98 protein-coding genes and 3 tRNA genes (2 of these 101 cut by a window edge) are annotated in these 115,343 nt (G+C 70.4%); 44 read left to right on the top strand and 57 right to left on the bottom strand.

Annotated elements, in window-relative coordinates; genetic code table 11:
* Positions 1-698, top strand: partial view of an FAD-dependent oxidoreductase gene (locus OG568_RS10025; RefSeq protein ID WP_329531169.1) — the 3' portion only. Its footprint begins 277 nt before the window's first position; only the last 698 of its 975 coding nucleotides appear in the window; the start codon falls outside the window, past its left edge; the stop codon is at positions 696-698.
* A gap of 13 nt (positions 699-711) precedes the next feature.
* Here the strand turns inward: OG568_RS10025 and OG568_RS10030 are convergent, their stop codons facing one another.
* Complete coding sequence (locus tag OG568_RS10030) at positions 712-2,673, bottom strand: Xaa-Pro dipeptidyl-peptidase (protein WP_329531170.1); 1,962 nt, start codon at positions 2,671-2,673, stop codon at positions 712-714.
* Positions 2,674-2,852: 179 nt separating this feature from the next.
* Between OG568_RS10030 and OG568_RS10035 the strand changes: the two genes are divergently transcribed.
* Positions 2,853-4,352 carry a M1 family metallopeptidase gene (locus OG568_RS10035; RefSeq protein WP_329531171.1) on the top strand — a complete coding sequence of 500 codons (1,500 nt, stop codon included), beginning with the start codon at positions 2,853-2,855 and terminating at the stop codon, positions 4,350-4,352.
* 98 nt (positions 4,353-4,450) lie between these two features.
* Here the strand turns inward: OG568_RS10035 and OG568_RS10040 are convergent, their stop codons facing one another.
* The 3 genes from OG568_RS10040 to OG568_RS10050 form a co-directional block, all read right to left on the bottom strand.
* Positions 4,451-4,927 carry a F0F1 ATP synthase subunit B family protein gene (locus OG568_RS10040; protein WP_329531172.1) on the bottom strand — a complete coding sequence of 159 codons (477 nt, stop codon included), beginning with the start codon at positions 4,925-4,927 and terminating at the stop codon, positions 4,451-4,453.
* A 119-nt stretch (positions 4,928-5,046) separates the two neighbouring features.
* On the bottom strand, positions 5,047-5,526 hold the full coding sequence (locus OG568_RS10045; RefSeq protein ID WP_329531173.1) for a macro domain-containing protein: 480 nt from the start codon (positions 5,524-5,526) through the stop codon (positions 5,047-5,049).
* A gap of 43 nt (positions 5,527-5,569) precedes the next feature.
* Entirely contained in the window at positions 5,570-5,692 is a 123-nt protein-coding gene (locus tag OG568_RS10050) for a hypothetical protein (RefSeq protein WP_329531174.1), read from the bottom strand.
* 113 nt (positions 5,693-5,805) lie between these two features.
* Here OG568_RS10050 and OG568_RS10055 point away from each other — a divergent pair, with 113 nt between their 5' ends.
* Together OG568_RS10055 and OG568_RS10060 are read left to right on the top strand one after the other, a co-directional pair.
* Positions 5,806-6,567 (top strand): MerR family transcriptional regulator, encoded by a 762-nt coding sequence (locus OG568_RS10055; protein ID WP_266654435.1) that lies wholly within the window; start codon positions 5,806-5,808, stop codon positions 6,565-6,567.
* A gap of 299 nt (positions 6,568-6,866) precedes the next feature.
* Positions 6,867-8,090, top strand: coding sequence for an RNA-guided endonuclease InsQ/TnpB family protein (locus tag OG568_RS10060; protein ID WP_329531175.1), 1,224 nt, complete (start codon positions 6,867-6,869; stop codon positions 8,088-8,090).
* Positions 8,091-8,147: 57 nt separating this feature from the next.
* Here OG568_RS10060 and OG568_RS10065 read toward each other — a convergent pair whose 3' ends face one another.
* Genes OG568_RS10065 through OG568_RS10085 form a run of 5 tightly spaced genes read right to left on the bottom strand, consistent with a single transcriptional unit; the run spans position 8,148 to position 14,968 of the window.
* A complete protein-coding gene (locus tag OG568_RS10065) occupies positions 8,148-10,328 on the bottom strand; it encodes a 3-hydroxyacyl-CoA dehydrogenase NAD-binding domain-containing protein (protein WP_329531176.1) in 2,181 nt (726 codons plus the stop codon).
* 58 nt (positions 10,329-10,386) lie between these two features.
* Complete coding sequence (locus OG568_RS10070; RefSeq protein ID WP_329531177.1) at positions 10,387-11,601, bottom strand: acetyl-CoA C-acetyltransferase; 1,215 nt, start codon at positions 11,599-11,601, stop codon at positions 10,387-10,389.
* A 30-nt stretch (positions 11,602-11,631) separates the two neighbouring features.
* Positions 11,632-12,774 (bottom strand): acyl-CoA dehydrogenase family protein, encoded by a 1,143-nt coding sequence (locus tag OG568_RS10075; protein WP_329531178.1) that lies wholly within the window; start codon positions 12,772-12,774, stop codon positions 11,632-11,634.
* Positions 12,771-13,802 carry an LLM class F420-dependent oxidoreductase gene (locus OG568_RS10080; RefSeq protein ID WP_329531179.1) on the bottom strand — a complete coding sequence of 344 codons (1,032 nt, stop codon included), beginning with the start codon at positions 13,800-13,802 and terminating at the stop codon, positions 12,771-12,773. The genes OG568_RS10075 and OG568_RS10080 overlap by 4 nt, the downstream gene beginning before the upstream one ends.
* Complete coding sequence (locus OG568_RS10085) at positions 13,802-14,968, bottom strand: CaiB/BaiF CoA transferase family protein (protein WP_329531180.1); 1,167 nt, start codon at positions 14,966-14,968, stop codon at positions 13,802-13,804. Before OG568_RS10085 ends, OG568_RS10080 begins: the two co-directional genes overlap by 1 nt.
* Before the next feature lie 365 nt (positions 14,969-15,333).
* Here OG568_RS10085 and OG568_RS10090 point away from each other — a divergent pair, with 365 nt between their 5' ends.
* Positions 15,334-16,506: a saccharopine dehydrogenase family protein gene (locus OG568_RS10090; protein WP_329531181.1), complete on the top strand. Its 1,173-nt coding sequence runs from the start codon at positions 15,334-15,336 to the stop codon at positions 16,504-16,506.
* A 17-nt stretch (positions 16,507-16,523) separates the two neighbouring features.
* Here the strand turns inward: OG568_RS10090 and mmpA are convergent, their stop codons facing one another.
* The 3 genes from mmpA to OG568_RS10105 all read right to left on the bottom strand — a co-directional run bounded on the left by mmpA (position 16,524) and on the right by OG568_RS10105 (position 18,729).
* Complete coding sequence (mmpA, locus tag OG568_RS10095; protein WP_266431944.1) at positions 16,524-16,670, bottom strand: morphogenic membrane protein MmpA; 147 nt, start codon at positions 16,668-16,670, stop codon at positions 16,524-16,526.
* A 75-nt stretch (positions 16,671-16,745) separates the two neighbouring features.
* Positions 16,746-17,480, bottom strand: a complete 735-nt coding sequence (locus tag OG568_RS10100) for an endonuclease V (RefSeq protein ID WP_329531182.1) — start codon at positions 17,478-17,480, stop codon at positions 16,746-16,748.
* A gap of 160 nt (positions 17,481-17,640) precedes the next feature.
* Complete coding sequence (locus OG568_RS10105) at positions 17,641-18,729, bottom strand: WD40/YVTN/BNR-like repeat-containing protein (protein WP_329531183.1); 1,089 nt, start codon at positions 18,727-18,729, stop codon at positions 17,641-17,643.
* Positions 18,730-18,987: 258 nt separating this feature from the next.
* Between OG568_RS10105 and OG568_RS10110 the strand changes: the two genes are divergently transcribed.
* Positions 18,988-19,404 carry an SsgA family sporulation/cell division regulator gene (locus tag OG568_RS10110; protein WP_266427576.1) on the top strand — a complete coding sequence of 139 codons (417 nt, stop codon included), beginning with the start codon at positions 18,988-18,990 and terminating at the stop codon, positions 19,402-19,404.
* Between the two features lie 15 nt (positions 19,405-19,419).
* Here OG568_RS10110 and OG568_RS10115 read toward each other — a convergent pair whose 3' ends face one another.
* Positions 19,420-20,274 (bottom strand): isocitrate lyase/PEP mutase family protein, encoded by an 855-nt coding sequence (locus tag OG568_RS10115; RefSeq protein ID WP_329531184.1) that lies wholly within the window; start codon positions 20,272-20,274, stop codon positions 19,420-19,422.
* 122 nt (positions 20,275-20,396) lie between these two features.
* Entirely contained in the window at positions 20,397-21,077 is a 681-nt protein-coding gene (locus tag OG568_RS10120; RefSeq protein ID WP_266427580.1) for a GOLPH3/VPS74 family protein, read from the bottom strand.
* 323 nt (positions 21,078-21,400) lie between these two features.
* Between OG568_RS10120 and OG568_RS10125 the strand changes: the two genes are divergently transcribed.
* From OG568_RS10125 to OG568_RS10135, 3 genes are all read left to right on the top strand, one after another.
* Positions 21,401-23,035 (top strand): ABC-F family ATP-binding cassette domain-containing protein, encoded by a 1,635-nt coding sequence (locus OG568_RS10125; RefSeq protein ID WP_329531185.1) that lies wholly within the window; start codon positions 21,401-21,403, stop codon positions 23,033-23,035.
* 249 nt (positions 23,036-23,284) lie between these two features.
* On the top strand, positions 23,285-24,061 hold the full coding sequence (gene ddaH / locus OG568_RS10130) for a dimethylargininase (RefSeq protein ID WP_266427584.1): 777 nt from the start codon (positions 23,285-23,287) through the stop codon (positions 24,059-24,061).
* Between the two features lie 189 nt (positions 24,062-24,250).
* On the top strand, positions 24,251-25,228 hold the full coding sequence (locus OG568_RS10135; RefSeq protein ID WP_329531186.1) for an acyl-ACP desaturase: 978 nt from the start codon (positions 24,251-24,253) through the stop codon (positions 25,226-25,228).
* 21 nt (positions 25,229-25,249) lie between these two features.
* Here OG568_RS10135 and OG568_RS10140 read toward each other — a convergent pair whose 3' ends face one another.
* From OG568_RS10140 to OG568_RS10170, 7 genes are all read right to left on the bottom strand, one after another.
* Positions 25,250-26,614, bottom strand: coding sequence for a hypothetical protein (locus OG568_RS10140; RefSeq protein WP_329531187.1), 1,365 nt, complete (start codon positions 26,612-26,614; stop codon positions 25,250-25,252).
* A gap of 269 nt (positions 26,615-26,883) precedes the next feature.
* Positions 26,884-26,960, bottom strand: a tRNA-Trp gene (locus OG568_RS10145).
* Positions 26,961-26,969: 9 nt separating this feature from the next.
* Positions 26,970-28,172 (bottom strand): ribonuclease inhibitor, encoded by a 1,203-nt coding sequence (locus OG568_RS10150; protein WP_329531188.1) that lies wholly within the window; start codon positions 28,170-28,172, stop codon positions 26,970-26,972.
* Entirely contained in the window at positions 28,166-29,569 is a 1,404-nt protein-coding gene (locus OG568_RS10155; protein ID WP_329531189.1) for an SDR family NAD(P)-dependent oxidoreductase, read from the bottom strand. Before OG568_RS10155 ends, OG568_RS10150 begins: the two co-directional genes overlap by 7 nt.
* Before the next feature lie 28 nt (positions 29,570-29,597).
* Positions 29,598-29,669 (bottom strand) — tRNA-Gly (locus tag OG568_RS10160).
* A gap of 31 nt (positions 29,670-29,700) precedes the next feature.
* Positions 29,701-29,772 (bottom strand) — tRNA-Glu (locus tag OG568_RS10165).
* A 171-nt stretch (positions 29,773-29,943) separates the two neighbouring features.
* Positions 29,944-30,192 (bottom strand): WhiB family transcriptional regulator, encoded by a 249-nt coding sequence (locus OG568_RS10170; RefSeq protein WP_266431807.1) that lies wholly within the window; start codon positions 30,190-30,192, stop codon positions 29,944-29,946.
* Positions 30,193-30,425: 233 nt separating this feature from the next.
* On the opposite strand from OG568_RS10170, the gene OG568_RS10175 reads away from it, so the two are divergent.
* On the top strand, positions 30,426-31,217 hold the full coding sequence (locus tag OG568_RS10175) for a VOC family protein (RefSeq protein ID WP_329531190.1): 792 nt from the start codon (positions 30,426-30,428) through the stop codon (positions 31,215-31,217).
* A 247-nt stretch (positions 31,218-31,464) separates the two neighbouring features.
* The gene (locus OG568_RS10180) at positions 31,465-32,130 is read left to right on the top strand and encodes a TetR/AcrR family transcriptional regulator (protein ID WP_443077603.1); all 666 of its coding nucleotides are present in this window, start codon (positions 31,465-31,467) and stop codon (positions 32,128-32,130) included.
* A 54-nt stretch (positions 32,131-32,184) separates the two neighbouring features.
* Here the strand turns inward: OG568_RS10180 and OG568_RS10185 are convergent, their stop codons facing one another.
* A complete protein-coding gene (locus OG568_RS10185) occupies positions 32,185-33,222 on the bottom strand; it encodes a LacI family DNA-binding transcriptional regulator (RefSeq protein ID WP_329531192.1) in 1,038 nt (345 codons plus the stop codon).
* 150 nt (positions 33,223-33,372) lie between these two features.
* On the opposite strand from OG568_RS10185, the gene OG568_RS10190 reads away from it, so the two are divergent.
* Both OG568_RS10190 and OG568_RS10195 read left to right on the top strand, forming a co-directional pair.
* Positions 33,373-34,263: a hypothetical protein gene (locus OG568_RS10190; RefSeq protein ID WP_329531193.1), complete on the top strand. Its 891-nt coding sequence runs from the start codon at positions 33,373-33,375 to the stop codon at positions 34,261-34,263.
* Between the two features lie 95 nt (positions 34,264-34,358).
* Positions 34,359-36,455: a HEAT repeat domain-containing protein gene (locus OG568_RS10195; protein WP_329531194.1), complete on the top strand. Its 2,097-nt coding sequence runs from the start codon at positions 34,359-34,361 to the stop codon at positions 36,453-36,455.
* A gap of 75 nt (positions 36,456-36,530) precedes the next feature.
* Here OG568_RS10195 and ligD read toward each other — a convergent pair whose 3' ends face one another.
* Entirely contained in the window at positions 36,531-37,547 is a 1,017-nt protein-coding gene (gene ligD, locus OG568_RS10200) for a non-homologous end-joining DNA ligase (protein WP_329531195.1), read from the bottom strand.
* A gap of 74 nt (positions 37,548-37,621) precedes the next feature.
* Between ligD and OG568_RS10205 the strand changes: the two genes are divergently transcribed.
* Complete coding sequence (locus tag OG568_RS10205; RefSeq protein WP_266631962.1) at positions 37,622-38,692, top strand: ATP-dependent DNA ligase; 1,071 nt, start codon at positions 37,622-37,624, stop codon at positions 38,690-38,692.
* A gap of 155 nt (positions 38,693-38,847) precedes the next feature.
* Entirely contained in the window at positions 38,848-39,849 is a 1,002-nt protein-coding gene (locus OG568_RS10210; protein WP_385079202.1) for a DUF3048 domain-containing protein, read from the top strand.
* A gap of 88 nt (positions 39,850-39,937) precedes the next feature.
* Here OG568_RS10210 and OG568_RS10215 read toward each other — a convergent pair whose 3' ends face one another.
* The 4 genes from OG568_RS10215 to OG568_RS10230 form a co-directional block, all read right to left on the bottom strand.
* On the bottom strand, positions 39,938-41,182 hold the full coding sequence (locus OG568_RS10215) for a vWA domain-containing protein (RefSeq protein WP_329531196.1): 1,245 nt from the start codon (positions 41,180-41,182) through the stop codon (positions 39,938-39,940).
* Entirely contained in the window at positions 41,179-42,441 is a 1,263-nt protein-coding gene (locus tag OG568_RS10220) for an AAA family ATPase (protein WP_329531197.1), read from the bottom strand. Before OG568_RS10220 ends, OG568_RS10215 begins: the two co-directional genes overlap by 4 nt.
* Before the next feature lie 115 nt (positions 42,442-42,556).
* Positions 42,557-44,032: a hypothetical protein gene (locus OG568_RS10225; protein WP_329531198.1), complete on the bottom strand. Its 1,476-nt coding sequence runs from the start codon at positions 44,030-44,032 to the stop codon at positions 42,557-42,559.
* Between the two features lie 89 nt (positions 44,033-44,121).
* The gene (locus tag OG568_RS10230) at positions 44,122-44,625 is read right to left on the bottom strand and encodes a MarR family winged helix-turn-helix transcriptional regulator (protein ID WP_266588289.1); all 504 of its coding nucleotides are present in this window, start codon (positions 44,623-44,625) and stop codon (positions 44,122-44,124) included.
* A 236-nt stretch (positions 44,626-44,861) separates the two neighbouring features.
* Between OG568_RS10230 and OG568_RS10235 the strand changes: the two genes are divergently transcribed.
* Genes OG568_RS10235 through pcaDC form a run of 7 tightly spaced genes read left to right on the top strand, consistent with a single transcriptional unit; the run spans position 44,862 to position 51,283 of the window.
* Positions 44,862-45,617, top strand: coding sequence for a CoA transferase subunit A (locus tag OG568_RS10235; RefSeq protein WP_329531199.1), 756 nt, complete (start codon positions 44,862-44,864; stop codon positions 45,615-45,617).
* Positions 45,617-46,264 (top strand): CoA transferase subunit B, encoded by a 648-nt coding sequence (locus OG568_RS10240; RefSeq protein ID WP_329531200.1) that lies wholly within the window; start codon positions 45,617-45,619, stop codon positions 46,262-46,264. The genes OG568_RS10235 and OG568_RS10240 overlap by 1 nt, the downstream gene beginning before the upstream one ends.
* Positions 46,261-47,463: a thiolase family protein gene (locus tag OG568_RS10245; protein WP_329531201.1), complete on the top strand. Its 1,203-nt coding sequence runs from the start codon at positions 46,261-46,263 to the stop codon at positions 47,461-47,463. The genes OG568_RS10240 and OG568_RS10245 overlap by 4 nt, the downstream gene beginning before the upstream one ends.
* Before the next feature lie 10 nt (positions 47,464-47,473).
* Positions 47,474-48,250, top strand: coding sequence for a protocatechuate 3,4-dioxygenase subunit beta (pcaH, locus tag OG568_RS10250; protein WP_329531202.1), 777 nt, complete (start codon positions 47,474-47,476; stop codon positions 48,248-48,250).
* Positions 48,247-48,810, top strand: coding sequence for a protocatechuate 3,4-dioxygenase subunit alpha (pcaG, locus tag OG568_RS10255; RefSeq protein ID WP_329531203.1), 564 nt, complete (start codon positions 48,247-48,249; stop codon positions 48,808-48,810). Before pcaH ends, pcaG begins: the two co-directional genes overlap by 4 nt.
* On the top strand, positions 48,807-50,150 hold the full coding sequence (gene pcaB / locus OG568_RS10260) for a 3-carboxy-cis,cis-muconate cycloisomerase (RefSeq protein WP_329531204.1): 1,344 nt from the start codon (positions 48,807-48,809) through the stop codon (positions 50,148-50,150). Before pcaG ends, pcaB begins: the two co-directional genes overlap by 4 nt.
* Entirely contained in the window at positions 50,147-51,283 is a 1,137-nt protein-coding gene (gene pcaDC / locus OG568_RS10265) for a bifunctional 3-oxoadipate enol-lactonase/4-carboxymuconolactone decarboxylase PcaDC (RefSeq protein ID WP_329531205.1), read from the top strand. Before pcaB ends, pcaDC begins: the two co-directional genes overlap by 4 nt.
* Before the next feature lie 48 nt (positions 51,284-51,331).
* On the opposite strand, the gene OG568_RS10270 is transcribed toward pcaDC, so the two are convergent.
* Positions 51,332-54,016 carry an ATP-binding protein gene (locus OG568_RS10270; protein ID WP_329531206.1) on the bottom strand — a complete coding sequence of 895 codons (2,685 nt, stop codon included), beginning with the start codon at positions 54,014-54,016 and terminating at the stop codon, positions 51,332-51,334.
* Between the two features lie 222 nt (positions 54,017-54,238).
* Here OG568_RS10270 and OG568_RS10275 point away from each other — a divergent pair, with 222 nt between their 5' ends.
* The 3 genes from OG568_RS10275 to OG568_RS10285 all read left to right on the top strand — a co-directional run bounded on the left by OG568_RS10275 (position 54,239) and on the right by OG568_RS10285 (position 57,780).
* A complete protein-coding gene (locus OG568_RS10275) occupies positions 54,239-55,528 on the top strand; it encodes an MFS transporter (protein ID WP_329531207.1) in 1,290 nt (429 codons plus the stop codon).
* Positions 55,529-55,532: 4 nt separating this feature from the next.
* Entirely contained in the window at positions 55,533-56,687 is a 1,155-nt protein-coding gene (locus tag OG568_RS10280; protein WP_329531208.1) for an anhydro-N-acetylmuramic acid kinase, read from the top strand.
* Positions 56,688-56,775: 88 nt separating this feature from the next.
* Positions 56,776-57,780 carry a DUF2510 domain-containing protein gene (locus OG568_RS10285; protein ID WP_329531209.1) on the top strand — a complete coding sequence of 335 codons (1,005 nt, stop codon included), beginning with the start codon at positions 56,776-56,778 and terminating at the stop codon, positions 57,778-57,780.
* A 191-nt stretch (positions 57,781-57,971) separates the two neighbouring features.
* Here OG568_RS10285 and OG568_RS10290 read toward each other — a convergent pair whose 3' ends face one another.
* Positions 57,972-58,586 carry a TetR/AcrR family transcriptional regulator gene (locus OG568_RS10290; RefSeq protein ID WP_266588265.1) on the bottom strand — a complete coding sequence of 205 codons (615 nt, stop codon included), beginning with the start codon at positions 58,584-58,586 and terminating at the stop codon, positions 57,972-57,974.
* Positions 58,587-58,860: 274 nt separating this feature from the next.
* Between OG568_RS10290 and OG568_RS10295 the strand changes: the two genes are divergently transcribed.
* Both OG568_RS10295 and OG568_RS10300 read left to right on the top strand, forming a co-directional pair.
* Complete coding sequence (locus OG568_RS10295) at positions 58,861-59,751, top strand: phosphatase PAP2 family protein (protein ID WP_329531210.1); 891 nt, start codon at positions 58,861-58,863, stop codon at positions 59,749-59,751.
* The gene (locus tag OG568_RS10300; protein WP_329531211.1) at positions 59,748-60,713 is read left to right on the top strand and encodes a DMT family transporter; all 966 of its coding nucleotides are present in this window, start codon (positions 59,748-59,750) and stop codon (positions 60,711-60,713) included. The genes OG568_RS10295 and OG568_RS10300 overlap by 4 nt, the downstream gene beginning before the upstream one ends.
* Before the next feature lie 104 nt (positions 60,714-60,817).
* On the opposite strand, the gene OG568_RS10305 is transcribed toward OG568_RS10300, so the two are convergent.
* From OG568_RS10305 to OG568_RS10350, 10 genes are all read right to left on the bottom strand, one after another.
* Entirely contained in the window at positions 60,818-61,663 is an 846-nt protein-coding gene (locus OG568_RS10305) for a phospholipid scramblase-related protein (protein WP_329531212.1), read from the bottom strand.
* A gap of 52 nt (positions 61,664-61,715) precedes the next feature.
* Positions 61,716-63,767 (bottom strand): phosphocholine-specific phospholipase C, encoded by a 2,052-nt coding sequence (locus OG568_RS10310; protein ID WP_329531213.1) that lies wholly within the window; start codon positions 63,765-63,767, stop codon positions 61,716-61,718.
* A gap of 240 nt (positions 63,768-64,007) precedes the next feature.
* Positions 64,008-64,592 carry a hypothetical protein gene (locus OG568_RS10315; RefSeq protein WP_329531214.1) on the bottom strand — a complete coding sequence of 195 codons (585 nt, stop codon included), beginning with the start codon at positions 64,590-64,592 and terminating at the stop codon, positions 64,008-64,010.
* Positions 64,593-64,754: 162 nt separating this feature from the next.
* Positions 64,755-67,781, bottom strand: a complete 3,027-nt coding sequence (locus OG568_RS10320) for a glycoside hydrolase family 2 TIM barrel-domain containing protein (protein ID WP_329531215.1) — start codon at positions 67,779-67,781, stop codon at positions 64,755-64,757.
* A gap of 24 nt (positions 67,782-67,805) precedes the next feature.
* Entirely contained in the window at positions 67,806-70,535 is a 2,730-nt protein-coding gene (locus OG568_RS10325) for a glycosyl hydrolase-related protein (RefSeq protein WP_329531216.1), read from the bottom strand.
* Positions 70,536-70,570: 35 nt separating this feature from the next.
* Positions 70,571-71,377, bottom strand: a complete 807-nt coding sequence (locus tag OG568_RS10330) for a carbohydrate ABC transporter permease (RefSeq protein WP_443077858.1) — start codon at positions 71,375-71,377, stop codon at positions 70,571-70,573.
* Positions 71,378-71,424: 47 nt separating this feature from the next.
* Positions 71,425-72,381, bottom strand: coding sequence for a carbohydrate ABC transporter permease (locus OG568_RS10335; protein WP_266588251.1), 957 nt, complete (start codon positions 72,379-72,381; stop codon positions 71,425-71,427).
* A 7-nt stretch (positions 72,382-72,388) separates the two neighbouring features.
* The gene (locus tag OG568_RS10340; RefSeq protein WP_329531218.1) at positions 72,389-73,723 is read right to left on the bottom strand and encodes an ABC transporter substrate-binding protein; all 1,335 of its coding nucleotides are present in this window, start codon (positions 73,721-73,723) and stop codon (positions 72,389-72,391) included.
* A gap of 301 nt (positions 73,724-74,024) precedes the next feature.
* On the bottom strand, positions 74,025-75,029 hold the full coding sequence (locus tag OG568_RS10345; protein ID WP_329531219.1) for a LacI family DNA-binding transcriptional regulator: 1,005 nt from the start codon (positions 75,027-75,029) through the stop codon (positions 74,025-74,027).
* Between the two features lie 301 nt (positions 75,030-75,330).
* Complete coding sequence (locus tag OG568_RS10350; RefSeq protein ID WP_329531220.1) at positions 75,331-76,203, bottom strand: helix-turn-helix transcriptional regulator; 873 nt, start codon at positions 76,201-76,203, stop codon at positions 75,331-75,333.
* 253 nt (positions 76,204-76,456) lie between these two features.
* Here OG568_RS10350 and OG568_RS10355 point away from each other — a divergent pair, with 253 nt between their 5' ends.
* The 3 genes from OG568_RS10355 (at position 76,457) to OG568_RS10365 (ending at position 79,671) form a co-directional block, all read left to right on the top strand.
* Positions 76,457-77,332, top strand: coding sequence for a helix-turn-helix domain-containing protein (locus OG568_RS10355; protein ID WP_329531221.1), 876 nt, complete (start codon positions 76,457-76,459; stop codon positions 77,330-77,332).
* A 587-nt stretch (positions 77,333-77,919) separates the two neighbouring features.
* A complete protein-coding gene (locus tag OG568_RS10360; RefSeq protein ID WP_329531222.1) occupies positions 77,920-78,759 on the top strand; it encodes an SDR family NAD(P)-dependent oxidoreductase in 840 nt (279 codons plus the stop codon).
* Positions 78,760-78,888: 129 nt separating this feature from the next.
* The gene (locus OG568_RS10365) at positions 78,889-79,671 is read left to right on the top strand and encodes an SDR family oxidoreductase (protein WP_329531223.1); all 783 of its coding nucleotides are present in this window, start codon (positions 78,889-78,891) and stop codon (positions 79,669-79,671) included.
* A gap of 110 nt (positions 79,672-79,781) precedes the next feature.
* Here the strand turns inward: OG568_RS10365 and OG568_RS10370 are convergent, their stop codons facing one another.
* Positions 79,782-80,624, bottom strand: coding sequence for a GntR family transcriptional regulator (locus OG568_RS10370; protein WP_329536321.1), 843 nt, complete (start codon positions 80,622-80,624; stop codon positions 79,782-79,784).
* A gap of 262 nt (positions 80,625-80,886) precedes the next feature.
* On the opposite strand from OG568_RS10370, the gene OG568_RS10375 reads away from it, so the two are divergent.
* The 6 genes from OG568_RS10375 (at position 80,887) to OG568_RS10400 (ending at position 87,572) form a co-directional block, all read left to right on the top strand.
* Complete coding sequence (locus tag OG568_RS10375) at positions 80,887-82,155, top strand: extracellular solute-binding protein (protein WP_329531224.1); 1,269 nt, start codon at positions 80,887-80,889, stop codon at positions 82,153-82,155.
* Positions 82,156-82,184: 29 nt separating this feature from the next.
* The gene (locus OG568_RS10380; RefSeq protein ID WP_329531225.1) at positions 82,185-83,174 is read left to right on the top strand and encodes a carbohydrate ABC transporter permease; all 990 of its coding nucleotides are present in this window, start codon (positions 82,185-82,187) and stop codon (positions 83,172-83,174) included.
* Positions 83,171-84,010, top strand: a complete 840-nt coding sequence (locus OG568_RS10385; RefSeq protein ID WP_329531226.1) for a carbohydrate ABC transporter permease — start codon at positions 83,171-83,173, stop codon at positions 84,008-84,010. The genes OG568_RS10380 and OG568_RS10385 overlap by 4 nt, the downstream gene beginning before the upstream one ends.
* A gap of 43 nt (positions 84,011-84,053) precedes the next feature.
* On the top strand, positions 84,054-85,586 hold the full coding sequence (locus OG568_RS10390; protein ID WP_329531227.1) for a beta-N-acetylhexosaminidase: 1,533 nt from the start codon (positions 84,054-84,056) through the stop codon (positions 85,584-85,586).
* A gap of 47 nt (positions 85,587-85,633) precedes the next feature.
* On the top strand, positions 85,634-87,061 hold the full coding sequence (locus OG568_RS10395) for a cellulose binding domain-containing protein (RefSeq protein WP_329531228.1): 1,428 nt from the start codon (positions 85,634-85,636) through the stop codon (positions 87,059-87,061).
* A gap of 175 nt (positions 87,062-87,236) precedes the next feature.
* Positions 87,237-87,572 carry a hypothetical protein gene (locus OG568_RS10400; RefSeq protein WP_329531229.1) on the top strand — a complete coding sequence of 112 codons (336 nt, stop codon included), beginning with the start codon at positions 87,237-87,239 and terminating at the stop codon, positions 87,570-87,572.
* A 55-nt stretch (positions 87,573-87,627) separates the two neighbouring features.
* Here the strand turns inward: OG568_RS10400 and OG568_RS10405 are convergent, their stop codons facing one another.
* Entirely contained in the window at positions 87,628-90,450 is a 2,823-nt protein-coding gene (locus tag OG568_RS10405; RefSeq protein ID WP_329531230.1) for an alpha-L-rhamnosidase-related protein, read from the bottom strand.
* 686 nt (positions 90,451-91,136) lie between these two features.
* On the opposite strand from OG568_RS10405, the gene OG568_RS10410 reads away from it, so the two are divergent.
* Positions 91,137-92,759 (top strand): glycoside hydrolase family 76 protein, encoded by a 1,623-nt coding sequence (locus OG568_RS10410; RefSeq protein ID WP_329536322.1) that lies wholly within the window; start codon positions 91,137-91,139, stop codon positions 92,757-92,759.
* A gap of 130 nt (positions 92,760-92,889) precedes the next feature.
* Here OG568_RS10410 and OG568_RS10415 read toward each other — a convergent pair whose 3' ends face one another.
* Both OG568_RS10415 and OG568_RS10420 read right to left on the bottom strand, forming a co-directional pair.
* Complete coding sequence (locus OG568_RS10415) at positions 92,890-93,795, bottom strand: alpha/beta fold hydrolase (protein WP_329531231.1); 906 nt, start codon at positions 93,793-93,795, stop codon at positions 92,890-92,892.
* 85 nt (positions 93,796-93,880) lie between these two features.
* Entirely contained in the window at positions 93,881-94,849 is a 969-nt protein-coding gene (locus tag OG568_RS10420) for an RNA polymerase sigma factor (protein WP_329531232.1), read from the bottom strand.
* Between the two features lie 174 nt (positions 94,850-95,023).
* Here OG568_RS10420 and OG568_RS10425 point away from each other — a divergent pair, with 174 nt between their 5' ends.
* The 7 genes from OG568_RS10425 (at position 95,024) to OG568_RS10455 (ending at position 100,735) form a co-directional block, all read left to right on the top strand.
* Positions 95,024-96,088 carry an aromatic ring-hydroxylating dioxygenase subunit alpha gene (locus OG568_RS10425; protein ID WP_329531233.1) on the top strand — a complete coding sequence of 355 codons (1,065 nt, stop codon included), beginning with the start codon at positions 95,024-95,026 and terminating at the stop codon, positions 96,086-96,088.
* On the top strand, positions 96,085-96,297 hold the full coding sequence (locus OG568_RS10430; protein WP_329531234.1) for a hypothetical protein: 213 nt from the start codon (positions 96,085-96,087) through the stop codon (positions 96,295-96,297). The genes OG568_RS10425 and OG568_RS10430 overlap by 4 nt, the downstream gene beginning before the upstream one ends.
* The gene (locus OG568_RS10435) at positions 96,294-97,229 is read left to right on the top strand and encodes a PDR/VanB family oxidoreductase (RefSeq protein ID WP_329531235.1); all 936 of its coding nucleotides are present in this window, start codon (positions 96,294-96,296) and stop codon (positions 97,227-97,229) included. Before OG568_RS10430 ends, OG568_RS10435 begins: the two co-directional genes overlap by 4 nt.
* A gap of 155 nt (positions 97,230-97,384) precedes the next feature.
* The gene (locus OG568_RS10440) at positions 97,385-98,356 is read left to right on the top strand and encodes an ABC transporter substrate-binding protein (RefSeq protein WP_329531236.1); all 972 of its coding nucleotides are present in this window, start codon (positions 97,385-97,387) and stop codon (positions 98,354-98,356) included.
* Positions 98,353-99,126 carry an ABC transporter permease gene (locus tag OG568_RS10445; protein ID WP_329531237.1) on the top strand — a complete coding sequence of 258 codons (774 nt, stop codon included), beginning with the start codon at positions 98,353-98,355 and terminating at the stop codon, positions 99,124-99,126. The genes OG568_RS10440 and OG568_RS10445 overlap by 4 nt, the downstream gene beginning before the upstream one ends.
* A complete protein-coding gene (locus tag OG568_RS10450; protein ID WP_329531238.1) occupies positions 99,123-99,902 on the top strand; it encodes an ABC transporter permease in 780 nt (259 codons plus the stop codon). Before OG568_RS10445 ends, OG568_RS10450 begins: the two co-directional genes overlap by 4 nt.
* Before the next feature lie 20 nt (positions 99,903-99,922).
* Positions 99,923-100,735 (top strand): ABC transporter ATP-binding protein, encoded by an 813-nt coding sequence (locus tag OG568_RS10455; protein WP_266588212.1) that lies wholly within the window; start codon positions 99,923-99,925, stop codon positions 100,733-100,735.
* Between the two features lie 53 nt (positions 100,736-100,788).
* On the opposite strand, the gene OG568_RS10460 is transcribed toward OG568_RS10455, so the two are convergent.
* The 14 genes from OG568_RS10460 to OG568_RS10525 all read right to left on the bottom strand — a co-directional run.
* The gene (locus tag OG568_RS10460; protein ID WP_329531239.1) at positions 100,789-102,381 is read right to left on the bottom strand and encodes a glycoside hydrolase family 13 protein; all 1,593 of its coding nucleotides are present in this window, start codon (positions 102,379-102,381) and stop codon (positions 100,789-100,791) included.
* A gap of 30 nt (positions 102,382-102,411) precedes the next feature.
* Complete coding sequence (locus OG568_RS10465; protein WP_266631312.1) at positions 102,412-103,293, bottom strand: carbohydrate ABC transporter permease; 882 nt, start codon at positions 103,291-103,293, stop codon at positions 102,412-102,414.
* On the bottom strand, positions 103,290-104,261 hold the full coding sequence (locus OG568_RS10470) for a carbohydrate ABC transporter permease (protein ID WP_329531240.1): 972 nt from the start codon (positions 104,259-104,261) through the stop codon (positions 103,290-103,292). The genes OG568_RS10465 and OG568_RS10470 overlap by 4 nt, the downstream gene beginning before the upstream one ends.
* Before the next feature lie 8 nt (positions 104,262-104,269).
* On the bottom strand, positions 104,270-105,619 hold the full coding sequence (locus OG568_RS10475) for an ABC transporter substrate-binding protein (protein ID WP_329531241.1): 1,350 nt from the start codon (positions 105,617-105,619) through the stop codon (positions 104,270-104,272).
* A 157-nt stretch (positions 105,620-105,776) separates the two neighbouring features.
* Positions 105,777-106,775, bottom strand: a complete 999-nt coding sequence (locus tag OG568_RS10480; protein ID WP_329531242.1) for a LacI family DNA-binding transcriptional regulator — start codon at positions 106,773-106,775, stop codon at positions 105,777-105,779.
* A 63-nt stretch (positions 106,776-106,838) separates the two neighbouring features.
* Positions 106,839-107,531 (bottom strand): GntR family transcriptional regulator, encoded by a 693-nt coding sequence (locus OG568_RS10485; RefSeq protein WP_329531243.1) that lies wholly within the window; start codon positions 107,529-107,531, stop codon positions 106,839-106,841.
* A gap of 58 nt (positions 107,532-107,589) precedes the next feature.
* On the bottom strand, positions 107,590-108,591 hold the full coding sequence (locus OG568_RS10490; RefSeq protein ID WP_329531244.1) for a proline racemase family protein: 1,002 nt from the start codon (positions 108,589-108,591) through the stop codon (positions 107,590-107,592).
* Positions 108,592-108,648: 57 nt separating this feature from the next.
* Positions 108,649-109,545 (bottom strand): dihydrodipicolinate synthase family protein, encoded by an 897-nt coding sequence (locus tag OG568_RS10495; protein ID WP_266588198.1) that lies wholly within the window; start codon positions 109,543-109,545, stop codon positions 108,649-108,651.
* A 75-nt stretch (positions 109,546-109,620) separates the two neighbouring features.
* Positions 109,621-111,024 carry an FAD/NAD(P)-dependent oxidoreductase gene (locus tag OG568_RS10500; protein ID WP_329531245.1) on the bottom strand — a complete coding sequence of 468 codons (1,404 nt, stop codon included), beginning with the start codon at positions 111,022-111,024 and terminating at the stop codon, positions 109,621-109,623.
* Complete coding sequence (locus OG568_RS10505) at positions 111,014-111,313, bottom strand: (2Fe-2S)-binding protein (RefSeq protein ID WP_266427852.1); 300 nt, start codon at positions 111,311-111,313, stop codon at positions 111,014-111,016. The genes OG568_RS10500 and OG568_RS10505 overlap by 11 nt, the downstream gene beginning before the upstream one ends.
* On the bottom strand, positions 111,310-112,461 hold the full coding sequence (locus OG568_RS10510) for an NAD(P)/FAD-dependent oxidoreductase (RefSeq protein ID WP_329531246.1): 1,152 nt from the start codon (positions 112,459-112,461) through the stop codon (positions 111,310-111,312). The genes OG568_RS10505 and OG568_RS10510 overlap by 4 nt, the downstream gene beginning before the upstream one ends.
* 88 nt (positions 112,462-112,549) lie before the next feature.
* Positions 112,550-113,365, bottom strand: a complete 816-nt coding sequence (locus OG568_RS10515; RefSeq protein ID WP_329531247.1) for an ABC transporter permease — start codon at positions 113,363-113,365, stop codon at positions 112,550-112,552.
* Between the two features lie 10 nt (positions 113,366-113,375).
* The gene (locus OG568_RS10520; RefSeq protein ID WP_329531248.1) at positions 113,376-114,266 is read right to left on the bottom strand and encodes an ABC transporter permease; all 891 of its coding nucleotides are present in this window, start codon (positions 114,264-114,266) and stop codon (positions 113,376-113,378) included.
* A 10-nt stretch (positions 114,267-114,276) separates the two neighbouring features.
* Positions 114,277-115,343 carry the 3' portion of an ABC transporter substrate-binding protein gene (locus OG568_RS10525; RefSeq protein ID WP_329531249.1) on the bottom strand. Its footprint extends 154 nt past the window's final position, so the window shows 1,067 of its 1,221 coding nt (coding positions 155-1,221); its start codon lies off the right edge, out of view; its stop codon occupies positions 114,277-114,279.

Below are 115,343 nucleotides of genomic sequence, written 5' to 3' on the forward strand. Positions count from 1 at the left end.
AGGGTGAGACACGGCTGGACGAGCTGGAGCCGTGGGCCGCCCGGGTGCCGGGGCTGCGGGCGGCGACGGCCGAGGAGTACGCGGGTACGGGGCTGTGGGCGCGGCTGCCGCTGATCGACATGCCGGTGCATCTGCGGTGGCTGCGCGAGCGGTTCCTGAAGGCGGGCGGGGTCATCGAGATACGGACGGTGACGGATCTCGCGGAGGTCGAGGCGCCGGTCGTCGTCAACTGCACGGGGCTGGGCGCCCACTCGCTCGTACCGGATGCGGTCGTACGGCCCGTGCGCGGGCAGCTCGTGATCGTGGAGAACCCGGGGATCCGCACCTGGCTCGTGTCGACGGACCCGGACGCCGGGACGACCACCTATGTCTTCCCGCACCCGGACCGGCTCGTGCTGGGTGGCACGACCGACGAGGACGACTGGTCGCTCACGCCGGATCCGGTGGCGGCCGGGGCGATCGTCGAACGGTGTGCGGCGCTGCGGCCGGAGATCGCCGGAGCGCGCGTGCTCGGCCATCGGGTGGGGCTGCGGCCGGTGCGCGACACGGTCCGGCTGGAACGCGAAGTACTGCCGGACGGGCGGGTGTTGGTGCACCACTACGGCCATGGCGGGGCGGGCGTCACGGTGGCCTGGGGTTGTGCGCGGGAGGCGGCCGGCCTCGCGCTGGGCGAGGAACCGGCCGCCGTGCACCCCTGAGGGCGTCAGTGGATCAGCGGGTCTCCCCCGGCACCCGCCGGGCACCGCTCGGATCACGTACGCCGTCGAGACCGGCCGTGGTCGCGGCTGCGGCGGATCCCGCGGTCGCCCTGGTGAAGGCCTCGGCGCCGCCGACGAACGGCACGCGGGCCGACGTACGGGACAGGTCCAGGGTGAGGGTCGGAGTGGTCGACGGCGGGTCGATGAGGTCCTTGTCGGTGCCCGCGACGATCAGGGCGAGCCGGTGGCCCGCCGGGACGACATGGTCGGTGGCGGCCAGGTCGAGCGTGATCGTGTACGCCTTGCCCGGGGTGAGCGGGGCGCCCTTGAGGTCGGAGGCGTAGTTGCCGAGGTCGGCCCAGCCGCGGCTGAAGACCGTGGCCCCGACGTCGGTCTTCTTCGCCTGGGTGACCTTGTAGCAGGAGCTGTCGCCGGTCGTGCTCGCACCCCAGCAGGTGCGGTCGGTGAGGGTGGTGATGCCCTCGCCGCCGTCGGCGTAGTCGCGGATGGTGTCCGGTCCCAGGTCGACCAGGACCGCGGAGAGGTGGGCCGTCGAGGTGGTCGGCGTGGCGGTGACGGTCACCTTGGAGGAGCCGGACAGCCGCACGTCCCTGGTCAGCGCCTTGGTGACGAACCCGGCCTTGCCGGGCGTGGACCGGTCGATGTCCGCGGCCCAGTCGGTCTCGCTCAGCCGCGGGTCATCGGTGAAGGTCTCGGTTCCGGAGCCGGTACGCAGGCCGAGGGTGCCGACGCCCGCCTGGGTGCCCGTGCCCGGACGGAGTGTCGTCGTCTGCGTCCCGCGGGGCGGCCAGACGCTGGAGGTGACCCACTGGTCGGGGTGGCGCTCGATGTCGGCCATGGGCTCGTCGTCGATGCCGTTGTCGTAGCCGAGGAGTTCATGGTCGAACCAGCGGTGCAGGGTGTCGACCCAGGCGGTGCGACGGAAGTCGAAGGGGTCGACATGGCCGGTCTGGGAGAGCCAGATCTTGCGCTCGACGCCGTTCTTGGCGAGGGCGCTCCACCACTGGCCGAAGTTCTTGGTGCGCACGTTGAGGTCCTGCATGCCGTGCACCAGGAAGACGCTCGCCTTGACCTTGCTCGCGTCCTTCACGTAGTCGCGTTCGGTCCAGAACTTGGTCCAGTCACCGGTGCGCGGCGCCCCGTCGACGAGCTTCTGCTGCACGGCGGCGCACTTGGCGGTGGCCTCGGGGCTGTCGACGTAGCCGGAGAGCCAGTCCGGGCCCGAGTCGTACAGCGGGGCGCCCTTGGCGAAGTAGTAGTCGTACCAGGAGGAGATGGCGCTGATCGGCACGATGGTCTTCAGGCCCTTGACGCCGGTCGCGGCGACACCGTTGGCGATGGTGCCGTCCCAGCTCTTGCCGATCATGCCGGTGCTGCCGTTGGTCCAGGTCGCCTTGGCCCGGTCCACGCCGGTGCGCGTGGTGTAGCCCTTGGCCCGGCCGTTGAGCCAGTCGATCACGGACTTCGCGGACTGGATGTCGGAGCGGCCGCCGACATCCACACAGCCGTCGGACCGATTGGTTCCGGCCAGGTCGACGCCGACGAAGGCGTAGCCGCGCGGCACGAAGTAGTTGTCGTAGAACAGCGGCATCTGGACGACGTTGCCGTTCGCGTCGTACGTCTTGAGCTGGCTCTCGTTGCCGCGCCCGCAGCAGGAATAGTACGGGCTGGCGTCCATGATCACGGGAACCTTGCGGCCCTGCTGGGCGAGTTCACGGGGCCGGACGATGTCGACGGCGACGCGGTCGGTCTTCCCGTCGCCGTCGCCGTCGAGGCCGGTGTCCACCCAGACGGATTCGCGGATCGCGTTCTCGTACGAGTAGACCGGGGTGCTCTCCCGGGGCGCGCCGTGTGCGGCGGCGGGGGCGAGGAAGACGGCCATCAGGGCGGCGGTGGCCGCCGTCGCGAGCGATCTCCAGGTCGTGAAGCGCATACGGCGCGCTGGTTTCGGCATGCGCGGAAGGTACCCCGGTCAACTCCCGTACAAAAGAGGGTCTGTGGAGGCAGCCAGGCCCGAATGGGTCATGTCGGCCGAATGGCGATCGTGTGACAGGAGGGGCGGTGGGCAGGGTGACGGCACAGGGAGTCAATAGGCTCCGAACCGTCCTCGTTCCCCATGACTTGGAGCTCTCCGTGCACCGCAGACTCATCGCCCCGGGCGCTCTCGCCGCCTCTCTGCTGCTGGCGATCCCGGCATCGGCGGCGGACTACACCCCCGGGGCGCCCGGTATCGGCGACCCCTACTACCCGGCCTACGGCAACGGCGGATACGACGTCTCGCACTACGACCTGCGGCTCCAGTACCAGCCCGCGACCGACGAGTTGCAGGGAACGGCGACCCTCCTGGCCACCACCACGCAGGATCTCTCACGGTTCGACCTGGACTTCCTGCTCGATGTGAGCGAGGTGCGGGTCAACGGGGCGAAGGCCTCTTTCACCCGTTCGGGCCAGCACGAGCTGGAGATCACTCCGGCGACCCCGCTGCCGAAGGGCACACCCGTCACGGTCGTCGTCCGGTACAGCGGGGTGCCCTCGACGAAGAGCGCGTACGGCTTCTCGACCTGGCACCGCACTCCGGACGGGGCCGTCGCGGCGGACGAGCCCGAGTCGGCCTGGTGGTGGTTCCCCAGCAACGACCACCCCAGCGACAAGGCCACCTACGACGTCTCGGTGGCCGTGCCGAACGGTACGCAGGCGATCTCCAACGGCACGCTCCAGTCGACGACTTCACAGCTGGGCTGGACCCGCTACAACTGGCGCTCCAACAGGCCACAGGCGACCTATCTCACCACGCTCGCCATCGGCAGGTTCGACATCACGACGGGGAAGACGTCCGACGGCGTCCCCGTCGTCAACGCGTACAGCAAGGACCTCGGCGACAACGACGGGGCCGCGCGGGCGAGCGTCGAGCGGACCGGGGAGATCGTCGACTGGCTGACCGGCTACTTCGGCCCCTACCCCTTCAGCTCGGTGGGCGGATACGTGCCGAACACCACCACTGGGTACGCGCTGGAGACCCAGACCCGCGTGTACTACAGCCCCCGGCAGTTCGCGAACGGCGCCAACACCTCAGTGGTCGTCCATGAGTTGGCGCACCAGTGGTACGGCGACGACGTGTCCCTGAAGGGCTGGAAGGACATCTGGATCAACGAGGGCTTCGCGCGCTACGCGCAGTGGCTGTGGTCCGAGCACGAGGGCGAGGGGACGGCGCAGGAACTCGCGGACTACGTGTACGCCTCGCACCCGGCGGGCGACGCCTTCTGGACGGTCGCGCCCGGTGACCCCGGTCCGGACAACCAGTTCGACATCGCGGTCTACGACCGGGGCGCGTTGGCGATCCAGGCACTGCGCAACGAGGTCGGGGACGACACGTTCTTCGCCATCCTGAAGGGGTGGCCCCAGGAGCACGCCTACGGGAACGCGTCGGTCGGGGACTTCCAGAAGTACGCGGAGAAGGTGTCCGGCACGTCGCTCGCCACACTCTTCGACACCTGGCTGTTCGAACCGTCGAAGCCGGCGGCGCCCGCGGCGCGGGGTGCGTCGATCGCGGTGGCTCCGGCCACCGCGGGTACCCCGGCGCAACCCAGGTCATGGAAGAAGATCGCAGCGACCGACTCCGTCCACTCCGGCTGAACCGGCACCCACCCCGGGCCCGTGAGCCGGGCCTTCGCCCACTCGCCCGCCCTTCTCGCTTTCGGGGCGGGCGAGTGGGGGCCGTTCACATACGGGCGTCAGTTGCCCTGCTCCACCGGGGCCGCGATCCGCTCGCCCACGATGCGGCTCGCCAGCTCCGAGGCCAACTCTGAGACGGACATACGGAGTTCGACCTCGGCCACCGCACACTCGGACTCGATGCGGGCGCGGCCGTCGGCCACGACGGCGTCACGTTCGCGCTGCCCGTCCGCGCGGGCCTCGGCGATCAGGGCGGAGCCCTGTTCGAGGGCCTGCTGGCGGATCCGGGCGGCGTCGTGGCGGGCCTCGGCCAACAGGGCCTCGGTCGCGGCACGCTCGCTCTCGGCGCGGGCGCGCACGGCTTCGGCACGCTCCTTGGTGCCGTTGATCGCGTCGTCCCGCAGTTCGAGCGCCCGGTTCATCCGCGGGAGCAGGCGGGTGACGCACACATAGATGAAGGCGAACAGCGCCAGGGCGTAGCCGACGTCCTGAACCTTCGGGTTGAGTGGACCTATCGGGTAGGGGATGAGTTCCATGGCCGTGACTTACCCGCTCATGCGTGCGAACCAACGCGCATCTGCGCCAGAGTTGACCGAAAGTAGCCCTTCCAGCCGAGCCCGCGCCCGGGTTTCGGGCCCTCACTCACTCCCCCCGCTCACTCCCCGTGGTCGTACACCGTCACCGCCACCCCCCGCTCCACCAGCCGTCGCGTGACGAGCGGCTCCACACGGGACCAGTTGCCGCCGGCCAGACCGCAGCCGATCCGGGGCATGTGGACGGACGCGTCGAGTTCGGCGGCCTTGGTCGCGAGGTGGGCGAGGCCCGTGTCGATCGCCTCGTAGCGGACGGGGACCCCCTTGCTGCCCGTCCGTATGCCCCGCTGGCCTATCAGGTTCGCCACCCACACGTACTTCTCGACCTGGACGAACTGGGCCGCGCCCAGCCCGAAGTCGTTGTGCGCGCGGCCCCGGTGCCACGCCCGGTACGCCGCCTCGGGCTCGGGCCAGCGGCGGGAGAGCGCCAGGACGAAGCCCTTCCCCCACCCCCCGATGTCATTGCAGACATGGGCGATCAGCTTGACGCCCTTGACCGACGGAGCGGTGGCGTCACCCCGGACATACGTGATCTCCGACATGACGCCACCGTAGGCGCCGCCACTGACAACGGCGTCCGGCCCGCTACTTCGTCAGTTCGCTCAGTTCCTGGTCCGTGGTCTTGGAGACCCGGTGGCGGATCGCGAACCAGCCACCGATCAGCAGGGCGGCGATCACCGGGACGAGGAGCAGGGTATCGCGAAACATCTCACATGGTGATCAAAGAGTGCATAAATCCTCGACAGCACTTTCACAGGACCGGTGAGACAGCAATACTGTTGCACCCGATCACCGCACCATCGAAGAGGCAAGGACCTGCCATGACGACGGACACCGACGAGCCGACGCTCACCGTCGACGAGCTGGCCGCACGCGCGGGCGTCACGGTCCGTACCGTCCGCTTCTACAGTTCCAAGGGGCTGCTCCCGCCGCCCGTGATCGGACCCCGCCGGGTGGGGCACTACAGCCAGGAGCATCTGGCCCGGCTCGCACTCATCGAGGAGCTGCAGCGCCAGGGCATGACACTGGCCGCGATCGAGCGCCATCTGCAGCAACTGCCGGCCGACCTGAGCGCCCAGGATCTCGCCCTCCACCGCGCCGTGGTCGCCTCCTGGGCGCCGGACGCCGCGGAGGACGTGACACGCGAGGAACTGGAACGGCGGGCCGGCCGCCCCCTGGGCGAGGAGGATCTGGAGCGGCTGGTCGCGATGAACGTCATCGACGGCGCCGAGGGCGCCCCGGAGACGATGGGCTCCATGGACTGCCCAGGCTCCTCGGTCTCTCCGGGCTCACCGGTCTCCTTCCGAGTGGACCCGGCGCTGCTGGCCCTCGGCGTCCAGCTCCTCGACGTCCCGCTCGCGCACGAGTCGATCCTCGCCGCGCGCGGCGTCCTGCTGGAGCACTCCCGCGCGGCGGCACGCGAGCTGTCCGCGCTGCTGCGCGAGGCGGTGGGCGAGCACGAGTCGGTGGCGGCGGTGAAGTCCCTGTCGGCGCACATGCAGCCGCTGGTGGTGCAGGCGCTGCTGACCACGTTCCAGCGCTCCCTGAAGGAGGAGCTGCGGGAGTGGCTCAAGGAGTCCTGAGCCACTCTCCCCGCTCACTGACGTGTCGGCGCTACCGGGATTCATTCGCAGTGCATCGGCCTTCAGGCCGGTGGTGAAGCGAATCTGTCATGGTGGCGCGGAGCGTCACGGATGCTGTCCTGCGGAGCAGGGGGGCGCAGGCGTCACCACGGCCGACGCGGAGCGTCACGGGGCCCGGTCCGACGAAGCCGGGCAACGCCTCCCCCGTTCGAACCGTTCCGCTCCCCGGTTCAAGGGGGGTATCGACCGTTCATACGTTCCCTCTGGTAGCGGGCGGCGCTCGTTCGTACGATCACCGCATGCAGCTTCGGTACGCCTTCAGGCTGTACCCGGAACCGGGCCAACGCCTCGCGCTGGCCAGGGCGTTCGGGTGTGCCCGCGTCGTGTACAACGATGCCGTGCGCGTGCGCGAGGACGCCCGCAGGGCGGGCGAACCCTTCCCTACGGCAAGTGTGCTGTCCCGGAAGCTGATCACCCAGGCCAAGCGGACACCCGAGCGGTCCTGGCTGGGCGAGGTCTCCGCGGTCGTCCTCCAGCAGTCCCTGCGCGACGCGGAATCCGCGTACCGGAACTTCTTCGCCTCCCTCAAGGGCGAGCGGAAGGGCGCGAAGAGCGGTGCGCCCCGCTTCAAGTCCCGCAAGGACAAGAGGCAGTCGATCCGGTTCACGGCCAATGCCCGCTGGTCGGTCACCGGTTCCGGGAGGCTGAACCTTCCCAAGGTCGGCGCGGTGAAGGTGAAGTGGTCCCGCACCCTGCCCGCGCAGCCCTCCTCGGTCACCGTGGTCAAGGACGCGGCCGGACGGTACTTCGCCTCGTTCGTCGTCGACACCGACCCGGCCGCGGACGCCGCCCGTATGCCCGACACCGACCAGACGGTCGGCATCGACCTGGGCCTTTCCCATTTCGCGGTCCTCTCCGACGGGACGAAGATCGACTCGCCGCGGTTTCTGCGCCGGGCGGAAAAGAAACTGAAGAAGGCCCAGCGGGAGCTCTCCCGCAAGCAGAAGGGATCCAAGAACCGGGAGAAGGCCCGCCTCAAGGTCGCCCGCGCCCAAGCGAAGGTGACCGACGCCCGCCGTGAGTTCCACCACCAACTCTCCACCACGATGATCCGCGACAACCAAGCGATCGGCGTGGAAGACCTGGCGGTCAAAGGACTCGCGCGCACCAGGCTGGCCAAGAGCGTTCACGACGCCGGATGGTCGGCATTCGTCCACATGCTGGAATACAAGGCCGCCCGGTACGGCCGGACCCTGGTCAGGATCGGCCGGTTCGAGCCGACCTCCCAGACCTGCTCGGCCTGCGGCATCAAAGGCGGACCCAAACCCCTGAACGTCCGGGAATGGACCTGCACCGCCTGCGGCACCCTCCACGACCGGGACCACAACGCCGCGAAGAACGTCAAAACGGCCGCCGGACTGGCGGTGACAGCCTGCGGAGCGCCGGTAAGACCAGGACTCGTCCCGGCACAGCGCGAGGAAACAGGAAGCCACGGATTCCCGTCCGAACCCCGTGCCGCGTAGCGGCACGGGGTTCGGACGGGAAGGTCAGAATCCTCGGGCTTCAGCCCGAGGAGCAAGTCAATTGTCGCCGAACCTCTCGCCCTCGCCCTTCTCCGCCTTCGCGACGAGCAGCGCGGGCGGCGTGAACCGCTCCCCGTAGCGCTCGGCGAGTTCACGCGCGCGCGCCACGAATCCGGACAGACCGCCGTCATAGCCGTTGATGTACTGCAGCACGCCGCCGGTCCAGCCCGGGAAGCCGATCCCGAAGATGGACCCGATGTTGGCGTCGGCGACGGACGTCAGGACGCCCTCCTCCAGGAGCCGGACGGTGTCCAGCGCCTCGGAGAAGAGCATGCGCTCCTGCATGTCCTCGAACGGGATCTCGTAGCCGGGCTTGGTGTAGTGCTCGCGCAACCCGGGCCAGAGCTTGCCGCGCTTGCCGTCCTCGGCGTACTCGTAGAAGCCCGCGCCGCCGCTGCGCCCGGTGCGGCCGAACTCGTCGACCATGCGGTCGATGACCGCCTCCGCCGGGTGCGTCTGCCAGGTGCCGCCCGCCTCCTCGACGGCCTGCTTGGACTCCTTGCGAATCTTGCGGGGCAGGGTGAGCGTCAGCTCGTCCATCAGGGAGAGGACCTTGGCGGGATAGCCGGCCTGGGCCGCCGCCTGCTCGACGGAGGCGGGCTCGATGCCCTCGCCGACCATCGCGACGCCCTCGTTGATGAAGTGGCCGATGACACGGGAGGTGAAGAAGCCGCGCGAGTCGTTGACGACGATCGGGGTCTTCTTGATCTGCCGTACGAGGTCGAAGGCGCGCGCCAGTGCCTCGTCACCGGTCCGCTCGCCCTTGATGATCTCGACGAGCGGCATCTTGTCGACGGGCGAGAAGAAGTGCAGTCCGATGAAGTCGTCCTGCCGTTCCACGCCCTCGGCGAGCACGGTGATCGGCAGGGTCGAGGTGTTGGAGCACAGCAGCGCGTCGGGCTCGACGACGTTCTGGATCTCCTGGAACACCTTGTGCTTGAGGGACGTGTCCTCGAAGACGGCCTCGATCACGGCGTCGCAGCCGGCCAGGTCGTTCGGGTCGGCGGTGGGCGTGATGCGGGCGAGCAGTTCGTCGGCCTTCGCCTGGGTCGTACGGCCCCGGGATACGGCCTTCGCGCAGAGCTTCTCGGAGTAGGCCTTGCCCTTGGCCGCCGCGTCCGCCGACACGTCCTTCAGGACGACGTCGATGCCCGCGCGGGCGCAGGAGTAGGCGATGCCCGCGCCCATCATCCCGGCGCCGAGGACGGCGACCTTGCGGACCGGGCGCGGCTCGATGCCCTGGGGGCGGTTGGCGCCGGAGTTGACCGCCTGGAGGTCGAAGAAGAACGCCTGGATCATGTTCTTCGAGGTCTGCCCGGTGACCAGCTCGGTGAAGTAGCGGGCCTCGATGACCTGCGCGGTCTCGAAGTCGACCTGGGAGCCCTCGACGGCGGCCGCCATGATGTTGCGCGGGGCCGGGTAGGGGGCGCCGTTCAGCTGCTTCCTCAGGTTGGCCGGGAAGGCGGGCAGGTTGGCGGCGAACTTCGGGTTCGACGGCGTACCGCCCGGGATCTTGTAGCCCGGCTTGTCCCAGGGCTGCCGCGACTCGGGGTTGGCGTCGATGAAGGCGCGCGCCTTGGCGAGCATCTCCTCGGAGGTGGCCGCCACTTCGTGGACGAGCCCGTTCTCCAGGGCCCGCTGCGGGGAGTACTGGGTGCCCTGGAGGAGCACCTTCAGCAGCGCGTCGGTGATGCCCATGAGGCGGACGGTGCGGGTGACGCCGCCGCCCGCGGGCAGCAGGCCGAGGGTGACCTCGGGCAGGCCGATCTTGGAGCCGGGGGCGTCGAGCGCGACGCGGTGGTGCGAGGCGAGGGCGATCTCGTAGCCGCCGCCGAGGGCCGCGCCGTTGATCGCGGCGACGACCGGCTTGCCCAGGGTCTCGATGCGGCGCAGGGAGGACTTGATGGCCATGCCGGTGTCGAAGGCGTCCTGGGCGTTCTCCGGACCTGCCTTGATCATGTCCTTGAGGTCGCCGCCCGCGAAGAAGGTCTTCTTGGCGGAGGTGTAGATGATGCCCCGGATGGAGTCCTTCTCGGTCTCGGCACGTGCGGCGATCGCCGCGATCGAGTCCTTGAAGACCTGGTTCATCGTGTTGGCGGACTGGTTGGGGTCGTCGAGGACGAGGGTGACGACACCGGTCTCGTCCTGTTCCCAGCGGATGGTGGTGCTCTCGGTCATGAGGAGGGTCTCCGTAGAAGCCGTTTAAGCCGTGGAAGTCTGGGGGTCCGCCGGGGGGTTACAGGCGCTCGACGATGGTCGCGATGCCCATGCCGCCGCCCACGCACAGCGTGGCGAGGCCGTAGCGCTTGTCCTGGCGCTCCAGTTCGTCGACGAGGCTGCCGAGGATCATCGCGCCGGTGGCGCCCAGCGGGTGGCCGAGTGCGATCGCTCCACCGTTGACGTTGACCTTGTCCAGGGACAGGCCCATGTCCCGCGCGTAGCGCAGGACGACGGCGGCGAAGGCCTCGTTGATCTCCACGAGGTCGATGTCGTCGATGGTCAGTCCGGCCTTGGCGAGCGCCTTGCGGGTCGCGGGCGCGGGGCCGGTGAGCATGATGGTGGGCTCGGAGCCGGAGACGGCCGCGGCGACGATCCGCGCGCGGGGAGTGAGGCCGTAGCGCTCGCCGACCTCCTTGGAGCCGATGGCGACCAGGGAGGCGCCGTCGACGATGCCGGAGGAGTTGCCCGCGTGGTGGACGTGGTCGATCTCCTCGACCCAGTGGTACTTCTGCAGCGCCACGGCGTCGAAGCCGCCCAGCTCGCCGATGTCCGCGAACGAGGCCTTCAGCTTGCCGAGCGAGTCGGCGGTGGTGCCGGGGCGCATGTGCTCGTCGTGGTCGAGGACGACGAGTCCGCTGCGGTCCTTCACGGGGACGACGGACCGGTCGAAGCGGCCGTCCTTCCAGGCGGCGGCCGCGCGCTCCTGGGAGAGGGCCGCGTACTCGTCGACGTCACGCCGCGAGAAGCCCTCGATGGTGGCGATGAGGTCGGCGCCGATGCCCTGCGGCACGAAGTTGGTGGCGATGTTGGTCATCGGGTCGGCGAACCAGGCGCCGCCGTCCGAGGCCATGGGCACGCGGGACATCGACTCGACGCCGCCCGCGAGCACCAGGTCCTCCCAGCCGGAGCGGACCTTCATCGCGGCCAGGTTGACGGCTTCCAGGCCCGAGGCGCAGAAGCGGTTCTCCTGGACTCCGGCGACCGTGTCGGGCAGTCCGGCGGCGATGGCGGCGATCCGCGCGATGTCGGAGCCCTGGTCGCCGACCGGGCCCACGACACCGAGCACGATGTCGTCGATCGCGGCCGGGTCCAGGCCCGGGAAGCGGCGCTGGATCTCGTGGATGAGCCCGACGACCAGGTCGATGGGCTTGGTGCCGTGCAGGGCGCCGTTCGCCTTGCCGCGCCCGCGCGGGGTGCGGATCGCGTCGTACACGTACGCTTCGGTGCTCACTGATAAGCCTTTCGGGGAGGGTGCGGAGGATCAGCCGAGCAGGGAGCGGCCGATGATCTCCTTCATGATCTCTGTGGTCCCGCCGTAGATGGTCTGGATGCGGCCGTCGGTGAAGGCCCTGGCGACGCGGTACTCCGCCATGTAGCCGTAGCCGCCGTGCAACTGGAGGCAGCGGTCCGCGACGCGTTTCTGCAGTTCGGTGGCCCACCACTTGGCCATCGAGGCGTGCACGGCGTCGAGTTCCCCGTTCGTGTGGTCGACGACGCAGCGGTCGAGGAACGTACGGGTGACGGCGCACTCGGTCGCCATCTCGGCTATCTCGAAGCGGATGTGCTGGAGCTTGGAGAGCGGCCGTCCGAAGGCCTCGCGCTCCTTGACGTACTGGGTGGTGATCTCCAGCAGGTGCTCGGCCGCCGCGATCCCGGCGACGGCGATGCCCATGCGTTCCTGCGCGAGGTTCGTCATGAGGTGCACGAAGGCGCCGTTGAGCTCCCCGAGCAGGTTCTCCTTGGGGACGCGTACGTCGTGGAAGAACAGCTCGGCCGTGTCCTGTGCCTTCTGACCGATCTTGTCGAGGTTGCGGCCACGTTCGAAGCCTGCCATGCCGCGCTCCACGACGAGCAGAGACAGACCGTGAGCGCCGCCTTCCGGGGTCGTCTTCGCGACGACGATCACCAGGTCGGCCAGGATCCCGTTCGAGATGAAGGTCTTGGAGCCGTTGAGCAGCCAGTGGTCTCCCCGGTCCTCGGCATGCGTCCTGATGCCCTGGAGGTCGGATCCGGCGCCGGGCTCGGTCATCGCGATCGCCGTGATGACCGAGCCGTCGCAGAACCCGGGCAGCCAGCGCCGCTTCTGCTCCTCGGTGGCCAGGTCCGTCAGATACGGCCCGATGATGTCGTTGTGCAGCCCGAGGGCGAGACCCGCGGCCCCCGCGCGCGTGAACTCCTCGGCGAGTACGGCGCTGTACCGGAAGTCGGCGTTGCCGCCGCCCCCGTACTCCTCCGGTACGGCGAAGCCGAGCAGCCCCTGCCTGCCGGCCGCGCGCCAGGCCTCGCGCGAGACGATGCCGTCCTTCTCCCACTGTTCGTAGTACGGCGTCACCTCCTTGGCGAGGAAGGTGCGCACGGTCTCTCGGAACGCGTCGTGCTCGGCGCCGAAAATCTGCCGCTTCATGCCCGGTCGCCTTCCTGGAGCCAGCTCTTGACGGTCTCGACCAGCCGGGTCGGCTCGGGCCCCACGGGAGTGATGTTGAGCATGTCGACCCCGGCCGCCCGGAAGGCCTCGACCCGCTCGCGCACATAGCTCTCCGGCCCGCACAGCGAGGTCAGCTCGCAGAACTCGGCCGGTACGGCGGCCTCGGCCTCCTTCTTGCGACCGGAGAGGTACAGCTCCTGGATGAGCCGGGCCTCCTTCTCGTAGCCGTAGGCCACCGCGAGGTCGTTGTAGAAGTTCTTGCCGGGCGCGCCCATGCCGCCCACGTAGAGGGCGATCTTGGGTCGCGCGAGCTCGCGTACGGCCGCGGCGTCCTCGCCGATGGCGAGCAGGCCGCCCGCGACGGTCCGCAGGGGGCCGAGCGCCGGGTCCCGCAGCGCGGCACCCTCCGCGAGGGCTGTGCCCCACACCTGGTGGGCCTTCTCCGGGATGAACAGGGTGGGCAGCCAGCCGTCGGCGAGTTCGGCGGTCATGCGGACGTTGGCGGGGCCCAGGGAGGCCACGTACAGCGGGACTTCGGGGCGCACCGGCTTGGTGAGGAGCTTCAGGGGCTTGCCCAGGCCGCCCGGGCGGGGCATGTCGGTGATGCCGTGGTGGTCGATGACCTCGCGGCGCAGGATGCGGCGGGTCAGCTCGATGGCCTCGCGGGTGCGGCCCAGCGGCTTGTCGTACGCCTTCCCGTGCCAGCCCTCGACGACCTGCGGGCCGGAGGCGCCCAGCCCCAGGATGGCGCGGCCGCCCGAGATCGCGTCGAGTCCGGCGGCGGTCTGCGCGAGGAGCGCCGGCGTGCGCGAGTAGACGTTGAGGATCCCGGAGCCGATCTTCATGCGCTCGGTGCGGGCGGCCAGATAGCCCATGATCGTGGGCGCGTCGAAGCCGTAGGCCTCCGCGACCCAGACGGCGTCCAGACCAGCGGACTCCAGGGCGGCGACCTCGTCAGCGGCCTGCCTGGGGTCGCCCGCGTAGTCGAGCGGGAGGGAGAGCTCCATCAGTCGCCGTCCTTCATCGTGTCGTCCTTCACGAGGTCGTGCCGCGTCAGCCGTGGTACGTCCCAGTCACAGGCCACGTCCGCGGTGTCGGCGCCCGGCAGGGCGGGGCCGGTGCGGACGGAGGTGCGGGTCAGGGAGAAGCGGGGTGCGGGGGCGGGCTGGGTGATGCCGCCGTGGTCGGTGAAGGTGCCGCGGGCGGCGAGGTGGGGGTGCGCCGGGGCCTCCCGCAGCGACAGGACGGGGGCCACGCAGGCGTCGGATCCCTCGAACACCGCGGTCCACTCGTCCCTGGTACGGGTCTTGAAGCGGGCGGCGACCGCCTCGCGCAGCTCGCCCCAGCGGGCCAGGTCCTTGCGGGAGTCGGCGTGCTCCCCGATGCCCAGCAGTTCCACGAACTCGGCGTAGAACTGCTGCTCCAGGGCGCCCACCGCCATGTACTTCCCGTCGGCCGTCTCGTACGTCCCGTAGTACGGGCAGCCGCCGTCCAGGAGGTTGGCGCCACGCCGGTCCTGCCAGCCGCCCGCGGCGAGCATGCCGTGGATCATGGAGGCGAGGTGCGCGGCGCCGTCGACGATCGCCGTGTCCACGACCTGTCCGGCGCCGGTGGCACGTGCGTGGTGGAGCGCGGCGAGGACGCCGACGACGAGATAGAGCGAGCCGCCCGCGTAGTCGCCGACGAGGTTCGCGGGGACCGCGGGTGGCTCGTCGGGCCTGCCGATCAGGCCGAGGGTGCCGGTGAGGGCGATGTACGCGATGTCGTGCCCGGCCCGCGGGGCGAGCGGGCCCTGCTGGCCCCAGCCGGTCATCCTGCCGTAGACGAGTCGGGGGTTGCGGGCGTGGCAGGTCTCGGGGCCGACGCCGAGACGCTCGGCGACGCCGGGGCGGTACCCCTCGACGAGGATGTCCGCGCGTTCGACCAGGTCGAGGACGCGCGCGGGGCCGTCCTCGGCCTTCAGGTCGATCACGACCGACCGCTTGTTGCGGTTGGTGATGTCGTACTCCGGGTTGACGGCGAGCCCCGTGCCGCCGGGCCGGTCCACGCGGACCACGTCCGCGCCGAGGTCGGCGAGGAGCATGGCGGCGAACGGGCCGGGGCCGATGCCCGCCAGCTCGACCACCCGCACTCCTGCCAGCGGGCCGTGCGCCGGCGTCCCTGCCACTGCCATCGAACCCCCAGCACTGTGACACCACTGATGTGACATCAGTGATGTTAAGAACGTGTTCCACGCCGGGCAAGCCCCCAGCGAGCAAGCGCTTAGTTAAATCCCGGGTGGCGGATCATGACGAAAGGTGGTGAAACGGGGTATGTCAGCGGGTGTGCCACCGCGTGGCCGACGCGCCTCGCCCGGCCGGGGCTATCGCCTTCGGGCCGAGGGTGAGGTCACATGTATTCTCCCGCTTTTTCAGGGCATTCCCCGGCACGGCCATGGCCACCTCCGACCTCTACGTCGACCTCAATCGTTCGGCTGCTCGTACCTCACGCTAGCCTCAGCCACCGACAACGGCGCTTCGCGCACGACAGAGGGGTGTCATGAGCAGGCTGAACGAGACGGCTCGCACGTACGACATCGTGCTCTTCGGAGCCACCGGGTTCGTCGGGGCCCTCACCGCGGAGTACCTCGCCGCGCACGCGCCCGAAGGGCTGCGCTGGGCGATCGCGGGCCGCGGCAAGGAGAAGCTGGAGCGGCTGCGGGAGCGGTTGTCCGGTGCCCCCGACGTGCTGCGGGCGGATGTCGCCGATCCGGCGTCACTGCGCGAACTCGCCCGCAGCGCGCGCGTGGTGGCCAGTACGGTCGGGCCGTACGTCCTGCACGGCGAGGAACTGGTCGCCGCCTGCGCCGACGCGGGCACCGACTATCTGGACCTCACCGGCGAGCCCGAATTCGTGGACCTGATGTACGTCCGGCACGACGCACGCGCGCGGGAGACCGGGGCGCGCCTCGTGCACGCCTGCGGTTTCGACTCGATACCGCACGACCTGGGCGCCTATTTCACGGTGCGGCAGCTGCCTGAGGGTGTGCCGCTGCGGGTCGACGGTTTCGTCCGCACCCGGGCGATGTTCTCGGGCGGCACCTTCACCTCCGCGCTCACCCAGTTCGCACGCGGGCGGCAGATCCTGGCCGCGGCGCGGGATCGCGGGCGGCACGAACCGCGGCTGGTGGGGCGGCGGGCGTACGCGCCGCTGAGCGCGCCGCGGTTCGCCAAGGAGGTCGGGGCGTGGGCGCTGCCGCTGCCCACGATCGACGCCCAGATCGTGCAGCGCTCGGCACGGGCGCTGGAGCGCTACGGGCCCGACTTCCGCTACCGCCACTACGCCGCCGTCGAACGGCTGCCGGTCGCGCTGGGCGGGGTCACCGCCGTCGGCGCGATGTTCGCGGCGGCCCAGGTGCCGCCCGCGCGACGCTGGCTGTCCAACCGGATCAAGCCGGGCGAGGGCCCCAGTGCCTCCCTGCGGGCGAAGAGCTGGTTCTCGGTGCGGTTCGTGGGCGAGGGCGGCGGGCGGCGCGTGTACACCGAGGTCGCGGGCGGCGACCCCGGCTATGGCGAGACCGCCAAGATGTTCGCTCAGTCCGCGCTGTCCCTCGCCTTCGACGACCTGCCCGAGACGGCGGGACAGGTCACGACGGCGGTGGCGATGGGCGACGCGCTCATCGACCGGCTGCGCGGGGCGGGCATCACCTTCCGGGTGGCCGCGACCCGGTAGGACCGTCCGGAGGGTCCCTAGAGGGGCCATCCCAGCACCGTGTAGATCATCCCGCCGATCCAGCCGACCCCTGCGAGGACGGAGAGGACCAGCGCGGCCATCACGGTGCGCTCGACGGGCTGGGTGGTGCCGGCGGCGGGCTTCGGGGAGCGGTGCGTCGTCATGCGGAACAGCCTGCCGATCACGAGGGCGCCCCCGCATCCGTACAGGTACTCAGAACAACTACTCAGGGCACGTACTCAGTCAACGGATGAGGCTTCCGAGGGAGTTGTCTCCTTCAGGGCCCTCCGGCACAGGGAGTCCGCGCTTCGGGTGGTCTCCGGGAGGCGGTACTTCGGGGCGAGCGCGAGGGTGTGCGCGCAGGCGTTGTCGAGGCTCATGCGGTGGCCGACCGAGACGAAGACCGGCTTGACGCCGTCCTGGGTGCGCAGTGCGCGGCCGACCTCCTCCGGGCCCGTCGGTTTGCCCGCGAGCAGCGGGGAGGCGCTGCCGCGCCGCGCGCCGGGTTCCTCGTAGGAGAAGGTGAACGGGTTCTTGGCCACCCCGATCGTGGGGAGCCCGGTGAGTACGCCGAGGTGGCTTGCGAGGCCGAAACGGCGGGGGTGGGCGAGCCCGTAGCCGTCGCAGACCACGAGACCCGGCGCGCACGGCAGCGCGTCGAGCACGGCCAGCACGGCCGGGATCTCGCGGAAGGCGAGCAGCCCGGGAACGTAGGGGAAGGAGACCTGTCCGACGGCGGTCGCCTCGGCGACGACGGCGAGGGTCGCCGCGTCGAGCACGACGGCCGCGGCCACGACGACGTCCCGCTCGTCGTCGTACGCCACGTCGACGCCCGTCACCCTGCCGGTGCCGGGCGGCGGCCCTGGCTCGTCGAGGACCACACGCCCCCGCAGCTCGTCCTGCACGGCGCGGGCCTGCTCCTCGGTCACGGGCCAACCCGCGGGAATCGGTACGGTGTTCGACGTGGTGTTCATGGTGTTGGCGAGCCTAAGCCCACAGCATCCGAGGAGGCCGTGCGGCCGGTCACTTGCCGCCCGGCGCCGCCCCAGCTCCTCCTTGCATGTGCTCGTACTGGCGTTCGCGCTTGGGGCTGGAGCCACGGGGCATGACGGCTCGTCGCGGGGCACGCGGCGATCACCGCTCCAGACGTGCCACCCGGCCCTTCTCCCCGGACGCCCAGCAGCCCAGGTCGGGGGTGCAGTCCACGGTGTCGTACGAGCCGGTGTCCAGGGCGTGCCAGGTGCGGCCGCCGTCGGTCGTGAGATCGGTGCCGGTCGGGCCGACCGCGAGCGCGGAGGTGCGGCTGTGCGGGAGCCAGGCGACACCGGAGCGGTAGGCGGGCGGCGGCTGGACGGCCGGGGTCCAGGTGCGCCCGCCGTCGGGGGTGAGGGCGGCCGCCTGGGGCGATGCCTGGTCGGCGCGGTAGTCGCCGCCGACCGCGAGGCCGTGGGCGCGGTCCCGGAAGGCGAGGGCGAAGACGCCACGCGCCGGGTCGCCCGCCGGAATCGGCGTCTCGGCCGCCTTCCAGGTCAGTCCCCGGTCCGTGGAGTGCAGCACACGTGCGTGTGCGCCCCCGCCGGTGGCCAGCCAGGCATCGTGCGATCCCGCGCTGACGAGGCACTGTCCACTGGCGGCGAAGCCCGCCTCGCCGTCCTGCGCGGCAGGCATGCCGTCGCTGGGCAGCACCTTCCAGGACCGTCCGCCGTCGCTGGTGGACAGGATGCGGAACCTGCCGTCCACGGGGTCGCTCAGCGCGAGGCCGTGGCGCCGGTCGAAGAAGGTCAGGCAGTCGTAGAAGGCCTTCGCGTCGGTGTTGCGGAAGGACTCGGTCCAGGTCGCGCCGCCGTCGTCGGTCCTGAAGACCCGGGAGGCCTCGCCCTCACCGATGGCGAGGACCACCGCGCGCCGCGCGTCGAACGCCTCGATGTCGCGGAACTCCAGGTCGGCGGCGCCGGCCGGCGACACGTTCCGCCACTTCGCGCCCCCGTCGGTGGTCCGCAGGACGGTGCCCTGGGAACCCGCCACCCAGGCGGTGTCCCGGCTGACGGCCGACAGTCCGCGGAAGCGTACGTCGCTCCCGCTGTCCTTGAGCGCCCAGTGGGCCGCCTTCCCCGCCTCGTGTGCCTGCGCGGGCGCCGCCGTCAGCGCGGCGGCGAACGCCGCCGCGCACAATCCCACGGTGACCGCCCGACTCGTACGTCTCGACTTCCCCAAGCCCCTCATGGCGGGCGAAGCTAGCCCACTCCCTCGGCGCCGTCCAGATGGCCTTCGGCGGGAACCCGGGGGCCGCGGTTGGTGTCCTCTCCGGTATCCCGGGCATGTCGGAACGAGAAATGGATCACTACGTGTCACCGAGGTGAATGAACTCGGTGACAGAGGTCACTGGGTTTCGGGTGCACTGAATGGCTCATTCCGTCGTCTCCTACATTGCCTGGCCTCATCCGCCCGGAGTTCGTCCAGCCGTCACAAGGGAGCAAGGCGTTGTCCACCGTCATCGAGCAGCCCGTAGAGGCCCGTCTCGTCGCCGCCGCCCCGCGGATGCCGAGCATTCCCGCCACACTCCACTACGACCGGAGCGACCCCTTCGCCGTCCGTATGACCTTCCCCGCCCCGGCCACGCTGGAAGGCGTGGAGGTCTGCTGGACGTTCGCGCGCGAGCTGCTCGCGTCCGGCATGGAGGACTCGGTGGGGTACGGCGACGTACGGGTGCGGCCGTACGGCTACGACCGCACCGTTCTGGAGTTCCACGCCCCCGAGGGCACCGCCGTGGTGCATGTGCGCTCGGGCGAGATGCGGACGTTCCTGCAGCGCACGACCGAGCTGGTGCCCGTCGGGCTCGAGCATCTTCAGGTCGACCTGGACCACGACCTGGCGGAGCTGATGCGGGGCACCTGCTGAGCGGCGCCCCCGTCCTCAGCGACCGCCGCCCAGCACGGTGTTGAGCTCGGCGTAGTCGAGTCCACCGGTCAGCGAGTCGTAGGTCCCCGCGCTCAGCAGCTCCCGCGCGGCACGGCGGACCACGGCGTGCGCGGCCTGCGCGATGCTCGAGCCCGCGCTGATCCGGGCGACCCCGAGCGCGGCCAGCTCGGCGACGGCCGGCGCACCAGGTCCGACCAGCACGTTGAGCGGGCCCTCGACACCCGCCACGAGCGACTTCACCGTCTGCGGGTCGACGGCCCCGGGGACGAAGATCCCGTCAGCTCCGGCGGCGAGGAAGGCCGCGGCTCGCTCCAGGGTCTCCTCGACCCCTCCCGCGCCGCTCAGAACAGTGTCGATGCGGGCGTTGATGAACAGCGGAACACCCGCCGCATCGGCTGCGGCGCGGGCCGCGGCGATACGTTCCGCCTGCTCGGCGACCGGGCGCAGCGGGCCACGGCCGCCGACGCCGTCACCCTCGCCGTCGTACAGCGCGTCCTCGATGTTCACGCCCACGGCGCCGGCCGCGAGTGCCGCGCGGATCGTGTTCCCGACGCCCGCGGCGTCCTTCGCGTAGCCGCTCTCGATGTCCGCGCTCACCGGGACCCGGACCGCGGCGGCGATGCGTGCGACCGCGCCGAGGGCCCGGTCCCGATCCAGCCGGTCCCCGTCGGCCGTTCCCAGGTCCCAGGCGAGCCCCGCGCTGGTCGTCGCGACGGCGGCCGCTCCCGCCTCCTCGACCAGAAGCGCGCTCGCCGTGTCCCAGGCGTTCGGGAGGACCAGGGGGCGGCCGGGGGTGTGCAGGGCGCGGAAGGCGAGGGCGGCTTCGTGGGTGGGGTTCTGGTTCGTCATGGGGACGATCCCATCACCGGGGGCGGGGTGGAGGCTGGCAGGAATGCGACATGTGCGTGCGGTACCGGGAAGCGTCGCCGGGGTGGCCGGCGCGCGGGTCCCCGCGCCCCTTGCCGAACGCTTCATCCCCCCGTTGCCGCCCCCGAGGTCGATGCCGCCGTGGCGGCGACGACGATCGCGGTGCGGACCTCCTGGATGACCTTCTTCAGCGCCGGGGCCGCCGCTCCGCTCCGGTCGGTCAGCTCCTCGATGCGCTGCTTGTACAGCTTGCGGTCCTTCCCGGACGCCAGGGTGCGCAGCTCGGCCGCGGCGGCGAGAGCGACGAGGGCCGCGTCGCGGTCGGAGACTTCCACGACGGGCAGGGGCCCTTGCAGCACGGTCCTTGCCTCCTCCTGGAGCGCCTCCGCCGCGGACACCCGATCCAGTTCGTACTCCACGGACGGGAAGAGTCCGAGCACCCGCTTCTTCTCGGCCCGCAGGTACCCCTCGGCGGCGAGCTGCGCGCGGACCGCGTCCAGGGTGACGCGCGCCCGCAGGGTCACCCACGCCTTCCACTTCCGGGGCCGGGACTCCTCCACCAGTTCCAGCAGCCCGTCGAGGACGAGGTCCCCCGTACGGGCGTCGGCGTCGACCGGCGTGGCGATGCCGTCCACGTCGGCGAGCAGCCCTCGCTGGGCGAGCTCCGTGAGGGCGCCGGCGCGCACCAGGTGGTGGAGATGGGTCGCGCCGGTGACCTTGAGCCTCGTGGTGTCCCAGGCCAGCAGATAGAGCCGGGCGGGCAGCGACAGCGAGCCGTTGGGCACGGGCGCCTCCTTCGGGGTCGAGGCCGGGGCCACGCGGGGTCGAGGTCGGGGCCACGTTAATGCGTTGACAGCGTTCAGGGCCGTTCCTACGGTGTACAGCGGTCCTGTTGTCGTCGATCGGAGAAGGACGTTGCTCGTCTGAGGTCTGAGACACCGCGTCACATGGTGGGTTCTTTCCACCCCCGTGTGCGTAGCGTGCGACCTCGGCGTATGAGCCGTCCTCCGGTGCGGGGCCTTGTTTCCGCCCTCCCGACCGGATCGTCGTCACCTCGCGGTGTCCCGAACGCGTGCCCCTGACCGCACCCAGTAACCGCGAGGCCTTCATGTCTTCTTTCCCCACCTCCCTCACCTGTACCTCCCTCTCCTTCGCCTGGCCCGACGGGACCGCCGTCTTCGACGACCTCCAGATCTCCTTCGGCCCCGGCAGGACCGGGCTCGTCGGCGTCAACGGATCAGGGAAGTCGACCCTGCTGAAGCTGATCGCGGGCGAACTCACCCCGGACGAGGGCACGATCCGCGTCAACGGCGAGGTCGGCTACCTGCCGCAGAACGTCACGCTCGACACCGCCCTGCGGGTCGACGAGGCGCTCGGCATCGCCGCCACGCGTGCCGCGCTGCACGCCATCGAGACGGGCGACGCGGCCGAGGAGCACTTCGAGGTCGTCGGCGACGACTGGGACGTCGAGGAGCGGGCACTCGCGATGCTCGGTGAACTCGGGCTCGGGCACGTCGAGTTGGACCGCACCATCGGCGAGGTCTCGGGCGGCGAGTCGGTACTGCTGCGCCTGGCCGCGCTGCTGCTGCGCCGTCCGGACGTCCTGCTGCTGGACGAACCCACCAACAACCTCGACCTGTACGCGCGCAGGCGGCTGTACGCGGCCGTCGAGGCCTGGTCCGGGGTCATGGTCGTGGTCAGCCACGACCGTGAACTGCTGGACCTGGTCGACCAGATCGCCGATCTGCGCTCGGGAGAGGTCACCTGGTACGGGGGCAACTTCTCCGCGTACGAGGAGGTCCTCGCCGGCGAACAGGAGGCGGCGGAACGCATGGTGCGCGTCGCCGAGGCCGATCTGAAGAAGCAGAAGCGCGAACTGGTCGACGCGCAGGTCAAGCTCGCCCGTCGAGGGCGCTACGGCCAGAAGATGTTCGACCAGAAGCGCGAGCCGAAGATCGTCATGGGTGCGCGCAAACGGGCCGCCCAGGAGTCCGCGGGCAAGCACCGCGTCATGCACGAGGAGAAGCTCGCCGAGGCGAAGGAACGGCTCGACGACGCGGTGGAGGCCGTACGGGACGACGACGAGATCCGTGTCGACCTGCCGTACACGGCCGTGCCGCCGGGCCGTACCGTCCTCACGCTGGAGAATCTGGTGCTGCGGTACGGCACGCGCGTGGACGGTGTGTTCGATCTGCGCGGGCCCGAGCGGGTCGCGCTGATCGGGCGCAACGGCGCGGGCAAGACGACGCTGCTGCGGACGATCGCCGGGGAGCTGGAGGCCGTGTCGGGTCTGGCGCGGGTCCATGTGCCGCTGCGGTTTCTGCCCCAGCGGCTCGATGTGCTCGACGGGGAGCGGACCGTGGTCGAGAACGTGGTCCGGTTCGCGCCTTCCGCCACCAACAACCGGATCCGGGCGCGACTCGCCCGCTTCCTGTTCAAGGGGGCGAAGGCCGACCAGCGGGCGGCGACGCTCTCCGGCGGCGAACGCTTCCGGGCGGCGCTCGCCGCGCTGATGCTCGCCGAGCCCGCGCCGCAGCTTCTGATGCTCGACGAGCCGACGAACAACCTCGACCTGGCGAGCGTCCGCCAGCTCACCACGGCACTCGAGTCCTACGAGGGCACGCTGATCGTCGCCAGCCATGACCTGCCGTTCCTGGAGTCGATCGGAATCACACGCCGGCTGCTGCTGGAAGGAGGAGAACTGAAAGAAACGACGCAGGAACCTGTCGGGTATCCGACATAGCGCCGGTCCCGGAGGCTGACTAACGTCGCTCTCGGGCACCGCCCCGCGTCACGTTCGGACGTGGGTCCGCCCGCCGTCCGGTCCGGGGGCCACCCCGCGTCCGGACGGAGCCGTCCACCGTCCGTCTCGGGCGTCGGCCCTCCGCTGCCGAGGCCCGGGAGCCGCCCGCGCCGATTCGGGGGCTGTTGTGCGCGCGAACGGCGCTGCATGATGTGCGCCGACGCACCCTGCCGATTCGGAGACCGCACCGTGCCCAGCCAGAAAGCCCTCATCCGCAGGCCCAGTCCCCGTCTCGCCGAGGGGCTGGTGACGCACATCGAGCGCGAGAAGGTGGACGTCGACCTGGCCGTAGAACAGTGGGAGGCGTACGCGGAGGCGCTGCGCACACACGGCTGGGAGACCGTCGAGGTCGATCCGGCCGACGACTGCCCCGACTCCGTCTTCGTCGAGGACGCCGTGGTCGTCTTCCGCAATGTCGCGCTGATCTCCCGCCCCGGCGCCGAGTCCCGGCGTGCCGAGACCGCCGGGGTCGAGGAGGCCGTGGCCCGGCTGGGCTGCTCGGTGAACTGGATCTGGGAGCCGGGCACCCTCGACGGCGGTGACGTCCTGAAGGTCGGCGACACCGTGTACGTGGGCCGCGGCGGGCGCACCAACGCGGCCGGAGTCCAGCAGCTACGGGCGGCCCTCGAACCGCTCGGGGCGCGGGTCGTGGCCGTACCCGTGAGCAAGGTGCTGCATCTGAAGTCGGCGGTCACCGCGCTGCCCGACGGAACCGTGATCGGCCATGAGCCACTGGTGGACACGACCTCGCTCTTCCCGCGCTTCCTGCCGGTGCCGGAGGAGTCCGGGGCGCATGTCGTGCTGCTCGGCGGCGAAAAGCTGCTGATGGCGGCGAGCGCCCCGAAGACGGCGGAGCTGCTCGCGGGCCTCGGTCACGAACCCGTTCTCGTGGACATCAGCGAGTTCGAGAAACTCGAGGGCTGCGTGACCTGCCTCTCGGTACGACTCCGGGAGCTGTACCTCTGAATGTGCCCGCTCCCCCGCCGACACCCCCACTGATCAGGCACTCTTTACAGCGAACTTAACCTACGGTTTCGTAACCTACGGATACGTAGCCTACGATGCCGTAGGTTTCGATTCCGCTCGGAAACCCGCCGAGTAACCCGCTCGGCCACCCGCTCAGCAACTCGCTTTTCACGTCCCCCTGGAGCACCCGTGACGATCACTTCTCCCCACCTTGGCAGCCCGTCCGCCGCCTGGACCGACGCTCGGCTGCTCTACGCGCTGGAAGAAGTGGTCGAGACCGAGCTCAACCGCCACCTCAAGGTGGCCAAGGACTGGATGCCGCACGAGTACGTGCCGTTCAGCGACGCCCGCAACTTCCCCGGCTTCTTCGAGGACGGCGAGGCCTGGGACAAGGAGCAGTCCAAGGTCACGGAGATCGGCCGGATCGCACTGGTCGTCAACCTGCTCACCGAGGACAACCTGCCGAGCTACCACCACGAGATCGCCGCGCTCTTCGGCCGTGACGGCGCCTGGGGCACCTGGGTGCACCGCTGGACCGCGGAGGAGGGCCGGCACGGCATCGTGATGCGCGACTACCTGCTCGCCTCGCGCGCCGTCGACCCCGACAAGCTCGAGGCGTTCCGTATGGCGCACATGAACGAGGGCTTCGAGTCGGACAACCGCCACTCGATGCTGCACACGGTCGCCTACGTCGCCTTCCAGGAGCTCGCGACCCGCGTCTCGCACCGCAACACCGGTCACCAGTCGGGCGACCCGGTCTGCGACCGCATGCTGGCGCGCATCGCGACCGACGAGAACCTGCACATGGTCTTCTACCGGAACCTGCTCAAGGCCGCGTTCGAGCTGGCCCCCGACCTGACCATGCAGTCCGTGCGCGACGTCGTCGTCAACTTCCGGATGCCCGGACACGGTATGCCCGGCTTCGAGCGCGCCGCCGCGCAGATGGCCATCGGCGAGGTCTACAACATGCGCATCCACCACGACGACGTGCTGCAGCCGGTGCTGCGCCACCTGAAGGTCCTGGAGATGGACGGCCTCGGCCCCGAGGGCCTGCAGGCCCAGGAGGAGCTGGGCTTCTTCATGGGCGGCCTGGACGCGGAGGCCTCGAAGTTCGACGAGAAGCTCGCGGCCCGCAAGGCGCGGATGGCCGCGCGCGCCGCCGGCTGACCCTCTCCGGCCGAAGTCGCTTCACTCGTACGCCGTCACCTGGTCCAGCGCCGCGTCCCGCACGTCGGCCACCGGGTGGCGGCGCAGTGCTCTCAGCCGCTCCCGCCAGGGCGCGGCCCAGCCCGTGCGGGCGCCGATCGCCCCGGTGACGGCCGCCGCGAGCAGTCCCTCGCCGTGTCCGCCGTGCGCACCCAGCCGCCGCACCACGGCCAGCAGGACGTCGGGATCCCCCTCGTGCGCCTGCCGCCGCAGCCGCTCCCCGAGCTCCCGGGCCGTCCGTGCGGCCAGCGCCGGGCGTCCCTCGGTGAGGGCGGCCAGGCGCTCCAGGTCCCCCGGTTCCCCGTCCAGGTCCAGGTGGAACGCCGTGATCGCGGCCGCCTGCGGTACGAAGGCGTCGTACCCGGCGAGCAGTTCGCCGGCGGCGAGGGCCGCGGGACGGATGGGCCCCGGGGCCGTCCTGGCCTGCTGGGCGAGGCGCACGACGAGGTGGTCGACGCGCCTCCTGGCCGGCCGATCGCGCCGTTCGTCGGCATCGGCGCGGCCGACGTCCTGCGTCGCGGCGGCGGTCTCCGCCTCGGCCAACGCCCGCAGCGCCCGCTCAAGACCCCGACCGCCGCGCGGTGAGCCCGCCGCCGCGGTCACCAGACCATTGGCCGCCGCGCGCCAGCCGATACGCCCCGTCAGATCGGCGACGGCGTCGGCGAGGACCGTCGGGGACTCGGGGGACCAGGGCGCCCAGCGAGCCAGGGCGTCGAAGGCCAGGGTCGCGGTCTCGGGGTCGTCGGTGGACGACACCTCGCGGACCAGCCCGGCGTACCGCTCACGGTGGGGCTCGGGCAGGTCCAGCGGGGTGACGCGCAGGATGGCGGTACGGAGCACCGGCTCGGCGCCGGCGGCGTCGCGCAGCAGGCCCCAGACCGGTTCCTCGGCGAGCAGGCCGCCCGCGAAGGCCACGATGGCGGCGCGGACGTCGGCATGGGTGCCCGGCGCCGCGTACGCCTCGGCCAGCAGCGCGGCCGCCCGTGGCATCGGGAGCCGTACGGCGGCGAGCCGGGCGGCCTCCTTGCGGCTCGTCACCTTGGCGCGCGGCGCGAACAGCACCGCACGCAGCTGTGCGGCCAGGAGCGACGGTGCCGCGTACCGGGACGCCCGGGTGGCCGCGTAGACCGCGACCCGTGCCCGCTCGCCCCCCGCGTGCGCCAGCAGTTCGGGCAGCGCGTCGGCGGGCCGGTCCGTACGGGCGAGTGCGGCGAGCGCCGCTTCGGCGAGCCGCACGTCCGGGGAATCGGTCCAGTGGCGTACGAGATCGGCGCCACGGCCCGGGACGAGGGCGGCCTGCCCGACGGCGGCCGACCGCATGAGCGGCAGCTCGGCCTGGTCCGCCAAATGACGGCGATTCCCCGTTCGTACGGTCCGCGGGTTTCGAGTTCTTCCAGCACCGGCCGCAGCGGGACCAACTCCCCCACCTGCACGGCGAGTTCGCGCATGCGCTGAGGGAAGGGCAGCGGGTCGAGGGCGTTGAGCAGACTTTCGGCGTGCCGCTGCGGGGTGCGATCCATGCGGGGATTGTGCCTGCTGAAGCGTGGGCGGCGTACCGATTTCCCGGTGCGGTCCGGCGGGCCGGGGCCATCGTCCGAACCCCTGAAGGGAAGGGGGGCGGAGCGGCTGGATTCGAACCAGCGTGTTCCGGTTTTGGAGACCAGGCGCGCCTGCCTCTGCGCTACGACCCCGCCCTTGAGGCCTAGCGTAGCGGCGCCGTGCGGTGGACGCTGCGTACGGCGGCGACGTCGGCGGGGACCGACGGCATCGGGACGTGCGCGCTGAGCGCGTCCAGGCGTCGCTTCACGCTGGTCGCGATGGACCGGCCCAGGACGAACCGGGTCGCGGTCGCGGCACGCGGCGCGGTGTCGAGGAGACGGTGCGCCTCGCGGCTGCGCATGCCGGTGTGGGTGAGGACGAGGTGGGTGAGGCGGTGTTCGGCGCCCGCGAGGGTGTGCGCGATGTCGGTGGCAGCCGTGAGGTCGACGCGGTTGTCTGCGGCGCCGAGCGCCCCGGCCGCCTTTACCCGCCCGAGGTCGAGCAGGGTGACCCCGGCCGCGGTCGCGGCCGCCACCAGGCGGGCGGCGGCGCTCGGACCGATGCCGTTGCTGGCGACGGAAAGCCGGGCCAGCCGTCCGTGCGGCGCCCGCTCCAGCGCGTGGGCGAGACGCAGCGCGCCCGCGTCGCCCAACGTTGCGGCGGATACGTAGAGTTCGTCGACCGCGCCCTCGGCGATCAGCGCGGACAACGGCACCGTACCCGCCTCGCCCAGCGGATTGCCGCCCACGAACAGTCGCTCGATACGGCGGCCGTTCTCCGCCGCGGCGAGGAGGGCGTCGGCGAGGACGACGACGCCCGCCGCGTCGAGCCCGGTCTGCACGAGGTCGAGCGTGCGCAACGACCGTGCGGCCTCGACGAGTTCGGCGGCGGCCCGCCCTCCTGCGCTGCCGAGCGGGTTGCGCTTGAGCCATACGCCCGTGACGACCCGAGGCGAGGCGCGCAGGTTGTCGGCGATGCGGCAGGCGCCGCCCGCGGTGATCCCGTTGCAGCCGAGGTACAGCGTCTCGACCTCGGCGCTCACGGTGACCGCGGCGGCACCCTCGTCCCCGAGCCCGTCGGTGCCAAGCAGCAGATGCCGTACGGGAGAAGGTCCGTCCGAGACGGCGGACACCTCGGAGAGGGCCTCGGCGACCAGCGCCGCGCCCCGCGCGCCGAGTCCCTGCTTGCACAGGTCGAGGCGCCCGTCGGGCAGCGCCGTACCGGCCGTGAAGTCCAGCCGCTCACCGGCCGGACGGCCGTCGCGCAACCAGGCGAGCAGCGGGGCGAGTTCGGCCAAGGGGCGCGGCACGACCGGCGGTACGCCCGTGAGGGGCAGGTCCGGCTCCCGCTCCGGCTCGCTCACCATTGCGCCTCCTGGTAGTCCTTGAGGAACACCCCGGACACGGGCGCGCCCGCCTCGCCCCGCACGATCGGGTCGTACACCCGGGCCGCCCCGTCCACGATGTCGAGGGGGGTGCGGAACCCCGCACCTGCCATCCGCTCCTTCTTCGGGGCGGGGTTCTCGTCGGTGATCCAGCCGGTGTCGACGGCGCACATGTGCACGCCCTGCTCGGCGAGTTCGGCGGCGCTGGTGCGCGTGAGCATGTTGAGGGCGGCCTTGGCCATGTTGGTGTGCGGATGGCCGGCCATCTTGTTGCGTACGGCGAAGCGGCCCTCGACGGCCGTCACGTTGACGACATAGCGCCGCGGGTGGGGCGAGGCGAGCAGCAGGGGCAGCAGCCGGTCGCAGAGCAGCGCCGGGGCGAGCGCGTTGACCAACTGGGTCTCCAGGACCTCGGCCGGGTCGAGTGCGCCCAGCCGGGCCGACCAGGAGTTCTCCGGGGAGGGGTCGGGCAGCAGCCCCGCCTCGTCGGCCTCCCGCAAGGCCGCGGGTAGCGCCAGGGGGCCACTCCCCAGGGCCCGCATCGGTGTGAACCCCGGTGCCTCCCGGGCCCCTTCGGGCAGTCCGGCGCGCTCCCCGGCGGCCAGCAGCGCGTAGGACTCGGCGGGCCGCCGTACCGTCTGCGCGGCGTTGTTGACCAGGATGTCGAGGGGTTCGCCCTCCTGCCTCAACTGCTCGCAGATCCCGAGTACCTGGCGCGGATCACGGAGATCCACCGCCAGCACCGTCAGCCGGTCCAGCCACTTCGCGCTGCCCGGTTCGGCGCGGAAGCGGCGCATGGTGTCGTGCGGGAAGCGGCTGGTGACCAGGAGTTCGGCGCCGTCGCGCAGCATCATCAGGGCCAGCTGGAAGCCGATCTTGACCCGGCCTCCGGTGAGCAGCGCGCGACGCCCGCTCAGGTCGGTGGCGAGCGCACGCCGGGCGGAGTTGTCGGCGGCGCAGCCCGGGCACAGCCGGTGATAGAAGGGGTCGACCTGTCGATAGGGCGTCTTGCAGACATAGCAGGAGCGGGGCTTCATGAACACACCGGCTGCGGCGATGGCACCGGCTCCGGGGGCGCCCTCGGCTCCAAGGACGCTTACGGCCACAGGTCGGGCCAGTGGCGCGTCCTCCCGGCGGTCGAGGGCTCCCGTCGCGGTCGCGGCCATCACGGCCGCGTCGGCGGCGGAGAGTTCGGCGCCGCGCACCTTGCGCCTGCGCACCCGCCCGTCCCGGGCGAAGGACGCGGCGACCTGTTCGGCGCGCAGCCGCACCGGGTCGTCGACGGGCAGCGCCCGCAGCCTGCCGACCGTACGGTGGAACGCCGCCAGTTCGTCCTGCGTGATCGCGTCTTCCTGCGTGATCGCGCCGCCGTCACCCATGTGTCCCCGCCCCGCGTGTGCGCCGCCGTGGTCCTGACCGGATTCGAACCGGCGTATCCGCCTTGGCTGGACGGTGAGTCTGCCTCTGCTCCACAGGACCCTGCTGTCCCGGTCCCCCCGGTCGGACGCAGCCCGGACGACCGGATTCGAACCGGCGTATCCGCCTTGAGAGGGCGGCGAGTCTGCCTCTGCTCTACGCCCGGGTGCGCCACGGGGATCCTAACCACCGCACGCCGGATCGCCCCACCGAATTACGGCAGGGCACCGCATCACGGCAGGGCACCGGACCGGGGCAAGGTGCCGCCCGGACGCGGCTGTTCACGGCGTCCGGCGCGGGGCCCTGTGCCGTAGGGGGCAGTTCGGCGTCGTAGGTGTCAGTTCTGGTCCGAGCGCCGGAGGTTGAGCCGTTCCTTCTCCGACAGGCCGCCCCAGACTCCGAAGCGTTCGTCGTTGTTCAGCGCGTACTCGAGGCAGACGGAGCGCATCTCGCACATCGCGCAGATGCGCTTTGCCTCACGCACCGAGCTGCCCGGCTCGGGAAAGAAGAAATCGGCCCCGGTCTGCGCGCACAACGCCTGCTCCTGCCAGGCGGAGTCGGCCGGGGTGATGGTGTCGGTGTGCATGACGACGATCGTGCCGCGCGGCGAAAAACGTTCGATCAACGCGGGATCAACGCCACGTTCCGAGGCGCCAGGCGGCTCGCCGCAAAGTATGAAAACAAAACAAACATAACCGATCACCCAGGGTAATCACCATGGTCTCTCCTGCCCGTGGTGGGAGTCCTGGCGGCGATTGTCAGTGGGCGGTGCCAGACTCGGCAGTACAGGCAACGGGACCCCTCAAAGGAGGGCACAACATGCTCACCACCCGCTTTGTCACGGGCGCTCCGAACTGGCTCGATGTCGGCACCCCCGACATCGAAGGCGCCACATCCTTCTATGGCGGCCTCTTCGGCTGGCAGTTCCAGTCGGCAGGGCCCGACGCCGGCGGCTACGGTTTCTTCCAGCTCGCCGGAAAGACCGCCGCGGGCGGTATGCAGACCACCGAGGAGCAGGGCCCACCCTCCTGGACGGTGTACTTCCAGAGCCCCGACGCGCAGGCCACGGCCAAGGCGGCCGAGCAGGCCGGCGGCAGTGTGATCATCCAGCCCATGGATGTCATGGGCCAGGGCCACATGGCGATTCTCGGGGACGAGGCGGGTGTGCCCTTCGGCATCTGGCAGCCGGCCCTGACCAAGGGCATCGACGTGGCGGGTGCCCCGGGTTCGCTGTGCTGGGTCGAGCTCTACACCCCGGACGAGCCTGCGGCCGCCGCGTTCTACAACTCCGTGTTCGGCTGGGAGACCTCGGCCGCCGCGTTCCCCGGCGGCACGTACACCTGCATCAACCCCGCCGGGGCGGAGGAGACGGACATGTTCGGCGGCGTCGTCCCGCTGGCCGACGACCCGACCGAGGCCCGGTCGGGCGCGTACTGGCTGCCGTACTTCGAGGTCACCGACACGGACGCCGCCGTCAGCAAGGCCCAGGAGTTGGGCGGCACGGTCCGCATGCCCGCCACGGACCTGGAGGGCGTCGGCCGCATGGCGAAGCTCGCCGACCCGTACGGGGCGCGCTTCGCGGTGATCAAAAGCGCGACGCCGCAGAGCTGAGAGACGGCGCAGAGCTGAGATACGGGCCGATTCGGTGGGGCCCTGCACATGGGCCCCACCGACCTCCTCATGACCGGAGACGCCGGGTCCCCCGTCCGGGACAGCACTCTCAGCCCCCATACCGAGGACCCCCGCCTCCCTGTCCCTCCCGACTCTCCCCGAAAAACGGGGAACACTCCCCAGTTCTCGATTCGACGATATCATCAGTTCCGGGGAGTGCTCCCCGGTACTTCCGAGAGGCGACATGATGACGGTCGACGTGAACAGACCCGATCCGGTGCGGCGGCGCGACGCGCGGCGCAACCGCGAGCTGTTGGTCGAGGCGGCTCGCGAGGTCTTCGCCGCGCAGGGCCTGGACGCGCCGCTCGATGTGATCGCACGCCGCGCCGGTGTCGGAAACGCCACGCTCTACCGGCACTTCCCCAGCCGCGCCGCACTGGTCGACGAGGTCTTCCGCGACTCGCTCACGCAGACCATGGCCGCCGGGGACCGGGCCCGGACCGCCGAGGACGCCTGGGCGGGTCTGCTGGGATACGTCGAAGAGGTTTTCGAGGGTCTCGCCGCGGACCGCGGTGCCAACGATCTGATGACCACCCACCTGGAGGGCGTCCACTCCCTCGACTCCGTGCACGCCCACAACCGGGAGACGCTGGAGGTACTCCTGCGCCGCGGCCGGGAACAGGGCACGATCCGCGACGATCTCACCACCGAGGACCTCCTCGTCGCGCTGGCCGTACTCGGCCGCGCCGTCCCGGCCCTCACCAGCACGGCCCCGGACGCCTGGCGCCGCCCGCTCGCCCTTCTCCTGAGCGGCCTGCGCGCCTCCCCCACCGTCACCCCGCTGCCCGAGCCGTCGCTCACGCCGATCCAACTCGGAGCGTTCCTGGGCAACTTGGGACCGCACCGGGACTGACGGAAGCAAGCGGGCGCGAACGGACGCGAGCGGGGCGCCGCGAGGGCAGTGGTCCTACGCGGAGGCCCGCCGTACCAACGTCGTCGGCAGCACGACGCCGGCGGGGCCACCGTCCAGCCCTTGCTTGCCCGTCCGGCGATCGAGGTCCCGCAGCAGCAGACGAGCCATCAACCGGCCCATTTCCTCTATGTCCTGACGGACCGTCGTGAGCGGTGGGTCGGTCTGTTCGGCGACCGGAAGCATGTCGTCGAACCCGATCACGGCGACGTCGTCCGGCACCCGCCGCCCCCGCTCGCGCAGCACCCGAAGGGCTCCCGAGGCCGTCAGGTCGTTCGCCGCGAACACCGCGTCGACGTCCGGGCAGCGCTCCAGCAGCTCCCTCATCGCGCGCTCGCCGCCCGCGGGCGTGAAGTCGCCCTCGACGACGAGTCGTGGATCGGCCTCGCCCATGACGTCCCGGAAGCCGTCGAGCCGGTCGACCGCGGACGTCTGGTCGAGGGCGCCGGTGATGTGCGCGATACGCGTACGGCCGAGTCCGACGAGATGACGTACGGCCTCGCGGGCACCGCCCCGGTTGTCGCTGTCGACGTAGACGGCCGGTCGCGCGCCGTCGCCCCAGCCGGGTCGCCCGCCGAACACGGTCGGCACGCCCGCGCCGTGGATCAGCTCCGGCAGCGGGTCGTCGAGGTGCAGCGAGAAGACGAGCGCGCCGTCGACGTGGCCGCCGGCCAGATAACGGCCGACGCGCGTGTGGTCGTCGCGGCCCTCGGTGAGCAGCAGGACGAGCTGCGAGTCGTGCGCGGTCAGCTCCTTGCTGATGCCGCGGAGCTGGAGGGCGAAGAAGGGGTCGGCGAAGACCCTGGTCTCCGGTTCGGCGATGACGACGGCGACGGCGTCGTGGCGGCGGGTGACCAGGCTGCGGGCGGCCTGGTTGGGGACGTAACCGAGCTCCTCGACGGCCCGTCTGACCCGCTCGACGAGCGGTTCGCGCACGCCGTCGCCGCCGTTGACGACGCGCGAGGCGGTGGCCCGTGAGACCCCGGCCCGCGCGGCCACGGCCTCCAGCGTGGGGCGCGACGCTGTCTCGGTCACCTCAGGGCTCCTCCTCGGCGGTTGCCGAGAAGGATAGCCCCGGGCAGCACGCGATGAGAGCGCTCCCCGACCGACGTCCACTCCGCCGAAAGTCCGTTGCGCGGGCAGTTCCCCCGGGCGAGGATCACGCCATGACCATGAGAAAGGCCCATGTCGCCTGACCGCCCGGCCACCCGCCTGGCTCCGTACGCCCGTCTCCCGCGTGTCCACCGGGACCGGCATGTCCTGCACAGCACGGTCGACGCCTACGGACGCGTCCACTGGCTGCTCACCGAGCGACCGCCCGACCCCCTCCGCGAGAATCCGTACGACGCGCTCGTCGTCACGGTCGAGGAGGGCGGGCGACCGTACGAGACACAACTCAGTGCGGTACGAGCACGGTTCGCCCGGTTCGACGCGCTGCCGGACGGCGGCTTCGTCCTCGCGAACGCCCGCAGTCGGCGCGGTGAGGAGCATGTCCAGGTGTTCGACGTCCTGGGTCGCACCTCGCACACCTTCCGCGTGGGCGACGCCATCGAGGATCTCCTGGTCGACGAGGCCGGTGACATCTGGGTCGGCTACTTCGACGAAGGCGTCTTCGGTGACGACGAGTTGAGCCGGCCGGGCCTGCGACGCTGGAGCAGCGCCGGCGAACCGCTCTGGGCGTACAAGCCCGGTCCCGACCACGACGAGATCTGCGACTGCTACGCCCTGAACGTCGGCACCCGGGCCGTCTGGGCCTGTCCCTACACCGACTTCCCTCTCCTGGAGATCCGCGACAACCACGTGGTGCGCGCCCGCGCGAACCCGGTGCGGGGCGCGCACGCGTTCGCCGTCCATGCCGACCGCGTGGTGTTCCTCGGCCCGTACGGCGAACCCGACCGGATCGTCGACTGCCGTCTGACCGAGAAGACGGTGGAACAGGTCGCACACGGCCGCCTGCTCCGCCCCGACGGCGGTGACCTCGGCCGCCACCACCGGATCGTCTGCCGGGGCCCGCGTCTCTACGTGCGGAACGAGTCCTCCAGCGACTGGGCGGTGCTGGACATCAGCGTCATCTGAGGCGCCCTCCCGGTTCCGCGGGACCCGTTGTCAGTGGCGTGCGGCATGCTGTGATCAGTGGCAGCCGTACGCCACTGCCCACGGGGGAGGTTCATGTGTTCACGGGGATCGAGGATGTCGACTGGGCGTCGATGGGACACGCCTATACGGACTCGGCGACGGACGTCCCGGAGCTGCTGTGGGGTCTCGCCTCGGACGACCCTGCCCGGCGGGACATCGCACTGGACGGGATGTACGGGGCGGTGCACCACCAGGGGGATGTGTACGACAGCACGGTCGCGTGCGTGCCGTTCCTCTTCGAGCTGGTCGCCACACCGACGGTGGCCGACCGGGGCTCGATCGTCGGACTGCTGCGCAGCATCGCGGGAGAGAAGGAGCCGGACCCGCAGGAGTTGGGCGGCGTCTTCGAGGACGAGGAGGAGGACGCCGCGTGGATCCGGCCCTTCATCGAGGCGTCGGAGCTGATCCGCGGGCGCGCCGGTTTCTTCCTCGAACTGCTGGACGACCCCGATCCGCGGTTGCGTGCGGCGCTTCCGGGCGCGCTGGCGCATCTGCACTCCGACCCGGTGCGGGTGTTCGCGGCGCTGCGCGGGCGGCTGCCCGTCGAGGAGGACCCCGAGGCCGCACGCTGCCTGGCTCGCGCGCTCGGCAGACTGTCCGTCGATCACGCGAGGACGCTCGGCGCCGAGGCGGGACGCGTGCTGCGGGACCTCGTGGACCGCACGTCCGATCCCGAGCTGCGCATGACCGCCTTGGCCCAACTGGCGCTCTGCGCACCGGACTCGCTGCCGCGGAACACCACGGAGCTGGCGTTGGAGGTGATGCGGCTGGCCTGCGAGGCCAAGCACGGCCCCGACGGGGACGCGGAAACGGAGGCGGAGCCGGAGCGGCCGCGTACGGACACGATGGTGTCGTATCTGCGGGAGCTGGAGGCCGGGCATCGCGAGAGCATCGACGCCGATGTCGCCGACGATCTCCTGGAGGACCTGCACCGGGCACTCGGCGACCGCACGGAGCCACGCTTCGAGCTGCTCAACAAGCAGTTGTGCAGCCAGGACTGGGGCCAGCGCATGGCGGCCGTCCGGATGGGCGGAATGCTGCTGACGGGCTGGCGCGCGCCGAACGATCTTCCGGTGTTCCTGCTCGCGCGCCAGGTCATCGAGGAGGACGACCGCCTCTCGAAGAGCGCGCTGAGCGAGCTGGGGTACGTGGCGCCGATCGCCCAGGTCGTCGGGGACATGCTCGCGGCGTGCGCAGAGGTGTGGGCCGACGAGTGGGAGCCCGTGGGGTGGCAGTGGACGCTCTTCGGCAGGACGCTCGAGGCACTGGCCCGGCAGGGGGATGCGCGGGCCGTCCCGGCGCTGGTCGAGGTGCTGGAGGAGGGCGGCGACGTCCCGGAGTATCTGGCCGGATGGATCGAGGCGATCGGTTCCGACACGGCGGCAGCACTGGGGCCGGTGCTGCACCGCAGGCTGTCCGCTCTGCCGCCCGGTGAGTGGAGCCGTGAGAAGGACCGTCTGATCGACGCGCTGCGTGTGCTCGCGCCGCCCGAGGCGTTGCCGCTCTTCCTCGGAATGCTGGAAGAGGAGTCGGGCCGCACCACACACTGGCGAGCTCTACGTGTTCTCGCGCGGTACGGACGGTCGGCTGACGGAGCGATTCCGCGCATACGGGAGTTGGTGACCGACGCCGCCCTCTCGGCCGACGCCCGGCTGGACGCGGCGGAGGCGCTCTGGGCGGTGAGCGGCGAATCCGGACCCGTGCTGCCCGTCATACGCGAGGGACTCGACCTGGACTGGTGGTCCGGGAGGTCCGCGGCGCTGCGGATCATTGCCGCGCTCGGCCCGGCGGCTGCCCCGCTGGCGCCGCGCTTGCGGAAGCTGATGACAGCCGATGCCGGCGGTGCCCCTGCGGCCGTCGCCCTGTGGAGAGTGACCGGCGACGCCGACGAAGTGCTACCGGTGTTGATCGAGGCATGGACGGCGACCCCTGCCGGCCGCCCGGAAACGGCGGCCTGCCTGGTCGAGATGGGTCCGGCCGCGGCACCGGCACTGCCCCTCATACGCCGGGAGTTGGCATCACCGCGCCGCCACCGCAACGACAACACCCAAGGGAACATGCGCTACGACGTCTCCTCCGACGAGGCCCTGCTGAGGGACTGTCGCCGGCTGGTGGCGACGCTCGACGGGTGACACGGCGCCACCACGCCCAGCCACCGACCGCCCCCGAGGCGGGTGACGATCCGGCGGACAGGCCCTGGCCGTGCCCTAGCCGTCCTCGCGCTTGGCTCGGCTCGGCTGTACCCGTTTGGGCTCGCCCGGCATCTTCGGGTACTCGGGGGGATACGGCAGGTCCCCGAGGCCGTGGTCGTGTTCGTCGCGGCTGGCCAGCTCCAGGAGCGCTTCGAGCGAGAAGGCGTGGTCGTCCATGTCCGCGTGCACATCGCCGAGTTCGGCGAAGCGCTTGGGCATGGTCACCAGGTCGAAGTCCCGGGGGTGTGCTTCGCCCACCTCGTCCCAGCGCAGGGGCGCGGAGACGGGGGCGTGCGGGCTGGGCCGTACCGAATAGGCGGAGGCGATCGTGCGGTCCCTCGCGGCCTGGTTGTAATCGACGAAGATCTTCTCGCCGCGTTCCTCCTTCCACCAGGCGGTGGTCACCTGGTCGGGCATCCGGCGTTCGAGTTCGCGCCCGGCGGCGATCGCGGCCCGGCGGACCTGGGTGAAGGTCCAGCGCGGCGCGATCGGGACGAAGACGTGCAGCCCGCGTCCGCCGGAGGTCTTGGGCCAGCCGCGCAGATCGCCGTACTCGTGCAGGACCTCGCGCAGCTCATGGGCGGCGCGCACCGCGTCGGCGTAGTCCGTGCCGGGCTGTGGGTCGAGGTCGATGCGGAGTTCGTCGGGGTGGTCGACGTCGTCGCGGCGCACCGGCCACGGGTGGAAGGTGAGGGTGCCGAACTGCGCGGCCCACAGCACGGCCGCGACCTCGGTGGGGCACATCTCGTCGGCCGTGCGCCCGCTGGGGAAGGTGATGTGCGCGGTCGGGATCCAGTCGGGCATGTTCTTGGGCGCCCGCTTCTGGAAGAAACTCTCGCCCGTGACGCCCTCCGGGTACCGCTCCAGGGTGGTGGGGCGGTTGCGCAGGGCACGGAGGACGCCCTCGCCGACGGACAGGTAGTACTGGGCGAGGTCCAGCTTCGTGAAGCCGCGCTCCGGAAAGAAGATCTTGCCCGGGCTGGACAGACGTACGGTCCTCCCGGCTGCGTCGAGTTCCACCGCATCGGCCATGCGAGCCACGGTAGGCGCAGCGCGCACAGCTCGCACACCGGGCGAAAGGCATCGTGTCGCCGCAGAATCGAAGCATGGATCTGCCGGTGATGCCGCCCGTGAAGCCGATGCTCGCCAAGTCCGTGGCGAAGATCCCGCCGGACATGCAGTACGAGGCGAAGTGGGACGGGTTCCGCGCGATCGTGTTCCGCGACGGCGACGAGGTCGAGCTCGGCAGTCGTACCGGCAAGACGCTGACCAGGTACTTCCCCGAGCTGGTGGAGGCGTTGCGGGAGCGGCTGCCGGAGCGCTGTGTGATGGACGGCGAGATCGTGATCGCCAGGGAGGGCCGGCTCGACTTCGACGCGCTCACCGAGCGCATCCACCCCGCGGACTCCCGGGTGCGGATGCTGGCGGAGAAGACTCCCGCCTCCTTCGTGGCCTTCGATCTGCTGGCGCTGGCCGACGAGTCGCTGCTCGACGTATCCCTCGGCGACCGGCGCGCCCTGCTGACGATGGCACTGTCCGAGGTGACGGCTCCGGTTCACCTGGCACCGGCGACCACGGACCGCGAGGTGGCGGAGCGGTGGTTCGAGCAGTACGAGGGCGCCGGCCTCGACGGGGTCATCGCCAAGCCGCTCAACCTGCGCTACCGGCAGGACGAACGGGCCATGTTCAAGATCAAGCACGAGCGCACCGCGGACGTCGTCGTCGCGGGGTACCGCCTCCACAAGAGCGGGCCCGTCGTAGGTTCCCTGCTGCTCGGTCTGTACGACGACGGGGGCACCCTCCAGCACGTGGGGGTGAGCGCGGCCTTCCCGATGAAGCGGCGGGCGGAGCTGGTGGAGGAGTTGGAGCCGCTGCGCCTGGAGGACGTCGGGCGGCATCCCTGGGCGGCCTGGTCGCAGGAGTCGGCGCACGAGTCCGCGCGGCTGCCGGGAGCGCCCAGCCGGTGGTCGACGAAGAAGGACTTCTCCTGGGTACCCCTGCGGCCCGAGCGGGTGGCGGAGGTGGCGTACGACCACATGGAGAACGGCGTGCGGTTCCGTCACACGGCCCGCTTCCGGCGCTGGCGCCCGGACCGGACCGCGGAGAGCTGTACGTACAGCCAGTTGGACGAGCCCGTCGGGTACGACCTCGCGGAGATCCTCGGCCCGCAGAACTGACACCGTCACCCGCACAACCGACCCGCGGTCCGATCGATCCAATAAGTGGGCTGATCGGCCCAACTGGACGCGCGCGAACAGAAGTGGGCGGGTATGGCCACCGATGAACCTATGAGCGCACAATCGATGGCACGGAACAGGGTGGCACGTTGAGTATGCGACAGATGGCGCGAACGCGGTGCGGCGCGATGACGGCGGCGCTGCTGACCGTCGCCGCGGCGGGCTCTCTGATGACGGGCTGCTCCTCGGGCAGGAGCGCCGGCGACGACGGACGCCCCCCGGCGCCGAGCCGCGGCCAAGTGAAGGAGACGGGTCCGACCCAGAGCCCCTCCAGTACCGCCCACGCCGGTCCCGTGCTTGCCGTGAAGATCGACAACGTGGGTGCGGCGCGCCCTCAGACGGGTCTCGACGCGGCGGACGTCGTCTACGCGGAGCAGGTCGAGGGCGGTCTGAGCCGACTGATGGCCATCTACGCGAGCGAGCTGCCCAAGGCCGTCGGGCCGGTGCGCAGTGCGCGCGAGTCGGACCTGGAGCTGCTGCGCCAGTTCGACGAGCCGACGCTCGCCTTCTCGGGTGCCCAGCACAAGCTGCTGCCGGTCATCGACAAGGCACCCCTGCACGCGGTGTCGGCCGATCAGGGCTCCAGCGCGTACTACCGCAGTGCCTCCAAGGTCGCCCCCCACAACCTCTTTCTGCACCCGAAGCAGCTCATGCGCTCCGCGCCGGGGGCCGCCGCCCTCACCACCGGGTTCCACTTCGGTGCCGCCCCGGCGGGCGGCAGCCCGGAGACCTCCCGCACGGTGCGCTTCCCCGCGGCCCGCTTCACCTTCGCCTGGTCGGCGAGCAAGCACCGCTGGCTGGTGTCGATGGACGGGACGCCGACGGTGACGACGGACGGGAAACAGGTGGCGCCCGCGACCGTCGTCGTGCAGTACGTGAAGGTGCGCGACTCCAAGTACCACGACGTCCTCGGCAACAACACGCCGTACACGGAGACGGTGGGCTCGGGGACGGCGAAGGTACTGCGCGACGGCAAGGTCTTCGACGTCGACTGGAAGCGCCCGACCGCCACCGACGGCACGGACTTCACGACCGCCGACGGTTCGCCGATGAACTTCGCGAAGGGACAGGTGTGGGTGGTCTTCGCCAAGGCATGACGACGTGACCGTGACGACGGAGCCGTGACGACGAGGCCATGACGGCGGCGGGCGAACGGGAGCTGTCGGGCTCATCGGGCGGCGGGGACTACCCGATGACCACCACTCGTGCCCACGCGGGCGGCGAGTCCGGTACGTAGTCGGGGTCGTCCTCGTCCTGCGCCCCGGCCGCCCGCTCCCGGAGGAACAGACCGACCACCGTCCGGCACGGTGGTCGGTCGGGCCAGGGCGTCTGCCCGTCCGTCAGGACCACGACGACGTCCGGTCGGGGCTGCGCTCGGAGCGCCTTGGCGAAGCCCGTGCGCAGATCCGTACCCCCACCGCCCATCAGCGGTATCCCCTCGGCACGGCACAGCGGGTGCGCGATGGGGGCCGCCGCGTCGCAGGGCACCACGGTGACCAGGTCGCGGCGGCCGCCCACGGCGCGGGAGATGGCGGTGACCTCGAGCAGTGCGCTGCCCAGTTCAGCGTCACTGACCGACCCGGAGGTGTCGATGACCACGCAGACCCGCGGCGGCCTGCGCCGCAGGCTCGGCAGCACGGCGCCGGGCACCCCGGCCGAGCGCCGCGACGGCCGGCCGTACGTGTAGTCCTCCCCCACGCCGGAGGCCGAGGCGGCCGAGCGGACCGCCGCGCCCAGCAACTCGCGCCACGGCTGCGGCGGGTGGAACGCGTCCTCCGCCCACCGCCGCCACCCGTTCGGAGTGTCCCCCGGACGGGCCGTGATGCCCTGCGCCACCCGGAACCGGACCGCGTCCCGCTCCTGCGGGCTGAGGCCGTGCGCGCCGTCCGGGCCGAGGTCCCACTCGCGTTCGAGTCCGTCGGCGCCGCTTCCGCAGTCCAGCCAGGCCAGGCTCTGGGTGAGCGCCCCGAGGCTGAACAGGCGCAGGTAGTCCTCCATGAGCTGTCCCTCCGGCAGCTTCAAGAACTCTGGCGTGACGACGCCTTCGGGCCGGAGCAGCCCGTCGCCGAACGCGTCGTCGTTGATCTCGCAGTCCGCGGCGATGTTCATCCGCAGCCGTTCCCCCGGGCCGGTCAGTCCGCGCTCCCGCGCGACCCTGTCCCCGCGCCCGTGATGGTCACGCAGAAGGTGCGACACCTCGTGCACCCACACCCCGGCCAGTTCCTCCACCGGCGTCCGGTCCACGAACGCCGGCGAGACGTAGCAGCGCCAGTGCCGGTCGACGGCCATCGTCGGTACGCGCCGCGACTCCACGGTGTGCAGGGCGAACAGCGCCGTGGCCAGGTAGGGCCGGACCCGGGCGGCGTGCAGTCGGGCGGCGAAGAGCTTGTCGAGGTCCAGCGTCTTCGGTGCGGACGCAGGCGCCGTCATCGGCCGGCCTTCACCGCGGCCGCGGTCCGAGCCGCCGCCTGGTCCGCCCGCCGGGACAGGGACACCGCTCCGGCGAGTCGCTCGATCGCCGCCGGAACGTCCCAGTCCTCCTGGCGCAGCGAGGCGAGTGTGGTCGCGGGGACGACCACCAGGTCCGGGGCTCCGGTCTCCAGCGCCCGCACCAGGAGCGCCCATGCCGCGTCCCAGCGGGACTTCTCCGGGCGCCCGCGGACCGCGGCCACCACACCGTCGAGCACGGCTTGGCGGAGGTCCCCGCGCTCGGGCAGGTCGGCACCCGCCGGGTCGGCGAGCAGCGTCTCGGGGTCCGGGAGGTCCATCCGGTCCAGGCTTGCCAGCAGTTCCAGCCCAGGACCGTCCCCCACTGTGCCCCTGACCAGCAGGGAGAGTACTTCCCGGGAGGAGCCGGCCGCGGTGGCGAAGGCGATCAGGCCCAGGGTCATCTCCCAGCTTCGGGGCGACGGCCAGGGGCCGCCCCGGCGCGTCTCGTTGCTGGGCAGCCGGTGCACGAGCCCAGGGCGGGCGGAGAGCAGCCCGCACACCGCGCGGCGGGCGAAGTCCACGGCCTGTGGCAACCGCTCCGGGTCGAGCCGGGGCAGTGTCGCCCGCGGCCAGGTCCCGCCCAGGCCGCGTACCACGACCTCGTGGTCGTGGGTCCACTGAAGATGGACGAACCGGTTGGCGAGCGGCGGGCTCAGCTCCCAGCCGTCGGCGGCCGAGGACCGCGGATTGGCGGCAGCCACGATCCGGACCTCGGGCGGCAGCCGCAGGGCGCCGATGCGCCGCTCCAGGACGAGGCGGAGCAGGGCGGCCTGGACGGCCGGTGGCGCGGTGGACAGCTCGTCCAGGAACAGCAGCCCCCGGCCCGCCCGTACCAGTCGCACGGCCCAGTCCGGCGGAGCCATCGGGACGCCCTGCTGCGCGGGATCGTCTCCGACAATGGGCAGTCCCGAGAAGTCGGACGGCTCGTGCACGCTGGCGATGACGGTGGTCAGCGGAAGGTCCAGGGCCGCGGCGAGCTGTGTCAGGGCCGCGGTCTTGCCGATCCCCGGCTCACCCCACAGCAGCACGGGCAGGTCGGCGGCCACGGCCAGTGTCAGTGCCTCCAGTTGGATGTCGGGGCGCGGTTCGGTGGTGGCGTCACGCAGCAGCGCCAGCAACGCGCCGGCGACGTCCATCTGAGAGGCGTGGGCCGGGTCGGAAGGGGTGTCGGTCACGGCGAACGGAGTACATGTGGGCATGTTTCATCACCTTTGGGTCGTGGCGGAACGAGTGGGTGAGGGCTTGGTGGGTGTTTGAGGGGTACTTGATGGGTGCATGACGGCCGGGCGGGCGCGGGGGTCGGAGGGCCCCGGGTCAGCGGCCGGTCGTGTGGCGCGGGTGCGAGCGGTGCTCTCGGGGGCGGTCGGTACCTGGGCGCAGTCGGCCGGATCGTGGGCCTGGGCCGGTCATGCCCGCCCTGAACAGTCCGTAGGTGATCCGCCGCAGCGCGGCCGCTTGCAGTTCGTCCCGTAGAGGGCCGCCGCGCAGCACCGCGTCGGGGCCCAGCAGACCCTCGACGACGTCCAGCGCACCGGCGGTGTCCCCGTGGATCAGCCGTTCGCGGACACCGGTGAGGCAGTCCGGACGCCGGTGGGCCTCATCGATGGCCCGCAGGCAGGGAAGCGGCGTACCGGTCAGTGCGACCAGCAGTTCCTCCCGGTGGATCTCGGCCGGGTCGTGGTCCAGCGGCGCCAGTACCCCGTCGACCAGGCCGATACGGTGCTGGGCTCCCCGGCATTCCACGAGGTGCGCCTGCCCGATCCGGTCCGGTGTCCGGGAGGCACCGGTCGGGACATGCTCCGGCCCCCGGGAGGAAGTGGTCGGCGAATGATCCGGCACCAGCGCCGAGGCGACCAGCGGATGCAGCCGATCGACCTCGATCGAACCGGTGCGGATCAGTTCCAGGTCGGGCAGCCGCCAGGTGGCCGCGTCGGGCAGGACGGGCAGCGCGGAGACGCTGCCGTCCGTGGGCGCCGGCGCGATCCGCACACCCGGTGGCCCGACGCCGTCCCTGTCCACGACCACGTCCAGGACCAGCCGGTCCCGGGCCCCGAGCCGCACGGCGACGGTACCGGTCGTCCGTCCCTCGGCGCGGAGCAGAATCCCCGCCTCGGCCGCCCACCGGTCAACGGCACACCCGCGCCCCCGCGGCACGATCCCCAGCGGATCCGCATGCTCGGGGCGGCCGTCAACGGGCAGCCAGTCGCCCCCGGACCGCGGCCGCAGCTCATCGGTCCTGCGCGCGTCCCACAGATGGCGGTGCAGGTCGAGGCGGAACCGACGGCTGGGACGGGGGTGCGGATACCCGCGGACGCCGGCCCCGAAGGGGGACGGGTCGTGAAAGCGGTCGCGGGGTCCGTCGCGCGGTCCGGCCCACAGGGCGAGGCTGATCCGCTGGCCGCCGTCCGCCCAGGCCGGAGGAGTGCGGACCACGAGGTGCACCGGGCCTACGTCGTCACGCCCTTGGGCGTCGTACCGAGCCAGGGCGATGGTCAGCCCCGGGCGCAGCAGCCCGTGCGGAGCGATCCTCGGCATGTGCCAGCGCAACAGGTCGGGAGCCAGCTGGCGCAGATCGGCCCGGACTCGAGCGGCGAGGTCGTGGCCGTAAGTACGCGCCACGGAACGCAGGTTGAGATCGACGTCGATGCCTGCGGCGGCGCACGCCCCCGCCCAGTCCCCGGCAAGGCGGCGGGCGGTCGCAGTCTCGATCATGGAGGGCGGCACGGCGAACTCTCGCACGGGCAGCCAGAAGGAAAGGCGGGAATCCCCATTCGCGGTCTGAGTGAGCATCAGCACTCACCTTGCGCGGACGGGACCCCCATTCTGCCGACAGAGTGAGTCATCATCGCGCGGAGCCTAGCGCTCCTGACCGTGATCTGTCAGATGTTTTCACCTGGCGTCGTCTCCCGAAGGGACGCCTGGCGTTGCGTGGTGAGAGGTTCCGTCGGGTTGCGCAGCCCCTCCGCGGCGTCCGAGACACGCTGGATGAGGTCGAAGAAGACGGTCTGCTCCTCGGCGGAGAGCGGGGCCAGGAAGACCTGGTTCATCCGCGCCGTGCGCACGGTCAGCTTGCGGTGCGTACGCATCCCCTCGTCGGTGAGGCGCAGCAGGAAGCGGCGGCCGTCCTGCGGATCGCGCACCTTGTCGAGCAGGCCTCGGCGACTGAGCCGGCTGATGACCTCGGCGATGGTCGACCGGTCCAGGCCCACCCGCTCCCCCACCGTGCGCTGATCCAGTCCCGGCTCCGCGACCAGCGCGTTCAGCACCGCGAACTGCGGCGAGGTGATCTCCTCGGAGACCATCGTGTTCCACAGCAGATAGTGCGCCTGCTGGAGTCGCCGGGCGAGGTGCCCGGGGTGGGTGGTGAGGTCCACCGCGGCCATGTGCGCTCCCCCTGGATGAGTTCGTCATTTCGTTTGTGCACTGAACGATACCGCGCAGCGCCGGAATGCGTACCCATCCGCTCCAGGCCGCCCATCTGCGGACTCACCGGAGGGCTTGACGCCCCGGGCCGCTGGTGGCAGCGTGAGGGAAACCTCGCAGAAATAATCAGTGCCCTGACTAATTGTGCCCTGAGTAATTGAGGGTCTGGACGCTTGGAAGAGATGGGGCTTCACGGATGGACAAGGTGGTCGCCACGGCCCTGGAGGCGGTGGCCGATGTGCCGGACGGCGCGACCCTCGCGGTCGGTGGTTTCGGGCTGAGCGGTGTGCCGAACGTACTGATCGAGGCGCTGTACGAGCGCGGGGTCGGCGGTCTGGGCGTGGTGTCCAACAACTGCGGGGCGATGGAGTCGGGTCTGGCGGTGCTGCTGTCCGCCGGGCGGATCGCGCGGGTGACCGGCTCCTACATCGGGGCGAACAAGGAGTTCGCGCGGCAGTACCTGGCCGGTGAGCTGGAGGTGGAGCTGATCCCGCAGGGCACGCTCGCGGAGCGGTTGCGGGCGGGCGGCGCGGGGATCCCGGCGTTCTACACCCCGGCGGGGGTGGGCACCCAGGTCGCGGACGGCGGGCTGCCCTGGCGCTACGACGGCTCCGGCGGGGTCGCGCTCGCGTCACCGCCGAAGGAGGTACGCGACTTCGACGGCACCGAGTACGTGCTGGAGCGCGGGATCCGCACCGACTTCGCGCTGGTGCGGGCCGCGAAGGGCGACCGGCACGGCAACCTCGTCTTCAACAAGTCGGCCCGGAACTTCAACCCCCTCGCCGCGATGGCCGGGCGGGTGACGATCGCCGAGGTGGAGGAGCTGGTCGAGCCCGGCGCGATCGATCCGGACGCGGTGCATCTGCCGGGCATCTTCGTACAGCGGGTGGTGGCTCTCACCCCCGAGCAGGCCGCCGACAAGCGGATCGAGCAGCGGACGGTGAGCAGCTGATGGCGTGGACGCGTGAGGAGATGGCGGCCCGTGCGGCCCGCGAACTCCAGGACGGGCAGTACGTCAATCTCGGCATCGGACTGCCGACCCTGATCCCCAACTACCTGCCGCCCGGCGTGGAGGTGGTCCTGGAGTCGGAGAACGGGATCCTGGGCACCGGCCCGTATCCCACCGAGGAGCAGGTCGATCCGGACCTCATCAACGCCGGCAAGGAGACCGTGACGGTCCTGCCGGGCGCCTCCTTCTTCGACTCGGCACTGTCGTTCTCGATGATCCGCGGCGGGCACATCGATGTGGCCGTGCTCGGCGCCATGCAGGTCTCCGCGGGCGGTGACCTGGCCAACTGGGCCATCCCCGGGAAGATGATCACCGGGATCGGCGGTGCGATGGACCTCGTGCACGGCGCGCGCACCGTCATCGTCGTCATGACCCACACCGCCAAGGACGGCGCGGCGAAGATCCTCCAGGAGTGCGCGCTGCCGCTCACCGGCAAGGCGTGCGTCAACCGGATCATCACCGACCTCGGTGTCCTGGACATCACCGACGACGGACTGGAACTGGTCGAGTGCGCGCCCGGCGTCACGGTCGGGGAGATCGTCGCCAAGACCGCAGCCAAGATCCGCATCCCGGAGGAGATCCAGCCGTGAAGGACGTCTATGTCGTCGATGCGGTCCGCACCCCGATCGGCCGCTACAACGGGGCGCTGGCCTCCGTCCGCCCGGACGACCTCGCCGCACACGCCATCCGCGAACTCCTCGCCCGTACTCCGGACCTGGACCCCGCCCGGATCGAGGACGTCTACTTCGGCAATGCCAACGGCGCCGGTGAGGAGAACCGCAATGTCGGCCGCATGGCGGCCCTGCTCGCCGGTCTGCCCACCTCCGTACCCGGGGTGAGCGTCAACCGGCTGTGCGCCTCCGGACTCGAAGCCGTCATCCAGGCCGCCCGCGCCATCGCGGTCGGCGACGCCCACATCGCCCTGGCCGGCGGCGTGGAGTCGATGACCCGCGCCCCCTACGTCCTGCCCAAGAACGACCGGCCCTTCCCCGCCGGACACACCGAGCTGTACTCCACCACCCTCGGCTGGCGCATGGTCAACCCGAAGATGGACCCCCAGTGGACCATCCCGCTCGGCGAGTCCGCCGAACTCATCGCCGACAAGCACAAGATCAGCCGCGAACAGCAGGACGAGTTCGCCCTCAGCAGCCACCAAAAGGCCGCGAAGGCACACAACGACGGCCTGTTCGAGCCCGAGCTCGCCCCCGTGCCCATCCCGCAGCGCAAGGGCGACCCGGTCCTCTTCGCCGCCGACGAGTCCGTCCGCCCGGACGCCTCTCTGGCCGCGATGGCCAGGCTGAAGCCGTCCTTCCGCACCGAGAACGGCACCGTGACCGCAGGCAACGCGTCACCGTTGAACGACGGCGCCGCCGCGCTCCTCCTCACCGACGAGGAAGGCCTCAAGGCCACCGGCCGCGAGCCGCTGGCCCGCGTCTCGGCCACCGGTGTCTCCGCGATCGACCCGCAGTACTTCGGCCTCGCCCCCGTGGAGGCCGTCAACCGGGCCCTCGCCAAGGCGGGCAAGAGTTTCGACGACCTGTCCGTCCTGGAGCTGAACGAGGCCTTCGCCGCGCAGGTCCTCGGGTGTGTGGCCGAGTGGCCCGAGTTCGACCCCGCGATCCTCAACCCGCAGGGCGGCGCGATCGCCCTCGGCCACCCCCTGGGCGCCTCCGGCGCCCGCCTCGCCGGCACCGTCGCCCACCAACTCGCCCGCAAGGGCGGCGGAGTCGGCATCGCCACCCTCTGCATCGGCGTCGGCCAGAGCCTCGCCCTCGTCCTCGAACGATAGGAAGTCGACCATGGCCCTCACTCAGTCGGACATCGACGTCGAGATCAAGGATCTCCGGGACGCGTACGACAAGGCGGTCGCCGGCGGAGCGCCGGTTCGAAACCACCCGTCACGCGACTACCCCCCGTATCGCAGCTCCCTGCTGCGCCACCCCAAGCAGCCGCTGGTCGCCGTCGACGGCGGCGACCCGGAGACGGTCGAGCTGTCGGGTCCGGTGTTCGGCGTCACCGACATCACCGAGCACGACAGCGACCTGACCATCCAGCACCGGGGCGAGCCGATCGGCGAACGCATGACCGTCTCGGGCCGGCTGCTCGACCGCGACAGACGTCCCGTACGCGGTCAGCTCATCGAGATCTGGCAGGCCAACGCCGCCGGTCGGTACGCCCATCTGCGCGAGCAGCATCCGGCGCCGCTGGACCCCAACTTCACCGGTGTCGGGCGGACTCTGACGGATGATCAGGGCCGGTACAGGTTCACCACGATCAAGCCGGGCCCGTACCCGTGGGGCAACCACATGAACGCGTGGCGGCCCGCGCACATCCACTTCTCGGTCTTCGGCACGGCGTTCACCCAGCGGCTGATCACACAGATGTACTTCCCGAGCGACCCGCTGTTCCGCTACGACCCGATCCTGCAGTCCGTGACGGACCAGGCGGCCCGCGACCGTCTGATAGCCACCTACCAGCACGATCTCTCCCAGCCCGAGTTCTCCATGGGGTACGAGTGGGACATCGTCCTCGACGGTCCCTCCGCCACCTGGATCGAGGAAGGCCGCCCCGCATGAGCGAGCGACTGCTCCCCACCCCCTCCCACACCATCGGCCCCTTCTACGGCCACGCGCTGCCCTTTCCCGGCGGCGGCGAGGTCGCGCCGCAGGGGCACTCCGAGGCGATCACCCTGCACGGGTACGTATTCGACGGCGCGGGCAACGTGATCCCGGACGCCCTCCTGGACTTCTGGCAGGCGGCGCCCGACGGCTCCCTCAACGGTGCCCCGGGTTCGATGCGCCGCGACCCGTCGACGGGCGGTTTCCTCGGCCGTAACGGCGTCGACTTCACGGGCTTCGGCCGGGTCGCCACGGACGCCGACGGCCAGTACGCGCTGCGCACCCTGCCGCCGGGCAATGCCGGGCTTCCCTATATCAGCGTGTGTGTGTTCGCGCGCGGTCTGGTGCATCACCTCTTCACCCGCGCGTACCTCACCGACGGTGCCGACCCGCTGCTCGACTCGCTCCCGGCCGACCGGCGCGCCACGCTGATCGCGGCCGAGAGCGCGAACCGGACGTACCGTTTCGACATCCGCCTTCAGGGCGAAGGCGAAACGGTCTTCCTGGAGTTCCAGTGACAGCTGCCGGCCCGGTCCGTCCCGAGTCCGACGCGGACACCGGGCTGCTCGCCCCCGGGTGGGTGGGCTCCCCCGCGGCGTCGGCGACCTCGGACGGCGCGTTTCTGGGGGCGCTCCTCGATGCCGAGGCGGCGCTGGCCCGTGCTCAGGCGGGACTCGGGCTCGCCCCGGCCGCGGCGGCGTCGGCGGTGTCCGCCGTCGCCGCGGCGGACCTCGACGTCCGGTCGATCGCGCTGCGCTCCCGAGGCGGCGGCAATCCGGTGATTCCGCTGGTCGCGGATCTGACGGCGGCGGTCGGCGAGGAGTACGGGCCGTATGTCCACCGGGGCGCGACCAGCCAGGACATCCTGGACACGGCGCTGATGCTGGTCGCCCGCCGCACGCTGGACCTGGTCCTGGCGGACCTGGAGCGGACGGCGCGAGCGCTGGGCCGGCTCGCCGCCGCGCACCGGGACACGCTGATGCCGGGCCGGACCCTCACGCAGCATGCCGTGCCGACGACCTTCGGGCTGAAGGCGGCGGGGTGGCGGTCGCTCGTGCTGGACGCGCGGGACCGGCTCGACGTTCTCCGCCTCCCCGCCCAACTGGGCGGCGCGGCCGGGACGTTGGCCGCCTTCACGGCGTTCGGCGCCGAGGATCCGGGCACGCTCGTGGCGGCGTACGCCGGTGAACTCGGGCTCGCGGAACCGATGTTGCCCTGGCACACCCTGCGGACACCGATCGCCGACCTGGCCGGTGGACTGACCTTCACGGCCGGGGCCCTCGGCAAGATGGCGGCCGACGTGCTCACCCTCTCCCGCACGGAGATCGCCGAGGTCTCGGAGGGGAGCGGTGGCGGGTCGTCCGCCATGCCGCACAAGGCCAACCCGGTGGCGGCGACCGTGATCGCCGCCTCCGCGCGGCGCGCGCCGGGGCTGGCCGCCACGCTCTACGCGTCGATGGTCGCCGAGGACGAGCGGCCGGCCGGTGCCTGGCACGCCGAGTGGGAGCCGTTGCGCGAGCTGCTGCGGCTGGTCGGAGGCACCGCCCACCACGCCGTCGAGCTGGTCGAAGGACTCCGGGTGAACGCGGACGCCATGCGCGAACACCTCGGTCTCACCCATGGGTTGATCGTCTCCGAGCGCCTGGCCGTCGAACTCGCTCCGGTGCTCGGGCGGGCCCGCGCCAAGGAGTTGCTGACCCGGGCCGCCGAGCGGGCCGTCACCGGGAACCGGCCCCTCGTGGACGTACTCGGCGAGGAGCCGGAGCTCAAGGATCTCGACCTCGTGGACCTCACCGACCCCACCCGCTACACGGGCTCCGCGGGAGCCCTCACCGACCGTGCTCTGGAGCGAACGTGACCCGCAAACTGCTCAACCACCTCGTCGAAGGCCCCGGGACCGCTTCCGCCCTGCTCCTGGGACCCTCGCTCGGTACGTCCTACGCCCTGTGGGACCAGGTCGCGCCCGAGCTGTCCGTCACCCACCGGGTGGTTCGCTGGGATCTGCCCGGGCACGGGGGGTCGGCGCCGGACCTGATCGGACCGGACGCCACCGTCGGCGACCTCGCCGCCCTGGTCCTCGACCTCGCCGACTCGCTCGGCATCGACCGCTTCGCCTATGCGGGCGTCTCGCTCGGCGGCGCGGTCGGTCTGCACCTCGCCGTCCACCACCCGGAGCGTGTGTCGTCCCTCGCCGTGATCTGCTCCTCGGCGCACTTCAACGGCTCCAAGCCGTGGCAGGAGCGTGCGGAGCTGGTACGCCGGGAGGGGCTGACCGCGCTCGCCGAGAACGCGAACTCCCGTTGGTTCACGGCCGGTTTCACCGTGCCGCGGTTGGTCGAGGACCACCGGAACGCGGACCCGGCGGCGTACGCCGCCTGCTGTGACGCGCTCGCCTCCTTCGACCTCCGCTACCGGCTCCCCGAGATCTCCGCGCCCACCCTGCTGATCGCGGGCCGCCAGGACCCGGCGACGCCGCCCGCCCATCTGCGGGAGATCGCGGACGCGGTGGCGAGCGCCACGCTCGTCGAGCTCCCGGGAGCCTCGCACCTCGCGCCCGCCCAGTGTCCGGCGGCGGTCCTGACCGCGCTGCGGGCCCACTTCGGCGGGGGCGCCAAGCGGGGCATGGAAGTGCGCCGCGAGGTGCTGGGCGATGCCCACGTGGATCGGGCGCAGGCCCGGCAGACCCCCTTCACCGCCCGCTTCCAGGACTTCATCTCGCGCTACGCCTGGGGCGAGATCTGGACCGACCCGACGCTCTCACGCCGCGAGCGCAGCATGATCACCCTGACCGCGCTGGTCGCGCACGGTCACTACGACGAGCTGGCCATGCACGTCCGGGCAGCGCGGCGAGGCGGGCTGACGCCGGAGGAGATCGGCGCCGTACTGCTGCAGACGGCCGTGTACTGCGGTGTCCCGGCGGCGAACTCGGCGTTCGCGACGGCTCAGCGGGTGCTCGCCGAGGAGGACGGCGACGACGGTGCCGCAGGCTGAGCCTGCCCGTCCGCCGCGGACACCTCGTCCTCGCGCACGGCCTGGCGACTACCTCAGCCCTCTCCCCGTCGCCAGGACCTCCTCCGCCCTCGCCACCAGTCCGTCCGCCCCGCACGAGCGCGCCAGCGTCAGGCCCTTGCCCAGCTCCGAGACCGAGCGCGCCGCGATGCCGTACTCGACGCGGGCCGCCGCGTGTTCGTACTGGCAGGGCGAGGCCTCCAGGTAGGTGACGGCCTGGGCGGCCAGGCGCACCGCGCGCTGGCCCGATTCGAGGGCCGCCGCGCAGCGCAGGGCCTCGCCGATCGCCGTGTCCGTGCCGAAGTGCTCGGCCTGGCGGCGGGCGTCGGTGGCCAGTGCGGCGGCGCGGGCCGGGTCGTCCGAGGCGAGCGCGCGGGCGAGGTCGACCGCCCAGGGCGCCATCACCGTGTTGTGGTGGCCGCGCGCGACGGCGGCCTTCTCGGCGGCCTCGAGTTCGTTGATGCCGTCCTTGACGCGGCCGACGGCGAGCAGCAGCCGGCCGCGTACGGAACGGGTGTCGGGCAGCACGATGGTGGACGGGTACGGCGGTGCGAAGTCGTACTGTTCGGCGATCGCCCAGGCCTCCTGGACATCGCCGCGGGCCAGCAGCGTGTCGACGAGGCCGCAGGTGGCCGACCAGTACAGGGGCAGCCCGCGCCCGACCCGCTCGGCGATGCGCAGCGACTCGCGCAGGGCGGTCTCGGCGTCCCTGAGGCGGCCCCGCCTGCGGTGGGCGAGACCGAGGAAGGCGTGTGCCAGGGCGAGGTGGCCGCCGCTCCATCCGGCGCTCGTGTACGAGCGCAGCGCCTCGGAGAAGAGGCTCTCGGCCCGGTCGAGCCGGTCCGCGTAGGCGTACGAACTGCCCAGCATCATGAGGAGTTCGATGCCCCACTCGGTGTCGGTCCAGCCGAGTCCGGGCGCGAGGCGGCCGTTGACGAGGGCGCGGTCGCAGAGTTCCACGACCTCCTCGGCGCTCTCGCCCCGGGTCATCGCGTCGAAGCCGCGCAGTATCAGCAGGGCGCGCTCGGAGTTGTCGCGTCCGGTACAGGTCTTGACGAGTTCGGCGAGGCTCCTGGAGCGTCCCGGGACGTGGTTCTCGCCCGCGTGGATGCCCTCCCACATGTAGTGGACGGCCTGCAGTCGCATCCGGGCGGGGCCCGGGTCGAGGCGGGCGGCCTCGGTGTCGACCGTGCGGACGGCCTCGTCCAGCTGGTCGTTGTGGACCAGGGCCTGGGAGAGGCGGAAGACGGCGTCCACGCGCAGATCGCCGTCGAGGCCGGACTGGTCGAGCGCGGTGCGCAGATGGTTGATCGTGGTGGCGGGAGCGGTCAGGAGGGTGGCGCAGCCCAGTTCGTAGAGCACACGCGCGTGGACCTCCGGAAGCGGGGGTTCCGCGAGGGCGCGCTCCAGACAGCGCCTGGCCGCGTCGGGCGCGCCGACGGCGAGGTGTTCGCGGGCGGCCTCGCGCATCTGGTCGACGAGTTCGGGGTCGTCGTCCGGATGCACTTCGAGGAGGTGGCGGGAGGCGGCAGCGGCTCCGCGCCCCGATTCGGTGACCGCCCAGGCGGCCTGGCCGTGCATCGCGGTGCGCAGCGCGTCGGGGATCGAGCGGTAGACGGCACTGGCGATGAGGGGGTGTACGAACTCCAGGTCCCCGCCGCCGCTCAGTTCACGGCTCACTGGTCCGGTCGTGGTGAGGATGCGGGCCGCGCCGAGCAGTTCGGCGCAGCGCACGGCCTCGTCGTGCTGCATCCCCGCGAGTTGGGCGGCGAGGTCGAGGCCGATGCCGGTGCCGAGGATCGCGGCCGCCCAGGCGAAGCGGGTGGCGTCGATGCCGAGCCCTTCGAGGCGGGCGACGAGTCCACGGCCGCGTGCCGAGCGGTTCAGGGCGCGCAGCTCGGCGGCCGCGTTCTCGACCGGTTCCAGCTCGCTGTCCTGCACCTTGGCGAGGAGTTCGACGGTCTCGTACGGGTTGCCGCCGGTGACCGCCCACACCTCGCGGCAGAACGGGGCGTCCGCGTGCTCCCCGAGCGTGGCGCGGGTCAGTCCGGCGGTGGCATCGGGGGTCAGCGCGCTGAGTGTGACGACCGGGCGGGCCGCGGCGGCGACGGCCTCGAGCTGGCGGGCGCGCTCGCCGCTGACATCACCCGGCCTGCGGGCGACCACGACGAGGACGGGCAGGTCATCCAGGCGCTCGGCGAACGCGGCCAGCCACTGCAGGGTCTCCTGGTCGGCCCAGTGCGCGTCGTCGACGATCAGGACGAGGGGCCACTCGCGCTTGGCCAGCCGTCGTACCGCCGCGACCAGTCCGTCGCACACGCCCTGCGGGTCGGCCTGACGGTCGCCCGGTTCGGCGATGCCGAGCGCGGGTCCCGCGATGTCGTACCAGTCGCCCAGGTATTCGCGGGCCTCTTCGGGCATCAGCGAGACGATGGCGGGCTGCAGGAGTTGCCGTATGACGTGGAAGGGAACGGAGGTGACGGTCTCGCCGCCGCGGGCCGACCACACCGTGCAGCCGTGGGCCTCCGCGATCCGGCGCGCCTCGGCGAGCAGCGCGGTCTTGCCGATGCCGGCCTCGCCGCTGAACACCAGCAGGCTGCCGGAGGACGAGGAGTCCGCGCGCAGGGCCTTGACGGCCTCCACGACATCGGCGATCTCCGTGTCGCGCTCCCACAGGGAGGACGAGGCGGCCGGTCCCGGCCGTGCCTCCGGCATGCCGCTACCTCCCCAGGTCGCCCGTACGACGTACAGACGTCGAGCCTAGCCGTCCGGAAGCCGATGCGGAGGCGGGTCGGCTCACCTGTTGCCGGGACGGGTGACGGAAGGTGCGCGCGGGCGACGCGGTGGGGCGCCGACCGGCCGTGGTGAAAGTTTCGGACAGTCAAAAGCGATGAAAATGGCGCTAATTTTCCAAGGATGAGCGAGCAGGAGAAACCCATGAGTGCCCGCGTCGACGACTCCGTCCCGCGCACCGCCCATCCGCCGCGCCCGGGGCGTGGGGCCTTGCTGGCGGGCTCGGTCGGCAACTTGATCGAGTGGTACGAGTTCGGGGTCTACGGCTACTTCGCGACCGTGATCGCGGCGCGGTTCTTCACCCCTGAGGGCGGCAGCGAGGCCGAGGGGCTGGTGCGGACGTACGCGTCCTTCGCGCTGGCGTTCTTCTTCCGGCCGGTGGGCGCCGCGCTGTTCGGACGGCTGGGCGACCGGATCGGGCGCCGTCCGGTGCTGATCCTGGTGATCTCGCTGATGACGGCCGCCACGACGCTCATCGGCGCGCTGCCGACCTACGCCACGGCCGGCGCCCTCGCGCCGTGGCTGCTGACCTTCCTCCGGGCGGTCCAAGGTCTGTCCGCGGGTGGGGAGTTCGGGGGCGCGGTCTCGGTCATGACGGAGTTCGCGCCACCGGGCAGGCGGGGGCTGTACGGGTCGTGGCAGTCGTTCACCGTGGCTCTGGGGCTGCTCGGCGGTGCGGGTGTCGCGGCGCTGTCGGCGACGGTGCTGAGCGAGGGGCAGTTGGGCGACTGGGGCTGGCGGCTGCCGTTCCTGCTGACACTGCCGCTGGGGCTGGTCGCGCTGTGGTTGCGGCTGCGGCTGGACGAGACGCCGGTCTTCCAGCACGAGAGATCGTGGGAGCGCCCGCCCGGACGCGAGGTCGCCCGGGCCGTCGTCCTCGGCGCGGGGCGCGTGATGGGCTGGTCGGCGGCCGGATACACCTTCCTGGTCGTGCTCCCCTCGTACCTCCAGAGCGCCCTGCACACGGGCTTCCGCCAGGCGCTGCTCGCCACGGTCCTCGCCGACCTCGGCTTCGCGGCCACGATCGTCCCGGCGGGTCTGCTCAGCGACCGGATCGGGCGGCGCCCCGTGCTGCTCACCGGCGCGGGCCTGGTCGTGGTCCTGGCCGTTCCGCTGTTCAACCTTCTTCAGGACACGGGTAGTTCGAACGCGGTGAAGGGCGCCGCCGTGTTCGGGGCGGGTGCCGTCGTCGGGCTGATGGCGGGGCCGGGGCCCGCCATGCTCTCCGAGATGTTTCCCACGAGCGTCCGCCATTCCGGCCTGGGACTCGCCTACGCCCTGTCCAATGCCGTGTTCTCGGGCTGCGCCGGGCTCATCATCACCGAGACGATGAAACGGACCGGAAGCGTGGACATCCCCGCGTACTACGCGGCGGCGACGTGCGCCGTCAGTACGCTCGCCCTGGCCACGCTGCGCGACAACCGAGGGAGTTGAGCACGTGCGGGTGATCGGCCTGATGTCCGGGACGTCGTACGACGCGATCGACGCGGCGGCGGCCGAGCTGACCCTCGAGGGCGAGGACCTCGCCCTGCGGCCGCTCGGGCTGGTCGGCGAGGCGTACGACGGCGAGCTTCGCGAGGCCCTCGCGGCGGCGCTGCCCCCGGCGGCCACCTCACTGGCCGAGGTGTGCCGCCTGGACACCCTGATCGGGCGGGCGTTCGCGGCGACCGCGGTCCGGGCCGACCGTGAACTGTGCGACGGCAGAGCCGAGTTGGTCGCCTCGCACGGGCAGACCGTCTACCACTGGGCCGAGGACGGCCGGGTGCACGGCACGCTCCAGCTCGGGCAGCCCGCGTGGATCGCCGAGGCGACCGGGCTGCCGGTGGTCGCCGACTTCCGTCCCCGGGACATCGCCGCCGGCGGTCAGGGCGCGCCCCTGGTGAGCCTGGTCGACCTGCTGTGGCTGCGCGGCAGGGCGGGGACGCCGGTGGCGCTGAACCTCGGCGGCATCGCCAACCTCACCGCGCCGGACGGCACCGCCTTCGACACCGGGCCCGGGTGCGCCCTCGTCGACGCGGCCGTGCAGGGGCTGACCGGCGGCCGTCTGCGCTATGACGCGGACGGCGCCCTCGCCGTCAGCGGGACCGTGCACGAGCCGTTGCTGGAACGCCTGCTCACGGAGCCGTACTACGCGCTGCCCGCGCCCAAGACCACCGGCAAGGAGCTCTTCCACCTCGGTCATCTGCGCGACGCTCTGACCGGCTTCGGCACGCTCACCGCCGAGGAGGTCATCGCGACCCTCACCCGGCTCACCGCCCGTACGGTCGCCGACGCGGTGCGCTCGGTGGGTGCCACGGAGGTGATCGCGTCCGGCGGCGGCACCCGCAATCCGGCGCTGATGGCGATGCTGGACGCGGAGTTGCCGGGAGTGGCCCTGCGCACCTCCGACGCCCTGGGCCTGCCCGCGGCCGCCAAGGAGGCGTACGCCTTCGCCGTGCTGGGTTTCCTGACCCTGCACGGTCTCGCGGGCACCGATCCGGTGAGCACCGGGGCCCGGCATCCGAGTGTGCTCGGCTCGATCACGCCGGGACGTGGCGGGCTGCGGCTGCCGCCGAGAGCGGGGGCGGCGCCGGTGCGGCTGGTGGTGACATGACACTCGGTGGCGCTTTTGGAGCGTTCCTGAAACGAATCTTCCGGATCCCTCTCATCCGCCTTTCACCCACGGCTCATACGGTAGGTCCATGACGCAGGTGACTCCTCCCGGCTGGTATCCCGACCCCGGGCAGACAAGTGACAGTCCCGCCACCGAACGCTGGTGGGACGGCAAGACATGGACGGACCAGACCCGCCCCGTCGGGTCCGCCGCCGCATGGGGTCCCCCGACGCACCCGCCGGCCGCCGGCCCGTATCCGGCGCTCGCTCCGGGCGCCCCGCGGCGCGGACTGCGCACCGGCATAGCCGTCGCCGCCGCGATCGCGGTCCTCGCGGGTGTCGGAGGCGGGGTGTACGCCCTGACCAAGAGCGACGGCAACGGCGGGAACAGCGCCACGTCCCAGGGCCCCGGCGGACAGAACGGCGGCCAGGGCGGATTCGGCGGCCAGGGCGGCGGCAACGGCGGCCTCGAGGGCGGACCGGGCGGCGGTTCCGGCGGCTCGGGCGGTTCCGGGGGCCAGACCCCGGCACCGGGCCAGTCCGCGCAGCCGCAGCTCGAGGACGGCTACGCCACCGACCTGATCAGTGGCATCAGCATGCCGGTGCCCGACAACTGGACCGGCGGAAGCACCACGACGGGTGCCGTGCTGTCGACCAAGGACACCTACAAGTGCCCCGGCGACACCGCGCAGGACTGCCAGCGGGGCGGGGCGTACTCGGCAACCGCCGCGGAACAGAAACTGAAGTCCACCACGGCGGAGGCGGCGGCCAAGGAGGACATCTCCAAGAACGCCACCGAGTCGTACGGCAAGGGCTACGGCACGATCACCTCGCACACGGAGCTCGCTTCCAAGGCGGTCACCGTGGCGGGCGAGAAGGGCTATCTCGTCCGCTGGAAGGTCGTCACCAGCAAGGGTGACGACGGCTACGTCGAGTCTCTGGTCTTCCCGTCCCCCGCCGGCTCCAAGTCACTGATCGTCGTCCGCTTCGGCATCGACATCAGCTCCAAGGCGCCCAAGGAGTCCGTGATCGACGACATCACCAAGGGCATCAAGGTGGCGTCCGGCCTGAGCGGCAACGGGCAGAACGTCTAGGGCCTGTCCGGCGGATCATCCCGAAGACGCGAGGCCCTGGGCCGCGCAGCCCCGGACACGAATGCGGCCGGGTGGGGCGCCCCTCCGCTCAAGAGGAACCCCACCCGGCCGGGGGTGTGCGCCGCCCCCGTCCCCACGGTGCGGCGCCAGCAGGCCGTCGTCCGGTCATCCCGCGGACGGCGACCTGAGTCTCAGGTCAGGCCGAGGGCCGGAATCACGATGGCCTCGATGAATTGTGTGAGATACGCCGCATCGGCGTTCCGTCCTTCCATCACGGGACGTACCCGCACCACACCGAACAGCTGCGCCGGGATGAACTCCAGCGCCGGGTGGTCGGCGGCGACCTCGCCCCGGGCGACCCCGCGGGCCAGGATCTCCTTGACCGCGCCGATCTCGGGCTCGATGAGCGCGTCGCGCAGCGCCTCCTGCAGTTCCTTGTCCTGGAACACGGCGTGTCCGAGCGCCTGGTGCAGCTGACTGTCGCGACCCGACCAGTCCCCCGCCGCCTGCGCCATCGCGCGCAGGTCCCCCGCGAGTGTGCCGGTGTCGATGCCCGAGAAGCGCGGGCAGCTGTTGGCGCGCAGCGCGGCCGCCACGAACTGCGGCTTCGTCTTCCACTGGCGATACAGCGTGGACTTGCTGCAGCGGGTGCTCGCGGCCACACCCTCCATGGTGAGCGAGTCATAACCGCACTGGCGGATCTGCTCGAGCACGGCGTCGTAGAACTCCTGCTCACGCTGGGGCGTGATCTTGGAGCGGCGCGAGGCGACGACCGTCTCCGGTTCGTCCGCGGCCTGCGACGTCATGGTTCATCTCCTCGCTCGTGTGGGTGGCTCGCCCGGTGTTCCGCTTCACACAGTCTAATCGATACGCCACTGTACCGGTACGCCGCCGTATCGGTACAGTGGCGTATCGGCACACCGTCGTATCGGTACACTTCCGTATCGGTACACTTCCGTATCGATGAGCCTTGGACAGGACCCACTCCGCTCTCGAGTGAGTCTCGAGCGACCGAGTGGATTCTGTCCTGGGCTCACCGCGCACCACCCCAAGCAACACCGTCAGTAAAGGGGCCGGGGGATGGAATCCCGAACCGAGCCTGCCGAAGCAGAACCAGATCCGGCCGCGGCCATACGGCGGCCGTCGCCGCCGAACACCGCGACACGGCCGCCTCTCATACGTGAGCTCCTGCTCGTCGTAGGGCTCTTCGTCATATACAAGGTCGGCCGACAACTGGCCGACGGCCACACCCCCGAGGCCTTCCGCAACGCGAACCACGTGTGGGACTGGGAGCGGACGCTCCACCTGCCGAGCGAAGGGTCCGTGCAGAACACACTGCTGCACAGCGACACCCTGGTGCACCTCGCGAACACCTACTACGCGACCGTGCACTTCCCGGCCACCGTGGCCTTCCTGGTCTGGATGTACCTGCGGCGCCCGGTCCACTACGTGTGGGCCCGCCGGATCCTGGCCGCGGTCACCACCGCCGCCCTCGCGCTGCACCTCACCTTCCCGCTCGCCCCGCCCCGGCTGCTGGCCGCCGCGGGCCTGGTGGACACCGGACAGGTGTACGGGCCCACCGTGTACGGGGCACACCCGGCGACCGACAAGATGGCGAACCAGTTCGCGGCGATGCCCTCGCTGCACTTCGGCTGGGCGCTGATGGTGGCGATCGGCCTGATCGCCGCGACCCGCTCCCGCGGGCGCTGGCTGTGGCTGCTGCATCCGCTGCTCACCCTGCTGGTGATCGTCGGTACGGCGAACCACTACTGGCTCGACGCGATCGTGGCGACCGCGCTGCTGGGCATCGCACTGGCCGTGATCCGCCTGCCGCACGGGGCCTGGGCGCCCTGGCGCGTCGCCGCCGATGAAGCTTCCGGGGAAGCCGGCGGAGAAACCGGGAATTCCAGCGGGGCCGGCGGGGCTGGTGAAAAGGAATCTCTACCGGAGCTCGTGGGGGCAGGACGATGAACGCCACACTCGCCGCGGTGGTCCTCTCGCTCTTCTCGGCCGTGGCATACGCCGCCGCGGCCGTGGCCCAGGAGCGACTGGCCTCCCGGACCACCGACTCGGGCACGCTGCGGCTGCTGAGCAGCGGGGCCTGGTGGTGGACCGTCGTGCTGAACTGCTCCGCCGCGCTGCTGCACGTCGCCGCGCTGAAGTACGGCACGCTCACGCTCGTGCAGCCGCTCGGCGCGCTCACGCTGGTGGCCGCGGTGCCGCTCGGCGCACGGGTCGCCGGACGGCGGGTCAGCGCGGTCGAGTGGCGCGGTACCGCGCTCACCCTGATCGGACTGTCCGCGGTACTGGTCACGGCGTCCGGGCCCGCGCCCGACACCGTGCTGAGCGTGCCGCAGGCGCTGGGCGTGGCCGCCACGACGGCCGCCCTGATAGGCATGCTGTCGCGGCCCGGCGCCCGGCCCGGACTGCGGCACGCGACCGCCTCCGGGTTCGCCTCGGGTGTCGCCTCCGCGCTCACGCAGACGGTGACGGTGGCGGTGACGGACCGCTCCGGCTCGCTGCTCAGCGCCCAGGTGATCGTGGTGGCCCTGCTCGTCGCCGCCTTCGCGACGGGCGGACTGCTCCTGTCACAGACCGCCTACCGGGGCGGTCTGGGCGCCCCGCTCGCCGTCGTGACGCTCGCCAATCCGGTCGCCGCCGCGGCGATCGGCCTCTTCCTGCTCGGGGAGCAGTTGCAGGGCGGCGCGGCGGGCCTGCTGCTGGCGGCCGTGGGTGCGGGCGTGGCGTCGTGGGGTGTGGTGACGCTGTCGCGTTCGGCGCCTCAGCCGACGCTGCCCGAACCCCTGGTCGACGTCGACGCGACGGACGAGCACCCCGTCGCGGCGGTGCTGGCGCTGGAGCCCGGATCGGCGGCGTACGAGCCGTCGATGCTGCCGAAACAGTCCGGCTCGGGTCAGCTCACGTCCCTCTAGGTCTCCTGGAGGACGTAAGACAAGAAGGGCGGCCGCGGAACTCTCCGCGGCCGCCCTTCTTGTCTTGCTTGTCTTGCGGCGGTTCAGCCTTTTTGTGCGCCGGTTCAGCCCAGCCCGCGGGCGTCCTGCTTGAGCGCCGTGTCGACGGTGAGCGCCGTCGCGAGGACGAGACTCAGAAGGGGCTCGGGGAGCTGGTGGTGGATCTGGAGGACGTAGTTGTCCGCCGTGGTGAACATCGTCTTGGCGAGACCTTCCCAGGTCTTGGTGATCCGGGCGACCTCGTTGTCCGTGTGGTCGACGATGGCGAAGTTCCAGGCGCGCCAGTTCTCCGCCTTGATCGCGCCGACCTGCTGGCCGTTGACATTGATCGCGAAGTTGATCTTCCCGATCATGTTCTGCTGCACGATCTCGCCGACGAGCTGTCCGTCCGGACGCTCCACGATCACCCGCGACTTGATGAGCTTCGCGGGCCGAGTGAGCCGCAGTACCGGCTGCCCGTGGGCGTCACGGATCTCCAGCTTGTGCGTCATGTACTGGTCGAGGCTGGAGACGAAGCGGAGCACCTTCTTCAGGCCACTCTGACCGACCTCGACGACCGCGCCGAGCAGGTTGCCCTGCTGGTCCATGACCTTGTACTCGTTGGTCAGCTCGATCAGCTTGGCCTTCTGGTTCACCACCAAAACCGGCTCGGTGAACAGGGTTCCGCCACCGGCGCCGCCACCCGCGACACCCGCCTGCTGCTGCACCTGCTTCTGCACGCGAGGGTCGGGACCGGCCGTCGGCTGTCCGTACGGCTGCTGGCCCTGCTGCGGAACCGTCTGCCCTGCCGGGGCCGCCTGGTCCCCGTTGGTGTGCTCGGTCCACTGCGAGCCGTCCCAGTAACGCAACGTCTGGGGCGCCCCGTGCGGATCCGGGTACCAACCTGCAGGAGTGTTCGAATGCGTGGTCACCGGGGCACACTACCGTGAGTTGGCTGGAAATTGACCAGAGCCGAGATATCCATCAGACGGTGACGATTGCCGGGTCGCTCACACCCGGCCGGCCGTTCTCGACATGTCCGGCGAACCGCCGCAAGAACCCCGCGTCCGCGGTGGACACGACGGTCAGGTCGTACCAGCGCCGGCTCGCGCGCAGGTCCACCGTGTGCCGCACGGTCGCGCCGGCCCGCACCTTGAACGAACTCGGCCGCCCTCCGTAGCCGTTGGTGAGTTTGAGCTCGACGGTGGCGGAGCCCTTGTTGGTGAAGGTCAGCTCCACGTTCCCGCCGACGTGGCGCGCGGTGACCTCGGGTCCGGCGGTCTTGCCGGGGCCCTTGAAGACGCGCAGGAAGCCATTGGGGCCGTGCACCGTCAGGTCGTACGAGCCGCTGGAGTACGCCGAGTTCCAGGTGTCCGAGACGGTCTTGCCGGCCTCGGTCGTGTACGTCCAGGGGCCGTCGGTGCGGTTGCCGGAGGTGACGAAGAAGGCGGCACCGGCCTGGGCACCCGACCCGAAGGTGAGCGTGAACTTCCCGGCCGCCGCGTCCGCCGAACCGTCCACGAGGGGCGCGTACTTGAGCGGGCGGGCCGGGCGCGAGCCGCGCTCCTGCCGGGGCAGGACGGGGTTCGCCGGCGGGGTCGGCACATAGTCGGGGTGCCGGTCGTGGTCCGGCGGCTGGTAGCCGTCGGTGTCCGGCAGCGCGACCGGCTTGGTGTCCTTGCACGAGAAGTCGAAGGCGGCGGTGAGGTCGCCGCTGATCGCGCGCCGCCAGGGCGAGATGTTGGGCTCGTGCACGCCGAAGCGGCGCTCCATGAACCGGACGATCGAGGTGTGATCGAGGGTCTCGGAGCAGACGAAACCGCCCTTGCTCCAGGGCGAGACGACGAGCATCGGCACCCGCTGGCCGAGCCCGTACGGGCCGGCGGCGTGGCTCGCGTCGCCCTTGTAGAGGTCCGGGCCGACGTCGACGGTGGACTTGCCCTGCGCGGCGGACTGCGGGGGGAACGGCGGCACGAGGTGGTCGAAGAAGCCGTCGTTCTCGTCATAGGTGATGAACAGGGCCGTCTTCGCCCACACCTCGGGGTCGGAGGTCAGCGCGTCCAGGACCTGAGCGATGTACCAAGCACCGTAGTTCGCGGGCCAGTTGGGGTGCTCGGTGAACGCCTCGGGTGCGACGATCCAGGAGATCTTGGGCAGCTTCTTGCCCTTGACGTCGGCCTTCAGCTGGTCGAAGAAGCCCTCGCCCTTGCGGGCGTCGGTGCCGGTGCGGGCCTTGTCGTAGAGCGGGTCGCCGGGCTTGGCATTGCGGTACTGGTTGAAGTACAGCAGCGAGTTGTCCCCGTAGTTTCCGCGGTAGCCGTCCGGGATCCAGCCCCAGGAGCCGTTCGCGTCGAGGCCGTCACCGACGTCCTGGTAGATCTTCCAGGAGACCCCGGCCGCCTCCAGCCGCTCCGGGTACGTCGTCCAGTCGTAGCCCACCTCGTCGTTGCCGAGGACAGGGCCGCCGCCCTTGCCGTCGTTGCCCGTGTATCCCGTCCACATGTAGTAGCGGTTCGGGTCGGTGGAGCCGATGAACGAGCAGTGGTACGCGTCGCAGATGGTGAACGCGTCGGCGAGCGCGTAGTGGAACGGGATGTCCTCACGCGTCAGGTACGCCATCGTCGTCGACGACTTGGCGGGCACCCACTTGTCGTACTTACCCGCGTTGAACGCGGTGTGCCCGTCGCTCCAGCCGTGCGGGAGGTCCTGGATGAACTGCAGGCCCAGGTCGTCGGCGGTGGGCCGGAAGGGCAGCACGTCCTTGGTGCCGTCCGACTGGTGCCAGACCGACTTGCCGCTGGGCAGCGTGGAGGGGCGGGGGTCACCGAAGCCGCGGACGCCTCTGAGTGAGCCGAAATAGTGGTCGAAGGACCGGTTCTCCTGCATCAGCACGACTATGTGCTCGACGTCGTCGATCGTGCCGCTTCGATGCCCCGCGGGGATCGAGGCGGCCTTGGCGATGCTGTCGGACAGCGCGGTGAACGCCGCGGTACCGCCGGCGAGTTGGAGGAAGCGGCGTCGGTTCACTTGAGGCATGGGTGAGTGACCTCTTGTCCTGACGGGCCAGAGATGGCCGGGTGCTGATGGAACGTGCGCGTTTGGAGTGTTCCAAGAGCACCAAACCTCAGGGAAGGGTCCTGTGACGCCGATGTGAAAGTCGGCGGTACGTGAGGCGAACGGTGACGGACGGATCATCAGCCAGTCGTCGCGAAGGGCTCCGACAACCCGCACAACGCCCGCGAACGGTCCGGGGTTGACGAGGAAGCGGCGCTCGCGTCAGTCCGCCACCTGCACCACCGCCGTCGCCCCCGCCCGCACCGTCGGCGTCGCGTACGTGTACGTCACGCCGCCGACCGTCTTGGTGCGCACGCGCTGCGGGACACCGTTGACCTTGATCTTCTTGTGGACCCCGGGGAAGCGGGCCTCCCACTGGTAGGCACCACCGCGAGCGTTGTTCGTCAGCGTGGTCCTCGTCGCGCCGTCGTGCCGCACGGTGATCGTGCCCGTGCCGACGGGTACGTCCGCGGCCTGGAGCCACTTCATGCCGGACGGCAGCCGCGACTGCGTGGTCACCCGGTGGTCCGCCGCGTCCGGCGCGATACCCATCAGGCCCTCGACGGTCTGGCTGACCAGGGTGAACGACACCTCGGGGTAGTCACCGTCGGGGCCCTGGCTGGAGTTGACGTGCTGGAGCTCGCGCTCTCCGTAGATCTTCTTCATCCACTGCCAGGCGGTGTCGGCGCGGTTGTTCTTGAAGAACATGTCGGGCAGGTACGTCGTCGACTCGATGTTGGGCGACCCTTCCGGCCCCAGCTCCTGCGCCTCGATGTAGTCGAGATAGGCGTCGACGGGCCGGACCACCCGCCGTACACCTCCCCGCTGTTCGTCCTCCACGGCAGTTCAGGCATCCGAATCGCGCGCAACCACTACGACAAGGGCCTGAACACCGCCGTGGTCTCGGACTAGGGCCTGTCCGGACAGGTCCTCAGACCTGTCCGGCCGCTCAACGGCAAAGACGCGGCCCTAGCCCGCCGCTATACGAAGCCTGATCGTGCGGGATTCAGGGCGAAGCGCGAACTCGGGCCACACATCCGGCCCACAGGACCGTGAGCCGAGCCCGTGCTGGGCCGCGTCGACGATCAGGTGACTCGTCGTCGAATCCGGAAGCTCGAAGGGGTGGCCGGCTCGCGCGATCTGCTGTGGGGTGTGGCGGCTGAGCGTGAAGCCGGGGCGCCGTCCGCGGATGTCCGGGAATGCCACGAGGCGCAGCACCTCGGTGCCGGCACTCGTCAGCGCCAGTTGTCGCAGCTGGGAGCGGTGCCCCGTCTCCTGGGGGCGCGCGTAGTCGACGGAGAGGTCGCGGACGGTGGAGGAGAAACGGCCGGTGCGGGCCGCGCGGAGACTGTCGGGGTAGGACTCGAGCGGGCCGAGGCCGAACCACTCGGCGCCATCGACGGGAGCCGCGCCATCGGGCAGATCGAAACGAATCCCGATCCGCGGCCACACCGTGAGCCAACCGCGCGAGGGCTCGATCTCCACACGCAGTTCGATCTGGTCGCCCTCGATCGACCAGATCGACTCCACCATCACCGACACGGCGGAGTTCGCCGCGGAGACCTTGTCGATCGTGCGCAGGGCCTCCGCGGTGCGCTCCACGGACACTCGCCGCGCGGTCAGCCGGTCGAGACCGTCGCGACGCCACAGTTCGGCGTTGGACACCCCGGCGATGCCTGCGTCGCTCTCCGCGACTTCCTCGGACGCGGCTTCGTCGTTGTCGGTCGGGGCACGAAACAGTTCCAACCGCGGGCCCGCCACGGCGCGGCCGGCGAGGCGCGCGAGGGACCCGTCGACGAACTCGGCGATGCCGAGCGTCAGCGTTCCGTCGCTCTGCCGCCAGTCGGTTCGGAGTCGGACAGCAGGCGCGGGACGACGTGTCGAACGGTCCAGCTGGGCGGTCGCGATCACATGCCCCTCGCGCGCCCAAGGGGTCCCGGCAGCCAATACGGCATCCACGGTGAGCCATGTCTCCGAGTCCCGCGACACCGGGACCCGTGGCAGCGGCACTCGCTCCGACGCGCCCGCCGCGACGACGGGGACCTCCAGGTCTCCGGAATCCGCGAGCGTCCCGTCGTGCTCGACGCGCCAGCAAAAGCGCAGGTCGGAGGTGTCGGCCGAGTGCCGCAGGTTGGTGATCGCGAGTTCGTCACCGTCGAAGGTGAAACGGACCGGCTGCGCGACCGCCTTGTACTCGTGGAGGCTGGGAGTCGGGACGTCGTCGCTCAACAGCATTCCGTCCATCACGAAATTTCCGTCGTGCACGACCTCCCCGAAGTCACCACCGTACGCGTAGTAGGGCGTACCGTCCGGGGTCGTCGTCAGGATGCCGTGATCGCGCCATTCCCAGACGAAGCCGCCGTGCAGCCGCGGATGTTCGTGCACGAGCGCCTCGTACTGGTCGAGCGCTCCCGGCCCGTTGCCCATCGCGTGGGCGTACTCGCAGAGCAGGAACGGCTTGGTGCGCTGCCGGGCGCCCTGCGCGGGAGTGCAGTTCAGCAGCGGCGAGCGTGAGCCGTCGGTTCCGATCTGCTCGGTCTCGAGCACCGACGAGTACATGCGCGAGTAGATGTCGGTGTATTCGCCGGCGTGGTCGCCTTCGTAGTGCACAGGTCGTCCGGCGTCGCGGGCGTGGACCCACGCCGACATCGCGGCGAGGTTGCCGCCGGTTCCCGCTTCGTTGCCGAGCGACCAGATCACGACACTGGGATGGTTCTTGTCTCGTTCGACGGTGCGCTGGATGCGGTCGAGGTACGCCGCACGCCACGTCGGGTCGTCGCTCGGATTGCCGACCCAGTCGATCTTGTCGAAGCCGTGTGTCTCGAGGTCGCATTCGAGGATGACCCAGAATCCGAGTTCGTCGGCAAGGTCGAGCAGCCGCGGATGGGGTGGGTAGTGGCTGGTGCGGATCGCGTTCACGTTGAACCGCTTCATGCGGGCCAGGTCCTCGCGGGCGTGCTCCTCGTCGAAGACGCGGCCGCGCTCGGGGTGGGTCTCGTGGCGATTCATCCCGTGGAACACGACACGACTGCCGTTGACCAGGAACTGGTCGCCGCGGATCTCGACCGTGCGGAAACCCACCCGTACGGCGATGCTCTCGGCGGCCGTCGACACGGTGGCGTCGTACAGGCGCGGCTGCTCGGCCGACCAGGGCTCCACGCCGTCGACGTCGAGCGGGGCCACGTCGGCCGCTGTCGCCCAGACCCGCTCGATGCCGAGTTCAGGCAGGCGAAGGGTGACCGGGAATGCCGCCGCGTCGGCGGTGACCTCCGGCTCGATCCGTCCATGGCCATGGTCGAACCCGGTGCGCAGCCAGACGTCCTCGATGCCTCCGGCCGGCCGTGCGATCACGGTGACATCGCGGAAGATGCCTGGCAGCCACCACTGGTCCTGGTCTTCGAGATAGCTGGCCGCCGACCACTGGTGCACTCGCACAGCGATGACGTTGTCGCCCGGGCGTACGGACGAGGTCACGTCGAATTCGTGGGCGAGCCGGCTGCCACTGGCGCTGCCGATCTCGTCGCCGTTCACCCACAGCCTGAAGAGCGACTCGACCCCGTCGAACCGCAGCACGACGCGGTCGGCCTCCGACCAGTCGGCGGGCATGTCGAAGTGGCGGCGATAGTCGCCGGTGGGGTTCTCGTCCGGGACATGGGGTGGGTCGATCGGGAACGGGAACTGCACGTTCGTGTAGATCGGCCGGCCGTGGGCTCCGTCGTCCTGGAGCACCCAGTGGGAGGGCACGGGGATGGTGGCCCAGCCGCTGTCGTCGAAGCCTTCGGCCGCGAAATCCTCTGCCGTGAACGCCGTTTGCGACAGACGGAAACTCCAAAGCCCGTTCAGCGAGAGAGAAGGGGCGTCGGAGTGCAGCCACGAGCGCGCAGCGCGCAGCGCGCCACGCCACGGTGTGGGGTCCGAGACATACGCGGAAGATGGGGAGGGCACGAGGTCACAACTCTTTCTTGCTGACAAAGGGGATCCGAAAGCCGGCCGCATGCGCCGACGCGAGCGATCGGCGCTCTACCGGACCACGAACGTTCGGATCTCCCACGGGCCGAGGGCGAGTTCGAGTCCGTCCGTGACTGGCACCGTGGAGAGCGGTCGGCCGAGCAGGTCGACCGTGGTGGCTTCTGTGAACGCGCCCGTCACGCGGGCGGTCGATCCCGTGTCGCTCATCGCGGCCAACCGCACTTCGGTGCCGGCACCGCGATCGGCGTCGGAGACGCGGCGGATGCTCGAGACGAGGATGTCCGCACCCTCGACCTGTACGCCGGTCGTGTCGGGGGGCAGTTGACCCGCGGCGGACGCGGTCCCGCGGGTGACCAGTACGTCGTTGCGGAAGTCTTCGGCGAGAGCGACCGCGTGCGCACCCTGCCAGCCGGTCGCCGCGGGCACGACGGCGAAGCGGTTCTCGATGCGTACACCGAGATCCTGCGCGCCCGGTGTGGGGATCTCGCTCGCCGCGGGCTCGTCGCGGAGTGGATGGATGTTGACGCTGATCGAGCCGATCGCGCGCAGCAGAGTGAGGGCGAGTTCGGAGCCGTCGCCGACGAGTTCGTACTCGGTGGCGTGGTCGAGCAGGACGTTGGCGGCGCCGGCCGACACGAACGAACTCGCGGGGAAGGTCGGGATCGGGTATTCGCCCCAGCCGCCCTCGGCGGTGAGCCCACGCTCGGTGACGGCGAACTGCCCGGCGGACGCGGACACGGCGGCCGGCTCGGGCAGCGGCACGTGAAAGCGCAGTCGGTGGTCGGCGGACTGGTTCAGGAAAGACGTGGAGATACGCACGATCGGCTCGCCTGCGCGTACCTCCACGAGTGTCTCCACCGGGGTCGGCACGGTCCGGCCGCTGCGCAGGTCGCGCTCGGAGGAGAGCGCGGTGGGCCATTCGTAGACGCGGGTGACACGCGTCCTCGAACGCAGCGGGCCGTTCTCGAGGAGTTCGACGGCGACCTCCGTCGGCTCCGACACGAGCACGTCCCGCGCCGGCGGCGCGTAGTTGTAACTGTCGCCGCGGTCACCACCGTCGACGAGTCGGCCGACTCCGTGCAGTTCGGTGCCGTCGGCTCCGGTCACGTCCAGGGTGCCGTCGGCGGCGATCGCGACCTCGACGAGTCCGTTGGACAGCGCGCGGGCCGTCGCCGTCGCCGGTGCGAACGCCGTCGACGGCGCGGCGGGGCGGTCGCTCGGTTCGACCCGGAAACTCGCAAGCCCGGAGCCTGGGACGTCCACGGCCACCAGCGCGGTCGCGCGGGCTTCCTCCAGCGTCAGCACCCTCCACTCACCGGGATGCGCGGCGGCCGCGGCAGCGACCTCTCGGCGCAGGATCAGCAGGTCGAACGGTCCGTCGGCCGGCACCTCGGCGAGGTGGAAGACCAGCGATCCGGGGGTGAGTTCGTAGTGGTCGATCAGACGGCCGAAGAGCTCGCGCCGGTGGATGCGGCGCAGCACACGTTCGAGCTGCGAGGCGTCCATGCGCTCGTCGCTGAGCACGGTCGGGGCCGTGGAGATCAGCTGCACGGCATGCACCGAGCCGTCGGCGGCGGTCGCGACCAGAGCGGTTCCCTCGGGCGGGGCCGCCACATCCACCTCGACCAGTGCCGTGCGCGGGAACGGCAGCGGGTTGGCGACCAGGTAGCCGTCGCTCGGCACCAGGGCGGCGGGCTCGGCGAGGGCCGCGTCCCGAACCGCCCGCGCGGTGTGCGCGGCTTCGGCGAGACGCGCTTCGACCTGATCGCAGGTCTCGTCGGTGCCGGAGCCGACGACCGAGTCGTGCGCGGAAGACTCGATGATCTTGTGCCACGCGAGTGAGAGGAACGGCGAGTCGTCGCGCCGGGACCACAGCGCGTTCATGCGCTCGGCGTGGTCGATGGTGCGCTCGGCGACGGCCATCCGCTGCTTGAGCGCGAGCCGCACGGAGAGCACGCCCGGGAGGATGTTGCCGCGCACGTGGCTGCGCAGCTCGCCGGTGACGACGGCGGAGACCTCGTCGCGCACGTGCTCGCGGATGTACTCGTCGAGCGTCGCGATGGTGATGGCGCGCTCGTCGCTGGAGGCGCGCCGCAGCCAGGTCGCGAGGTGCGGGTCGGGTGCGTTGTGGTCGGTGCCGGCCATCGCGAGCACCGGGTCCTCACCCCACCGCTCGGCCGTCATCTCCGCGTACTCGCCGAGCGCGCGCCCGATCTGGTCGGGTACCAGCAGGACGTCGAGGCCGTTGTCGTAGCCGTCGAAGAGGAACTCGGTGCGCACTTCGGAGCCGTCGGGAGCGCGCCAGCGGAAGGCGTGACCGTCGACAGAGCCGGGAACACCGCGCCACAGCGCCGCATGCTCGATTCCGGCGCGCGCCAGGATCTGTGGCATCTGCGCGACGTGGCCGAACATGTCCGGCAGGTAGCCGATGGGCATCGAGCCGCCGAGGTCCGCCGCGGCCGCCCATCCCATCTGCAGGTTGCGCACGATGGTCTCGCCGGAGCAGAGGAACTCGTCGAGCAGGATGAGCCAGGGGCCGATGGCGAGTTGGCCGCCTGCGACCAGGGCCACGACTCGATCGCGGTTCTCCGGTCGCATCTCCAGGTAGTCCTCGATCGCGGCCATCTGCCCGTCGACGGTGAACCGGAAGTCCGGGTTCGCCTCGGCCGTCTCCAGCACGGTGTCGAGAGCGGCGACAAGGCGGTGCCGGAACACCTGGAAAGGCTCGTACCATTCCCGGTCCCAATGGAAATGGGGTACGAAGACGGCGGAGTTCTGCATCGGGAGAGCGACCTTCTGTCGGCGGGGGAACGGAGTCACTTGAGGGAGCCGGAGGCGAGCCCGGTGCGCCAGAACCGCTGGAGGAGGATGAACACGATGATCACGGGCACGATCGAGACCAGCGAGCCGGTGATGACGGATTCCTGAAGGAGCGGGGCGCGGGCGGTCTGACCGTTCCACTCGTAGAGGCCGAGCGTGATCGGGAAGAGCGACTCCTTCTGCAGCATCACCATCGGCAGGAAGAAGTTGTTCCAGATGGCGACGAACTGGAAGAGGAAGATGGTCACCAGCGACGGCGTCATCAGCCTGAACGCCACCGAGAAGAACGTGCGGAACTCGCCGGCGCCGTCCAGGCGCGCCGACTCGAGGATCTCCTGGGGGACGGCGGCGGAGGCGAAGATGCGGGCGAGGTAGACGCCGAACGGGCTGACGATGCTGGGGAGGAACACCGCGAGGTAGGTGTTGACGATCCCGGTCGCCGAGAACAGAAGGAACAGCGGGAGCGCGAGCGCGGTGGTGGGAACGAGGACGCCGCCGAGGATGACGGAGAACAGGAACTCGCGGCCCCGGAAAGGGAACTTGGCGAGCGCGTAGCCGCACAGCGCGGAGATCAGGGTTCCGACGGCCGCGCCCAGCACGGCGTAGATCACGCTGTTCAGAGCCCACCGCCCGAAGATGCCGTCGCTGCGGCTGAACAGGGTGCCGAGGTTGTCGAACAGGTTGAAGTGCGAGACCGCCAGACCGTTGGTGGAGGCGAGGTCGCCCTGCGGTTTCGTCGCCGCGACGATCAGGAAGTAGATCGGCAGCAGGAAGTAGATCGCCAGGAGGAGCATCAGAGCCATGGCGGCCGTGCGGCTGACGCGGCTTTCGCGGATCAGGGGCTGGTTGCTCACAGTCCGGCCCTCTTCGTGGTCAGTCGCATGAACCCGAAGCTCAAGACGAAGGTGATGACGGCGATGACCACGGAGATCGCCGCTGCCTGCTGGTAGTTGTTTCCGGAGGCCACCGCGTACGCGAGCATGTTCGGTGTGTACGTGCTCGAGATGTTCGAGGAGATCTGGCGCAGCACGGCCGGCTCGGCGTAGAGCTGCAGCGTGCCGATGATCGAGAACACCGTCGTGAGGATGATCGACGGGGCGATGATCGGGACCTTGATCTGCCACGCGATGGTCCAGTTGCTCGCACCGTCGAGCTTGGCGGCTTCGTAGAGTTCCTGCGGGATCGACTGCAGTGCCGAGAACATGATCAGCATGTTGTAGCCGGTCCAGAGCCAGGTGGAGACGTTCGCCGCCGACCACAGCACGGCGCCCGGGCCGAGGAAGTCGGGCTGGAGGCCGATGCTTTTCAGCAGGTCGACGAGAGGGCTGAGCTGCGGCGAGTAGAGGTACGACCACATGATCGCGGCGATGACGCCGGGCACCGCATACGGCATGAACGCCGCGACGCGGAAGAACGACTTGGCCTTCAGCAGGGACGTGTCGAGCAGCAGCGCCATGATCAGCGCGACGAAGAGCATGACCGGCACCTGCACGATGCCGAACAGTGCGATGCGCCCGATGCTGTTCCAGAACTCGTTGTTCTGGAACACCTGCACGTACTGTTCGAAACCCCCGAAGGTCGTGTACGACGTGCCGTACTGGCCGCCGGTGCGGCGCACGACGAGGAAGCTCTGCCAGATCGCGTAGCCGACCGGCACCAGGTAGAACAGCACGAACGGCAGGAAGAACGGGATCAGGAACGCGACGATGGTGCCCGCCCGGGGGCCGCCGCCGTGGCGTCGACGGCGGCCTCCCGTCGCCGGCGCCACGCGGGTCGCGCGGGTTGCTCGGGTTGCGATGTCGGTCATGCTGCGGTCACTTGCCCGCTACAGCCGGGATCGCCTGTTCCTTCATCGACTTCAGTGCGGCCGCCTGGGCGGCGGAGAGCGCGTCGGTGAGCGTGCCGCTGCCGGCTGCCGCCTTGGCCATCGCGTCCTGCAGCGCCAGGTTCACCGTCTTCTGGGTGGGCCCCCAGGAGAAACTGGTGTCGATGTTCTTGGACGAGTCGGCGAAGACGTCGAAGATCTTCTCGTTGTTGTAGTAGGGGACGCCCTGCGAGAGTGCGGGAAGCTCCGAACCGGCGGTGGCTGCCGGGTAGAGGCCGCCCAGCTTGTTCTCCAGCGCGAGGGCTTCCGGGTCGGTGTTCAGCCAGGAGTTGAACTTGACCGACTCGTACAGGTGCGTGTTGCCCTTCATGAACGCGACGGTGGATCCGCCCCAGTCGCCGGAGGCGGCGTTCGAGCCCCATGTCGGCATCGGGACGATCGTCCACTTGCCTGCCTGCTTGGGCAGGTTGTCGCGGAACATGCTGTAACCCCAGGCGGCGCCGACGTAGCTGGCGATCTGGTTCTTCTGGTACGCGGCGTACATCTGGGTCGAACCGTTGGCGAGGTCGGTGCGGACGAGCTTGGCGGTGATCAGCTTCTGCCAGTACTCGGCGACCTGCTTGCTCTGGTCGGATGCGACGGTGACGTGCCACTTGTCGCCGGAGTAGCCGTACATCTCGGCGTTGTTCTGCCAGAGGAGTCCGTTGAACCACTCGGCGTTGTTCGGGTCGAAGAACGTCATGCTGAGGTTGGCGTCCGCGTCGTGCAACTTCTGCGCGTCCGCCGCGTACTCGTCCCAGGTCGTCGGGATCTTGAGGCCGTGCTGCTTGAAGGTGTCGCTGCGCACATAGAGGGCCATCGGGCCGGTGTCCTGCGGGAAGGCGAACACGCCGGTGCCGGCGAAGCTGGTCTGCGACCAGGTCCACGGCGCGAACTTCGACTTGGCCGCGGTGGCCGCGGAGCAGGCCGAGGCGTCCACGAAGGCGTTCTGGGTGCGCAGGTTGGGGAGCTCGTCGTAACCGACCTGAGCGAGGGCCGGCGCCTTGCCCGCCTTGAGGGCGTTGCCGAGGGTGCCGTACTGGTCGTTGGAGATGTTCTTCGTCGTCACCTGGATGTTCGGGTTCTTCTTGTTCCACAGGGCGACGACCTGATCCATACCCGGAACGGTGTTCCAGTACTGGAGGGTGACTTTGCCCTTCGCCGGTGCGCAGGAGGCTGCGGATGCCTTCCCCGACGGAGCGGGCGAGGAGCACCCGGCGAGTACGGCGACGCCGGCTGCCGCGGCGATGACGGCGAGGCGGATGCGCGTGACTGTGTGGCTCATATCTTCCTTGCCAGAGAACGTCCAGCGACGTCGCTGGACGGGTCGACGTTGACACCTCAGGCGGGACGCCTTCTGGTCGGAATGGACAGGACGCAGCGGTGTCGGTGCAAGCACCGAGCGCCGCGGCAGGGGTTGGCCCACCTTGCGAACCTGTTCCCGTGAGCGTTCCCGTGAGCGCTCCCGTGAACGTTCACGGGAGCGCTCACGGGAGTGCTCATGGGGGCATTGCGAATTGTTCGGAAGTGTGCGCTCCGGTGCGGTCGAGTGTCAAGACTTTCGGGTCTCGCACGAGTCCGGCAGGTTACGCGGACCCGCCCGATCGCAGCTTGGCGCGGACGACGAGGTCATCGGGCCCGAGCGGGTTCGCCCCGGTCAGCAGCCGTGCGACCTGGTCGATGGCGAGCGCGCCGAGCTTTCGCGTGTCGAGGGCGACGCTGGTGAGCGGGGGCTCGACGAGCGTGCCGAACTGCAGGCCGTCGAAGCCGATCACGGCGAGATCCCGCGGGACGCTCCTGCCGAGCCGGCGCGCCTCGCGCAGGACGCCGATCGCGATGATGTCGTTGAAGGTGAAGACCGCGGTGACATCGGGATGGGCGGCGAGCAAGGTCTTGAGCGCCGCTCCCCCGCCGTCGGCCGACTGGCCCGCGCCGACCACCATGCCGGCGTCGATCCCGCACGCCGCCGCGGCCGTCGTGAACCACTCGCGCCGGATGCTCGGCTCGGCACGGCGGTCGTGGTCGAGCATGCCGATGCGTTCGTGGCCCGCGGCGACCAGGTGCGCGACCGCGGCGTGGACGCCTTCCTCGCCGTCGATCCGGATCGAGCTGAACCGCGCGCTGTGGTGCTCGCGGCCGATGAGCACCACCGGGAGGCCACGGGTGAACAGCTCGAGTTCGTCCTCGGAGCAGCTGAAGTAGCCGACGACCGCGTCGACTTGCGAGGCGATCACCTGCAGCGTGCCGAGTTCCTCCTCGGGCCTGTCCGCGGTGTCGTATACGACGACATGCCAGCCGAGGGCCCTGGCCGCCTCCAGCGCGGACGCGGCGACCTCGGTGAAGAACGGGTTGAGCAGGTCCGGGATCACCAGCCCGATGGTGGTGGTGTCCTGCCGGACCAGACCGCGGGCGAACCGGCTCGGCCGATAGCCGAGCTCGCGGGCCGCGTCGAGCACACGCTGCTTGGTGGAGCCGTCGATCTCGTCCTTGTCGTTGAGCGCCCGCGACACGGTCTGCCGAGACACCCCGGCGGACCTGGCGACGTCATTGATCGTGATCTTCCGGGGTTCCGTCCCCGACGACGACACCATCGCGCACCTCCCGCTGCTCGCGGGTGCCGATGCGCCCGCAGGGCCTGAGTATGCCCGTGCCGGGCGCGGCGGCGCGATCTTTGGCGCCCCGCGGGCGTGACCTCCGCTCCGCGCCGGCCGCCGTGACGCGAGAACCCCAGGTATTTGTTGACTCGCCAACAACCGATGCCGTCTTGTGTACCGCGGGTCGGTTCGCGCTCGCCTGCAGGAGGGCAGATAGGCCCGCCATGAAAGCCGCGCCGGTCCCTGGGTGTGGCAGGACCAGCCGCCACACCCAGGGATCACACGCCCACGTTCGCCGCTACCGCTCCTTACCGGCGAGGTCGGCCACGGGCGCAGCCGCGTGGGCCTGCTTCGGCTCGGTGGCCATGGCCCTCAGCGTCTCGAAGGCGGCCGCCGTCGGGCTGGCCGGTTCGGCCTGATAGACCACCAGCTGCTGATGCGGTGCCCCATTGACCGTGAAAGCCGCGAACTTGATGTGCAAATCCCCGACCAGGGGGTGCTTGAGATGCTTGCCTTCCTGGGATTTGCTCTTGACCTCGTGCATCTGCCAAATCTCGGCGAAATCCTCGCTCTGGGCAGACAGTTCCGCCACGACCTCGGCGATGCGCGCCGATTCGGGATCGTGGCCGTAGGCGGCCCTGATTTCGGCGACACAGGAGTGCGCGGCTCGCTCCCATTCCTGGTAGAACTCGCGTCCTGCCGGGTCGACGAACACCATGCGGGCGAGGTTGTCGAACTGGTCGAACCCGCTGTGGAGAGCCGTGGCGAGGGAGTTGCCCGCCATGATGTCGAGGGCCGGGCCGATGACGAAGGCCGGAGTGTGCTCCCATCCGTCCATCAGCTGCAACAACTGTTGACTCACGTCCGCCACGCCCCAGTCGCGCGGGCGCTGCGAGGCGGTGAGGCAGAGGCGGTTGAGATGGTCGATGGCCTCCGGATCCAGTTTCAGCGCTTGCGCCACGGCCTCGAGCACCTGCGGGGAGGGACTGTTCTCGCGCCCTTGTTCCAGTCTGACGTAGTAGTCGGAACTGACTCCGGCGAGCAGCGCGACTTCCTCTCTGCGCAGTCCCGGCACCCGACGCCGCCCATGTTCGGGCAGACCGACGTCGTGCGGCTTCAAGGTCTCTCGACGGGCTCTGAGGAAATCACCCAAAGGTGTCCCATTGCTCATGCGGCAAGACTAGATGCTTTCCGGCCTATGAGAAGCGCGGGTTTCATAATATGGCACCAAGTGGCACTCCTTTCACTCAGAGTAATTCACCCTCTTGATCGCTGGGACTTTCCGGGCCCCCGGAGTCTTCTCGCCGGCCGTCAGGCCTCCGCGCCACCCGCACAGCCGCACAGCCGCACAGCCGCAATCCTGGGTGTAATGCACCCACCGTCGGCGGAACTTTGCCGGGCGTTTTCCGCCTAGCCTCGACAGCATGTACAACGACACCCGCCCTGACCCGGTTGAAGGGCTGGGTCAGTTCCTCCGCTCGCGCAGGGCATGCCTCAGCCCCGCGGACGCGGGACTGCCCAGCTCCGGCCGGCGAAGAGTGCCCGGCTTGCGGCGCGACGAGGTCGCGACGCTCGCAGGTGTCAGCCCGAGCTACTACAGCCGACTCGAGCAGGGCCGTGAACTCAGTCCCTCCCTCCGGGTGTTGGAGGCCCTGGCCCGGGTGCTGCGACTCGGGGACGAGGACAAGCGGGAACTCTTCCGGCTCGCCCGGCCGACAACCCGCCGCACGAAGTCGCCCTTCCGGGTCGAGCGGGTCCGCCCGCACCTGCGGCAACTGATCGACGGCTGGACCAGGACGCCGGCCTTCGTCGTCGGCCAGGCCCAGGACCTGCTGGCCACCAACGCCTTGGCCGACGCCCTCTACCGCGACTTCGCCCGGCACGACAACGTGCTGCGCATGCTCTTCCTGGACCCCGCTGCGAAGACCTTCTACAGGAACGCGGAGCAGGCCAGGCATCGTGCGGTCGCCGACCTCCAGCAGACCGCCGCGAGCACCCCCGAGGATCCCCGCGTCCTGGAGCTCGTCGGGGAACTGTCGGTGCGCAGCGGCGAGTTCCGCTCCCTGTGGGCCCGCGAGTACACCCGGGTCCCGCCCTACGACGTCAAGCAGGTGTACCACTCCGTCGTGGGCGACCTGGAGCTGCGGTATGAGGCCCTCGACATCCGCAGTGCTCCAGGACAGCAGCTCGTCGTCCTGCAGGCCGAGCCGGACTCCCCCTCCGCCGACCGACTGTCCCTGCTGGGCTCCCTCAACGCGCCTGAAGTTCCTCACCAGCAGAATCCCGCACGCGGCGCCTGAGCCGTGCTGCTACCGCCGCGCATTCCTGTAGGCGGTATCCGCAATTCGGTCCGAGAAATCACCGAAGAGATGCACCTCGCCGTGTTTCAGTGAATCATAAATCGGCTTCCGCACGTTTTCCGCATGTACTGATGCGGCAGTGATGCGGCAGCCTAGATCGCCTCCCTGCCCTTTTCCGTGAGGCGTAGCATGGAGCCGTCGGCACATCATCGACACAGGCCTTGCGCGCGACGAGTCCTCGATTCTCCATGCGGCCGATCCGGTGGGACGGTCGACTGCGTTCCCAGCCGACCCCGGCTCCGAGTTCCCTCCCCCGCAGCACGCCGTCGACGGACTCCGGCAAGGGCGCCGGGAGGGCGTGGCGCGCCGCCGTAAGGCCCGCGTCCTGGTGCGACTGCCGGTCCAGGGCCTGTGGGGCCCGTCGCGTCGTCGTTGACATGTCGCTGGTTTCCTGGGGTCGTCTCGCCTTCCTGGGTGTGGGACTCCCAGGAAAAGCGCGGCCTTCATAGCACCGCAGCCGACGGGCACACTCGAATACGTCAACAGGAAATCCCCGGCAGGGGGAAGCGACGAAAGAGGTTTTTCCCATGGCTACGTGGTTTGTCACCGGCGCCTCCCGCGGAATCGGTGCCGAAATTGCCCGCGCCGCTCTGGCAGGCGGTAACAATGTCGTGGTCGCCGTACGAAACCCGGAACGCGTGCCGGCCGATCTGAAGAACTCCGACAAGGTCTTCGGCGTCCCCCTGGACGTCACGGACAACGACAGCATCCCGCAGGCGGTCGAGGCGGCCGTGGACCGGTTCGGCGGCATCGACGTCCTGGTGAACAACGCCGGCCGCGGCCTGCTGGGCGCGCTGGAGGAGATCACCGACGCGGAGGCCCGGTCGCTGTTCGACCTGAATGTCTTCGGCCTGATCAACGTCACCCGCGCCATCCTGCCCGTCATGCGCAAGCAGGGTTCCGGCAGGCTCGTGCACATCGGTTCACGGTCGGGTTTCGAGGGTGAGCCCGGTGTCAGCCTGTACTGCGCGTCGAAGTTCGCGGTCGCCGGCATCAGCGAAGCGCTGTCCGCCGAGATGGCGCCGTTCGGGATCCAGTCGATGGTGGTCGAGCCGGGAGTCTTCCGCACCGACTTCCTCGACGCCAGTTCTCTGTCGGTCGCCGCGAACCGTATCGCCGACTACGACGACACCCCCGCCCACGTGACGCTGGACTGGATCGACCGGGCCAACCACGCCCAGCTCGGCGACCCCGTCAAGGGCGCCGGCCTCATCGTCGAGGTCGCTTCCACCGAGAAGCTGCCCACGCATCTCTACCTCGGACGCGACACCCTCGAGCGTCTCGACGTCAAGTACCAGCAGGTGCAGGACGACCTCGCCCCCTGGCGCGAGAAGTCCGCCGCCACCGCCCACGAAGACGCGGCCTGACCACCGCCGGGCGTCATCGCAGTCGGGCGCTTGCAGCACTCCCAGGGAGTCCGGCCGGGGACCGCACCGATCCGGCTCTCCCCGCCTTCCGAACCTTCTGATCAAACTGATCAAAGAGATTGAGGTCTCGTGATGTCCGCTGCTCTCCTCACCGGAACCCCCTTGGCCGGCCGTGTCGCTGTCGTCTCCGGCGCCTCCAGCGGCATAGGTGCCGTCACCGCCGAACGACTCGCCGAACTCGGCGCCACCGTGGTCGTACTCGCCCGGCGCAAGGACAAACTGGAGAACGTCGTCAAGAGCATCGAGGCCTCCGGCGGAACCGCCCTCGCCCTGGCCATCGACGTCACCGACCGCACCGCCGTCCAGACCGCCGCCGACCAGGTAGCCGAACGCTTCGGCAAGGCCGACCTCGTGTTCAACAACGCCGGCGTCCAGCTCATCTCCGGCATCGAGGAACTCAAGGTCGACGACTGGCAGCGCCAGATCGACCTCAACATCAGCGGCCTGATGAACGTCATCGCCGCCTTCCTCCCCCACCTGACCGACTCCGCCGCCCACGGCAAGCCCGCCGACCTGATCAACACCTCCTCCATCGCGGCCACCCGCATCCTCGCGAAGTTCTCCATCTACTCCGGCACCAAGGCCTACATCAGCCACCTCACCAGGCTCCTCCGCGTCGAACTCGGCCCCAAGATGGTCCGCGTCGCCACCATCGAACCCGGCATGGTCGACACCGAACTGCCCGACCACGTCACCGACCCCGACGCCTCCAAGCTGATGGCCGACCTCATCCACGACATCGACTGCCTCCAGAGCGCCGACATCGCCGAAACCATCGCCTTCATGGCCGCCGTCCCCCGCCACGTCAACCTCACCGAGATCACCATCATGCCCACCGCCCAGGCCATCTGAAGTCCCTCCCGTCATGGCGGGGGAGGAACAGCACTCGGCTGTTCCTCCCCCGCCCTGCGCATGGGTCGACATGACAACATCCATGATGTTTTGTTGATTGATCGACGAAATCAGGGGGCCGACTGGATGTCCCCCCGCGTGGAGGACGCGATGGTGTCGCGGTGGGCGAAGTCGCCCGGGGGGATGCCGGGGTGGTGTCCGAGCCGGGCCGTCGGCGGCACCGCGGCCGAGGGGCCGAGGGTGAGCCGGGAGACGATGCGGTAGCGGTCGCCGCGGTAGATCGAGTGGACGTATTCGACGGGCTGCCCCGTGGTGTCCGAGGTGAGCCGCTCGAAGAGCAGCGCCGGGGACAGCTCGGGCACGTCGAGCAGCTCGGCCTCCGCCCGGGTGACGACGGTCGGCTCGATCGCCTGTACGGCCTCCTGGACATGCACGCCGTGCTGTTCGCGCAGGTGCTCGTACAGGTCGCCGGTTTCCAGTTCCCGGGCGGACAGGGTGGGGACCAGATCGGCCCTGATGTGCAGATGCTCGATGGCCATCGGGGCACCGTCGACCAGACGCAGCCGTGCCACGTACACGATCTCGACGGCGGGCGAGATGCGCAGCTTGCGGCCCACGCGCGCGCCCGCCGGGATGGTGGTGAACTCCAGCAGGCGACTCGACCAGGCCCCGGAGGCCTGAGGCACCGTCATGGCCTGCTGACCCGAGACGAGTTCCTGGGTGATCTTCTCGGGTGCCACGAACATGCCGCGACCGTGTTCCCGTACCAGAAGACCCGCGGCGACGAGCTCGTCGACCGCCGCGCGCAGGGTCGGGCGGGACACGCCCAGGCGGGCGCACAGCGAACGCTCGGAGGGGATCGCGTCCCCCGGGCGGCGTGACTCGACGAGGTCGAGGATGAAGTCGCGAACTCGCTCCCGTTTGAGTACCGCACCTGGTTCGTCGGCCTTCATGGTGCCCTCCCTCATGCGCTGAATATCCAGTTAACCAGTTGACCAGTGGTCACCCGCCACCGCCCCCTTGACCAAGCAAATGTAACTGCCACCGAGCGGTGATCGTCCAGGTCTCGACTGGCCCACGTCCCAAAACCCTTTGAAGTAGAGGGGGTTGACGGCCTCGATTGGTCTATGCCACCTTCGTCCCCACATCAAGAGGTGAGCTGTCCAGTGGACTTCACTGGTCAGGTGGTCAGGTCATGTCCTCCAGAGGTGAACCGTGAAGCTCCGCTTGTTTGCCGGTGTGTCCGTGCTCGTGATGACGGCCGGGCTGAGTGCCTGCAGTAGCTCCTCCGATGCCTCCGACGACAGCTCCGGCAAAAGCACCACCATCGACGTCTGGCTGATGCGCGACAGTGTCTCGGACCGGTTCCAGAAGGACTTCGTCAAGGGCTTCGAGACCGCTCACCCGGACATCAAGGTCAAGGTGCAGATCCAGGAGTGGGACGGGATCGGTGAGAGGGTCACGGCGGCCCTCGCCAGCAACGACGCGCCGGACGTCATCGAGACCGGCAACACCCAGGTCGCCCAGTTCGCGCAGAGCGGGGGCCTGCTCGACCTCAGCGACAAGGTCGGCGAACTCGGGGGAAAGAACTGGCTCAAGGGCCTCGCCGAGCCGGGCGTCTACGAGGGCAAGCAGTACGGCATTCCGTACTACGCCGCCAACCGCGTCGTGATCTACCGGACCGACCTCTTCAAGAAGGCGGGCGTCGACGCGACCGCCATCAAGACCCGCGACCAGTGGATCGCCGCCACCAAGAAGCTCAACACCGGTGGCACACAGGGCATCTATCTGCCTGGCCAGAGCTGGTACGCCCTCGCGGGCTTCGTCTGGGACGAGGGCGGCGACCTCGCCACCGAGTCCGGCGGCAAGTGGAAGGGCACGCTGGACACCCCCGAGGCGATCCGCGGCATGGAGTTCTACGAGAAGCTCCAGGCCCTCGGCAAGGGCCCCAAGGACTCAGACGAGGCCAACCCCCCGCAGGCGGACGTCATGGCCAAGGGCAAGGTCGCCCAGATCATCTGGACACCCGGCGGTGCCAACGCGGTCATCGAGAGCAACCCCGCGCTGAAGGGCAAGCTCGGCTTCTTCCCGATCCCGGGAAAGACCGCCGCCACACCCGGCGCGGTCTTCACCGGCGGCTCCGACCTCGTCATCCCCACGGCTTCCACCAAGCAGGACGCGGCCTACACCTTCGTCAAGGAACTCACCGGCGACACCTGGCAGAAGAAGCTCGCCGTTGCCATGAGCTATGTCCCGAACAAAACCACCCTGGCCGGCGCGGTCGCCTCCGACCCGGGCGCCGCGGCCATGGCGGTCGGCGCCGCCCAGGGCCACGCCACACCCAACACCCCCGGCTGGGCCGCCGTAGAGGCCAAGAACCCGATCAAGGACTACATGACGGCCGTTCTCACCGGAGGCGACATCCAGAAGAAGGCCGCCACCGCGTCCGACGCCATCACCACGGCGATGAACTCCGGCTCCTGAACCGTCCACGCACCGGAAGGAGGAGCGTCGTGCCGGCCGTCCGAGAGCAGACCGCCCCCCGCCCCCCGCTCGGCACCGGGCCACCCCGGCGCTCCACCGGACCGGGACCGCGCCGCCCGTCGAAGTCCACCCAGCGTGGGGTCTGGCCGTACGTCCTGATCGCGCCCGCCGTCCTCGGCACGCTCTACCTGCTCGTCTATCCCCTGGTCCGCGCCGTGGTGATATCGCTGCAGGACTTCGGCCTGCGCCAACTCATCCTGGGTGGCGCGCGTTTCGTCGGATTCGAGAACTACCGGACGCTGCTGGGCGACGGCCGCTTCTGGGAGGTCGTGCGCCGCACCTTCCTCTTCATGACGATCGACGTCGTGCTCATCATGGCGCTGTCCACGCTGGTCGCGCTCATGATCGAGCGGCTCGGCCGGTTCGGGCGGACCGCGGTCCTCAGCGCGCTCGTGCTGTCCTGGGCGATGCCCGTCATCTCGGCGGCCACCGTCTTCCAGTGGCTGTTCCACTCGGAGTTCGGCATCGTCAACGCGGTCCTGACACGCCTGGGGTTCGAGTCGTTCGACCGCTACCCCTGGTTCGCGCACGGTCCGGCCGCCTTCGCCATCGTGGTCACCCTCGTCGTGTGGCAGTCCGTGCCCTTCGCGGCGATCACCTTGTACTCGGCCCTCACCACCGTCCCCACCGAGCTGTACGAGTCGGCGCGGCTCGACGGAGCGTCAGGGCCGCGGATATTCCGCTCCATCACCTTCCCGATGGTCCGGCCGATCTTCATGCTCGTGTTCTCGCTCGAAGTGATCTGGACCTTCAAGGCGTTCGTCCAGATCTGGGTGATGACCAACGGCGGGCCCGGCGACGCGACCACGATCCTGCCCGTGTACGCGGTGCAGACCGCCCTGTCGAGCCAGCGCTACGACCTCGGATCGGCGGCCTCCATGGTCACCGTCGTACTGATGTCGGGCGTGCTCGTCTTCTACTTCCGCCAGATGTTCCGCCAGGAGGACGAGCTCGCATGAGCACGACCCGGCCCCGCATCCGCCGCATACCCCTGAACGCCGCCGCCGTCGTCACGGTCGCGGTCTGTCTGTTCCCCGTCTACTGGATGGTCGCCACCGCGTTCACACCGACCCGCGACATCCAGTCCGACAGCCCCCGGTTCTTCCCGAAGACCTGGACACTCGACCACTTCCGCACCGCCGTCGGCGCCGCCGGTTTCGGCCTGTTCTGGCGCAACAGCATCCTCGTCACGCTGAGCGCCGTCCTGCTCGCCCTCGTCATCGCGCTCGGCGCCGCCTATGCGGTCGCCCGGATGAAGTGGAAGGGGCGCCGACAGTTCATGCTCATGGTCTTCATCGCCCAGATGGCGCCCTGGGAGTCACTGATCATCCCGGTCTACATCATCTCCCGGGACACCGACATGCTCGACCGGCTGCCGACCCTGACCCTCGTCTACTTCATGATGACGCTGCCCTTCACCATCATCGTCCTGCGCGGCTTCATCGGCACGATCCCCCCGGAGCTGGAGGAGTCCGCCCAGGTAGACGGCTGCACCCGGCTCGGCGCGTTCCGCCGCGTGGCGTTCCCCCTGCTGGCACCGGGCCTGATGGCCACCTCGCTGTTCGGCTACATCACCGCCTGGAACGAGTTCACGTACGCCAACTTCCTGATCATCAAGCACCAGGACAACCGCACCCTGCCCGTGTGGCTGTCCTCGTTCCAGAACGTCTTCGGCACCGACTGGGGCGCCACCATGGCCGCCTCGACCCTCTTCGCCGCCCCGGCACTCGTGGTGTTCCTGCTGCTCCAGCGCCATGTCACCGCCGGCTTCGCGGCCGGCGCGGTCAAGGGCTGATCTCACACCCCACCCCCACGCGACCCCGTTCCGGAGACGAACCATGCCCGCACATCGATCTGTGCTCACCCTCGTCCCCCTCCCCACAAAGGCCGCGCTCCGGTCGGGACACTTCACGCTCGACGCCGACACCGCGCTGCACGTCGGCACGGGCGCCGAACCTGCCGCGGAGCTGCTGCGCACCCTGCTCGCCCCCGCCACCGGACTGTCCCTGCGGCCGTCCCCTGACGGTCGGTTCACGCTGGCCCTCGACTCCGGCCTCGGCGACCTGGGCGAAGAGGGGTACGTACTCGCCGTCGAACCGCACGCCGTGCTGCTGCGCGCCGCGCACCCCACCGGCCTGCTGCGCGGAATCCAGACGGTCCGTCAGCTCCTGCCCCCTCAGGCCCTGTCGGACATCCCGCAACGCGGTACGCGGTGGCTGCTGCCGTGCGCCGACATCACCGACATCCCCCGTCACCCCTGGCGCGGCGCGATGCTGGATGTGGCACGCCACTTCCAGCCCGTCTCCTACCTGCGCAGATACGTAGACCTGCTGGCCCTGCACAAGATCAGCGTGTTCCATCTGCATCTCACCGACGACCAGGGCTGGCGCATGCCGGTCGCCGCCCTGCCCAAGCTCACCGAGATCGGCGGCCACCGCGCCGAGTCCCAGAAGGGCCCGGCCGGCAGCGACACCTACGACGGCATCCCGCACGGCGGGTCGTACACACGGGCCGAACTCGCCGGCCTGGTCCGGTACGCGGCCGCTCGCGGTGTCACCGTCATGCCCGAGATCGAGATGCCCGGACATGTACGCGCGGCTCTCGCCGCCTACCCCGCACTGGGCAACCACCCGGAGCGCACGCTCGACGTCTGGACGCGCTGGGGCGTGTGCGACACCGTCCTCGGTGTCCACGACGAGGCCCTCGACTTCTGCCGCACCGTCCTCGACGAGGTCATGGACGTCTTCCCCTCGCCGTACATCCACGTCGGCGGCGAGGAGTGCCCCACCACCGAGTGGACGCGCAGTGTCGCCGCACGCGAACGAGCGGTGGCGCAGGGGCTGCCGAACCCCGAGGCCCTGCACGGCTGGTTCCTCGGACGGATCGGCGACTTCCTCGTCCGTCACGGACGCCGCCCGGTCGGCTGGGCCGAGACCGGCGCCGAACTTCCCCTGGACTTCACCGTGATGACCTGGCGCGACCCGTCCCACACCCTGACGGCGGCCCGCCGCGGCCACGCCGTCGTCAGCGCGTACCACCGGGCCACCTACCTGGACTACGCCCAGTCCGCCGATCCGCACGAGCCGCCGGCCCAGCCCGGAGCCGTCGTCGATCTGCGCGCCGTCCATGCCCACGCCCCCGTTCCCGAGGACGCCGACGCCCAGGCGGCGGGGCGGGTGCTCGGCACGCAGGCCCAGCTGTGGACCGAGTTCGTCACGACGCCCGCCCACCTCGAATACCTCACCTACCCGCGGCTGTGCGCCCTCGCCGACCGCGGCTGGAGCGGCGCGAGCGACTGGGCCGACTTCCGCTCCCGCCTCGACGAGCACACGGCCCGGCTCGACGCGCTCGGCGTCCCGCGCCACCCCTGACCCGTCCCGTTCCGGGAATCACCCCACCTTTCTGGAAAGGAACAACGATGAGATTCGCCAAGAACAGGCTGCGCGCCACCGCGTCCGCCGCCGTCGCGGTGGCCATGGGCGCCGCCGCGCTCACCGCACTCCCGGCCACCGCGAGCGCGGCCGGTGACGGGCTGAGCGTCCAGTACCGTACGAGCGCCACCGGAGCCGGCGCCGACCAGGCCGAGCCCTGGTTCAAGGTGAAGAACACCGGCACCACGACCGTGCAACTGGCGAACGTCAAGATCCGCTACTACTTCAAGGCCGACTCGGCGAGCGCGACGTATCGCTTCGCCTGTTCCTGGGCCGTCAAGGGCTGCGCCAACGTCACGGGCACCTTCGGTACGCTCGCCAACCCCACGGCCACGGCGGACCGTTACCTGGAGATCGGCTTCACCTCCGGTGCCGGTTCGCTCACCCCGGGCGCCGACACCGGTGACATGCAGCTGCGCTTCTACCAGTCGACGTGGCAGTCGCTGAACCAGAGCGACGACTACTCCTTCGGCGCCTCCCGGACCTCGTACGGAGACTGGTCCAAGGTCACGGCGCAGCTGGCCGGCACCACCCTGTGGGGCCAGGCCCCCGCGGGCAACGACCCGACGAACCCGCCCACCGACCCGCCGACCGACCCTCCGGCCACCGGCGCCACGCTGTTCGACGACTTCAACTACAGCGCCTACAACGACCCGAAGGTCTCGGCGCACGGCTGGAGCGTGCGCTCCACCTCCGGCGGCCCCGGCGTGCCCGGCGCCACCTGGGCGCCCGACAAGGTCACCTTCGCCACCACGAGCGGCAACTCCATCATGAACCTGGAGACCTCGACCGCCGGCACCGGAGAGAGCACCAAGCAGACCGAGATCGTCACCAACTCGCGGAAGTTCAAGAACGGCACCTACGCGGCCCGGGTCAAGTTCAACGACGCGCCCAAGTCCGGCCCGGACGGCGACCACCTCGTCCAGACGTTCTTCACCATCAACGACCTCACGGCACCGATGGCGGACGACTACTCCGAGTACGACTTCGAGTACCTGCCCAACGGCGGCTGGGGCGAGCCCTCCAACATCCTCTACACGACGTCCTGGGAGACCTACCAGGCCGACCCGTGGGTGGCGGTCAACCAGCACACCGAAGGCCGGCAGAGCTACAACGGCTGGCACGACCTGGTGCTGACCATCGACAACAGCAGCATCAAGTACTACATCGACGGACAGCTCTTCGGCACCCATGACTCCGCGTATCTGCCGGAGCGGCCGATGTCGATCAACTTCAACCAGTGGCTGATCGACCTCGCGGGCCAGACCAGCACCACCGCGCGAGCGTACGACGAGCAGGTCGACTACGTCCTGCACGTCAAGGACCAGGTCCTCACCCCGGCACAGGTCGCCGCGAAGGTGGCCGCGTACCGCGGCGCGGGCACCACGTTCGAGGACACCGTCCCCAGCGGCTGATCCCCTCGCCCGATGACGGGGGCGAGGGCGACCGCGCACGTCGGCGCGCAGACACGCACCGGGTGCGCGGCCGCCCCGCCGACCGGAGCCTGGACCGACTTCGACGAGAGGCCGAGCCTCTGAATCTCCTCAAGTCGCTTGGTGCGCGCCGAACATGATCGTCAGGCTGGTCCGCATGACAGGAATCACGGGACTGAGCAAGAAGAACAACTTCGTGCTGGCCGTCCGGGACGCGGACTTCGTCGCAGCGGCCCTGCGCCAGGCACTGGCCGGGGCCTCGCCCCAGGAGCGACCCGGCCTGGAACGCGCCGTCGCGCTGGTGGAGTCCACCGCCGCCGCCACCGAGACCCAGCTGCGTGCCCGCTGGGTCCGCTCCCGGCTGGCCGCCGTCGGCTTCACGGGGGACATCACCTCGGTCGCGGCGGTGAAGGCGCTGCGCCAGGCGGAACCGAGGCTGAGCCTGTTGGCGGCGGTACAACTGCAGAAGGAGGCGGTGGCGCATCCGGAGTGATCCGGCAGCCCCCGGACACGCGGGGAGGCGGAGGCTGCCGGAGGCGTCGCGCCGCTCAGGACGTGAGGTAGCAGGACTTGCTCACGCCGGGCAGCGGATCGGTGCCGAACGCCGCCGTCGTGCAGCCGGTGCCGCCGGTGAACGCCTTGTAGAGGAAGCGGCCCCGGGCACCGTAGGCGACGGTCTGCTGTCCGCTGAAGGAGCAGGTGCCGCCTTCGGCGGAGCAGGTGGTGGCGTAGCCGACCGGGGCGCCGGTCGCGGTGTAGCAGGCCTTCGACTCGCCGGGGATCGGGTCGCCGAACGTGGCGTCGGTGCACGGGGTGTCGCCGGTGGCGGTGGCCGTGGTGAACGCCCCGAAGGCGCCGTACATCACCGGCTGTCCCGCCGCGGCCGCGCACGTACCGTTCTGGGACGCGCACTTGGTCCAGCCGCCGGCCGGGGCTCCGTCGGGCGGCAGGTAGCAGGACTTGGCGACGCCGTCGATGGGATCGCCGAAGTGGGCGTTGGTGCAGGCGACGGAGCCGTTGGTGACCTGGTGGACGAAGTTGCCGTTGGCGCCGTAGGCGACGTCGCGGTTGTAGCCGGGTACGGCGCAGGTGCCGTTCTCGGCCGCGCAGGCGGTGTATCCGGGCGGGCCGCCCGCGTCGGCGACGTAGCAGGACTTGACGAGATTGGACGCCGGGTCGCCGCCGAAGGAGTCGTTGGTGCAGGCGGTGCTGCCGGTCACCGTCTTGTACGTGTACGTCCCGGCGCCGTAGGCCACCGAGCGGGTGCCGCTGAAGGAGCAGGTGCCGCCCTCCCCCGCGCACCGGGTGAAGCCCGGTCGCAGGGCGCCGGTTCCGGGGTCGGCGGGTGGCGCCGGATTGCCCAGTCCGGTGGCGGTCACGGTGTAGCTGCCCGGGGCGACGCCGGTGAGGTACACGTAGGTGTCGTCCTGGTTCGCGCCGGTGATGCCGGAGGTGGGCGTGAAGGTTCCGTTCCGCCATACGACGGTGCCGTTCACGGAGACCGAGATGTCGCCGCCGCCGAACTTCGGGACGCCGATGCGGCCGGTGGTGCCGGACGGGCTGGTCAGGTGCGCCGAGTAGGTGCCGGCGGCGGGGTCGCGCGACCAGGACGCGTTGATGGCGCCCTGGGGCATGGTGATGCGGCCCTCGGCGCTGGTCAGGTCGCCGGGGTGCGGGACGAAGCGGTACGCGCCGGTCGACGACTCCGGTGCGGTGCCCAGCACGTCGAAGGTGAGTGTGGAGGTGGGCGCGGTGGACCAGCCATGGGCCAGGCTCATGAACGAGCCGCCGTAGGCGAGGCCGCCGTCGGCCTTGACGCCCTCCCAGAAGGTGCTCTTGGTGCCGATGTCGCTGGTCAGCATGTGGCCCCAGGTACGGCGGATCTGGTCCAGGGCGGTGTAGTCGTCATTGGCGGTGAAGCGGGCGTTCAGCTCCATGCCGCCGGCGAAGGGGGAGACGTTGCCGCCCCACTCGGGGGTGGTGGGGCCGTAGATGCCCCAGTTCTTCCCGAGTCCCGCGACGATGCTCTTCGACTTGGCCGTGGAGTCGGTCAACCCGTACCAGACGGCAAGGGAGTTGCCGTCCTGCGGGTACAGACCGCTGGTGGGGTTGTCCTTGTACATGCCCTTCGAGGCGTCCCACAGCAGGGAGTTGGCGGCGGTCTTGATGGCGGCCGCCCTGCTGTTCCAGCTCGCGGCGAGCGCACTGTCGCCCTCGACCGTGGCCAGGGTGGCGCCGCCCTTGAGCGCGCCGTACAGCAGCGCGTTGGCGGAGATGTTCTCGCCGCCCTGGCCGACCCGGGCCCAGTCCTGGGTGCGGGTCACATTGAGGAGGTTGTTGCCGTCGATCTTGTTGGTGATGAAGGCCATCCCGCGCTTGTAGTTGGCCCATTCGGAGTCCAGCCACGTCCGGTCGGCCGAGTACGTGTAGTACGTGGACGTGCCCAGCAGCGTCCAGGTGTGGTAGGTGTCCGAGCCGGTGAGGTTGAACGGCGGGCCCGACCAGGGGATTTCTCCCGCAGCCGACTGCGCGTTGTACATCGTGGTGAGCGCGTTGCGGGTCGAGGCGAGGTCGCCCGAGTACGCGTACTGCGTGGGTACGGCGATGCCCAGGTCGCCGGGCCACACCGTACGGTCGCGCTTGGCCCCGTCGACCAGGACGGAGTCACCCACGCCCACGGTGGCGCCGTTGTCCCACGCCGAGCTGGGCGGGGGCCAGGCGCGGCCCTGGTTGGAGGCGATCGTGTTGAGCTGCACGGTGTACGCCCCGGCGTACCAGATGCTGTTGAGCAGGTCGTCGCTGGAGGAGAAGTAGTTGGCGTAGTCGGCCGGGTTGGCCTTGCCCGGTGCCGCGGTGAAGTTGAGGCTGACGCCGTTGAGGTCCACCCAGCCCGAGCTGTCCAGGAAGACGGTCAAGTAGCGGAAACCGCCCCGCAGTTGAGCGGTGGGCACCGTGTAGGTGCCGTTGGCGGAGGCCGTGGCGTAGAGGGCGCCGTCCTCGCCGTCGCGGCCGCTGCTGCGGTCGCTGTTGTTGCCCACGTACAGGGACGACTCGCTGAAGGCCAGGCCGACCCGTTGGCCGCTGCTGCTGGTACTGCCGAAGGACAACGTTGTCACGCCACCGACTTCTTTCCCGAAGTCAAGGGTGATGGCCGACTGCGAGCCGGAGATCCGCGTCGACTGCCCACTGAGGACATTCTGCGGGTTCGCGACGCTGCCGGACGTGCGGTAGACGGCGGTCGGCTTGAGCGTGCGGGAGGTCGGCGAGTAGTTCAGGGCGTCAAGTGCCGCCCTGGGTGCGGGCGTCGCGGTCACCGGCGCCGCCACGGCGGACAGCGCGGGGGTCACGGCCAGCGCGGCGGCCACCACCATGGTGAGCCCGACTAGGCGCCCTGGTCTGGGCTTTCGGTTCAGCGATGGCCGACGACGGCGCATGAGTACCTCCCGGATCGGTGGGGAACCAGCTGCCCGACTCGACGACCAGTCGCTTGAATCGATTCAAAATGATCGACTGTGGGGGCCTGGGGTCGAAACGGCAACGGGTGTGCGAGATGACTCGCCGAAGTTCGCACCGATGATGGGCGCCCGAAAAGCGGGTGTCAACCCATCCCGTCAACCATCAACTCCTGTGAAAAAACCGCATCTTGCTCCATTGACAGGGGCGCGCCAAGCCGGTTCACTGCCTCGAAGACGGGTACAGGTATGGACCATTGATCCAATGCTGAATCCATTCACGCCCAGCTCGGCTCGGCGCGAGCCGTCGGCCCAGCCACGTCCGTCGACCGGCGTCCCCCATCGTGAAATCGAGGCGAGTTCCGGTGCCCTCACAAAGCTCCGACATCGTTGTCAGGCCACGACTTCTCAGCTTCCTGCTGACCGCCGCTCTCGCGTTCGCCACACTGGTCCCGACCGCCACTCCCGCGGCCGCCGCCACCCAGGTGTGCGCACTGGCCTGTGACACGCTCGACCCCTCACAGGCCCGGCAGGAGAGCTTCCCGGTGCCGAACAAGGACCTCAACGGCCGTCGCCTGGAACTGCACGTGTCCGACGCGGACGACATGGCCTGGGCCAGCATCGACAGCGGCGTGACCGGCGACTCGGTGTGGCTGGACCGCTCCTGGGACGGCGGCGCCACCTGGGAAGGACTGCTCGGCAAGGCGAGCATCCCGAGCAGTTGGACCGGCACCAGGACACTGATGTACAACATCACCGACCCACGCGACCACCGACGCGGGCTCGTGCGGGCCTGCGGCGACGCCGCCGGCGTCGGCTGCACGAACTGGGTCTACCCCACCGTCTGCGACACCGTCTGCGACGGCACCAGTGCCGGTCAGGCAGCCGACGACGACCAGCCGGTGCCGTCGACCACCCTCTACGGCCGCACCATCCGGCTGCACGTCGATCAGAAGAACTCCATGGCCTGGGCGAGCATCGACACCGGTGGCGCCGGTGACGAGATCTGGCTCGACCGCTCCTGGGACGGCGGCTCGACCTGGCCGGACGGCTCCTCACTCGGCCGCACCAGCACCCCGTCCGGGGCCACCGGCACCCGTACCGTGATGTACGCCACCCGCGACCCGCGCGGCCTCCTCTACGGCGGCGCCGTCCGCGCCTGCGGCCGGGAGGCCACCCACAACGAGGGCAGCTGCACCGCGTGGGTCAGGCCCGCGCCGACCAGGGCGCGCGCCGCGGCGGACGCGCTCATGTCCTCGTACGACCCGTACAACGGCTGGTGGCCCAGCAGTTGGTGGAACTCCGCCGCCACCCTCACCTCCCTCATCGACTTCGCGAAGACCACCGGCACGCACAGCTACGACTGGGTCATCGCGCGCACCTTCGACCGGAACAAGGGTGTCTTCGCCGCCGGCGTGCGCAGTTCGGACGCGATCGAGGGTGACTTCATCAGCCGTTCCATCGACGACTCGGGCTGGTGGGCGATCGCCTGGCTCGACGCGTACGACTACACCGGCGACTCCCGGTACCTCAACGAGGCCGTCACCATCGCCGACTACGTCCAGCGGTACTGGGACACCGGTACCTGCGGCGGCGGCGTGTGGTGGGACCGCGAGCGCACCTACAAGAACGCCGTGACGAACGGACAGTACCTCTGGCTGACCACCGCGCTGCACCAGCGCATCCCGGGTGACACCGTATGGCTGCAGCGGGCCAGGACGTCCGCCGCCTGGTACAAGGCCAGCGGGATGATCAACTCCTCGGGTCTCGTGAACGACGGGCTGACCTCGGCCTGCGCCAACAACGGTTCCACCGTGTGGAGTTACAACCAGGGGCTGGCCATCGGCGCCTTCACCGAGCTGTGGAGGACGACCGGGGACAGCTCGCTGCTGGCCACCGCACGCACCCTGGCCGACGCCGCCGTCAGCAGCCCGGCCCTGACCCGAAGCGGAGTGCTCACCGAGTCCTGCGACGTCGGCTCGGCGTCCTGCGACGACAACCAGAAGCAGTTCAAGGGCATCTTCATGCGGCACTTCGCCGACCTTGTGAAGGCCACCGGTTCCAGCACCTACCAGAGTTATGTCCAGAAGCAGGCGGACACGCTGTGGGCGCAGGACCGCACCTCCCTGAACGCCCTCGGTGAACGCTGGGCCGGCACCAGCCCCAACCAGACCGACTGGCGCACCCAGGCCAGCGCCCTCGGCGCGCTCACCGCCGCCGCGGGCTGAGCAGTCGCAAGGAGCTCCCCGCCCCGCCACCAGGTCGGACCGTGCGTTCCGGCTTCGGTCCCATGACCTGGTGGTGCGGCGAGCCAGTGCCGCGACGGGCAACGTTCGCGGCACCAGGTCGCCGGGAAGGTCAGGCCGTGCTGCGCGCTGTGGCCGTCACGAAGCGTGTCACCGCCGGCGCGAAGGCCTCCGGCTCCTCGATGTGACCGAAGTGCCCGCTGTTCTCCAGGATCAGCAGTTCCGATCCGGGGATCAGCCGGTGCAGTTCCTCGGCCCAGCGCACTCCGCAGATGACGTCGTGGCGGCCGACGACGACGAGGGTCGGCACGGTGAGCGAGCCGAGGGCCTCACGGTCGTCGATGACGTCCGGGGAGAGGTTCTCGTCCAGCCCGGAGATGTATGCGGCCCGCACGGAGGCACGCAAGGGCGCGAACTCCTCCTCCCGGCCCCAGTAGTCGGCGAAGTACGAGGGGAGCAGCCCCCTGGCGACGGCTGTCGTCTGCGGGTCGTCGGAGATGGTGGGGATGGCCTGGAAGGCCGCCAGGACCTCGGGGAGTCCGGGATGGCCGGCGTGCCGCGCGGCGAACAGCTGGACCAGGCGCATGGCCTCGGCGGCGTGTTCGGGACCGGTCAGCGGCGCGCTGTCGTAGAGGATCACCCCGGCGACGCGTTCGGGGTGGTGCAGGGCGTGGTACTGGGCGACGAAGCCGCCGTGCGAGTGACCCAGAAGGTGTACCTCGGGAACGCCGAGGTGCTCGATCAGCGCCCCGAGGAACCGGCTGTAGCGGGGGCGGGTGTAGCCGTGGGGGTGGGAGGGCAGGCGGCCGGAGGCGCCGCTGCCGATCGGCTCCGGGTAGACGATCGTCAGATGCCGCTCCAGCGCGGGCATGCGCAGGTACTCCCAGACGATGCCCGGTCCGCCGGAATGCGCGACGCACACCGGTCCCGTGCCGTGGAGGTGATAGCGCTGCGCGACTCCGTCGATCTCGACGGTGTGCGTTCCGGCGGCCAGAGGATCGGTCGCAGAGATGGTCATGGGAACTCCGTGTCCGGCAGGTGTGTATGACACCAGCAGGACGCCGGAGAGAGGGGGAAGTTCGACCCGGACCCTGTGACGCCCGTCACATCGGGGTGAGTGACTGGATGGCCCGCACCGGCCTCGGGTGCTGCAGGCGCAGCCGGTGCGGACGGCCGGCGTCGTCCAGCGTCATCACCCAGGCCACCGAGGGCGGGCAGTGGTCGGGGTTGTCGGCGGGGTTGAGGAGGGCCATCTCCCAGACGACGAGGGACCGGCCGGCCACGGCATGGACCAGGCGCTGCCGTACACCGGCCTCGAGGTCACCGTCCATGCCGCGGACGAGGAGGCTCCTGTCACCCACCGGGTCGTTCCCCCTGAGCAGGGTGATCTCGGGCGACCAGCGCTCCGTCAGCAGCGCGCCGAAGTGTCCGCTCTCGGCGGCGGCCAGTGTCTCGCGTGCCTCGATTCGGCTGGCGCGGATGCGCTGCGCGGTGTCGCCGTGCGGGGCGTCCGCGGTGGCGGCGAGGGCTGTCGCGAGCTTGGCCCGTCCCTGGCTGAGCCGGCTGCGGACCGTGCCGACCGGGATCCCGCAGGTGTCGGCTATCTGCTCGTAGGAGGTGACGCCGGTGCTGAAGTGACGCAGTACCAGGGGCAGGCGCAGTGCGGGGGACAGCTCTTCCACGGCCTCCCAGATCCAGTTCCGCATCGTGTGGTGCTCCAGCCACCGCTCCGGACCGGCGTCCGTGGAGGGTAGGTGCAGATCGTCGATCGGCTGGAAGACAACGGAGTCGCGCACCAGGGAACGGCTGGCGTTGCGCACGATCATCCGCAGCCACGCGCCCACGGCCGCCGGGTCGCGGACGTCTCCCACGCGCCGGAGCGCGGTCACGGCCGCGTCCTGGACCACGTCGTCGACGTCGGGCCCCGGCCCCAGAACGCTCAGCGCCACCGCTCGCATACCCGCCCGGTGCCGTTCCAGCAGCAGACCCAGGGCAGTGACCTCACCCGCCTGCGCGGCACGCGTGAGCACCGCGTCCTCGACCCGCGCGGCCTCGCCTGAGTTCCGGTTCATGGGGGGGGTTCCTCTTCCAGCGTCCGCCTTCGCGCGTGACCGTACTACGTGATACGCCGCGTCTCTCCGTACAGGTACTTCACAACCGGCCTTCCGTGAGACGGAAGCCGTATTGCGCCTCTGTGGAGCCCGTCCCAACGATGTCGCTACGACACAGAGACGGGAGCCGCATCCATGCCGCACATGACCGCCTTCGCCAGGAACCAGTGGTACGTAGCCGCCTACTCGCACGAGGTCGGGCGTGAACTGCTCGGGCGGACGATCCTCGGTGAACCGCTCGTCTTCTACCGGAGCGAGGGCGACGGGACGGCCGTGGCCCTGGCGGACCGCTGTGTGCACCGCCGCTTCCCACTCTCGGAGAGCCGGCTCGACGGCGACAGGATCGTGTGCGGGTACCACGGGTTCACGTACGACACGACCGGCAGCTGCGTGTACGTGCCGGGGCAGAAACGCATACCGCGCACGGCCCGGGTCGCCTCGTACCCGGTGGTCGAGCGGGACTCCTTCGTCTGGGTCTGGATCGGCGACCCGGCGCTCGCCGACCCGGGGACCATCCCCCGCGCCCGGCACATGGACTCGCCGGACTGGACCACCGTCAGCGGCATGGAGCCCATCGACGCCGACTACGGGCTGCTGGTCGACAACCTGCTCGACCTCTCGCACGAGACGTATCTGCACGGCGGCTACATCGGCACCCCCGAGGTGGCCGAGACGCCGATCAGCACCGAGGTCGACGAGGGCGCGGGCATCGTGCGGGTCAGCCGGCACATGGACGACGCCGAGTGTCCGCCGTTCTACGCCCGTTCGACCGGCATCGAGGGCCGGATCACCCGCTGGCAGGACATCGAGTACCACGCCCCGTGCCTGTATCTGCTGCACAGCAGGATCGCCCCGGTCGGGGTGCTGCCCGAGGCGGACGGCAGCGATCCGAACGGTTTCCACACCGAGATCACCTACGCGATCACCCCGTCGAGCGACGGCCATGTCTACGACTTCTGGGCGGTCTCCCGGGACTTCGCGAAGCAGGACGAGGAAGTCACCACGTTCCTGCGGGACTTCAACCACACCGTCGTGATGCAGGACGTCGACGCGCTCAACCTGCTGCAGAGGACGCTCGGCACCGAGCGGACGGGCTACCAGGAGCTGAGCATCAACATCGACACCGGCGGTCTCGCGGCCCGCCGCATCCTCGCCCGGCTGGTCGAGGAGGGCGACAAGCCGAGGGAGAAGGTCCTGTGACCACGCCTCCCCGCCTCGCGGCCCGCGAGATCTACCGCGTCGACTGGATCCCGGGCACCGACGTGCTGCACGGCACCTGTCACTGCGGGGCCGAGCACAGCGCCCAGGACCCGGTCGCGATGTGGGAGTGGATGCTCGGCCACCCCGAAGGACACCGACCACAAGGCCACCAGCCACCAGGACACACGTCACGGGGACTTGGATCATGAGCTCGCATGAAGCCGAACTCGTCGTCGGGCGGCGGGAGTTCGCCGCCGATGGCGTGCTCGCCCTCACTCTGCGCCACCCGCTCGGCGAGGAACTCCCCGTCTGGGAGCCCGGCGCCCACATCGACGTCGTGCTCGGGGCCGGCCTCGAGCGGCAGTACTCGCTGTGCGGGGATCCGGCGGACCGCGGGACGTGGCGGATCGCGGTGCTGCGGGAGCCGGACGGGCGTGGCGGATCCTCCTACGTTCACGAGCAGTTGGGCGTGGGCGACCAGGTCCGGGTGCGCGGCCCGCGCAACCACTTCGCCCTCGCACCCGCCCCCCGCTACCGCTTCGTCGCGGGCGGCATCGGCATCACCCCGATCCTGCCGATGCTCGCCGCGGCGCAGACGGCGGGCGCCGAGTGGACGCTGCTGTACGGCGGACGGACACGCGACTCCATGGCGTTCACGAAGGAGTTGGAGCGGTACGGGGATCGGGTGAGGGTCGCTCCCCAGGACGAGTGCGGGCTGTTGGACCTCGCCCCGGTCCTGACCGGGGTCCCCGAGGGCACGCTCGTCTACTGCTGCGGCCCCGGACCGCTGCTGGACGCGGTGGAGGCACGCTGCCCCGCCGGGCTGCTGCGCGTCGAGCGTTTCCAGCCGAAGGCCCAGGAGAGGGGCGGTGACGGTGAGTTCGAGGTGGAGCTCGCGCGTAGCGGCCGGACGCTGACCGTTCCCGCGGGCGTCTCCGTGCTCGACACCGTGCGGGGCGCGGGCGTCGAGGTGCTCTTCTCCTGTACCGAGGGCACCTGCGGGACCTGCGAGACGGATGTCCTCGAAGGGACCCCGGACCACCGGGACTCGGTGCTCACGGACGAGGAGCGGGAGGCGGGCGAGACCATGCTCATCTGCGTCTCCCGGTGCCTCGGGAAGCGGCTCGTGCTGGACTTGTGAGCCGCGGGGTCCCGAGGGCCGGGCACCAACTGTCAACAATATTGTTAGCCAAAGGCATTGACCCCCGCAGCACGGGGGCTCTACCTTCCCGCTGAACACCAATTCGCGGTGTGCGCACAGCCTGTCGGAACAATGTCGTCTGCACAGGAGGAGCCATGCGTCGTCTGCTCGCCGGTCTCGCGGTCGGATCCTTTCTGGTCGCCGCGTCGGCCTGCGGTTCGTCCGGCGGCGGTGGCGCCTCGGACAAGAACGCGTCGTCCGGCGGTACCACCACGGTCAAGGTCGGGGTCATCCCCATCGTCGATGTCGCGCCGCTCTATCTGGGCCAGCAGAAGGGCTTCTTCGGCAAACGAGGCCTGAAGCTGTCCATGACGACCGCGCAGGGCGGCGCGGCGATCGTGCCGGGAGTGGTCAGCGGCCAGTTCCAGTTCGGGTTCAGCAACATGACCTCGCTGATGATCGCCCAGAGCCAGAACGTGCCCGTGAAGGCCGTCGTCAACGGGGTCGCCTCGACGGGCGTGGCGGGCAAGGACTTCGGCGCCATCACCGTGAAGAAGGGCAGCCCGATCAAGTCCCCCAAGGAACTCGAGGGGAAGAAGGTCGCGGTCAACACGCTGAAGAACATCAACGAGACGGCGGTGCGCGAGTCGGTGCGCAAGGCGGGCGGTGACCCGTCCGAGGTGAAGTTCGTCGAGCTGGCCTTCGACCAGATGCCCGCCGCCCTCGACAACGGTCAGATCGACGCCGCGATGGTGGTCGAGCCCGCGCTCGCCACCGTCAAGGGCCAGGGCGCCACGGAGATCGCCTCGTCCCTGGTCGACGTCGCCAAGGACCTCACCGTGGCGATGTACTTCACCTCGACGCAGTACGAGCAGAAGAACCCCGACGTGGTGAAGAAGTTCCAGGAGGCGACCGCGGAGTCCCTCGCCTACGCCGACGCCCACCCGGACGAGGTCCGCCAGGCCGTCACCACGTACACGAAGATCCCGGCGGCGACACTGGCCCAGGTCACCCTTCCGAAGTGGCCCGCCGAGCCGAACCGCGCGTCGATCGAGGCGCTGGAGAAGCTGGGCGAGCAGGACGGGCTCTTCAAGTTCACGCCCGACCTCGACAAGCTGCTGCCGTGAGGGGTGCGAACGCCGCCCTGGGCGCCGCCGGGCTCGCGGCCTTCCTCGCGCTGGGCGAGGCGGTGCCGCGGCTCGGTCTCGTCAAGGAGGCGTACCTCCCGCCGACCAGCCGCATCGCCGACGCGCTCGGCCAGGAGGTCACCGACCGCGCCTTCTGGACGGCGCTCGGCGACACCCTCACCGGCTGGGCGCTGGGCCTGGCGATCGCGGTCGGCGCGGGCGTCGTCGTGGGGCTGGTCGTCTCGGTCGTGCCGTATCTGCGCGAGGCCACCGCCTCGACGATCGAGTTCCTGCGCCCGATCCCCTCCGTCGCCCTGATCCCCCTCGCCGTCCTGCTCTACGGCACCGAACTGCGCTCCGTCCTCCTCCTCGTCGTGTACGCCTCGTTCTGGCAGGTCCTCGTCCAGGTCCTGTACGGCGTCCGGGACGTCGACCCGGTCGCCGAGGAGACGGCACGCTCGTACGGTCTCGGCCCGTGGGCACGCGTCCGGCACGTCCTGTGGCCCACGGCGCTGCCGTACGTCATGACGGGCGTCCGGCTCGCCGCCGCGGTGGCCCTCATCCTCGCCGTGACCGCCGAACTCGTCATCGGAGCCCCGGGGCTGGGCGCCCGGATCGCGGTCGCCGAGTCCTCGCAGGCGGTCCCCGACATGTACGCGCTGGTGGTGGTCACCGGTCTGCTCGGCCTCGTCATCAACGTGGGCGCCCGCACGGTGGAGCGCCGGGCGCTGGCCTGGCACCAGTCGGTGCGCGGGGAGGTGATGGTGTGAGGCTGTTCCTGTTGCGGCTGCTCTTCGTCTTCGCGTTGCCCGCGCTGCTCGTCGCGGGCTGGTGGCTGGCGTCCGACGGCAGTACGAACGTGTACTGGCCGCCGCTGCGCACGATCCTCAGGACCTTCCCGGACGTCTGGACGAGCGAACGGCTGCGCTCCGACCTCGTGCCCAGCGTGCTGCGCCTGCTCGCCGGTTACGCGGCGGCGGCCGTCGTGGGCGTGGCGCTGGGCACGGTCATCGGCTCGTACCGGCGGGTGCGGGCCGTGTGCGAACCGGTCCTCGAGTTCCTGCGCGCGCTGCCGCCGCCCGTCCTGGTCCCCGTCATCATGCTGTTCGCCGGCATCGGCGACACGATGAAGATCGCCGTGATCGCGAGCGGCTGTGTCTGGCCGATCCTGCTCAACACGGTCGAGGGTGTACGGGCGGTCGACTCGGTGATGGCGGAGACGGCACGCTCGTACGGCATCACGGGCCTCGCCCGGCTGCGCGGCGTGGTGCTGCGCGCGGCGAGCCCGCAGATCTTCGCGGGTCTGCGCCAGGCCCTGTCCATCGGGATCATCCTGATGGTCATCAGCGAGATGTTCGCGGCCAGCAACGGGCTCGGTTTCACCATCGTCCAGTTCCAGCGGAGCTTCGCGATCCCCGACATGTGGACCGGAATCCTCGTCCTGGGTCTGCTCGGTTTCCTTCTCTCGGTCGTCTTCCATGTGGTCGAGCGCCGGGTGCTCGGCTGGTACCACGGTCTGCGCGCGGTGTCCCGGCGGTCCCCGTGAAGCTCGCGAAAGGGCGGTCCATGCACGCGTCTCTTGTCGTATCCGGCCTGAACAAGGTCTACGAGGGTTCCGGCCGCCGGGTGGAGGCGGTGCGGGATCTCACCTTCACCGTCGAGGCGGGTGAACTCGTGTGTCTCGTCGGTCCGTCGGGGTGCGGCAAGACCACGCTTCTGAAGTGCATGGGCGGGCTGCTGACGCCGACGGCGGGCGAAGTACGGCTGGGCGACCGCCCGGTGAGCGGTCCGCCGCCGGGGATGGCGTTCGTGTTCCAGGAGTACGGACGCAGCCTGTTCCCTTGGATGCGGGTGCGGGAGAACATCGAACTTCCCTTGAAACAGAAGCCGTTGAGCAAGGAGCGACGCCGGGAGCTGGTGGCCGACGCGCTGGAGTCGGTCGGGCTCACGGATGCCGCCGGGGCCTACCCGTGGCAGCTGTCCGGCGGGATGCAGCAGCGTGTCGCGATCGCCCGCGCGCTCGCGTACGAGCCCGAAGTCCTGCTGATGGACGAGCCGTTCGCGGCGGTCGACGCGCAGACCCGCGCCGATCTGGAGGACCTGGTGCGGGGCCTGTGGCGGGAACGCGGCATCACGATCCTGTTCGTCACCCACGACATCGACGAGGCCGTGTACCTCGGCGAGCGGGTCCTGATCCTCTCCGCCTCCCCCACCGTCGTACAGGAGCAGCTGAAGGTCGATCTCCCGGATGAGCGGGACCAGTTGCACACCCGGGTCGCCCCGCGCTTCGCCGAGCTGCGGACCCATGTGTACGAGCAGATCCAGGCGGCGAAGCGCGGGGGAACCGATACCGGTCCCCCCGAAAAGACGCTCACCTGAGTTACGCCTCCACCTCAGTCGACTGCCTAGAGCGGGATGCTGTCGACGCGGTCTCAGCCGCGCAGCCAGACCGCCGTGTCCTTGGGCAGTCGCCCCTGTGGGTCCAGGGGGCCGCTGCCGAGGAGGAGTCCGGAGTGGGCGGGGAGGTCGGCGGGGGTGTCGGCGAGGTTCACGACGCACAGCAGCCGCCCCTCCTGCCCGGGCCGGGCGAAGGCGAGTACCCCCTCGGGCGCGGGCAGCCAGGTGAGCGGGCCGTCGCCGAACTCCGGCCGGATCTTCAGGGCCGCGCGGTAGAGGGAGAGCATAGAGCCGGGGTCGGCGGCCTGGAGGTCGGCGGCGTACGCGGACCAGCCGCTCGGCTGCGGCAGCCAGGGCTCGCCGCCGAAGCCCGCGTACGGCGCGTCGGCCGTCCACGGGAGCGGAACCCGGCAGCCGTCCCGGCCCGGGTCGGTGCCGCCGGAGCGGAAGTGCATCGGGTCCTGGATGCGGTCGCGAGGTATCTCGGCCTCGGGCAGACCCAGCTCCTCGCCCTGGTAGAGGTAGACGGCGCCGGGCAGCGCGAGCGAGAGCAGGGCCCCGGCGCGGGCCCGGCGGGTGCCAAGAGCGAGGTCGGTCGGGGTGCCGAAGGCCTTGGTGGCGAAGTCGAAGCCGGTGTCGGTGCGACCGTAGCGGGTGACCGTGCGGGTCACGTCGTGGTTGCACAGCACCCAGGTGGCGGGAGCGCCGACCGGGGCGTGTTCGGCGAGGGTCTCGTCGATGGACGTCCGCAGGCGTCCGGCGTCCCAGGGGCAGGACAGGAAGGAGAAGTTGAAGGCGGTGTGCAGCTCGTCGGGGCGCAGATAGCGGGCGAAACGCTCGGTGTCGGGGAGCCAGACCTCGCCGACGAAGATGCCGTCGTAGGCGTCGGCGACCGTGCGCCAGGAGCGGTAGATGTCATGGAGCTCGTCGCGGTCGACGTACGGATACGGGTCGCGGCCCTCGACGAAGTCGGGGAGGTCCGGGTCCTTGGCGAGCAGGGCGGCCGAGTCGATGCGGACGCCCGCCACGCCGCGCTCGAACCAGAACCGCAGGATCTCCTCGTGTTCCTGACGGACGGCGGGGTGCGCCCAGTTGAGGTCGGGCTGTTCGGGGGTGAACAGGTGGAGGTACCAGGTGCCGTCGGGCAGCCGGGTCCAGACGGGTTCGGCTGAGCCGGCGAACTGGGACGGCCAGTCGTTGGGCGGGAGTTCGCCGTGTGCGCCGCGCCCGGGCCGGAAGTGGAAGAGTTCACGCTCGGGCCCCCCGGCCAAGGCGGCCTGGAACCACGGGTGCTGGTCGGAGACATGGTTGGGCACGATGTCGACGAGCGTGCGGATGCCCAGCTCCTTCGCCTCGGCGATGAGTTTCTCCGCCTCGGCGAGCGTCCCGAAGGCCGGGTCGATGACCCGGTAGTCGGCGACGTCGTAGCCGCCGTCCTTCATCGGGGACAGATACCAGGGGTTGAACCACAGTGCGTCCACGCCGAGTTCGGCGAGATACGGGAGTCTGGCGCGGACGCCCGCGAGGTCTCCGGTGCCGTCGCCGTCGCCGTCCGCGAAGCTGCGGACGTACACCTGGTAGATGACGGCGGAACGCCACCAGTTCTGGGCATGGGTGGGCTGTCCCACGGTGCCTGCCTTTCGGTTGCGGGGTCGGTGTCAGCCCTTCGTGCTGCCCGCGCTGATCCCGGCGATGATGTGCCGCTGGAACACGAGGAACATCACGACCATGGGGATGCTGGCGATCACCATCGCGGCGATGAGCACGGTCAGCTGGATGTTCTGCGACAACTGGACGAGGGCCACGCTGATCGGCTGCTTGTCGGTGTCGGAGAAGACCATCAACGGCCAGAGGAAGTCCTGCCAGACGGCGACCAGGGCGAAGATCGACACGACGCCCAGGACGGGGCGGGACATGGGCAGCACGATGGACCAGAGGGTGCGCAGCCGTCCGGCGCCGTCGATCTCGGCGGCCTCCAGGACATCGCGGGGGATCTGGTCGAAGAAGCGCTTGAGGAGATAGAGGTTGAATGCGTTGGCCACGGCGGGCAGCCAGATGCCGAGCGGGTCGTTGAGCAGGCTGGTGTGGATCAGCGGAAGGTCGGCGACGGTCAGGTACTTCGGTACGACCAGCGCCTGCGCCGGGACCATCAGGGTGGCGAGGATGCCGCCGAGGATCACCTTGCCGAAGGCGGGCTTCAGCTTGGAGAGGGCGTACGCGGCGGCCGTGCAGAACACGAGCTGGAGCAGCCAGGCTCCGGCGGCCTGCACCACCGTGTTCCACAGGTGGGTGGGCAGGTCCATCAGGTCCCAGGCGTCGGTGTAGCCGCTGAGATGCCATGCCTTGGGCACGAGGGTCGGCGGGGTCCGCGTCACCTCGTCCGGGGACTTCATCGCGCCGGTGACCATCCAGTAGACCGGGAAGAGGAAGGCGAGCGCGAAGAGCAGGACGACGGCCGTGAAGACGGTCCAGTAGACGGCCTTGCCGCGGGGGCGGGCGAGGGTGAGCGGGGAGACCAGGGTGCGGGTGCCGCTGCTCATGAGTACTCCTCCCCCGACGAGCGGGTCAGCCGCAGATAGACCGCGGAGAAGAGGCCGAGCAGCACGAGGAGCATGACGCTCAGCGCGCACGCGCCGCCGAAGTCGTTGTAGAGGAACGCGTACTTGTAGATGAGGTAGAGGACGGTGACCGTGGCGTTCTCGGGGCCGCCGCCGGTGATGACGAACGGCTCGGTGAAGACCTGCATCGTGGCGATGATCTGAAGGAGCATCAGCATGAGGACGATGAACCGGGTCTGCGGGATCGTCACATACCGGATGCGCTGGATGATGTTCGCGCCGTCCAGCTCCGCCGCCTCGTACAGCTCCCCCGGGATGCCCTGGAGCGCGGCCAGATAGATCAGGACCGTGCCGCCCATGTTGGCCCAGGTGGCCACGATGACCAGGGAGACGAGCGCGGTGTCGGCGCCGTTGGACCAGTTCGAGGTGGGCAGGTGCAGAAAGCGCAGCGCCTCGTTGGCGAGGCCCGCTCCGGGATCGTAGAACCACTTCCACAGCAGGGCGCTGACCACCGGCGGGATCATCACCGGCAGGTACACCACGACCCTGAAGAAGGCCTTCGCGTGCCGGAGTTCGTTGAGCACCAGGGCCATCACGAACGGGACGGCGAAGCCGATGAGCAGGGCGAGGAGTGTGAAGGTGAACGTGTTGCGCCAGGCCGCGGTGAACTCCGGGTCGTGGAAGACACGGGTGAAGTTGGCGGTGCCGACCCACTGGGGCGGTGAGCCCGGCGTGTACTTCTGGAAGGCGATCACGACCGCGCGGATCGCGGGGTACCAGGAGAACAGCGCGAAGCAGAGCAGGCCGCCGACGAGGAAGGCGTACGCGCGGGACTGGTCGGCCAGGCGCCGGCGCCACGGGCCCCTCGCCCGGCGCCCGGCCGACCGCGGTACCTCCGGCGCGCCGACGGCGGCCGGAGGAAGCACCACGGGCTTCGATGCGGTCTTCATACGCGTGGTCAGCCCCGGGCCAGGATGGAGTCGATCTTCCCGGAGGCGTCCTTGAGGAGCTGGTCGATGTCCGCGTCCTTCTTGGTGAGGACCGCGGAGACGGCGCCGTCGAGGACCGAGTAGATCTGCTGGGCCTGGGGCGGCTCGATCTTCATCTGCAGGCTCTGGTTGCCGTCCAGGAAGGCCTGGTAGTTCTCCACGGGCACATTGGCGTTGGCCTTCTTGACCTGTTGGTCCTTGGCGTCCGCGGCGCCCGTGAAGAGCCGGGGCTCGGGCAGGCCGACGGGGGCGTCGTTCTGCTTGGCGCGGGCGTAGTCGCCGAGGAAGCCCGTGCCGGGCGTGAGGAACATGTGGTCCAGCCACTTCAGGCCGGCCTTGATCTGCTCGGGGCTGTCCTTCTTGTTGAACATGTAGCCGTCGCCGCCGATGAGCGTCCCCTTGCCGCCGGGCATCGGCGCGAGGGCGAGGTCCTTGTAGTTGCCGCCCTTCTCCTTGACGAGGATCGGGATGTTGTCGGGCGCGGAGAGGTACATGCCGAGCTTGCCGGAGCCCATCAGCTGCTGGACGTCGTTGATGACGAGGAGCTGCTTGCTGCCCATGGAGTTGTCGGTCCAGCGCATGTCGTGCAGGTTCTGCAGGACGGCCTTGCCCTCCGGGGTGTCGACGGCGGCCTTCTTGCCGTCCGACGAGACGACGTCGCCGCCCTGCGAGTACATCTCGGCGGTGAAGTGCCAGCCGCCCTGGTTCTGGGCGCTGTAGTCGGCGTAGCCGACGGTGCCGCCGCCGAGCGCCGCTATCTTCTTGGCGTCCGCGCGCACTTCCTCCCAGGTCGCCGGGGGCTTGTCGGGGTCGAGACCGGCCTTCTGGAAGAGCTCGCGGTTGTAGATGAGGCCCATCGAGTAGCCGGTGCGCGGCACTCCGTAGATCTTGCCGTCGACGGTGTAGATGTCGCGCAGTTGCTGCTGGATGGTGCCGTAGCTCTTGAGGTCCTTGACGTACGACGTGATGTCGGCGGCCTGGTTGATGTCGACTACGTGCTTGGAGTCGGTGAAGTACGTGTAGAAGACGTCCTCCATCTGGCCGCCGGCGAGCTTGGCGTCGAACGTCTTGGGGTCCTGACAGGGGAACGCGTCGTGCGCGACGACGTCGATGTCCGGGTTCTGCTTCTCGAACGCCTTGATGTCGGCCTCGAAGAACGAGCGGTCGACCTTGGCGCTCTTCGGAGGCATGCAGTTGACCGTGATGCGGGTCTTGCCACCCGCGGAGCCGTCGTCGCTGCCACCGCAGGCGGCGGCGGTGAGGGCGAGGGCGGACGCCGTGAACACGACGAAGGTACGGCGGAACCCGGTACTTCTCATCGGTGGACCCCTTTGCGCAGGAGCGAGGAAGGCCCACGGCAGCGCGCCACCTCGATCTGGCGCACCGTCGTGTGCTGGCGCCGCACACTCAAGCACCGCCGACAAGGGTCCGCAAGATGTCGCGCAGAGTCTGTAATTATTTGACAGTCATGTGGTCTCAGTCGCGGGGCGCTTGCGCGGTGGACCCCCGGACCACCAGCTCCGGCTCGAACAACAGCTCTTCGGCGGTGACGCTGCTCCCGCCGATCTGGGCGTTCAACAGCTCGACGGCGGCCCGGCCCATCGACTCGATGGGCTGACGGACGGTGGTCAGGGGCGGCTCGGTGCAGTTCATCAGCGCGGAGTCGTCGTAGCCGACGACGGACACCTGCGAGGGCACGCCGAGTCCCTTGCGACGGGCGGCGCGCACGACACCGAGGGCGAGCGGGTCACTGGCACAGATGAAGCCGGTGACCCCGCGGTCGATGAGCCGGGCGGCCGCCGCGTGGCCGCCCTCGATCGAGAACATGGCCCGCGCGATGTGCGCGTGGGGCAGCTCGGGGGCGAGTGCGCGGGCCGCCGCCAGCTTCCGCGCCGAGGGCATGTGGTCGGCGGGCCCGAGCACCAGACCGATGCGCTCGTGACCGAGCGAGACGAGGTGGCGCCAGGCCTGCTCGACCGCCACGGCGTCGTCGCAGGAGACGCACGGGAACCCGAGGTGCTCGATCGCGGCGTTGACCAGCACCACCGGGATGTTGCGGTCCGCGAGCTGCCGGTAGTGCTCGTGCGGGGCGTCGGCCTGCGCGTACAGTCCGCCCGCGAACACCACGCCGGAGACCTGCTGTTGGAGCAGCAGCTCCACGTAGTCGGCCTCGGAGACGCCGCCCTTGGTCTGGGTGCAGAGCACCGGCGTCAGCCCCAGCTGTGCGAGCGCCCCGCCGATCACTTCGGCGAACGCCGGGAAGATCGGGTTCTGCAGCTCGGGCAGGACGAGCCCCACGAGCCGCGCGCGTTCACCGCGCAGCTGGGTGGGCCGCTCGTAGCCGAGCACGTCCAGCGCGGAAAGCACCGCCTGCCGGGTGGAGTCGGAGACGCCGGGCTTTCCGTTGAGCACCCGGCTGACCGTGGCCTCACTGACCCCGACCTTCTTCGCCACCTGAGCAAGTCGTCGCGTCATGCGCGCAAGAATAGCGCAAGAAATGCAAGCAGCTTGCGTAACAGCAACTTGGCTCGGTTGAATCTAGTGGGCCGCCCACAGACCTCGGACATGGCCCAGGTGCCGGGTCATGACCCTGCGTACGGCCTCCGGGTCGCGGTCCATGAGGGCGTCGAGGAGTTCGAGGTGCTCCTCGGCCGAGTCCTGGAGCCGGCCCGCCTCGAGCAGGGCGTTGAGGCCGTAGAGGCGCGAGCGCTTGCGGAGGTCGCCGACCACCTCGACCAGGTGCGCGTTGCCCGCGAGGGCGAGCAGACCGAGGTGGAAGCGGATGTCCGCCTCGACGTAGGCGATGAGGTCGCCGGCCGCCGCCGCGGTCACGATCTCGCGGGCGGCCGGACGCAGCGCCTCCAGGGAGACCGGATCCGCGGTGGTGGCCAGCTGCACGGTGGTGGGGATCTCGATCAGCGAGCGGATGTGGGTGTACTCGTCGAGCTGCTTCTCGGAGACGGCGGTGACCCGGAATCCCTTGTTGGGCACCGCGTCGACGAGGCCCTCCTTGGCGAGGTCGAGCATGGCCTCGCGCACCGGTGTCGCCGAGACCCCGAAGCGGGCGGCGAGCGTCGGCGCGGAGTACACCTCGCCGGCCCGCAGCTCACCCGCGATCAGCGCGGCCCGCAGGGCGTCGGCGACGCGCTCACGGTAGCTGCGCTTCTTGCCGCCGAGACTGGGCAGGGCGGGGGGAGCGGCGGAGGGTGCGCTGCTGCGCGTGGCGGGCATGGGTCCACTCCTCGTACGGCATGGGTCACCGGTGCAATGTCATGCGGTACCAGTATCCCTAGAGCACGAAACCCGACGGGAAGGGGTCGGTCGGGTCCAGCAGGTACTGGGCGGTGCCGGTGATCCAGGCGCGGCCGGTGAAGCTGGGCAGCACCGCCGGGATCCCGGCGACCTCGGTCATACCGAGCAGTCGTCCGGTGAACCGCGTCCCGATGAAGGACTCGTTCACGAACTCCGTGTGCAGGGGGAGCTCGCCCCGGGCGTGCAGTTGCGCCATGCGCGCGCTGGTGCCCGTACCGCAGGGCGAGCGGTCGAACCAGCCGGGGTGGATCGCCATGGCGTGGCGCGAGTGGCGGGCGGTGGCGCCGGGCGCGTACAGGTGGACGTGGTGGCAGCCGCGGATGGACGGGTCCTCGGGGTGGACCGGCTCATGCTCGGCGTTGACGGCCTCCATCAGCGACAGTCCGGCGGCGAGGATCTCGTCCTTGCGCGAACGGTCGAAGGGCAGGCCGAACTGCTCCAGCGGCAGGATCGCGTAGAAGTTGCCCCCGTACGCGAGGTCGTACGTCACCGTCCGGCCGTCGGACAGGGTGGCCTTGCGGTCGAGGCCCACCGAGAAGGACGGCACGTTCTTGAGCGTGACCGCCCGGGCGGCGCCGTCCTCCACCTCGACCTCGGCGACGACGAGGCCCGCCGGGGTGTCGAGCCGGATCGTGGTGACCGGCTCGACGACCTCGACCATGCCGGTCTCCACGAGGACCGTCGCCACGCCGATGGTGCCGTGCCCGCACATCGGGAGGTAGCCCGACACCTCGATGTAGAGGACGCCGTAGTCGCAGTCGGGGCGGGTGGGCGGCTGGAGGATCGCGCCGCTCATCGCCGCGTGGCCGCGCGGCTCGTTCATCAGGAGCTGCTTGATGTCGTCGCGGTGCTCACGGAAGTACAGCCGCCGCTCGTTCATGGTCGCGCCGGGGATGGTGCCGATGCCGCCGGTGATCACCCGGGTGGGCATGCCCTCGGTGTGCGAGTCGACGGCGTGCAGGACGAGTTTGCTGCGCATGGGATCTCCCTGACTCCTGCTGTTCGCGGGGCACTTGGCTTGCTCAAGGAGCGGCGCTCAGGCGAGACCGGCGGCGAGGGCCTTCTCGGTGGCCGCGCGGACCGTGGCCTCCTGCTCGGGCAGCAGCGGGACGCGCGGTGGACGCACCCGTCCGCCGTGCCGGCCCACGATGTCCATGGACAGCTTGATGGCCTGGACGAACTCGACCTGGGAGTCCCAGCGCAGCAGCGGGTGCAGTCGGCGGTAGAGCAGCCGTGCCGTGTCGAGATCGCCCTCGACGGCGGCGTGGTACAGCTCGACGCTCGCGGCGGGCAGCGCGTTCGGGTAGCCGGCCACCCAGCCCTTGGCGCCCGCGACGGCGAGCTCCAGCAGGACGTCGTCGGCGCCGATCAGCAGGTCGAGCTCCGGCGCGAGTTCGGCGAGCCGGTAGGCGCGGCGCACATCGCCGGAGAACTCCTTGACGCCGTGGATGTACCCCTGCGCGTGCAGTTTCGCGAGCAGTTCGGGCACCAGGTCGACCTTGGTGTCGATGGGGTTGTTGTACGCGACGATCGGGACGCCCGCCTTGGCGACCTCCTCGTAGTGGGCGAGGACTGAACGTTCGTCGGCGCGGTAGGCGTTCGGCGGCAGCAGCATCACGGACCGGCAGCCGGCGTCGCGGGCCTGTTCGGCCCAGCGGCGGGCCTCGGCGGAGCCGTAGGCGGCGACGCCGGGCATCACGCGGGAGCCGCCGATCGCCGACACGGCCGTCTCGACGACCTTCGCGCGTTCCTCGGGTGTGAGCACCTGGTATTCGCCGAGCGAGCCGTTCGGTACGACCCCGTCGCAGCCGTTCTCGACGAGCCAGGCGCAGTGCTGCGCGTATCGGTCGTAGTCGACGGAGAGGTCGTCGTTCAGCGGGAGCGCGGTGGCGACGAGGACGCCGCGCCAGGGACGGTTCTCGGTGGCGGTCATGAGCGGTTCCCTCTCCATGGTGTGTGACATTTTACTGACGTTCGGTCGCGGTGGGGCGGGGCAGTACGAAGGTGGTCAGTCGTCGTCGGGGTCCCCGGCCCTCGCCAGCACCCCGAGCGGTACCGAGCGTGCCAACAGCCGCCGCGCGGGCGTCTGTTCGCATCCGGCGAGTCCGGCGATGGCGGGCTCGCACATCCGGCCCTGGCACCAGCCCATCCCCGCGCGGGTGAACAGCTTCACGGTCCGTACGTCGCCCGCGCCCAGTCCGTCGACGGCGTTCCTGACCGCACCGGCGGTGACCTCCTCGCAGCGGCAGACGACGGTGTCGTCGGTGACCTGCTCCGTCCAGTGCGCGGGCGGCGCGCAGACCGTGTCGAGCGCGGCGAAGAACTCCCGTGCCCTCGTGCGGGACTTGGCGGCTCGCGCCCACGCGCGCGGGTCGGGCCGTGTCCCCGTCAGCCGGGCTGCGGCCGAGCGTCCCGCGATGTGGCCCTCGGCGAGCGAGAGCGCCGCGCCACCGATGCCGGTGGTCTCGCCCGCGGCCCATACGCCGGGCACGTCGGTGCGCTGCTCGTCGTCCACGGCGACGTTCAGGCCCTCGATACGGCAGCCGAGCGACTCGGCGAGGTCGATGTGCGGCAGCATGCCGTGGCCCACGGCGAGCGTGTCGCACGGGACACGCCGTTCGGTGCCGGGCCTGACCCGTCCATGGGTGTCGAGCGCGGCGACGGTCACGGCGTCGAGCCGCTCCTCGCCGTGTGCCGCGACGACGGTGTGCCGTGGGAGCAACTTGACATGGTGTCGCAGGAGTCGGGCGCCGTACCGCACGCCCTCGGCGACCTTCCCGGGCTGCGCGGCCAGTGCCAGGGGCCGCCGCAGCAACGCCTTCGGGTCGGCGGACTCGACGAGGGCTGCGACCTCGACCCCCGCCGCGGCGAGCCCGGTCGCCACGGGCAGCAGCAGGGGCCCGGTCCCCGCCACGACCGCCCTCCGCCCGGGGACGACGAGCCCGCCCTTCAGCATGGCCTGCGCGCCACCGGCGGTGACGACCCCGGGAAGGGTCCAGCCCGGGAACGGCAACACCTTCTCGTACCCGCCGGTGGCGAGGAGCACGGCGTCGGCGCGGACGGTGACGGGCTCCTCCTGGAGGGGGCCGAGCAGCGCGTGCACGACAAACCCGACGGGGCCGGGGGGTACGACGCACCACACGTGATGGTCCGCCAGATGCCTGACCGTGCCCGCCTCGACCCGCGCGGCCAGAGCGTCCTCAAGGCGCCGCCAGGTCCGCCACTGATGGTGCAGCTCCTCCGGGCGCCGGGCCCCGAGTCCCGCCGGGGGCCGCCGGTAGAACTGGCCGCCCGCTCCGGCCGCCGAGTCGATCAGGGTGACCCGGACACCGTGCGCCGCGGCGGCCAGGGACGCGGCCAGTCCAGCAGGCCCCGCGCCGATCACCGCCAGATGCGGCCGCTCAGTCGCCATGGCCCGTCCCCTCCTGTGTACGGATCGTGTCGCCCGGTCGCACCGGCACCAGACAAGCCCGCTGGTTGGGGCGGTCGTTGACGGTCACCAGGCAGTCGAAGCAGACGCCGATGCCGCAGAAGACGCCGCGCGGACGGCCCGCGCCACGGGTGGCGCGCCAGGAGGTGATGCCCGCCGCCCACAGCGCGGCGGCCACGGTCTGCCCGGGCAGGGCCGTGATCTCGCGGCCGTCCAGGGTGACGGCGAACGCGGGTCCCGGCTCGGCCCCGACCAGCTCCAGGGGATTCACCCGGCCTCCTTCGGGAAGCGGTCGGGTCGGAACGGCGTGAGGTCCAGGTCGGGTGTCCTGCCCGCGACGACCTGCGCGATCAGCCGCCCGGTGCCGGTGGCGAGGCCGATTCCCGCGCCCTCGTGCCCACAGGCGTGGAAGAGCCCGGGCACCCGTGGGTCGGGGCCGATCGCGGGCAGGTGGTCGGGCATGTACGGGCGAAAGCCCAGGTAGGTCCGCAGGGCCCGGACGTCGGCCAGGAACGGGAACAGCCGGGTCGCCCCGGCCGCCAGCGCGCGTACGGCCGGCAGTGAGAACGACCGGTCGAAGCCGACCCGTTCCCGACTCGCGCCGATCAGGATCGGCCCCGCCGCGGTGCCCTCCACGACGGGTGACGTCTGCAGCGCGGCCGAGTCGCTGGCCACGTCGGCGACGTAGTCCGCGGCGTACACCTTGTGCCGCACCCGGCGCGGCAGTGGTTCGGTCACCAGCACGAAGCCGCGTCGGGGCAGCACGGGCAGGAAGACGCCCGCGAGGCCGGCCACGGCGGCACCCCAGGTGCCGGCCGCGTTGACGACCGCCGGGGCGTGGACGTCGCCCCGGTCGGTCCGGACGCCGCGTACCGCCCCGTCCGCCCCGCGCAGCACCTCGGTCACGGTCCGCCCCGTCAGCAGCCGTGCCGCCGAGGCCCGTACCAGGTGCGCGGCGGCGAGCGCCGGCATCACCTGGGCGTCCTGGGGGTAGTGCACGGCGCCCGCGAGGCCGGGCGCCAAGTGGGGCTCCAACGAGTGGAGTTGATCGGCGGCGACGGGCACCGCCTCGACCCCGACGGCTCGTTGTCCCGCCGCGAAGGTCTCCAGCGCGGTGAGCCCCTCGGGCGTGGCGGCCACGACGACGCCCCCTTTGGCCTCGTACTCGACGGCCTCGCCCAGTTCCTCCGCGAGATCGGCCCACAGGCGCCCCGACAGCAGGGCGAGGTCGAGTTCGGGCCCGGGTTCCTTGTCGGAGACGAGCAGATTGCCCTCACCCGCGCCGGTGGTCCCGCCGGCCACCGGACCGCGGTCCAGCAGAGCGACGTCGAGGCCCGCCCGGGCGGTGTACAGCGCGCAGGCCGCGCCGACCATCCCGGCTCCGACGATCACGACATCAAAGGTCAGCCGCACGCTCACATCAGTAATATGTCACACACTTCTGTCCTCGGGAAGCATGGCAGGGACAGCCGGGTGGTGGCGGGCCCGCGCCGCATCCCGCTCGCGTTCACACCCGGCTCCCGGACGCCGTGTCGGCGGACAGCCGCTGGGCCGCGTAGATCGGGAGCACGGAGAGCAGGACGAGCACCGCCGCCACGACGTTCACGACCGGTGCCTGCTGGGGCCGTGTCATGTTGTTGAAGATCCAGATCGGCAGGGTCTCGATGCCGGGCCCGGCCGTGAACGTCGTCACCACGATCTCGTCGAAGGAGAGCGCGAAGGCGAGCAGTCCGCCCGCCAGCAGGGCCGAGCGCACCAGCGGGAAGGTGACGTCGGCGAAGGCCCGGAAGGTGTCCGCTCCCAGATCCATCGCCGCTTCCTCGTACGAGCCCGAGGTACGCCGAAGCCTCGCGACGACGTTGTTGAAGACGACCACGATGCAGAAGGTGGCGTGGCCGACGATCACGGTGAACAGGCCGAGGCCGACGCCGAGTGGCTCAAGCACCGTACTGAACGCCGAGTTGAGCGCGATGCCCGTGACGATGCCGGGCAGCGCGATCGGCAGGACGACCACGAACGAGATGGCGCCGCGGCCGAAGAACCGGTGCCGGGCCACGGCGAAGGCGATCAGCGTGCCCAGCACCAGGGCGATGGCCGTGGCGCCGAGGCCCGCCTTCACCGAGACCCAGAGCGCCGTGCGGGCCCCCTCGTTCTCCCAGGCGACCGACCACCATCGGAAGGTGAGTCCGGACGGTGGCCAGCTCGCGCTGCGGTCCGGGTTGAAGGAGTTGACCAGGACCAGCGCGAGCGGGACGTAGATGAACGCGAAGCCGACCCCGGCGGCGACGCGGAGCGCGATGCGCGCGGAACGGGAGAGTTGCACGGCGGGCTCCTCAGAGACTGCTCAGGGCGCCCGTGCGGCGCATCGCGAGCAGGTAGAGCACGATGACGACGACGGGGACCGTGCCGAGCGCGGCGGCCATGGGCAGGTTCAGTTCGATGTTGGAGTAGACGAGGTTGCCGATCAGCTGGGTCTTGCCGCCGACGATCTGCACGGTGATGTAGTCCCCCAGGCTGAGCGAGAAGGTGAAGACCGAGCCGGCCGCCACGGACGGCAGCACCATCGGGACCACGACCGAGCGGAAGGTGCGTCCGGCGCGGGCGCCCAAGTCCGCCGATGCGTCGAGCAGGTTGGCGGGCAGCTGCTCCAGGGCCGTGTGGATCGGCAGGATCATGTACGGCAGCCAGAGGTAGGTCAGCGCGATGATCGCCGCGAACAGTCCGAATCCGGGTCCGCTGAGCCCGAAGGGCTTCAACATGCAGTCGGCGAGGCCCCCCTGAGAGAGAATCAGCCGCCAGGCGTACACCTTGACGAGGTAACTCGCCCACAGTGGCGTGAGAATGGCGACCACGAGCAGCGGCCGCCACTTGGGCTTGGCGATGCGGGCCGTGTAGAAGGCGACCGGGAAGGCGATCACCGCGCACAGAGCGGTGACGGCGAGCGCCACACCGATGCTGCGCAGGATCACCTGCCGGAAGACAGGCGTCGTGAACAGCGTGTGGAAGTTGTCGGTCGACCAGACCTTCACGACCTCGGAGGTGAAGGAGTCGGTCGTCCAGAACGCCGAGACGAACAGCACGGCCAGCGAGCCGAGGTAGAGCACGGCCAGCCACAGCAGCGGTGCGGTGAGCAGCAGGGACAGCCTGAGCCGCGGCCGGCGGTGCAGGGTCCCGGCGAGCCGCCGGACGGGGGACCGTCCGGCGGCCTGCGCGGTGGAGGTCATCGGTTGTCTCTCAGCCCTTGATCTCGGTCCAGGCCTGGACCCACTTCGCGTACGGCACGCACTTCACGTCGGTGCGGCCGTCCAGGCACTGTTCGATGGGCGTGTTCCAGAAGGCGATGTTCTTCCAGTAGCTCTCGTCGGCCGCGTGGAAGGTGTCGCAGAAGGACTTGTCGCTGGTCTCGGTGCACGCCTTGGAGTTGGCCGGGGCCTCACCGAAGTACTCGGCGACCTGGGCGTTCACCTTCGGCGAGATGATCCAGTCCATCCATTTGTAGGCGCAGTTGGGGTGCTTGGCCTTTGCGGAGATCATCCAGGTGTCCGACCAACCCGTGGAGCCTTCCTTGGGCACGAATGCCTTCACCTTGGCGCCCTCGTCCTGCGCGAGGTTGGCGATGACCTGCCAGGTGGTGCCGACCACGGAGTCACCGCTCTTGAAGGCGGAGATCTCCTTGAGGTAGTCGCTCCAGTACTCCCCCACGCTCCCGCTCTGCTTCTTCAGCAGCGCGACGGCTGCGTCGAACTGCTTCTGGTCCAGCGCGTAGGGGTCCTTGATCTTCAGCTCCGGCTTGGCCGCCTTCAGATACAGCGCCGCGTCGGCGATGTAGATCGGCGAGTCGTACGCCGTCACGTGCCCCTTGTACTTCGAGGCGTCGTCGAAGACCGCGGACCAGGAGGTGGGCGCGGGCGTGACCTTCTGTGTGTTGTACATCAGCAGGTTGGCGCCACGGCCGTGCGGGACGCCGTACATCTTGCCGTCGACGGAGTTCCAGGCCCCGTTCTTCAGGCCGCTGAAGACGTCCTTGTAGTTCGGCACGAGGCCGGTGTTGACCGGGGCCGCGTCGCCGGAGGCTATGAGGCGCAGGGACGCGTCGCCGGACGCGGAGACGGCGTCGTACTGGCCGGTCTTCATCAGCTTGACCATCTCGTCGGAGCTGGCGGCGACCTTGGAGTTGACCTGACAGCCGGTCTGCTTCTCGAAGTCGCTGACCCAGTCGACCTTGGGGTCGTTGGAGCCGTCCTCGACATACCCGGCCCAGGCGATCAGATTGACCTGGCCCTCGGTCTTGCCCAGCTTCG

The organism is Streptomyces sp. NBC_01450 (assembly GCF_036227505.1).
Classification (GTDB): domain Bacteria; phylum Actinomycetota; class Actinomycetes; order Streptomycetales; family Streptomycetaceae; genus Streptomyces.

Bases quoted from the DNA above. Each gene is read 5' to 3' on its own strand.
- OG568_RS10075 (WP_329531178.1), bottom strand. From the start codon at position 12,774: ATGAAGCGGCAGATTTTCGGCGCCGAGCACGACGCGTTCCGAGAGACC.
- OG568_RS10210 (WP_385079202.1), top strand. From the start codon at position 38,848: ATGCGACAGATGGCGCGAACGCGGTGCGGCGCGATGACGGCGGCGCTG.
- OG568_RS10275 (WP_329531207.1), top strand. From the start codon at position 54,239: ATGAGTGCCCGCGTCGACGACTCCGTCCCGCGCACCGCCCATCCGCCG.
- OG568_RS10415 (WP_329531231.1), bottom strand. From the start codon at position 93,795: ATGACCATCTCTGCGACCGATCCTCTGGCCGCCGGAACGCACACCGTC.
- OG568_RS10385 (WP_329531226.1), top strand. From the start codon at position 83,171: ATGAGCACGACCCGGCCCCGCATCCGCCGCATACCCCTGAACGCCGCC.
- OG568_RS10435 (WP_329531235.1), top strand. From the start codon at position 96,294: ATGAGCTCGCATGAAGCCGAACTCGTCGTCGGGCGGCGGGAGTTCGCC.
- OG568_RS10205 (WP_266631962.1), top strand. From the start codon at position 37,622: ATGGATCTGCCGGTGATGCCGCCCGTGAAGCCGATGCTCGCCAAGTCC.
- OG568_RS10300 (WP_329531211.1), top strand. From the start codon at position 59,748: ATGAACGCCACACTCGCCGCGGTGGTCCTCTCGCTCTTCTCGGCCGTG.
- OG568_RS10125 (WP_329531185.1), top strand. From the start codon at position 21,401: ATGTCTTCTTTCCCCACCTCCCTCACCTGTACCTCCCTCTCCTTCGCC.
- OG568_RS10395 (WP_329531228.1), top strand. From the start codon at position 85,634: ATGAGATTCGCCAAGAACAGGCTGCGCGCCACCGCGTCCGCCGCCGTC.
- OG568_RS10060 (WP_329531175.1), top strand. From the start codon at position 6,867: ATGCAGCTTCGGTACGCCTTCAGGCTGTACCCGGAACCGGGCCAACGC.
- OG568_RS10520 (WP_329531248.1), bottom strand. From the start codon at position 114,266: ATGACCTCCACCGCGCAGGCCGCCGGACGGTCCCCCGTCCGGCGGCTC.
- OG568_RS10045 (WP_329531173.1), bottom strand. From the start codon at position 5,526: ATGTCGGAGATCACGTATGTCCGGGGTGACGCCACCGCTCCGTCGGTC.
- OG568_RS10500 (WP_329531245.1), bottom strand. From the start codon at position 111,024: ATGGCGACTGAGCGGCCGCATCTGGCGGTGATCGGCGCGGGGCCTGCT.
- pcaG (WP_329531203.1), top strand. From the start codon at position 48,247: ATGAGCGAGCGACTGCTCCCCACCCCCTCCCACACCATCGGCCCCTTC.
- OG568_RS10425 (WP_329531233.1), top strand. From the start codon at position 95,024: ATGCCGCACATGACCGCCTTCGCCAGGAACCAGTGGTACGTAGCCGCC.
- OG568_RS10475 (WP_329531241.1), bottom strand. From the start codon at position 105,619: ATGAGAAGTACCGGGTTCCGCCGTACCTTCGTCGTGTTCACGGCGTCC.
- OG568_RS10215 (WP_329531196.1), bottom strand. From the start codon at position 41,182: ATGACGGCGCCTGCGTCCGCACCGAAGACGCTGGACCTCGACAAGCTC.
- OG568_RS10270 (WP_329531206.1), bottom strand. From the start codon at position 54,016: ATGCCGGAGGCACGGCCGGGACCGGCCGCCTCGTCCTCCCTGTGGGAG.
- OG568_RS10340 (WP_329531218.1), bottom strand. From the start codon at position 73,723: ATGAGCCACACAGTCACGCGCATCCGCCTCGCCGTCATCGCCGCGGCA.
- OG568_RS10240 (WP_329531200.1), top strand. From the start codon at position 45,617: ATGGCGTGGACGCGTGAGGAGATGGCGGCCCGTGCGGCCCGCGAACTC.
- OG568_RS10155 (WP_329531189.1), bottom strand. From the start codon at position 29,569: ATGGGTGACGGCGGCGCGATCACGCAGGAAGACGCGATCACGCAGGAC.
- OG568_RS10085 (WP_329531180.1), bottom strand. From the start codon at position 14,968: ATGGCAGTGGCAGGGACGCCGGCGCACGGCCCGCTGGCAGGAGTGCGG.
- OG568_RS10410 (WP_329536322.1), top strand. From the start codon at position 91,137: ATGGCCTGGGCCAGCATCGACAGCGGCGTGACCGGCGACTCGGTGTGG.
- OG568_RS10490 (WP_329531244.1), bottom strand. From the start codon at position 108,591: ATGCGCAGCAAACTCGTCCTGCACGCCGTCGACTCGCACACCGAGGGC.
- mmpA (WP_266431944.1), bottom strand. From the start codon at position 16,670: ATGACGACGCACCGCTCCCCGAAGCCCGCCGCCGGCACCACCCAGCCC.
- OG568_RS10065 (WP_329531176.1), bottom strand. From the start codon at position 10,328: ATGACCGAGAGCACCACCATCCGCTGGGAACAGGACGAGACCGGTGTC.
- OG568_RS10235 (WP_329531199.1), top strand. From the start codon at position 44,862: ATGGACAAGGTGGTCGCCACGGCCCTGGAGGCGGTGGCCGATGTGCCG.
- OG568_RS10335 (WP_266588251.1), bottom strand. From the start codon at position 72,381: ATGACCGACATCGCAACCCGAGCAACCCGCGCGACCCGCGTGGCGCCG.
- pcaH (WP_329531202.1), top strand. From the start codon at position 47,474: ATGGCCCTCACTCAGTCGGACATCGACGTCGAGATCAAGGATCTCCGG.
- OG568_RS10150 (WP_329531188.1), bottom strand. From the start codon at position 28,172: ATGGTGAGCGAGCCGGAGCGGGAGCCGGACCTGCCCCTCACGGGCGTA.
- OG568_RS10050 (WP_329531174.1), bottom strand. From the start codon at position 5,692: ATGTTTCGCGATACCCTGCTCCTCGTCCCGGTGATCGCCGCCCTGCTG.
- OG568_RS10230 (WP_266588289.1), bottom strand. From the start codon at position 44,625: ATGGCCGCGGTGGACCTCACCACCCACCCCGGGCACCTCGCCCGGCGA.
- OG568_RS10465 (WP_266631312.1), bottom strand. From the start codon at position 103,293: ATGAGCAGCGGCACCCGCACCCTGGTCTCCCCGCTCACCCTCGCCCGC.
- OG568_RS10355 (WP_329531221.1), top strand. From the start codon at position 76,457: ATGTACAACGACACCCGCCCTGACCCGGTTGAAGGGCTGGGTCAGTTC.
- OG568_RS10055 (WP_266654435.1), top strand. From the start codon at position 5,806: ATGACGACGGACACCGACGAGCCGACGCTCACCGTCGACGAGCTGGCC.
- OG568_RS10310 (WP_329531213.1), bottom strand. From the start codon at position 63,767: ATGCCTCAAGTGAACCGACGCCGCTTCCTCCAACTCGCCGGCGGTACC.
- OG568_RS10290 (WP_266588265.1), bottom strand. From the start codon at position 58,586: ATGACGTCGCAGGCCGCGGACGAACCGGAGACGGTCGTCGCCTCGCGC.
- OG568_RS10390 (WP_329531227.1), top strand. From the start codon at position 84,054: ATGCCCGCACATCGATCTGTGCTCACCCTCGTCCCCCTCCCCACAAAG.
- OG568_RS10495 (WP_266588198.1), bottom strand. From the start codon at position 109,545: ATGACCGCCACCGAGAACCGTCCCTGGCGCGGCGTCCTCGTCGCCACC.
- ligD (WP_329531195.1), bottom strand. From the start codon at position 37,547: ATGGCCGATGCGGTGGAACTCGACGCAGCCGGGAGGACCGTACGTCTG.
- OG568_RS10470 (WP_329531240.1), bottom strand. From the start codon at position 104,261: ATGAAGACCGCATCGAAGCCCGTGGTGCTTCCTCCGGCCGCCGTCGGC.
- OG568_RS10370 (WP_329536321.1), bottom strand. From the start codon at position 80,624: ATGAAGGCCGACGAACCAGGTGCGGTACTCAAACGGGAGCGAGTTCGC.
- OG568_RS10360 (WP_329531222.1), top strand. From the start codon at position 77,920: ATGGCTACGTGGTTTGTCACCGGCGCCTCCCGCGGAATCGGTGCCGAA.
- OG568_RS10285 (WP_329531209.1), top strand. From the start codon at position 56,776: ATGACGCAGGTGACTCCTCCCGGCTGGTATCCCGACCCCGGGCAGACA.
- OG568_RS10180 (WP_443077603.1), top strand. From the start codon at position 31,465: ATGACGGTCGACGTGAACAGACCCGATCCGGTGCGGCGGCGCGACGCG.
- OG568_RS10100 (WP_329531182.1), bottom strand. From the start codon at position 17,480: ATGAACACCACGTCGAACACCGTACCGATTCCCGCGGGTTGGCCCGTG.
- OG568_RS10330 (WP_443077858.1), bottom strand. From the start codon at position 71,377: ATGGCTCTGATGCTCCTCCTGGCGATCTACTTCCTGCTGCCGATCTAC.
- OG568_RS10030 (WP_329531170.1), bottom strand. From the start codon at position 2,673: ATGCCGAAACCAGCGCGCCGTATGCGCTTCACGACCTGGAGATCGCTC.
- OG568_RS10220 (WP_329531197.1), bottom strand. From the start codon at position 42,441: ATGCCCACATGTACTCCGTTCGCCGTGACCGACACCCCTTCCGACCCG.
- OG568_RS10325 (WP_329531216.1), bottom strand. From the start codon at position 70,535: ATGCAGAACTCCGCCGTCTTCGTACCCCATTTCCATTGGGACCGGGAA.
- OG568_RS10420 (WP_329531232.1), bottom strand. From the start codon at position 94,849: ATGAACCGGAACTCAGGCGAGGCCGCGCGGGTCGAGGACGCGGTGCTC.
- OG568_RS10440 (WP_329531236.1), top strand. From the start codon at position 97,385: ATGCGTCGTCTGCTCGCCGGTCTCGCGGTCGGATCCTTTCTGGTCGCC.
- OG568_RS10400 (WP_329531229.1), top strand. From the start codon at position 87,237: ATGACAGGAATCACGGGACTGAGCAAGAAGAACAACTTCGTGCTGGCC.
- OG568_RS10090 (WP_329531181.1), top strand. From the start codon at position 15,334: ATGAGCAGGCTGAACGAGACGGCTCGCACGTACGACATCGTGCTCTTC.
- OG568_RS10405 (WP_329531230.1), bottom strand. From the start codon at position 90,450: ATGGTGGTGGCCGCCGCGCTGGCCGTGACCCCCGCGCTGTCCGCCGTG.
- OG568_RS10115 (WP_329531184.1), bottom strand. From the start codon at position 20,274: ATGACGAACCAGAACCCCACCCACGAAGCCGCCCTCGCCTTCCGCGCC.
- OG568_RS10455 (WP_266588212.1), top strand. From the start codon at position 99,923: ATGCACGCGTCTCTTGTCGTATCCGGCCTGAACAAGGTCTACGAGGGT.
- OG568_RS10175 (WP_329531190.1), top strand. From the start codon at position 30,426: ATGCTCACCACCCGCTTTGTCACGGGCGCTCCGAACTGGCTCGATGTC.
- OG568_RS10485 (WP_329531243.1), bottom strand. From the start codon at position 107,531: ATGCCCGCCACGCGCAGCAGCGCACCCTCCGCCGCTCCCCCCGCCCTG.
- OG568_RS10040 (WP_329531172.1), bottom strand. From the start codon at position 4,927: ATGGAACTCATCCCCTACCCGATAGGTCCACTCAACCCGAAGGTTCAG.
- OG568_RS10190 (WP_329531193.1), top strand. From the start codon at position 33,373: ATGTCGCCTGACCGCCCGGCCACCCGCCTGGCTCCGTACGCCCGTCTC.
- OG568_RS10345 (WP_329531219.1), bottom strand. From the start codon at position 75,029: ATGGTGTCGTCGTCGGGGACGGAACCCCGGAAGATCACGATCAATGAC.
- OG568_RS10170 (WP_266431807.1), bottom strand. From the start codon at position 30,192: ATGCACACCGACACCATCACCCCGGCCGACTCCGCCTGGCAGGAGCAG.
- OG568_RS10295 (WP_329531210.1), top strand. From the start codon at position 58,861: ATGGAATCCCGAACCGAGCCTGCCGAAGCAGAACCAGATCCGGCCGCG.
- OG568_RS10080 (WP_329531179.1), bottom strand. From the start codon at position 13,802: ATGGAGCTCTCCCTCCCGCTCGACTACGCGGGCGACCCCAGGCAGGCC.
- OG568_RS10105 (WP_329531183.1), bottom strand. From the start codon at position 18,729: ATGAGGGGCTTGGGGAAGTCGAGACGTACGAGTCGGGCGGTCACCGTG.
- OG568_RS10480 (WP_329531242.1), bottom strand. From the start codon at position 106,775: ATGACGCGACGACTTGCTCAGGTGGCGAAGAAGGTCGGGGTCAGTGAG.
- OG568_RS10320 (WP_329531215.1), bottom strand. From the start codon at position 67,781: ATGCGGCCGGCTTTCGGATCCCCTTTGTCAGCAAGAAAGAGTTGTGAC.
- OG568_RS10225 (WP_329531198.1), bottom strand. From the start codon at position 44,032: ATGCTCACTCAGACCGCGAATGGGGATTCCCGCCTTTCCTTCTGGCTG.
- OG568_RS10350 (WP_329531220.1), bottom strand. From the start codon at position 76,203: ATGAGCAATGGGACACCTTTGGGTGATTTCCTCAGAGCCCGTCGAGAG.